Annotated in this window: 99 protein-coding genes (2 of these 99 only partly in view); 57 read left to right on the plus strand and 42 right to left on the minus strand. The window is 71.1% G+C overall.

The window, feature by feature from the left end; all coding sequences use genetic code 11:
- From ACFVQ0_RS01815 to ACFVQ0_RS01835, 5 genes are all read left to right on the plus strand, one after another.
- Positions 1-145, plus strand: the 3' portion of a protein-coding gene (locus ACFVQ0_RS01815; RefSeq protein ID WP_390083537.1) for an ABC transporter substrate-binding protein. Its footprint begins 1,166 nt before the window's first position; the window shows 145 of its 1,311 coding nt (coding positions 1,167-1,311); the start codon falls outside the window, past its left edge; the stop codon is at positions 143-145.
- A gap of 21 nt (positions 146-166) precedes the next feature.
- The gene (locus tag ACFVQ0_RS01820; RefSeq protein ID WP_390083539.1) at positions 167-1,108 is read left to right on the plus strand and encodes a carbohydrate ABC transporter permease; all 942 of its coding nucleotides are present in this window, start codon (positions 167-169) and stop codon (positions 1,106-1,108) included.
- Positions 1,105-2,028 (plus strand): carbohydrate ABC transporter permease, encoded by a 924-nt coding sequence (locus tag ACFVQ0_RS01825; RefSeq protein ID WP_390083541.1) that lies wholly within the window; start codon positions 1,105-1,107, stop codon positions 2,026-2,028. Before ACFVQ0_RS01820 ends, ACFVQ0_RS01825 begins: the two co-directional genes overlap by 4 nt.
- 90 nt (positions 2,029-2,118) lie before the next feature.
- On the plus strand, positions 2,119-3,939 hold the full coding sequence (locus tag ACFVQ0_RS01830) for an alpha-galactosidase D (protein ID WP_390083543.1): 1,821 nt from the start codon (positions 2,119-2,121) through the stop codon (positions 3,937-3,939).
- A 61-nt stretch (positions 3,940-4,000) separates the two neighbouring features.
- A complete protein-coding gene (locus ACFVQ0_RS01835) occupies positions 4,001-6,427 on the plus strand; it encodes a glycoside hydrolase N-terminal domain-containing protein (RefSeq protein ID WP_390083544.1) in 2,427 nt (808 codons plus the stop codon).
- An 84-nt stretch (positions 6,428-6,511) separates the two neighbouring features.
- On the opposite strand, the gene ACFVQ0_RS01840 is transcribed toward ACFVQ0_RS01835, so the two are convergent.
- From ACFVQ0_RS01840 to ACFVQ0_RS01850, 3 genes are read right to left on the minus strand one after another with little or no spacing between them, the layout of a single operon-like run.
- Positions 6,512-8,644: a xanthine dehydrogenase family protein molybdopterin-binding subunit gene (locus ACFVQ0_RS01840; RefSeq protein ID WP_390083546.1), complete on the minus strand. Its 2,133-nt coding sequence runs from the start codon at positions 8,642-8,644 to the stop codon at positions 6,512-6,514.
- Positions 8,641-9,633, minus strand: coding sequence for an FAD binding domain-containing protein (locus ACFVQ0_RS01845; RefSeq protein ID WP_390083548.1), 993 nt, complete (start codon positions 9,631-9,633; stop codon positions 8,641-8,643). The genes ACFVQ0_RS01840 and ACFVQ0_RS01845 overlap by 4 nt, the downstream gene beginning before the upstream one ends.
- The gene (locus ACFVQ0_RS01850) at positions 9,630-10,196 is read right to left on the minus strand and encodes a 2Fe-2S iron-sulfur cluster-binding protein (RefSeq protein WP_390083550.1); all 567 of its coding nucleotides are present in this window, start codon (positions 10,194-10,196) and stop codon (positions 9,630-9,632) included. Before ACFVQ0_RS01850 ends, ACFVQ0_RS01845 begins: the two co-directional genes overlap by 4 nt.
- A gap of 188 nt (positions 10,197-10,384) precedes the next feature.
- Here ACFVQ0_RS01850 and ACFVQ0_RS01855 point away from each other — a divergent pair, with 188 nt between their 5' ends.
- A complete protein-coding gene (locus tag ACFVQ0_RS01855) occupies positions 10,385-10,999 on the plus strand; it encodes a TetR/AcrR family transcriptional regulator (RefSeq protein ID WP_390083552.1) in 615 nt (204 codons plus the stop codon).
- A 28-nt stretch (positions 11,000-11,027) separates the two neighbouring features.
- Positions 11,028-11,435 carry a molybdopterin-binding protein gene (locus ACFVQ0_RS01860; RefSeq protein WP_390083554.1) on the plus strand — a complete coding sequence of 136 codons (408 nt, stop codon included), beginning with the start codon at positions 11,028-11,030 and terminating at the stop codon, positions 11,433-11,435.
- Between the two features lie 24 nt (positions 11,436-11,459).
- On the opposite strand, the gene ACFVQ0_RS01865 is transcribed toward ACFVQ0_RS01860, so the two are convergent.
- Complete coding sequence (locus ACFVQ0_RS01865) at positions 11,460-12,980, minus strand: PucR family transcriptional regulator (RefSeq protein WP_390083556.1); 1,521 nt, start codon at positions 12,978-12,980, stop codon at positions 11,460-11,462.
- 243 nt (positions 12,981-13,223) lie between these two features.
- Here ACFVQ0_RS01865 and ACFVQ0_RS01870 point away from each other — a divergent pair, with 243 nt between their 5' ends.
- From ACFVQ0_RS01870 to ACFVQ0_RS01890, 5 genes are all read left to right on the plus strand, one after another.
- Positions 13,224-14,048, plus strand: coding sequence for an FAD binding domain-containing protein (locus tag ACFVQ0_RS01870; RefSeq protein WP_390085343.1), 825 nt, complete (start codon positions 13,224-13,226; stop codon positions 14,046-14,048).
- Entirely contained in the window at positions 14,045-16,801 is a 2,757-nt protein-coding gene (locus tag ACFVQ0_RS01875) for a molybdopterin-dependent oxidoreductase (RefSeq protein WP_390083558.1), read from the plus strand. The genes ACFVQ0_RS01870 and ACFVQ0_RS01875 overlap by 4 nt, the downstream gene beginning before the upstream one ends.
- Before the next feature lie 155 nt (positions 16,802-16,956).
- On the plus strand, positions 16,957-17,439 hold the full coding sequence (locus ACFVQ0_RS01880; RefSeq protein WP_390083560.1) for a molybdopterin-dependent oxidoreductase: 483 nt from the start codon (positions 16,957-16,959) through the stop codon (positions 17,437-17,439).
- Positions 17,440-17,784: 345 nt separating this feature from the next.
- On the plus strand, positions 17,785-18,591 hold the full coding sequence (gene modA, locus ACFVQ0_RS01885; RefSeq protein ID WP_390083562.1) for a molybdate ABC transporter substrate-binding protein: 807 nt from the start codon (positions 17,785-17,787) through the stop codon (positions 18,589-18,591).
- A gap of 91 nt (positions 18,592-18,682) precedes the next feature.
- Complete coding sequence (locus ACFVQ0_RS01890) at positions 18,683-20,644, plus strand: ABC transporter permease (RefSeq protein WP_390083564.1); 1,962 nt, start codon at positions 18,683-18,685, stop codon at positions 20,642-20,644.
- 102 nt (positions 20,645-20,746) lie between these two features.
- Here ACFVQ0_RS01890 and ACFVQ0_RS01895 read toward each other — a convergent pair whose 3' ends face one another.
- Together ACFVQ0_RS01895 and ACFVQ0_RS01900 are read right to left on the minus strand one after the other, a co-directional pair.
- Positions 20,747-21,199 (minus strand): flavodoxin family protein, encoded by a 453-nt coding sequence (locus ACFVQ0_RS01895; protein WP_390083566.1) that lies wholly within the window; start codon positions 21,197-21,199, stop codon positions 20,747-20,749.
- A 92-nt stretch (positions 21,200-21,291) separates the two neighbouring features.
- Positions 21,292-22,137: a class I SAM-dependent methyltransferase gene (locus tag ACFVQ0_RS01900; RefSeq protein WP_390083568.1), complete on the minus strand. Its 846-nt coding sequence runs from the start codon at positions 22,135-22,137 to the stop codon at positions 21,292-21,294.
- 112 nt (positions 22,138-22,249) lie between these two features.
- On the opposite strand from ACFVQ0_RS01900, the gene ACFVQ0_RS01905 reads away from it, so the two are divergent.
- Positions 22,250-22,885: a TetR/AcrR family transcriptional regulator gene (locus tag ACFVQ0_RS01905; protein ID WP_390083570.1), complete on the plus strand. Its 636-nt coding sequence runs from the start codon at positions 22,250-22,252 to the stop codon at positions 22,883-22,885.
- A 36-nt stretch (positions 22,886-22,921) separates the two neighbouring features.
- On the opposite strand, the gene ACFVQ0_RS01910 is transcribed toward ACFVQ0_RS01905, so the two are convergent.
- Positions 22,922-23,350, minus strand: coding sequence for a helix-turn-helix transcriptional regulator (locus ACFVQ0_RS01910; protein ID WP_390083572.1), 429 nt, complete (start codon positions 23,348-23,350; stop codon positions 22,922-22,924).
- A gap of 52 nt (positions 23,351-23,402) precedes the next feature.
- Positions 23,403-23,879, minus strand: a complete 477-nt coding sequence (locus tag ACFVQ0_RS01915) for a MarR family winged helix-turn-helix transcriptional regulator (RefSeq protein ID WP_390083574.1) — start codon at positions 23,877-23,879, stop codon at positions 23,403-23,405.
- Between the two features lie 104 nt (positions 23,880-23,983).
- Here ACFVQ0_RS01915 and ACFVQ0_RS01920 point away from each other — a divergent pair, with 104 nt between their 5' ends.
- Positions 23,984-24,943, plus strand: coding sequence for a zinc-binding alcohol dehydrogenase family protein (locus tag ACFVQ0_RS01920; protein WP_390083576.1), 960 nt, complete (start codon positions 23,984-23,986; stop codon positions 24,941-24,943).
- A 90-nt stretch (positions 24,944-25,033) separates the two neighbouring features.
- Positions 25,034-25,462, plus strand: a complete 429-nt coding sequence (locus ACFVQ0_RS01925; protein WP_390083578.1) for a pyridoxamine 5'-phosphate oxidase family protein — start codon at positions 25,034-25,036, stop codon at positions 25,460-25,462.
- A gap of 28 nt (positions 25,463-25,490) precedes the next feature.
- Here the strand turns inward: ACFVQ0_RS01925 and ACFVQ0_RS01930 are convergent, their stop codons facing one another.
- On the minus strand, positions 25,491-25,742 hold the full coding sequence (locus tag ACFVQ0_RS01930) for a hypothetical protein (RefSeq protein WP_390083580.1): 252 nt from the start codon (positions 25,740-25,742) through the stop codon (positions 25,491-25,493).
- Between the two features lie 365 nt (positions 25,743-26,107).
- Here ACFVQ0_RS01930 and ACFVQ0_RS01935 point away from each other — a divergent pair, with 365 nt between their 5' ends.
- Positions 26,108-27,202 (plus strand): Rieske 2Fe-2S domain-containing protein, encoded by a 1,095-nt coding sequence (locus ACFVQ0_RS01935; protein ID WP_390083582.1) that lies wholly within the window; start codon positions 26,108-26,110, stop codon positions 27,200-27,202.
- 22 nt (positions 27,203-27,224) lie between these two features.
- Here ACFVQ0_RS01935 and ACFVQ0_RS01940 read toward each other — a convergent pair whose 3' ends face one another.
- Positions 27,225-27,962, minus strand: coding sequence for a TioE family transcriptional regulator (locus ACFVQ0_RS01940; protein WP_390083584.1), 738 nt, complete (start codon positions 27,960-27,962; stop codon positions 27,225-27,227).
- 79 nt (positions 27,963-28,041) lie between these two features.
- Here ACFVQ0_RS01940 and ACFVQ0_RS01945 point away from each other — a divergent pair, with 79 nt between their 5' ends.
- Entirely contained in the window at positions 28,042-29,256 is a 1,215-nt protein-coding gene (locus tag ACFVQ0_RS01945) for an erythromycin esterase family protein (RefSeq protein WP_390083586.1), read from the plus strand.
- A gap of 106 nt (positions 29,257-29,362) precedes the next feature.
- On the opposite strand, the gene ACFVQ0_RS01950 is transcribed toward ACFVQ0_RS01945, so the two are convergent.
- Positions 29,363-30,694 (minus strand): hypothetical protein, encoded by a 1,332-nt coding sequence (locus ACFVQ0_RS01950; protein ID WP_390083588.1) that lies wholly within the window; start codon positions 30,692-30,694, stop codon positions 29,363-29,365.
- Between the two features lie 286 nt (positions 30,695-30,980).
- On the opposite strand from ACFVQ0_RS01950, the gene ACFVQ0_RS01955 reads away from it, so the two are divergent.
- The 5 genes from ACFVQ0_RS01955 to ACFVQ0_RS01975 all read left to right on the plus strand — a co-directional run bounded on the left by ACFVQ0_RS01955 (position 30,981) and on the right by ACFVQ0_RS01975 (position 41,958).
- Entirely contained in the window at positions 30,981-31,142 is a 162-nt protein-coding gene (locus ACFVQ0_RS01955) for a hypothetical protein (RefSeq protein WP_390083590.1), read from the plus strand.
- Complete coding sequence (locus tag ACFVQ0_RS01960) at positions 31,139-32,851, plus strand: SulP family inorganic anion transporter (RefSeq protein WP_390083592.1); 1,713 nt, start codon at positions 31,139-31,141, stop codon at positions 32,849-32,851. The genes ACFVQ0_RS01955 and ACFVQ0_RS01960 overlap by 4 nt, the downstream gene beginning before the upstream one ends.
- A gap of 108 nt (positions 32,852-32,959) precedes the next feature.
- Entirely contained in the window at positions 32,960-35,521 is a 2,562-nt protein-coding gene (locus ACFVQ0_RS01965; protein ID WP_390083594.1) for a S8 family serine peptidase, read from the plus strand.
- Entirely contained in the window at positions 35,521-38,457 is a 2,937-nt protein-coding gene (locus tag ACFVQ0_RS01970) for an FG-GAP repeat domain-containing protein (RefSeq protein WP_390083596.1), read from the plus strand. The genes ACFVQ0_RS01965 and ACFVQ0_RS01970 overlap by 1 nt, the downstream gene beginning before the upstream one ends.
- A 117-nt stretch (positions 38,458-38,574) precedes the next feature.
- Complete coding sequence (locus tag ACFVQ0_RS01975; protein WP_390083598.1) at positions 38,575-41,958, plus strand: ATP-binding protein; 3,384 nt, start codon at positions 38,575-38,577, stop codon at positions 41,956-41,958.
- 34 nt (positions 41,959-41,992) lie between these two features.
- On the opposite strand, the gene ACFVQ0_RS01980 is transcribed toward ACFVQ0_RS01975, so the two are convergent.
- The 3 genes from ACFVQ0_RS01980 to ACFVQ0_RS01990 all read right to left on the minus strand — a co-directional run bounded on the left by ACFVQ0_RS01980 (position 41,993) and on the right by ACFVQ0_RS01990 (position 46,486).
- Positions 41,993-43,651 carry an acyl-CoA dehydrogenase family protein gene (locus ACFVQ0_RS01980; RefSeq protein WP_390083600.1) on the minus strand — a complete coding sequence of 553 codons (1,659 nt, stop codon included), beginning with the start codon at positions 43,649-43,651 and terminating at the stop codon, positions 41,993-41,995.
- Between the two features lie 62 nt (positions 43,652-43,713).
- Positions 43,714-44,334, minus strand: coding sequence for a TetR/AcrR family transcriptional regulator (locus tag ACFVQ0_RS01985; protein ID WP_390083602.1), 621 nt, complete (start codon positions 44,332-44,334; stop codon positions 43,714-43,716).
- Between the two features lie 280 nt (positions 44,335-44,614).
- Positions 44,615-46,486: a transketolase gene (locus ACFVQ0_RS01990; RefSeq protein WP_390083604.1), complete on the minus strand. Its 1,872-nt coding sequence runs from the start codon at positions 46,484-46,486 to the stop codon at positions 44,615-44,617.
- Between the two features lie 394 nt (positions 46,487-46,880).
- On the opposite strand from ACFVQ0_RS01990, the gene ACFVQ0_RS01995 reads away from it, so the two are divergent.
- Positions 46,881-47,126, plus strand: a complete 246-nt coding sequence (locus ACFVQ0_RS01995; protein WP_390083606.1) for a DUF6343 family protein — start codon at positions 46,881-46,883, stop codon at positions 47,124-47,126.
- Between the two features lie 55 nt (positions 47,127-47,181).
- Here the strand turns inward: ACFVQ0_RS01995 and ACFVQ0_RS02000 are convergent, their stop codons facing one another.
- Entirely contained in the window at positions 47,182-47,649 is a 468-nt protein-coding gene (locus tag ACFVQ0_RS02000) for a hypothetical protein (protein WP_390083608.1), read from the minus strand.
- 253 nt (positions 47,650-47,902) lie between these two features.
- Between ACFVQ0_RS02000 and ACFVQ0_RS02005 the strand changes: the two genes are divergently transcribed.
- Together ACFVQ0_RS02005 and ACFVQ0_RS02010 are read left to right on the plus strand one after the other, a co-directional pair.
- A complete protein-coding gene (locus ACFVQ0_RS02005) occupies positions 47,903-48,853 on the plus strand; it encodes an SDR family NAD(P)-dependent oxidoreductase (RefSeq protein WP_390083610.1) in 951 nt (316 codons plus the stop codon).
- Between the two features lie 65 nt (positions 48,854-48,918).
- Entirely contained in the window at positions 48,919-49,842 is a 924-nt protein-coding gene (locus ACFVQ0_RS02010; RefSeq protein ID WP_390083612.1) for an SDR family NAD(P)-dependent oxidoreductase, read from the plus strand.
- 94 nt (positions 49,843-49,936) lie between these two features.
- On the opposite strand, the gene ACFVQ0_RS02015 is transcribed toward ACFVQ0_RS02010, so the two are convergent.
- The 3 genes from ACFVQ0_RS02015 to ACFVQ0_RS02025 form a co-directional block, all read right to left on the minus strand.
- The gene (locus tag ACFVQ0_RS02015; RefSeq protein WP_390083614.1) at positions 49,937-50,776 is read right to left on the minus strand and encodes a helix-turn-helix domain-containing protein; all 840 of its coding nucleotides are present in this window, start codon (positions 50,774-50,776) and stop codon (positions 49,937-49,939) included.
- The gene (locus ACFVQ0_RS02020) at positions 50,773-51,615 is read right to left on the minus strand and encodes a helix-turn-helix domain-containing protein (RefSeq protein WP_390083616.1); all 843 of its coding nucleotides are present in this window, start codon (positions 51,613-51,615) and stop codon (positions 50,773-50,775) included. The genes ACFVQ0_RS02015 and ACFVQ0_RS02020 overlap by 4 nt, the downstream gene beginning before the upstream one ends.
- Positions 51,616-51,709: 94 nt before the next feature.
- Complete coding sequence (locus tag ACFVQ0_RS02025) at positions 51,710-51,934, minus strand: hypothetical protein (RefSeq protein WP_390083618.1); 225 nt, start codon at positions 51,932-51,934, stop codon at positions 51,710-51,712.
- 701 nt (positions 51,935-52,635) lie between these two features.
- Between ACFVQ0_RS02025 and ACFVQ0_RS02030 the strand changes: the two genes are divergently transcribed.
- Together ACFVQ0_RS02030 and ACFVQ0_RS02035 are read left to right on the plus strand one after the other, a co-directional pair.
- A complete protein-coding gene (locus ACFVQ0_RS02030) occupies positions 52,636-54,516 on the plus strand; it encodes an FAD/NAD(P)-binding protein (protein ID WP_390085345.1) in 1,881 nt (626 codons plus the stop codon).
- 67 nt (positions 54,517-54,583) lie between these two features.
- Positions 54,584-55,750, plus strand: coding sequence for a putative PEP-binding protein (locus tag ACFVQ0_RS02035; protein WP_390085347.1), 1,167 nt, complete (start codon positions 54,584-54,586; stop codon positions 55,748-55,750).
- 205 nt (positions 55,751-55,955) lie between these two features.
- Here ACFVQ0_RS02035 and ACFVQ0_RS02040 read toward each other — a convergent pair whose 3' ends face one another.
- Both ACFVQ0_RS02040 and ACFVQ0_RS02045 read right to left on the minus strand, forming a co-directional pair.
- On the minus strand, positions 55,956-56,795 hold the full coding sequence (locus ACFVQ0_RS02040; RefSeq protein WP_390083620.1) for a helix-turn-helix transcriptional regulator: 840 nt from the start codon (positions 56,793-56,795) through the stop codon (positions 55,956-55,958).
- Positions 56,796-57,985: 1,190 nt separating this feature from the next.
- Entirely contained in the window at positions 57,986-58,759 is a 774-nt protein-coding gene (locus tag ACFVQ0_RS02045) for a DUF6008 family protein (RefSeq protein ID WP_390083622.1), read from the minus strand.
- A 446-nt stretch (positions 58,760-59,205) separates the two neighbouring features.
- Here ACFVQ0_RS02045 and ACFVQ0_RS02050 point away from each other — a divergent pair, with 446 nt between their 5' ends.
- The 9 genes from ACFVQ0_RS02050 to ACFVQ0_RS02090 all read left to right on the plus strand — a co-directional run bounded on the left by ACFVQ0_RS02050 (position 59,206) and on the right by ACFVQ0_RS02090 (position 67,505).
- Positions 59,206-60,030 carry a p-hydroxycinnamoyl CoA hydratase/lyase gene (locus tag ACFVQ0_RS02050; RefSeq protein ID WP_390083624.1) on the plus strand — a complete coding sequence of 275 codons (825 nt, stop codon included), beginning with the start codon at positions 59,206-59,208 and terminating at the stop codon, positions 60,028-60,030.
- Between the two features lie 29 nt (positions 60,031-60,059).
- On the plus strand, positions 60,060-61,589 hold the full coding sequence (locus ACFVQ0_RS02055; protein WP_390083626.1) for an AMP-binding protein: 1,530 nt from the start codon (positions 60,060-60,062) through the stop codon (positions 61,587-61,589).
- A gap of 22 nt (positions 61,590-61,611) precedes the next feature.
- Positions 61,612-62,310, plus strand: a complete 699-nt coding sequence (locus ACFVQ0_RS02060) for a DUF899 domain-containing protein (RefSeq protein WP_390083627.1) — start codon at positions 61,612-61,614, stop codon at positions 62,308-62,310.
- Positions 62,311-62,449: 139 nt separating this feature from the next.
- On the plus strand, positions 62,450-63,193 hold the full coding sequence (locus ACFVQ0_RS02065) for an SDR family NAD(P)-dependent oxidoreductase (RefSeq protein ID WP_390083629.1): 744 nt from the start codon (positions 62,450-62,452) through the stop codon (positions 63,191-63,193).
- A 280-nt stretch (positions 63,194-63,473) separates the two neighbouring features.
- On the plus strand, positions 63,474-64,421 hold the full coding sequence (locus ACFVQ0_RS02070; protein WP_390083631.1) for an alpha/beta fold hydrolase: 948 nt from the start codon (positions 63,474-63,476) through the stop codon (positions 64,419-64,421).
- Positions 64,422-64,454: 33 nt separating this feature from the next.
- Positions 64,455-65,639 carry an acyl-CoA dehydrogenase family protein gene (locus ACFVQ0_RS02075; protein WP_390083633.1) on the plus strand — a complete coding sequence of 395 codons (1,185 nt, stop codon included), beginning with the start codon at positions 64,455-64,457 and terminating at the stop codon, positions 65,637-65,639.
- A gap of 57 nt (positions 65,640-65,696) precedes the next feature.
- Entirely contained in the window at positions 65,697-66,413 is a 717-nt protein-coding gene (locus ACFVQ0_RS02080; RefSeq protein WP_390083635.1) for an NADPH-dependent F420 reductase, read from the plus strand.
- A 98-nt stretch (positions 66,414-66,511) separates the two neighbouring features.
- Positions 66,512-66,919, plus strand: coding sequence for a GFA family protein (locus tag ACFVQ0_RS02085; protein ID WP_390083637.1), 408 nt, complete (start codon positions 66,512-66,514; stop codon positions 66,917-66,919).
- Positions 66,920-67,001: 82 nt separating this feature from the next.
- The gene (locus ACFVQ0_RS02090) at positions 67,002-67,505 is read left to right on the plus strand and encodes a pyridoxamine 5'-phosphate oxidase family protein (RefSeq protein ID WP_390083639.1); all 504 of its coding nucleotides are present in this window, start codon (positions 67,002-67,004) and stop codon (positions 67,503-67,505) included.
- A 158-nt stretch (positions 67,506-67,663) separates the two neighbouring features.
- On the opposite strand, the gene ACFVQ0_RS02095 is transcribed toward ACFVQ0_RS02090, so the two are convergent.
- Complete coding sequence (locus ACFVQ0_RS02095; RefSeq protein ID WP_390083641.1) at positions 67,664-68,005, minus strand: VOC family protein; 342 nt, start codon at positions 68,003-68,005, stop codon at positions 67,664-67,666.
- A 473-nt stretch (positions 68,006-68,478) separates the two neighbouring features.
- On the opposite strand from ACFVQ0_RS02095, the gene ACFVQ0_RS02100 reads away from it, so the two are divergent.
- The 3 genes from ACFVQ0_RS02100 (at position 68,479) to ACFVQ0_RS02110 (ending at position 70,882) form a co-directional block, all read left to right on the plus strand.
- A complete protein-coding gene (locus ACFVQ0_RS02100; RefSeq protein ID WP_390083643.1) occupies positions 68,479-68,925 on the plus strand; it encodes an SRPBCC domain-containing protein in 447 nt (148 codons plus the stop codon).
- The gene (locus tag ACFVQ0_RS02105) at positions 68,922-69,278 is read left to right on the plus strand and encodes an ArsR/SmtB family transcription factor (RefSeq protein ID WP_390083645.1); all 357 of its coding nucleotides are present in this window, start codon (positions 68,922-68,924) and stop codon (positions 69,276-69,278) included. Before ACFVQ0_RS02100 ends, ACFVQ0_RS02105 begins: the two co-directional genes overlap by 4 nt.
- A gap of 167 nt (positions 69,279-69,445) precedes the next feature.
- Entirely contained in the window at positions 69,446-70,882 is a 1,437-nt protein-coding gene (locus tag ACFVQ0_RS02110) for an MFS transporter (RefSeq protein WP_390083647.1), read from the plus strand.
- A 140-nt stretch (positions 70,883-71,022) separates the two neighbouring features.
- Here the strand turns inward: ACFVQ0_RS02110 and ACFVQ0_RS02115 are convergent, their stop codons facing one another.
- Positions 71,023-72,408 (minus strand): carotenoid oxygenase family protein, encoded by a 1,386-nt coding sequence (locus ACFVQ0_RS02115; RefSeq protein WP_390083649.1) that lies wholly within the window; start codon positions 72,406-72,408, stop codon positions 71,023-71,025.
- A gap of 80 nt (positions 72,409-72,488) precedes the next feature.
- On the opposite strand from ACFVQ0_RS02115, the gene ACFVQ0_RS02120 reads away from it, so the two are divergent.
- The gene (locus ACFVQ0_RS02120; protein WP_390083651.1) at positions 72,489-73,139 is read left to right on the plus strand and encodes a TetR/AcrR family transcriptional regulator; all 651 of its coding nucleotides are present in this window, start codon (positions 72,489-72,491) and stop codon (positions 73,137-73,139) included.
- 46 nt (positions 73,140-73,185) lie between these two features.
- Here ACFVQ0_RS02120 and ACFVQ0_RS02125 read toward each other — a convergent pair whose 3' ends face one another.
- On the minus strand, positions 73,186-74,154 hold the full coding sequence (locus ACFVQ0_RS02125; protein WP_390083652.1) for a hypothetical protein: 969 nt from the start codon (positions 74,152-74,154) through the stop codon (positions 73,186-73,188).
- 268 nt (positions 74,155-74,422) lie between these two features.
- On the opposite strand from ACFVQ0_RS02125, the gene ACFVQ0_RS02130 reads away from it, so the two are divergent.
- Positions 74,423-75,406 (plus strand): DUF1702 family protein, encoded by a 984-nt coding sequence (locus tag ACFVQ0_RS02130; protein ID WP_390083654.1) that lies wholly within the window; start codon positions 74,423-74,425, stop codon positions 75,404-75,406.
- Positions 75,403-76,803, plus strand: a complete 1,401-nt coding sequence (locus tag ACFVQ0_RS02135; protein ID WP_390083656.1) for a cytochrome P450 — start codon at positions 75,403-75,405, stop codon at positions 76,801-76,803. The genes ACFVQ0_RS02130 and ACFVQ0_RS02135 overlap by 4 nt, the downstream gene beginning before the upstream one ends.
- A gap of 166 nt (positions 76,804-76,969) precedes the next feature.
- On the opposite strand, the gene ACFVQ0_RS02140 is transcribed toward ACFVQ0_RS02135, so the two are convergent.
- Genes ACFVQ0_RS02140 through ACFVQ0_RS02160 form a run of 5 tightly spaced genes read right to left on the minus strand, consistent with a single transcriptional unit; the run spans position 76,970 to position 86,895 of the window.
- Positions 76,970-77,539, minus strand: coding sequence for a flavin reductase family protein (locus ACFVQ0_RS02140; protein WP_390083658.1), 570 nt, complete (start codon positions 77,537-77,539; stop codon positions 76,970-76,972).
- A gap of 5 nt (positions 77,540-77,544) precedes the next feature.
- Positions 77,545-78,021 (minus strand): acyl-CoA thioesterase, encoded by a 477-nt coding sequence (locus ACFVQ0_RS02145; protein WP_390083660.1) that lies wholly within the window; start codon positions 78,019-78,021, stop codon positions 77,545-77,547.
- Positions 78,018-83,903, minus strand: a complete 5,886-nt coding sequence (locus ACFVQ0_RS02150) for an SDR family NAD(P)-dependent oxidoreductase (RefSeq protein WP_390083662.1) — start codon at positions 83,901-83,903, stop codon at positions 78,018-78,020. Before ACFVQ0_RS02150 ends, ACFVQ0_RS02145 begins: the two co-directional genes overlap by 4 nt.
- Positions 83,900-84,919 carry an enediyne biosynthesis protein gene (locus ACFVQ0_RS02155; RefSeq protein WP_390083664.1) on the minus strand — a complete coding sequence of 340 codons (1,020 nt, stop codon included), beginning with the start codon at positions 84,917-84,919 and terminating at the stop codon, positions 83,900-83,902. Before ACFVQ0_RS02155 ends, ACFVQ0_RS02150 begins: the two co-directional genes overlap by 4 nt.
- The gene (locus tag ACFVQ0_RS02160; protein ID WP_390083666.1) at positions 84,916-86,895 is read right to left on the minus strand and encodes an FG-GAP repeat domain-containing protein; all 1,980 of its coding nucleotides are present in this window, start codon (positions 86,893-86,895) and stop codon (positions 84,916-84,918) included. The genes ACFVQ0_RS02155 and ACFVQ0_RS02160 overlap by 4 nt, the downstream gene beginning before the upstream one ends.
- Before the next feature lie 304 nt (positions 86,896-87,199).
- On the opposite strand from ACFVQ0_RS02160, the gene ACFVQ0_RS02165 reads away from it, so the two are divergent.
- The 5 genes from ACFVQ0_RS02165 to ACFVQ0_RS02185 all read left to right on the plus strand — a co-directional run bounded on the left by ACFVQ0_RS02165 (position 87,200) and on the right by ACFVQ0_RS02185 (position 92,999).
- Positions 87,200-88,747, plus strand: coding sequence for a GMC family oxidoreductase (locus ACFVQ0_RS02165; protein ID WP_390083667.1), 1,548 nt, complete (start codon positions 87,200-87,202; stop codon positions 88,745-88,747).
- A gap of 255 nt (positions 88,748-89,002) precedes the next feature.
- A complete protein-coding gene (locus ACFVQ0_RS02170; protein WP_390083669.1) occupies positions 89,003-89,638 on the plus strand; it encodes a carboxymuconolactone decarboxylase family protein in 636 nt (211 codons plus the stop codon).
- Positions 89,635-90,513 (plus strand): SDR family NAD(P)-dependent oxidoreductase, encoded by an 879-nt coding sequence (locus tag ACFVQ0_RS02175; RefSeq protein ID WP_390083671.1) that lies wholly within the window; start codon positions 89,635-89,637, stop codon positions 90,511-90,513. Before ACFVQ0_RS02170 ends, ACFVQ0_RS02175 begins: the two co-directional genes overlap by 4 nt.
- 276 nt (positions 90,514-90,789) lie before the next feature.
- Positions 90,790-91,845, plus strand: a complete 1,056-nt coding sequence (locus ACFVQ0_RS02180; RefSeq protein ID WP_390083673.1) for a carboxymuconolactone decarboxylase family protein — start codon at positions 90,790-90,792, stop codon at positions 91,843-91,845.
- A gap of 356 nt (positions 91,846-92,201) precedes the next feature.
- On the plus strand, positions 92,202-92,999 hold the full coding sequence (locus ACFVQ0_RS02185; protein ID WP_390083675.1) for a helix-turn-helix transcriptional regulator: 798 nt from the start codon (positions 92,202-92,204) through the stop codon (positions 92,997-92,999).
- A 156-nt stretch (positions 93,000-93,155) separates the two neighbouring features.
- Here ACFVQ0_RS02185 and ACFVQ0_RS02190 read toward each other — a convergent pair whose 3' ends face one another.
- From ACFVQ0_RS02190 to ACFVQ0_RS02215, 6 genes are all read right to left on the minus strand, one after another.
- The gene (locus ACFVQ0_RS02190; RefSeq protein WP_390083677.1) at positions 93,156-93,857 is read right to left on the minus strand and encodes a maleylpyruvate isomerase family mycothiol-dependent enzyme; all 702 of its coding nucleotides are present in this window, start codon (positions 93,855-93,857) and stop codon (positions 93,156-93,158) included.
- On the minus strand, positions 93,854-94,876 hold the full coding sequence (locus ACFVQ0_RS02195) for an NAD-dependent epimerase/dehydratase family protein (RefSeq protein ID WP_390083679.1): 1,023 nt from the start codon (positions 94,874-94,876) through the stop codon (positions 93,854-93,856). The genes ACFVQ0_RS02190 and ACFVQ0_RS02195 overlap by 4 nt, the downstream gene beginning before the upstream one ends.
- A gap of 179 nt (positions 94,877-95,055) precedes the next feature.
- Positions 95,056-96,366, minus strand: a complete 1,311-nt coding sequence (locus tag ACFVQ0_RS02200) for an ABC1 kinase family protein (protein WP_390083681.1) — start codon at positions 96,364-96,366, stop codon at positions 95,056-95,058.
- A gap of 92 nt (positions 96,367-96,458) precedes the next feature.
- Positions 96,459-97,232 carry a TIGR03084 family metal-binding protein gene (locus ACFVQ0_RS02205; protein ID WP_390085349.1) on the minus strand — a complete coding sequence of 258 codons (774 nt, stop codon included), beginning with the start codon at positions 97,230-97,232 and terminating at the stop codon, positions 96,459-96,461.
- 101 nt (positions 97,233-97,333) lie between these two features.
- On the minus strand, positions 97,334-97,471 hold the full coding sequence (locus ACFVQ0_RS02210; protein WP_390083683.1) for a hypothetical protein: 138 nt from the start codon (positions 97,469-97,471) through the stop codon (positions 97,334-97,336).
- Between the two features lie 280 nt (positions 97,472-97,751).
- Complete coding sequence (locus tag ACFVQ0_RS02215; protein ID WP_390083685.1) at positions 97,752-98,717, minus strand: pirin family protein; 966 nt, start codon at positions 98,715-98,717, stop codon at positions 97,752-97,754.
- Positions 98,718-98,858: 141 nt separating this feature from the next.
- Between ACFVQ0_RS02215 and ACFVQ0_RS02220 the strand changes: the two genes are divergently transcribed.
- Together ACFVQ0_RS02220 and ACFVQ0_RS02225 are read left to right on the plus strand one after the other, a co-directional pair.
- Positions 98,859-99,215, plus strand: coding sequence for a tetratricopeptide repeat protein (locus tag ACFVQ0_RS02220; RefSeq protein ID WP_390083687.1), 357 nt, complete (start codon positions 98,859-98,861; stop codon positions 99,213-99,215).
- A gap of 100 nt (positions 99,216-99,315) precedes the next feature.
- Positions 99,316-99,825 (plus strand): GNAT family N-acetyltransferase, encoded by a 510-nt coding sequence (locus ACFVQ0_RS02225; RefSeq protein ID WP_390083689.1) that lies wholly within the window; start codon positions 99,316-99,318, stop codon positions 99,823-99,825.
- A 93-nt stretch (positions 99,826-99,918) separates the two neighbouring features.
- Here ACFVQ0_RS02225 and ACFVQ0_RS02230 read toward each other — a convergent pair whose 3' ends face one another.
- Entirely contained in the window at positions 99,919-100,692 is a 774-nt protein-coding gene (locus ACFVQ0_RS02230; RefSeq protein ID WP_390083690.1) for a CbtA family protein, read from the minus strand.
- A 29-nt stretch (positions 100,693-100,721) separates the two neighbouring features.
- The gene (locus ACFVQ0_RS02235) at positions 100,722-100,937 is read right to left on the minus strand and encodes a CbtB-domain containing protein (RefSeq protein ID WP_024492504.1); all 216 of its coding nucleotides are present in this window, start codon (positions 100,935-100,937) and stop codon (positions 100,722-100,724) included.
- A gap of 261 nt (positions 100,938-101,198) precedes the next feature.
- On the opposite strand from ACFVQ0_RS02235, the gene ACFVQ0_RS02240 reads away from it, so the two are divergent.
- Together ACFVQ0_RS02240 and ACFVQ0_RS02245 are read left to right on the plus strand one after the other, a co-directional pair.
- Positions 101,199-101,783, plus strand: coding sequence for a histidine phosphatase family protein (locus tag ACFVQ0_RS02240; RefSeq protein ID WP_390083692.1), 585 nt, complete (start codon positions 101,199-101,201; stop codon positions 101,781-101,783).
- Between the two features lie 196 nt (positions 101,784-101,979).
- On the plus strand, positions 101,980-102,882 hold the full coding sequence (locus ACFVQ0_RS02245; RefSeq protein WP_390083694.1) for a family 16 glycosylhydrolase: 903 nt from the start codon (positions 101,980-101,982) through the stop codon (positions 102,880-102,882).
- Between the two features lie 89 nt (positions 102,883-102,971).
- Here the strand turns inward: ACFVQ0_RS02245 and ACFVQ0_RS02250 are convergent, their stop codons facing one another.
- A complete protein-coding gene (locus ACFVQ0_RS02250; RefSeq protein ID WP_390083696.1) occupies positions 102,972-104,096 on the minus strand; it encodes a PQQ-dependent sugar dehydrogenase in 1,125 nt (374 codons plus the stop codon).
- A gap of 284 nt (positions 104,097-104,380) precedes the next feature.
- Positions 104,381-105,820, minus strand: a complete 1,440-nt coding sequence (locus ACFVQ0_RS02255; protein ID WP_390083698.1) for a dihydrolipoyl dehydrogenase family protein — start codon at positions 105,818-105,820, stop codon at positions 104,381-104,383.
- 117 nt (positions 105,821-105,937) lie between these two features.
- Between ACFVQ0_RS02255 and trxA the strand changes: the two genes are divergently transcribed.
- Positions 105,938-106,318, plus strand: coding sequence for a thioredoxin (gene trxA / locus ACFVQ0_RS02260; protein ID WP_390083700.1), 381 nt, complete (start codon positions 105,938-105,940; stop codon positions 106,316-106,318).
- A 96-nt stretch (positions 106,319-106,414) separates the two neighbouring features.
- Here the strand turns inward: trxA and ACFVQ0_RS02265 are convergent, their stop codons facing one another.
- Both ACFVQ0_RS02265 and ACFVQ0_RS02270 read right to left on the minus strand, forming a co-directional pair.
- Entirely contained in the window at positions 106,415-106,762 is a 348-nt protein-coding gene (locus tag ACFVQ0_RS02265; protein ID WP_390083702.1) for a hypothetical protein, read from the minus strand.
- Positions 106,763-106,820: 58 nt separating this feature from the next.
- A complete protein-coding gene (locus ACFVQ0_RS02270; RefSeq protein WP_390083704.1) occupies positions 106,821-107,840 on the minus strand; it encodes a LacI family DNA-binding transcriptional regulator in 1,020 nt (339 codons plus the stop codon).
- A gap of 109 nt (positions 107,841-107,949) precedes the next feature.
- Here ACFVQ0_RS02270 and ACFVQ0_RS02275 point away from each other — a divergent pair, with 109 nt between their 5' ends.
- Entirely contained in the window at positions 107,950-108,417 is a 468-nt protein-coding gene (locus tag ACFVQ0_RS02275) for a type II toxin-antitoxin system PemK/MazF family toxin (protein ID WP_390083706.1), read from the plus strand.
- A 111-nt stretch (positions 108,418-108,528) separates the two neighbouring features.
- Here ACFVQ0_RS02275 and ACFVQ0_RS02280 read toward each other — a convergent pair whose 3' ends face one another.
- On the minus strand, positions 108,529-109,371 hold the full coding sequence (locus ACFVQ0_RS02280) for a TIGR02452 family protein (protein ID WP_390083708.1): 843 nt from the start codon (positions 109,369-109,371) through the stop codon (positions 108,529-108,531).
- A gap of 148 nt (positions 109,372-109,519) precedes the next feature.
- On the opposite strand from ACFVQ0_RS02280, the gene egtA reads away from it, so the two are divergent.
- From egtA to egtD, 4 genes are read left to right on the plus strand one after another with little or no spacing between them, the layout of a single operon-like run.
- Positions 109,520-110,836: an ergothioneine biosynthesis glutamate--cysteine ligase EgtA gene (gene egtA / locus ACFVQ0_RS02285; protein ID WP_390083710.1), complete on the plus strand. Its 1,317-nt coding sequence runs from the start codon at positions 109,520-109,522 to the stop codon at positions 110,834-110,836.
- Entirely contained in the window at positions 110,833-112,176 is a 1,344-nt protein-coding gene (egtB, locus tag ACFVQ0_RS02290) for an ergothioneine biosynthesis protein EgtB (protein WP_390083712.1), read from the plus strand. Before egtA ends, egtB begins: the two co-directional genes overlap by 4 nt.
- A complete protein-coding gene (gene egtC, locus ACFVQ0_RS02295; protein WP_390083714.1) occupies positions 112,176-112,931 on the plus strand; it encodes an ergothioneine biosynthesis protein EgtC in 756 nt (251 codons plus the stop codon). Before egtB ends, egtC begins: the two co-directional genes overlap by 1 nt.
- On the plus strand, positions 112,928-113,890 hold the full coding sequence (egtD, locus tag ACFVQ0_RS02300) for an L-histidine N(alpha)-methyltransferase (RefSeq protein WP_390083716.1): 963 nt from the start codon (positions 112,928-112,930) through the stop codon (positions 113,888-113,890). The genes egtC and egtD overlap by 4 nt, the downstream gene beginning before the upstream one ends.
- On the opposite strand, the gene ACFVQ0_RS02305 is transcribed toward egtD, so the two are convergent.
- Positions 113,833-114,014: the end of a lysophospholipid acyltransferase family protein gene (locus tag ACFVQ0_RS02305; RefSeq protein ID WP_390083718.1), read on the minus strand. 688 nt of this gene lie beyond the right edge of the window; only the last 182 of its 870 coding nucleotides appear in the window; the start codon falls outside the window, past its right edge; its stop codon occupies positions 113,833-113,835. The two genes, egtD and ACFVQ0_RS02305, sit on opposite strands and share 58 nt — an antisense overlap.

Here is a 114,014-nt window from a genome sequence, read left to right on the forward strand (position 1 = left end):
CCAGTTCGGTGACCGCGACAGCGACCCGGGCTTCATCTCCACCGTCGTGCTGCCCGGACTGTCGCAGTGGCTGAGCAGCCCGGACGACGGCGTGGCCATGCTCAAGAAGATCGAGTCGCAGCGTTCGCGTTTCTTCACCGCCTGACCGACCCAGGGAAGCCCACCCATGTCTTCCGTACCCTCCGCGCCACCCGGCACCCGGCGGACGCGCCGGCCACGACGGCTCGGCCTCTCCGACCGGCTCTTCCTCACCGTGATCGTCGGAGTGCCGCTGCTCGCCCTGCTGGTCTTCGTCTGGCTGCCCGCGCTGGCCTCGCTCGCCCTGTCCTTCACCCAGTGGGACGGCCTCGAACTCTCCGGCATCCAGTGGACCGGTCTGGACAACTACCGGGAAATCTTCACGAATTACCCGCCGTTCTGGCCTGCTGTCCAGCACAACGTCATCTGGCTGCTCTTCACCGCGCTGCTTCCCACTCCGTTCGGGATCTTCCTGGCCTACCAGCTCGACCGGAAGATCCGCTTCACCCGGATCTACCAGACCGCCATCTTCCTGCCCATGGTGCTGTCGCTGGCCGTGGTCGGCCTGATCTGGGAGATCATCTACAACCCGGACAACGGACTGTTGAACGGCATCCTCAACACGGCGGCGCCAGGACACCACATCGACTGGCTGGGCGACCCGGACCTCAATCTGTGGATGGTCCTCATCGCCTCGGCGTGGCGGCACACCGGCTACATCATGATCCTCTACCTCGCCGGGCTGAAGGGCTTCGACCCCGCCCTCAAGGAGGCGGCCGCCCTCGACGGCGCCAACGGCCGGCAGACGTTCCTGCGCGTGGTCTTCCCCGCCCTCAAACCCGTCAACGTCATCATCCTGGTCGTGACGGCCATGGAGTCGCTGCGCGCCTTCGACATCGTGTACGTGCTCGGCGGCGGTGTCGGCAGCAAGCCCGGGATGGAGCTGCTGTCCCTGCTGATCACCGACAACATCATCGGCGAGTCCAGCCACATCGGCTACGGCTCCGCGCTCGCCATGATCATGCTGGTGATCTCCCTGGCGGCGATCGGCACCTTCCTCGTACAGAACTTCCGCAAGGAGGACCAGTGACCGTCACCGCACCACCGCCGGGCGTCCGCCGTTCACGGGCCCCCCGGCCGCCGGCCGGGCCGGCGCCGTCGCGGCGGCGGAGCCAGACCGGACGCCATGTGATGCTGGCCGGCATCTCGGTGCTCTGGCTGGTGCCGCTGCTCTGGGCGGTGTACACCTCACTGCGGCCCTACGAGGACACCAGCAAGCACGGCTACCTCTCCTGGCCCCGGAGCCTGAGCCTGGACAACTTCGGTGCCGCGTGGAGCCAGTCGGGCATGTCGCACTACTTCTGGAACTCGGTCCTGGTGACCATTCCGGCGGTGCTTGGCACTCTGTTCTTCTCGGCGGCCGTGGCGTTCTACGTGTCGCGGTTCGACTTCCGCTGGAACGTCGCCCTGCTGATGCTCTTCACAGCGGGCAACCTGCTGCCGGCCCAGGTCCTGATCACCCCGCTCTACCGGCTGTACCTGCAGATCCCGCTGCCGGCCTGGATGAGCGATTCGCTGCTCCTGTACAACTCCTACTGGGGCATTATCGCCATCCATATCGCCTACCAGTGCGGCTTCTGCACCTTCGTCCTCAGCAACTACATGAAGACGATCCCGAAGGAGATCACGGAGGCGGCGCTGGTCGACGGTGCGCCCGTGTGGCGCCAGTTCCTCCAGATCGTGCTGCCGCTGTGCCGCCCCGCGTTCGCCGCGCTGGCGACGCTGGAGTCGATCTGGATCTACAACGACTTCTTCTGGCCGCTCGTCCTGATCGAGACCGGCGACAAACGGCCGGTCACCTCGGCGCTCGCGAGTCTCCAGGGCCAGTACTTCACCAACCCGAACCTCATCGCGGCCGGTGCGCTGATGACGGCCGTGCCCACCCTCCTCGTGTACTTCGCGCTCCAGCGCCAGTTCATCAGCGGCCTCACCATCGGCGCGGGCAAGTAGCCGACCGGCCGCGAACCGCCGCGCCCCGCACACCCAGCACCGCCCCGTCCCCCGCACCGCCCCACCCGACCAGAGCAGGAGACCACCCGCATGCCCTCCCCCGCCCGCACCACGAGACGAGCCGCGCGCGCCGCGATGGTCCTCGCCGTCACGGCCGCCGCGGCCATCGCCGTACCCCCGGCGCAGGCCGCACCCGACACCGCACCGGCCACGGCGGCGGCAGCCGGACACGGCCCGGCCCGGAAGCCGTTCATGGGGTGGAGCAGCTGGTCGATGCAGACCAGCTCCTACCCCGGCCTCAACCCCACGGGCCAGTACAGCTATCTGACCGAGGCGAACGTCCTGAAGCAGGCCGACGCGATGGCCACCAAGCTGAAGAAGTACGGCTACGAGTACATCAACATCGACGCCGGCTGGTGGCGCGACCAGGACTGGACGCCCGAGTTCGACGGCTACGGGCGCCAGCAGGCCGACCCGGTGCGCTTCCCGCGCGGGATGAAACCGGTCGCCGACGACCTCCACCGCAAGGGGCTCAAGGCGGGCATCTACCTGCCGGTCGGCCTGGAGAAGGAGGGGTACGGCGACGGCAGGCTGCCGGTCTGGGACGCTCCGGGCTGCACCACCGGGGACATCGTCTACACCGATCTGCGCACCACGAACGGCTGGGACAGCTCGTACAAGATCGACTTCTCGCGGCCGTGCGCCCAGAAGTACGTCGACTCGCAGGCTCAGCTGATCGCCGACTGGGGATACGACTTCCTCAAGCTCGACGGGGTCGGCCCGGGTTCCTTCAAGAGCGGCGACAACTACGACAACCGGGCGGACGTCGCCGCCTGGAAGAAGGCCATCGCGCGCGCCGGACGCCCCGTCCATCTGGAGATCTCCTGGTCGCTGGATGTCGACTACGCCGACAGCTGGAAGGAGAACTCCGACGGCTGGCGGGTGGACACCGACGTCGAGTGCTACTGCGAGACGCTGGTGACGTGGGACAGCTCGGTGAAGGCCCGCTGGCGCGACACCCCCGCGTGGACCCGGCACGCGGGTCCGGGCGGCTGGAACGACCTGGACGCGATCGACGTCGGCAACGGCGAGATGGACGGGCTGACGAAGGCCGAGCGGCAGAGCTACATGACGCTGTGGTCGATCGCCAAGTCGCCGCTCTACTCGGGTGACGACCTCACCGAGCTGGACGCGTACGGCGTCTCGCTGCTGACCAACCGCGAAGTGCTCCGGGTCAACCAGCGGCCGGGCGCCCCGGCCCACCCCGTCACCACGGCGGGTGACGAGCAGGTGTGGGCGGCCAGGGACCCCGACGGCGGCTACACCGTGGCACTGTTCAACCTCGGCTCCTCGCCCGCTCCGGTGACGGCCCGCTGGTCGGCCCTCGGCTTCGGCGGCAAGGCCTCCGTGCGCGACCTCTGGAACAAGGAGAACCTCGGACAGCACAAGGACTCCATCACCGAGACGCTGCCCGCGCACGGATCGCGGCTGTTCACCGTCACCCCGCACGGTTCCGGGCTGCGGACCAGGGCGTACGAGGCCGAGTCCCCGGCCAACACACTGTCCGGCAACGCCTCGGTCGCCGACTGCGACGAGTGCTCCGGCGGCAAGAAGGTCGGCAACCTCTACAAGGGCGGCTCGGTGCGCTTCGGACACGTCGAAGCCGCGCGGGCCGGAACGTACTACATCAACGTGGCCTACACCTCAGGTGACGAACGGTCCGTCGCGGTCTCGGCCAACGGGAAGGCCGCCACGAAGAGGATCTTCCCGTCCAGCGGAGGCTGGGGCGCGGCAGCCACGATCAGCGTCCCCGTCACGCTCAGGGCCGGACGCAACACCGTCACCTTCGACAGCGGCGCCTCGGGCTACTCACCCGACATCGACCGGATCGACGTGCCGAAGCGGAGCTGACACCCGGCGCTCCGCGGCACCGTCTCTCCCCGACCGTCATCCGCACCGGAATGGAGTCACCGTGAACGACCAGCACCCGCACCCTCAGCCGCCCGCGCAGCCGGAGCCCGGCCACCCGAGCCGCCGCCGCCTGCTCACGCTCGCCGCCGCCGTGGGTTCGGCCACCGCCCTCGGCGCGCTGCCCGCCTTCGCCGCCACGCCCGCTCCGGAGCGGCCCGCAGCGGCCCCGCCGCGCGCCCCCGGCCGGGCCACCGAGATGTGGTACCGGACGCCCGCCGCCGCGGACTCGATGATCGAGCAGGCCCTCCCGGTGGGCAACGGCCGGCTCGGCGCGCTCGTCGGCAACGACCCCGCGCACGAGCTGCTGCACATCACCGACGCCACCCTGTGGACCGGCGGGGTCAACGACCAGCTGGACGCGGACGGCCAGTTCCCTTACGGGCGTGAGGACTTCGGCAGCTTCACCCTGCTGGGCAACGTGACGGTCGACATACCGGACCACGAGCTGTCCGCGGTCTCCGGCTACCGGCGCGGTCTCGACCTCGCCCAGGGCGTCGTCACCTCCCGCTACACGCGCTCCGGTGCGACGTACGAGCGCAGCGTCCTCGCCAGCCGGCCGGACGACGTCGTGGTCGTCCGGTTCAGCCAGCGCGGCGGCGGCCACTACACCGGCACCCTCGCACTGGACGGCACCCACGGCGAGACCACCTCGGCGGACGGGCGCCGGGCGGAACTCTCCCTGGCGGGTTCGTTCGGCAACGGGCTCCGCTACGGGGCGGTCGTCCTGGCGCACAGCCGCAGCGGCAGGGTGTCCACGGACGGAGGCCGGATCACCTTCACCCGGTGCGCGGACCTCACCGTGGTGATCAGCGGCGGCACCGACTACGCCCCCGACGCCGCCAAGGGCTACCGGAACCCCGGGCTCGACCCGCTCGCGCTCGCCCGCACCAAGGCCCGTGACGCCGCCGCCGTCTCCGCGACCGATCTGCTGCACACCCATGTGGCCGACCACCGGGGCCTGTTCGACCGCATGGCGGTGGACCTGGGCGCCTCCACACCGAAGCAGCGCTCCCTGGACACCTGGGACCGGCTGCGGGCCCGTACGGCGGAGGGCAAGCCCGACCCGGAACTGGAGTCCCTGTACCTCCAGTTCGGCCGCTATCTGATGATCTCCGGTTCGCGGGGCGGACTGCCGGTCGCCCTCCAGGGCCTGTGGCTGGACGGCAACGACCCGGACTGGATGGGTGATTACCACACCGACATCAACATCCAGATGAACTACTGGATGGCCGACCGCGCGGGGCTGTCCCCCTGCTTCGACGCGCTGACGGACTACTGCCTCGCCCAGCTCCCGTCCTGGACCGAGCTGACGAACAGCCACTTCAACGACCCGGCCAACCGCTTCCGCAATTCCAGTGGCAAGGTGGCCGGCTGGACCGTGGCGTTCTCCACCAACATCCACGGCGGACTCGGCTGGTGGTGGCATCCCGCCGGGAACGCCTGGCTGTGCAACTCCCTCTGGGAGCATTACGAGTTCACCCAGGACAAGGCGCATGTGGCACGGATCTTCCCGATGCTGAAGGGTGCCTGCGAGTTCTGGGAGGCACGGCTGCTGACCACGACCGTCACCGATGCCGCGACGGGCGAGCGGCGCGAGGTACTGATCGCGGACAGCGACTGGTCCCCCGAGCACGGACCGCAGGACGCGAAGGGCAACACCTACGCCCAGGAGGTCGTACGGGACCTCTTCCTGCACTTCGAGGAGGCGTGCGCGCTGCTCGGCCGCGACGCGCGGTACGGCGCGGCCGTGGCGAGGATGCGCGAGCGGCTGTACCTCCCCGAGGTCAGCCCCGAGACCGGCTGGCTCCAGGAGTGGATGTCCCCGGAGAACCTCGGCGAGACGGAGCACCGCCATCTGTCACCGCTGATCGGCCTCTTCCCCGGGGACCGGATCAGGGCGGGCGCGGTCTCCGACGAGCTGCTGGCCGGGGCCACCGCGCTGCTCACGGCGCGCGGCATGGAGAACTTCGGCTGGGCCAACGCCTGGCGTGCGATGTGCTGGGCGCGGCTGAAGAACGCCGACAACGCCTACCGGCTCGTGGCCAACAACCTGCGGCCCTCGGTCAGCAGCAGCAACGGCACCTCGGCGAACCTGTTCGACATCTACCAGACCGGCCCGGACCGGGGGATCTTCCAGATCGACGCCAATTTCGGCACCCCGACGGCCATGATCGAGATGCTGCTGTACTCCCGGCCCGGCCGCATCGAGCTGCTGCCCGCCCTGCCGGCGGCGTGGGCGGACTCGGGGTCCGTCACCGGGGTGGGCGCGCGAGGCGGCTTCGTGGTGGATCTGAGCTGGCGCGACGGGAAGGTGCGCGAGGCGCGGATCCGCAGTGTCGGCGGCCGTAGTACCGAGGTGAGCTGGAACGGCGTGACGCGGCGGGTGGAACTGCGGCCGGGCGGCTCCGTCACCCTGCGGAAGTTCTGACTCAGCTTCCCTCTCCCGCCCGGCGGCGGCGTGGCCCTTGCGGGTCACGCCGCCGCCGGACAGACGGGACTTTCAAAACGCGCCCTAGGCCTCCTCCGCCGCGCGCAGGACGCGGTCGGGGCGGATCGGCAGCTCCCGGTGGCGGACGCCGGTCGCGTGCCACACCGCGTTGGCGATCGCGGCTGCTACCCCGACGACACCGATCTCACCGATGCCCTTGATGCCGATGGGGTCGTCGGGAATGTGGTCGTCCACCCAGTCCGCCTCGATGACCGGCACGTCGGCGTGCGAGGCGAAGTGGTAGCCGGCGAGGTCGGCGCCGACATGACCGCCCGAGGCCCGGTCCCTCACCGCCTCCTCGTGCAGGGCCATCGACAGCCCCCAGGTCATCCCGCCGATGAACTGGCTGCGGGCGGTGAGCGGGTTGACGATGGTGCCCGCGGCGTAGATGCCGAGCAGCCTGCGTACCCGCACCTCGCCGGTGGTGACGTCCACCGCCGCCTCCGCGAACTGCGCCCCGAAGGAGTGCCGTTCCAGCTGCGGGAGGGCGCCGATGACGTCCGTGGTGTTCGACCTGGCGGTGATTCCCTCCGGCGGGATGGCGCCGCCCAGCGCCAGCCGCTCGCGCACCTCGCCCGCCGCCAGCTTGACCGCCCAGGCCCAGGAGCGGGTGCCCATCGAGCCGCCGGCGATCATCGCCGGTCCCAGGTCGCTGTCCCCGATCCGTACCTGGACGCGGTCCGGGTCCACCTCAAGGGCGTCCGCGGCGACCAGCGTCATCGCGGTCCTGGCCCCGGTACCGATGTCCGCCGCGTTGATCCGTACGGTGAAACGGCCGTCCGGCTCCGCGGTCACGGCCGCGGTGGACGGGCTGACCCCCGAGGGGTAGGTGGCCGCGGCCGTTCCGGTCCCGATCAGCCATCGTCCCTCGCGGCGCACGCCGGGGCGCGGGTCCCGCCCGGCCCAGCCGAACCTGCGGGCCCCCTCCTCGAAACAGGCGACCACGTTGCGGCTGCTGAACGGCAGCCCGGAGACGGGCCCGACCGAGGTCTCGTTGCGGACGCGCAGCGCGATCGGGTCCACGCCGCACTTCTCGGCCAGTTCGTCGAGCGCCGATTCGATGGCGAAGGACCCCGGCGCCTCGCCCGGTGCGCGCATCCAGGTCGGGGACGGCACGTCGAGCCGTACCACCGTGTGCAGGGTGTGGTGCGCGTCCGCGTCGTACAGGACCCGCCCCAGCACGGCGCTCGTCTCGACGAACTCGTGCACGGTCGATGTCAGGCTCTGCGCCCGGTGGTCGAACACCCGCAGCCGGCCGTCCGCGTCCGCGGCGAGCCTGACCCGCTGGGCCGTGGGGCTGCGGAACCCCACCAGCGAGAACATCTGACGTCGGGTCAGCACGACGCGCACGGGCCGCTGGAGCACGGTCGCGCCCATCACCGCGGCCACCTGATGGGGGCTCAGCCCCTTGGAGCCGAAGGCGCCTCCGACGTGCTCGGACCGCACCCGTACGGCTGACGGGTCGAGGGAGAAGACCAACGCCAGCTCGGCGGCGACCCAGCTGCTGCCCTGGTTGGAGTCGACGACGTCGAGCCGGCCGTCGTCCCAGCGGGCTGTCGCCGCGTGCGGCTCCATCGAGCTGTGGTGCTCCTCCGGGGTGGTGTACGCCTGGTCCACGACGAAGGCGGCAGCCGCCAGTTGGGCCTCCAGATCGCCCTTCGTCGTCTCGGCGTCCGCCATCGCCGCGCCGGACGGTGTGTACGCGCCGGGGTGCCCGGCGTAGAACGCCACGTCGTGCGGCTCCTCCTCGTCGTAGCGGACGACCAGCGCCTCGGCCGCCTCCCTGGCCTGCTCGGACGTCTCGGCCACGACCATCGCCACCGGCCAGCCCACGAAGGGCACCCGGTCGTGCTGGAAGAGCCCGATGACCGGGTTGGGACGTCCCAGCATGCCGACGTAGTCGGTCTCGACGCGCGGCGCGTTCCCGTGGTGCAGCACCGTGAGGACACCGGGCATGGCCAGGACGTCGGCGTCCCGCACTTCACTGATCCGGCCGCGGGCCACGGTCGAGAGCACCAGCCAGCCGTGGGCGAGGTCCGCGAAGGGGATCTCACCGGCGTAGCGGGCCGCTCCGGTGACCTTGTCGCGGCCCTCCACCCGGGTACGGCCGGAGCCGACGGCTCCGGTGAACGCCGCGCTGTCGGTCGTCGTGGTCATCGGGCTGCCTCCTCGGCGAGTTCACTCAGCACGGCCACCACCAGATTGCGCGTCAACGTCACCTTGTATCCGTTCTCCGGGAGCGTCCGCGCCGCCGCCAGTTCGGCGTTCGCGGCGGCAGCGTACGCCTCGGCGCTCGCGGGTCCGCCGGTCAGCGCCCGCTCGGCGGCGCGGGCCCGCCACGGCCGGGAAGCGACCGCGCCGAACGCGAGGCGCACCTCGGCCACCGTCCCGTCCCTGACGTCGAGCGCGGCGGCGAGGGAGCCGACCGCGAAGGCGTAGGAGGCGCGCTCGCGCACCTTCCGGTACCGGGAGTGCGCGGCGACCGCGGCCGGCGGCAGCGTGACACCGGTGACGAGGGCGCCGGACGGCAGTGCCGTCTCGATGTGCGGGGTGTCTCCCACCGGCCGGTAGAACTCGGCGATCGGGAGCTCGCCGGGCCCGTCGGCCGTCTCGTACGAGATGACGGCGTCGAACGCCGCGAGCGCGACCGCCATGTCGGAGGGGTGGGTGGCCACACAGTGCTCGGAGGCACCGAGGATCGCGTGGTTGTGGTGCTCGCCCGCGATGGCCGGGCAACCGCTGCCGGGGGCGCGCTTGTTGCACGGCTTGGCCAGATCGCTGAAGTAGCCGCAGCGAGTGCGCTGGAGCAGGTTCCCGCCGACCGTGGCCATGTTGCGCAGCTGTCCGGAGGCGCCGGCCAGGAGCGCCTGCGCCAGTGCCGGGTAGCGTCGCCGCACCTCGGTGTGGGCGGCGAGGTCGCTGTTGGTGACGGTCGCGCCGATGCGCAGGCCGCCGTCCGGCGTGGACTCGATGGTGTCGAGCGGCAGTTCCTGGACGTCGACGAGGAGGGCGGGGCGCTCCACACCGGCCTTCATCAGGTCCACCAGGTTGGTGCCGCCGCCGAGGAAGCGGGCCTCCGGGTCCGTGCCGAGCAGTGCGAGCGCTCCGGTGACGTCGTGGACGCGCTCGTAGCCGAATTCCCTCATGCGAGCCGCTCCTTGACCTCGTCGGCACGGGCCGCGGAGGCTTCCGCGGCCTGTGCGACCGCCCGGACGATCGACACATAGGCGCCGCAGCGGCACAGGTTGCCGCTCATCCGCTCGCGGATCTCCTCCGCGGTGAGTGCCGGCACCCCGGCCTCGGGCCGGACGTCGTCGGTCACGGCGCTCGGCCAGCCCGCCGCGTGTTCCTCGATCACCGCGAGGGCGGAGCAGATCTGCCCCGGGGTGCAGTAGCCGCACTGGTAGCCGTCGAGGTCGAGGAAGGCCTGCTGGACCGGGTGCAGCCGGTCGCCGTCGGCGACCCCTTCGATGGTGGTGATCGCGCGCCCCTCGGCCGCGACCGCCAGTTGCAGACAGGCCACGGCTCTGCGTCCGTCGAGCAGTACCGTGCAGGCCCCGCACTGGCCCTGGTCGCAGCCCTTCTTGGTACCGGTCAGATCGAGACGCTCGCGCAGGGCGTCGAGCAGGGTGGTGCGGTGATCGACGGGCAGCGTGTGCTTCTCGCCATTGATGTTCAGGGTGATCGCACTGGACGTCGATGGGGCCATGCTCAGCCTTCTTTCGCGTTGCTGATGCGCGTCGACCGGTCCCGGTGGACGGTCCGGGAGGAGCGGGAGTGGCTTGAACTGCCGCTAAGGTAAGGCTAAGCGGACAGCTGTCCGCCAATGATCGAACCTAGTGGACAGCTGTCCGGTTATCAAGAGCGGCCATGGCCGCGGGCCCGGAAGGAGGACGTGTGCGGGAGCGGAAGAGCACCCCCCTGCGTCCGGACGCGCAGCGCAATCGCGAACGCATCCTGGAAGTCGCGCTGGCCGAGCTCACCCGGGCGGCGGACGCTCCGGTGAGTGTGATCGCGAGGAAGGCGTGTGTCGGGCAGGGGACGTTCTACCGCAACTTCCCCGACCGGGAGGCACTCGTCCTGGAGGTCTACCGCTACGAGATGCAGCAGGTGGCCGACTCCGCCGCGCAGTTGCTCGTCGCCCGCGCCCCCGACCGGGCCCTGCGGGAGTGGATGGACCGGCTCGCGCAGTTCGCCATGGCCAAGGCGGGCCTGGCCGAGGCGCTGCGCACGACGGTCAGCCGGCAGGGCGGCCTGGCCCGGCTGGGCCACGGTCCGGTGACCGGGGCCGTCACGCTCCTGCTGGACGCCAACGAGAAGGCCGGCACCATCCGTCCGGGGCTGACCCCGGAGGACTTCCTGCTCGCCATAGCCGGGCTCTGGCAGATAGACCCGCACAGCGACTGGCCGCCGCGCGCGGCCCGGCTGCTGGACCTCGTGATGGACGGTCTGCGGGCGGGCGCGTCCGGCGGGCAGCGCCCCGCGGCGCCGGACCTCCCGGGCCCGGCCTGATCCGGACGGGAGGCACTAGAGTGCGTGAGTGCCGTCGTACAGCATTGGCCAGGCCGCGGAGCTGCTGGCCGTGAGTCCCGAGACCGTCCGCCGCTGGGCCGACGGTGGCCACCTCGCGATGGACCGGGGCGGTTCGGGAAACCGGGTGATCGACGGTGTCAGCCTCGCGTGCTTCGCCGCGGAGCGTGCCGCCGGGCTGCATCCGGTACCCGGGGAGGTCCTGACCTCGGTGCGGAACTCGTTCGCCGGGATCGTCGTCGCGGTGACGGCCGACGACGTGGTGGCGCAGGTGGAGATCCAGTCGGGGCCGCACCGGCTGGTGTCGCTGATCAGCCGCGAGTCCGTCGATGAACTCGGCCTGGCGGTCGGGGTCATGGCCACGGCCCGGGTGAAGTCGACGAACGTGCACATCGACCGGCCGGGCGGCCGGGGCTGATCCCAGGCCCCGGGCCGTCGCCGGTCAGCGGCACATCAGCGCGGCCTGCAGGTCGAGTCGGTGATCGAGGCGCGACAGATCGCGGCCGGTGAGCTGCTCGATGCGCCGGACCCGGTAGTGGACCGTGTTGACGTGCAGGTGCAGGGCCTCTGCGACGCGGGCCCAGGAGCAGTTGTGCGCGAGGAAGACTTCGAGGGTGTGCAGCATCATGCGCTGCGAGGCGCTGTCCCCCTCGGTCAGCGGGCCCAGGGTCCGGGCGCTGAAGACCTCGCGGACCTCTCCGGGCAGTCCCGCGAGCAGGGTGCGCAGGGTCGTGAGGTCGTCCACCGAGGTCAGTCCGGCCGCCGTGGGCGCGGTGGTGCGGGATGCCGTCAGGGCGTAGCGCGCCTGTACGAGGCTGCCGTGCAGTTCCTCCGGTGCGGCGGCCGCGGCGCCGAGCCCGCCGTGGAGTGTCGCGCCGGGGTGGCAGCCGTCCAGTACGGGCCACAGGGTGCGCAGCAGGGCTTCACTGTCTCCCGCTTCGCCCTGGACGACGGCCACGGCCACGCCTCCGGTGAGCCTGCCGACGGCGAAGGGGCGCTCCGGGCCGTGGTGCAGGGCTTCGCTCAGGGCGTCCGCCGCCGCGTTCGCGTCGTCCTCGTCGCCCTGCCGGGCGGTGAGGACCTGGTAGGGCCCCAGATCGGAGAGGCCGCAGCCGTGGAGGGCGGCGCGCAGTGATGTCCCGTCGGTGTGCGGGGCGTCGATCAGCGAGACGAGTTCGTCGCCCTTGCGGCGTGCCGCGTTCTCCGCCGGGGCGGCGCGGTGCCGGTGCTGGGCGAGCACGTCGGCTATCTCGTGCAGCACGCGGGGCGGCGCCCCGGCCGTCTCCGGGACGTACAGGTGCCAGATGTCGTAGGGGGATCCGTCCGACTCGATGCGCAGCCTGGCCCCGGCGGACCCGTGCAGGCATTCCGCGCCCCGGCGCGCGGTCAGCGGCGGGGCGGACGGCGTGCGCGCGAGGGTGCGCCCGGTCGCGCTGAGGAGGTAGGCGGGCGGGGTGCCCAGGTGGGCGAAGGCCCGGTCGAGCAGTGTGTCCGGGTGCGCGCCGGCCGCGAGCAGGACGCTGAGCTCGTTGCGTACGTTCTCCGGGGTCGCGTAGTGGTGGGTGGGGCGGCGGCTGAGATCGCCCCACTGCCGGAGGTAGACCGCCTCCGTGATGGCCCGGAAGCTGGTGCGCGCGGGGACGGCGACGAGGGTGACTCCGTGCGTCCGGCAGGCGTCGACCAGGACGTCGGGCACGGTCCCGTGCGTCTCCTCGCCCGCGAGCAGGGCCACGGCTCCGGCCGTCCGCAGCGCGGTGACGAACCGCTCGGCCTTCTCGGGCCCGTCGTCGGGGCGCCACCACACCAGACCGCTCAGCACGATCTCCCCCTGCTGGAGGAAGCGCGCCGGGTCCTCCAGGTCGGTGGCGGTGACCCCGCTGATCTCCCGGACCGGCAGGGGCTCTTCGCCCCACAGCAGGGTGAGGCCGAGCGATTCGAGCTGGAGAAGGTGTTCGACGTGCATGGTGTGGCTCCTTGCGCGACTGCCGGGTCCGGGCCCCGGCATCTCACATTCACGAGGCGACTGCGAGTTCCGTCATCGTAAATGCAAGGTGAAGTGAGAGGTACACCTCTTGGTGAATCCTCCAGGACGGGGCACGGGGACTCGTGCATTTCCGTGTGGTGCACCAGTCGTGCGCGGGGCGGCGGCGTTGCTTCACTGAGCTTCTCGGTGGCCGACGACGCAGCGGCCGGAGTGGAGAACGACATGGATCTCAACACCGTGCGGGACGTGCGGGACGCCCGTTCCCACGAGCCCTGGCGGCCCGGTGACGCCTGGCTCGGCGGGGGCACCTACCTGTTCTCCGAGCCCCAGCCGCACCTGCGGCGGCTGGTGGACCTGAGCAGGATGGGCTGGGAGCCGGTCACCCACCACCACGACGGCTCCGTGGAGTTCGCGGCGACCTGCACCATCGCCCAGCTGTCCCGCCACGGGAAGCGGAGCCGGGTCCGGGCCGCGCCGCTCTTCGAGCAGTGCTGCCGGGCGTTCCTCGCCTCCTTCAAGATCTGGAACATGGCCACCATCGGCGGGAACCTCTGCAACGCGCTGCCGGCCGGGCCGATGATCTCCCTCACCTCGGCCCTCGACGGCGAGTGCCTCCTCCAGGCGCAGGACGGCTCGCTGCGCCGGGTCCGGGTGGCCGATTTCGTCACCGGAGCGGGGCGCAAGGACCTGGCCGAGGGCGAGTTGCTGCGCTCCGTCACCCTGCCGGCCCGGACGCTGGCCGCGCGCACCGCCTTCCGGCAGGCCTCGCTCTACGGGCTGGGCAGGTCCGGCGCCCTGGTCATCGGGGTCCTCGACGAGCAGGACGGCTCGCTGGCCGTGACGGTCACCGCAGCGACCGTGCGCCCCTTCCGGTTCTGGTTCCCGCTGCCACCGGACCGGGCGGGACTGCGCGGCGCATTGGAGGCGGCAATCGACGACGCCGACTGGTTCGACGACATCCACGGGCTGCCCGCCTGGCGCCGCCACATGGCCTTCCGCCTGGCCGAGGAGATCCGGCGCGAGCTGACCACGGAGAGTACGCGATGAGTTTCGGGATCCACGTCAACGAGCAGCCCTTCGACGCCGAACCGCGGCCCGGACAGTGCCTGCGCACCTATCTGCGCGAACGCGGCTGGTTCGGGGTCAAGAAGGGGTGCGACGCCGGTGACTGCGGAGCCTGCACCGTCCATGTCGACGGGGAGCCGGTGCACAGCTGCATCTACCCCGCCGTACGGGCGGCGGGCCGCTCCGTGACCACCGTGGAAGGCCTGGCCACGGACGGCGAACTCCACCCCGTGCAGCAGAGGTTCCTGGACGCGCAGGGTTTCCAGTGCGGCTTCTGCACCGCCGGGTACCTGATGACCACGGCGGCTCTCGACGAGGAACAGCTCACGGACCTGCCGCGCGCGTTCAAGGGAAACCTGTGCCGCTGCACCGGGTACCGCGCCATCGAGGACGCGGTGCGCGGGGTGAAGCACGTCGAGGCCCCGTGCGCGGGCGCGGCGGTCGGCCGCAACCTGCCCGCCCCGGCGGGCCCCCAGGTAGTGACCGGGACCGCCCGCTACACCTTCGACATCGACGTCCCCGGCCTCCTGCACATGAAGCTGCTGCGCTCCCCGCACGCGCACGCCCGGATCACCGGCATCGACACGTCCGCCGCGCTGCGCGTCCCGGGGGTGCGCCTGGTGCTCACCCACCACGACGCCCCCGAACGCCACTACTCCACCGCCCGGCACGAGCACCCCACGGAGGACCCCGACGACACCCGGGTCCTGGACGACACCGTGCGCTTCGTCGGCCAGCGGGTGGCGGCGGTCGTCGCCGACAGCGAGGCGGCGGCCGAGGAGGGGTGCCGGCGCGTCGAGGTGACGTACGAGGTGCTGCCGGCGGTCCTCGACCCGGAGGAGGCGATGCTGCCGGGTGCGCCGGTCGTGCACGCGAAGGATGCGGAGGAGGCCAGGATCGCCCGGCCGCTCGACAACGTCGTGGGCGAGTCGCACGGCGAGATCGGCTCGGTCGAGGAGGGGTTCGCCGCCGCCGACGTGGTGTACGAGGAGACGTTCCGTACCCAGCGGGTCCAGCACGCGAGCCTGGAGACGCACGGCGCGGTCGCCTGGTTCGAGCAGCCGGAGGAGGGGCCGGAGCGCGTCGTGGTGCGCTCCAGCACGCAGACCCCCTTCCTCACCCGGCGGGCGCTCTGCGCACTGTTCGATCTGCCCCTGGCGAAGGTGCGGGTGCTGGCGGGGCGGGTGGGCGGCGGGTTCGGCGGCAAGCAGGAGATGATCGTCGAGGACATCGTCGTACTCGCCGCGATGCGTCTGCGCCGTCCGGTGAAGCTTGAGTACACCCGTGCCGAGCAGTTCTACGGGGCCACCACCCGGCACCCGTTCACCGTCCGGGTCAAGGCGGGGGCCCGCCGCGACGGGACCCTGACCGCGCTGCAACTGCGGGTGGTGTCCAACACCGGGGCGTACGGCAACCACGGGCCGGCCGTGATGTTCCACAGCGTCGGTGAGTCGATGGCCGTCTACCGCGCCCCGCACAAGAAGGCGGACGCCTACGCCGTCTACACCCACGCCGTGCCGGCGGGCGCGTTCCGCGGCTACGGGCTCGGGCAGGTCGTCTTCGCCGTGGAGTCGGTCATGGACGAACTGGCCCGGCTGCTCTCCATGGATCCGCTGGAGTTCCGGGAGCGCAACATCATCGGCCCGGGGGAACCCATGATCAGTCCGGGCGGCGAGGAGGAGGACCTGCACATCGCCAGCTACGGGCTCGACCAGTGCCTGGGCATCGTGCGGCGCGCTCGGGCCGAGCCGTCCGGGGCGGCGCCCGAGGGGTGGCTCGTGGGGGAAGGGTCCGCCCTGTCCATGATCGCGACCGGGCCGCCCGGCGGGCATATCGCCGACGCCCGGATCAGCCTGCTGCCCGACGGAACTCTCGATCTGGCCGTGGGGACCGCGGAGTTCGGCAACGGCACCACCACGGTTCACCGGCAGATCGCGGCCGGTGAGCTGGGCACCACCGTCGACCGGATCGCCGTGCGCCAGTCGGACACCGATGTCGTCAAGCACGACACCGGGGCCTTCGGATCGACCGGGACCGTGGTGGCCGGCAAGGCGACCCTCCGCGCCTCCCAGGCCCTCGCGGAGACCCTCCTCACCTTCGCGGCCCAGCACCTCGGGGTCCACCGCGACGAGTGCCGTCTCCTGGACGACGCGGTCGAGTACCGGAACACCCGCATCCTGCTGAAGGAGCTGTACGCCGCGGCGCAGTCGGCCGGCCGGGAACTCGCGGCGGACGGCCACTTCGGCGGGACGCCGCGTTCCGTCGCCTTCAACGCGCAGTGGTTCAGGCTCGCGGTCGACCCGGGAACCGGTGAGATCAGGATCCTGCGCAGTGTGCACGCGGCGGACGCGGGCAAGGTCATGAACCCGATGCAGTGCCGGGGCCAGGTCGAGGGCGGCATCGCCCAGGCGCTGGGAGCCACCCTGTTCGAGAACGTCCGGCTGGACGAGCGGGGCAAGGTCACCACCGCCGCGTTCCGGCAGTACCGGCTGCCGCAGTACGCCGACATCCCCCGTACGGAGGTCCACTTCATGGAGACCGAGGACTCGATCGGCCCGCTGGGGGCGAAGTCGATGAGTGAGAGCCCGTTCAACCCGGTCGCCCCGGCGTTCATCAACGCGGTGCGGGACGCCACCGGGGTCCGGTTCTCCGAACTGCCCCTCACCAGGGACCGCGTCTGGATGGGCCTGGACGAACGGGCCAGGGTCCAGTCCGGCCGACCGGGCGGTCAGTGATCCGGGGATGCGGCAGAAACGCTTGATATCACTGATGCCGGTTCACAAACGCCAGGCTTTTGGCGGACATCGCCTCGTACGCGCGATTTCGCGGGGCGGCTGCTGGGCATACCTTCTGACAGCCGCCCTGCGGGCCGTCCGATTTGGGGATCCCCATGAGCAGACTCAGCGCGCAACCCCGCACACCCGCCCCGCCGTTCACACCCTTCACCCTGCGCGGGGACGTCGAGCGCCCGGCCACGCTGACCGTGGCGGACCTGCGCGGCGGCTGGGAGCAGCACCGGGCGGAGGTGGTCTTCGACTGCGCCACCAGCGGACCGCAGCACCACAGCTTCGAGGGCCCGCTGCTCCGCGAGGTGGTGCTCGACGCCCACCCGGTGTTCGACGCGCAGAGGCGCAAGGACCGGTCCCGCTATCTGGTGGCGGTCACCGGCGGGGACGGCCACCACACGGTGCTGTCGTGGGCGGAGGTGGACGCCGATTTCGGCGATGTCCCGGTCCTCCTGGCCACCGGGATGGACGGCCGCGGACTGGACGCGGCGGGGAGCCAGCTGGTGGTGCCCGCCGACCGGTGCGGCGCGCGCTACATCAGCGCCATCACGCGGGTGTGGGTAGGGGCGTGGCCGGTCTCCGTATGACGGACGCGTCCGCCCGCCGTCGCCCGGACACCCTCCCTGCGGCAACCGCTTCGGAGCTTCCTCCGAACGGCACCGCATATGCTATGGAGTATCGCATTACACGTTGTAAATGCGAACCAAAAACACCTACTGTGTGGCACATGCAGTCCCCCGCCTTGGGCGATCCCGCAACCTGGGTGACCACCACCCGCTGTACGTCGCCCGGCGTGCACACCGACCGCAGCTGAGCCCACGACCCACAGACCCCACAGCTCCACCAAGCGGCGTCGCCCGTCCCCGGCGCGGCTCACCACCATCCGCTCGGACGGCACCGGCCGACCGCGTTCCCAAGGAGTCCCGACCCTCATGTCCCTCGCCTTCACCAGACGCCGTACCGCAGCCGCGATCCTCACGGCGGCTCTCCTCGTTCCGCTGGCAGCCTGCGGCAGCGACAACGACAAGAAGGACTCGGGCGCCGGCGCGAGCGCCTCCGCCTCCGGAGCCCCGAAGGCGGATCTGACGGTGCTGGCCGCCTCGTCCCTCACCGACGTCTTCAAGACGGCCGGTGCGGCGTACGAGAAGGAGCACCCCGGCACCAAGGTGAAGTTCTCCTTCGCCGGTTCGCAGGAACTCGCCGCCCAGGTCAAGCAGGGCGCGCCCGCCGACGCCCTGGTCACCGCGGACACCAAGACGATGGACAGCCTCAAGTCCGACACCGGCACCCCGGCCGTCATCGCGAAGAACCGCCTGGTGATCGCCACCGGCAAGGGCAACCCGGAGAAGATCGACAACCTGAAGGACCTCTCCGACACCAAGCTCAAGGTGGTGCTCGCCGCCGCCGAGGTGCCGGTGGGCCGCTACAGCAAGCAGATCCTGGACGCCCAGAAGATCACGGTGAAGCCGGTCTCCCAGGAGCCCAACGTCCGCGCCGTCCTCAGCAAGGTCGAACTGGGTGAGGCGGATGCCGGTCTCGTCTACAAGACGGATGCCGCGACGGCCACCGACAAGGTCGAGGCCATCGACATCCCCGATGCCCAGAACGCCGTCGCCTCGTACCCGGCCGCGACGCTGAAGACCACGAAGAACAGCGAAGCCGCGGACGCGTTCGTGAAGTGGCTCACCACCCCGGAGGCCCTGAAGATCCTCACCGACGCCGGCTTCCAGCAGCCGTAACCGGTGACCGCCCCGTGCGGGCGGCCGGGCCCCGGTCCGGCCGCCCGCACGGTGTTTACTGCTTCAGGGACTTCCAGCACCAGGGACTTCGATGAGACTCATTCGCAGCCGCGCCACCGGGCCTCGCGCACCGATCGCCCTGGCGGTCCCCGCGCTACTGGCCATCGCCTTCCTGCTGCTGCCGCTGATCGGGATCCTCGCCCGCACCTCCTGGGGTGATCTGGGCACCCATCTGACCAGCCCCGAGACGACCCAGGCGCTGAAACTGTCGCTGCTCGTCTCGTTCTGGGCGCTCGGACTCTCGCTCGTGCTCGGTGTGCCGCTGGCCTGGCTGCTGGCCCGTACCGAGTTCCCCGGCAAATCCTTCGTCCGTTCCCTCGTCCTCCTGCCGATGGTGCTGCCGCCCACGGTGGGCGGTGTGGCCCTGCTGCTCGCCTTCGGCCGGCGCGGTCTGCTCGGGCCGTGGCTGGAGGACACGTTCGGCATCACGCTGCCCTTCCACACCTCCGGCGCCGTCCTGGCGGCGACCTTCGTCGCGATGCCGTTCCTCGTCATCAGCCTCGAAGGGGCGCTCGGCGGGCTGCGTCCGCGCTACGAGGAGACGGCGTCCTCCCTAGGGGCCTCGCCGGTACGGGTGTTCTTCACCGTCACCCTGCCCATGGTCGCCCCCGGCCTCGCCGCCGGGGCCGCGCTCACCTGGGCGCGGGCACTCGGTGAGTTCGGCGCCACCATCACCTTCGCCGGGAACCTTCCCGGGACCACCCAGACCCTGCCGCTCCAGGTCTACCTGCTCCTCCAGGACAATCCGGAGGCCGCCACCTCGGTCTCGCTGCTCCTGCTCGCGATCGCCATGCTCGTTCTCCTCGGGCTGCGCGGACGGTGGACCGGCACCCCGAGCGCGGCGGCCGCAGGTCCCCGCGGACCGGCCGACGAGCCGGCCTCCGTCCCGTCGCAGGACGCCCGGCCGGCCCAGCCGGTCCACGTCGAAGCCGAGGCCGAGACCGAAGCCGCCCGGGACAGCTGGCCGCTGCACGCCGAGGTCACCGGTTTCAACCAGCTCACGCTCGACGCCGGTGCCGGAACCACCATCGCTGTCGTCGGGCCCAACGGGGCGGGCAAGACGACCCTGTTGCGCGCCCTGCTCGGGCTCACCCCGCGCGCCCACGCCGAGCTGCGGCTCGGGGAGCTGGATGTGAGTGCCTTGCCCACGCACCGCCGCGGCGTCGCCTGGGTGCCGCAGGACGGTGCGCTGTTCCCGCACCTCAGCGCGCTCGCGAACACCGCCTACGGGCTGCGTGCCCAGGGCGTGCCGCGCGCCGAGGCCCGCCGCCGCGCCCAGGAATGGCTCGACCGGCTCGGGGTGGGGCACCTGACCGCCCGTAAGCCGTCCCAGGTCTCCGGCGGACAGGCCCAGCGCATCGCCCTGGCGAGGGCGCTCGCCACCCGGCCCCGGCTGCTGCTGCTCGACGAGCCGCTGGCCGCGCTCGACCAGACCACCCGGGCACATGTCCGGCACACCCTGCGCACCCATCTCGGCGGCTTCGGCGGTGTCTGTCTGATCGTCACCCACGACCCGGTCGAGGCCGTCTCCCTCGCGGACCGGGTCCTCGTCCTGGAGGACGGCCACGTCCTCCAGGACGCCCCGCCCGGCGAGGTCACCCGGCACCCCCACTCCCCCTGGGTCGCCCGCATGCTCGGCCGCAATGCCTGGCCCGGCACCGCGACCGCGGAGGGGCTCCGGCTCGACGACGGGGGCCTCCTGGTCATCGCGGACCCGCTGCCGGCCGGCACCTCGGCACTGGCGGTCATCGCCCCCGAAGCGGTCTCCGTGCACCGCGCGGAGCCCGGCGGCAGTCCGCGCAACATCTGGGCGGGCACCGTCCGGGAGATCACCACCAGCGGCAGCCGGCTGCGGGTGCTCATCACGTCAGCGCGGGCACCGGACCTCGTCGCGGAGATCACCCCCCAGGCCGCGGCCGAACTCGGCCTCGCCGACGGGGTCGCGGTGTGGACGAGCGTCAAGGCGACAGAGACCACGGTCGTGACCCTCTGAGGAATGTCCTCGGGGCGTGAACCGGCCACGGTCGGGCCCGTCCCGCGCCGGGCCGCTCGGGCGACGGCCCCCGAGAGCGGCCTCGGAGACCGGCCCCCGCAGTCAGTCCATCAGGCCACTCGCGAGCGTCGCCCCCAGCTCCCAGCACGCCTCGGTATCGGCCTTGCCCGGCTCTCCGGTCACCGTCACGGCGTCCGCCGCCCGGCGCCATCCCAGACCCGTGGTGATCGACTCGATGGCGCGGACGGCCCCGGTGACGTCGTTGCCGCCGTGCACGTAGTACCCGAAGTGGTGGCCACGCGTCGCGTCCAGGCAGGGGTAGTAGACCTGGTCGAAGAAGTGCTTGAGGGCGCCGGACATGTAGCCGAGGTTGGCCGGGGTCCCCAGCAGCACCCCGTCGGCGTCGAGCACGTCGGACGCCGTGGCGGCCAGCGCGGCGCGCCGCACGACCCGGACTCCCTCGATCCCCTCCGTCGTCGCACCGGAGACGACGGCTTCGAACAGCGCCTGGCAGTTCGGCGAGGGCGTGTGATGGACGATCAGCAATGTGGCCACACCCCCGAACCCTGCCGCCCCCGTCTCCCGGCCGCAAGCGAGGCACGCCCCACGCACGGCCGCCCGGCGCCCGCTCAGCCACCGGGCGGCCGTTACGCCGGGCGGTCCGCGGTGACCAGCCAGGCGGTGCCGCGCAGCCGGACGGCGCCGCGCTCCCGGTGGCCGCGCAGCCGGTTCACCAGAGCCTCGCGGGCGCGGTCGCGGGTCGCCCGGTCCACCTGATCGGTCAGATGGCGTCCGGGGCCGCTGTCCAGCAGGAAGTCCGCCGCGCCCTCCGCGTCGGGCCCCCAGTCCCCGTACGCCTCCACGCCCGCGACGGCGATGTCCACGAACCCGGCGGCGGACAGCACGGTGCGGATGCGGTCCGGATCGGCCAGGGAGAACATGCCCGGCCCGCCCGACGTCCCGAACTCCCCGAAGGGGAGGTGGTCGCGCAACGCGGCCATGGCCGTGATCCACTCGTTGTCCCCGGCCTCCGCCGCGCAGATGAACGCCAGGCGGCCGCCGGGGCGCAGGGCACGGCCGATGTTGCCGAAGGCCGCGACGGGGTCACCGAAGAACATCACCCCGAACCGGCTGACCGCCACGTCGAAGGCGGCGGGTTCGAAGGGGTGGACCTGGGCGTCCGCGTGCTCGAACGTCGTGTTGCCGACGCCCTCCCGCTCCGCCGTCAGCCGGGCGCGCTCCAGCATGGGGCGTGACAGGTCGACCCCCAGCACCCTCCCGCGCGGCGCCCGCTCCGCGGCGAGCCGTGCCGTCTTTCCGGCTCCGCAGCCGACATCGAGCACCCGGTCCCGCTCGCCTATCGCGGCGGCGGTGAGCAGCGGTTCGTCGAATCCCCCGTTCACCGCGTCCCAGCGGTCCTGATTGCGCGCCCAGTAGGCGCCTTCGTAGCCGTTCCATGCCTGCGCCTGCTCGCTGTTGGCGATGTCGGACATCGGGTGCCTCCTGCTGGGTGCGGAACGCCGGACCTATGATGGGCGTGTGCCCATCACGGTATGGGCGCGCGCCCATACTGGCAACCGGGAATCAGGATTCGGGAGGAGCCTCATGTCACCGCGTGGAGTAGCGATGCCGGACGTTCGGGAGCGGCTGTTCGCCGCCGCGGAGCGCGTGCTGGCCCGCGAGGGGCCGGGCGCACTGACCAGCCGGGCGATCACCGCGGAGGCGGGCTGCGCCAAGGGCGTGCTGCACGCCCATTTCGCCGGGCTGGACGAGTTCGTCGCGGATCTGGTGCTCGACAGGTTCGCGGACACCGCACGGGCGGCCGGGGAGCTCGCCGAACGGGCGGGCACGGGCACCGTGGCCGATAACCTCCGCGATGTCGCGCTCGCGCTGCTGGACTCCGCCGGTCCGACGATCGCCGGTCTGGCCATGACCCGCCCCGCCGCCTCCCTGCGGCTGCGTCAGGCACTGGAGTCGGGGGCGCCGGGCTTCTCCGCGGTCCAGGAGTCGATCACCCGGTACCTGGACGCCGAACAGCGCCTCGGCCGCGTCGCGTCAGGCACCGACACGGCCGCGGTCGCGCTCGCCGCGGTCGGAACCACCCATCATCTGCTGATGACGGGCCGGTCGGGCGGCGCCGACCCCAGGGAGCAGGTACGGGACCTGATCGCCATGCTCGCGTCGGCGGCCGGGGCGCCAGGTTCCGCTTCCGCTTCCGGCGATCTCCCGGCCGCCGAGTAGGCGTTGTCGACACGGGTCCCGGTAGCCGCGCACGGGTCAGGCCGACGCCTCACCGATGGCGGCCGGCCGGTCCCTGACCGGCCGGGTGTGTGCCTTGGCCAGACACGCGGGCAGCGCCAGCACGGCGCTGTGGTCACCGGCCCGGTACGCGCTCGGCGTCATGCCAACCAGTTCGGTGAACCGTGAGCTGAACGAGCCGAGGGAGGTACAGCCGACCGTCATGCACGCGTCGGTCACGCTCATGCCCGCGCGCAGCAGCGCCATCGCCCGCTCGACCCGCCGCGTCATGAGGTAGCTGTACGGCGTCTCGCCGTACGCCTCCCGGAAGGCCCGGGAGAAGTGCCCCGGTGACATCAGTGCGCGGCTCGCCATGGCCGCCACGTCGAGCGGTCGCGCGTACTCCCGGTCGACGAGATCCCGTGCCCGGCGCAGGTGCGCGAGGTTGGCGAGGCGCTGGTCGTCCATGCGACGAGGGTACCTCCGCCCGCGCGGCCGCCCCCGTGGTTCCGCGCCCTTCTCAGCACGTCCGCTCCGGGGCGCCGGACCCGCCCGCCCGTGCCAGGAGTGAGGCGGCGAGCTCGGTGAGCCGGGCGCGCCCGTCGGCGGGCAGTTCGTCGGTGAGCGCGGTCACCCGGCGGCCGATCTCGTCCGCGCACTGCCCGGCGAGCCGTCTGCCGTCGGGGGTCAGTGCGACGAGGACGGCGCGGCCGTCGTACGGGGAGGGGGTGCGCTCGACCAGGCCGCGCTTCTCCGCGCGGCCGACCAGTCCGGTCATCGAGGACTTGTCCAGGCCGAGGTGGCGTCCGAGTTCGACCATGCCCGCCCGCCGGTCGCGCAGGATGCCGAGCAGCCTGATCTGGATGACCGACAGGTCGTGCCCGGCGCCGGCGGCGGAGACGATGCGGTGGATCAGGAAGGACAGCTGCACCAGCGCGTCCACCGTGTTCGGGGGCCCGTCGGCGGCAAGGCCGGACGGGTCGGATTCAAGGGTCATGGGGCCAGCCTATTTGACGTAGTACGCGGCACAAACTATTTTCGAATTTAGTACGTGCCGCAAACCAAATGGTCGCGGCAGCCACAGCGGAACGGGAGAACCCCATGCACGCCGCAGTAGTACGGTCCTTCGGCTCGCCACCCCGGTTCGAGAACTTCCCGACCCCCAGCGCCTCCGGGGACCACGAGGTCCTGGTCGAGGTCCTGGCCGCCGGTCTCCACCCCCGGGTCCGCTCGGCCGCCAACGGCAGTCACTACACCTCCGACGGCACTCTGCCCCTGATCCCCGGATTCGACGCGGTCGGCCGCACCCAGGAGGGCGAACTGCTCTACTTCGTCGCCCCGGACACGGCTCCCGGCACCATGGCGGAGCAGGCGGTGGTCGACCGCCGCCGGGCCATCGCGCTGCCGTCCGGCACGGACCCGGCGGACGTGGCAGCGGCGATGAACCCCGGCATGTCCTCCTGGGTGGCGCTGCGCTCCCGCATCTCGTTGCGGCCCGGCACCTCCGTGCTGGTCCTGGGCGCCACGGGCAACGCCGGTCAGCTCGCCGTCCAGATCGCCCGGCACCTCGGGGCCGGGCGGGTGATCGGCGCGGGCCGCTCCCCGGAGCGGCTCCGGCTGCTGGAGGGCATCGGAGCCGACGAGACGGTGAGCCTGAGCGGCGACGAGGAGACCGTGGCCGAGCGGCTCGGGCAGGCGGCCGCGGACGTCGACGTCGTCATCGACTACCTGTGGGGCCACGTCACCCAGCAGGCCATGCCCGCACTGCTGATGGCCCGCGCCGACCGCGCGAAGGCGCTGACCTGGATCCAGATCGGGTCCATGGCCGGCCAGAACATCAACCTGCCCTCGTCCCTGCTGCGCGCGGCGAACCTGAACGTCATGGGCAGTGGCCAGGGCTCGGTGAGCACCGCCGCAATCGTCGCCGAGCTGCCGTCGCTGGCCGAGCGGATCGTCTCCGGAGAACTCGCCGTGGACCCTCTGCTCATCCCGCTCAGCCAGGTCGAGGAGGCGTGGAACACCCCGACCGCCCCCGGTCAGCGCATCGTCCTGACACCCTGACGCGCACGCCGCGGCCGCCAGGACGAGACGGCACCGACGCTGCATAATTCAGCACCAGAAGCTCACGACACCCACCACGAAGGAGTCCCCGTGGCTTTGACCCGTGAAGAGCGCGAGCAGTTTCTGGCGGAGCCCCACGTCGCGGCACTGGCCGTGACCGCGACCGAGCAGGACCGGTCCCCGCTGACGGTCCCCATCTGGTACCAGTACCGGCCGGGCGGCGACGTCTGGATCATGACCGGGCTCAACTCCCGCAAGGGGAAGGCGATCGCGGCGGCCGGCCGGTTCTGCCTGATGGTCGACCGCGTCTCACCGACCGTCCGGTACGTCTCGGTCGAGGGCCCCGTCGTCTCGACCGTCCCGGCCACCCGCGAACTCCTGGTGGAGATGTCGTCGCGCTACCTCCCCGCCGAGAAGGTCGAGGGTTACGTCGACTTCGCCTGGAAGGAGCACGGCGAGCAGGTCGTCATCCACATGAGGCCGCAGCACTGGCTCTCCTCGGACCTCGGCGAGGTCTGAGGAGAGCCAGTACGGGACCGCCCGCACGTCAGCCGGACGGTTCGTCGGGCGCGGGGTGTTCGGGATGATGCCGGTGGCCGGCCTGCGAGGCGCCGCGGCGGCCGGTGCCCGCCTCGTCCGTGTCGGGGATCCCCGGATCCGGCCGGTCGTCGGCCGTCCGCCGCTTCGTGCCGCCGACCACGTCCAGGGGGTCCTCATCGACCCCGGCCTGCTGATCGGGCGGGTCACGGGGAATCGGGTCCGCGCCGCTCCCGCGGCCATTCGAGTGAACGTCGTTCACGGTGTGCTCACTTCCTCCAGTAGGCATCCGACCCGTTGCGGGTACCCGGGCGACCGGCAGCGATGCATAGCGGCCTGGTCACCTGATGCCCTCGGCCGCTCCAGGCCCCGACGGCACACGGCCCGTCTCCGGGCGGGGCACTCCATTCGTCCCACAGGAGCGGGGATCACGCTCACCGAGAACATGGGACACGGGTCCGGAACGGCTGCTCGCCACCCCTGAGGCCCCGTCTGCTCCCCCGCCGTCAACTCCTCGCGCGGCAGATCCCGTTCGGGTGGCGTGCGACGCGTTGAGGGGAGCGGGCGGAGGTCCGGGGCAGTCTCCCGGCGAAAGACCGTGAACGGGACGTCGTCGAAGGGGAAGTCTTGGAAGTGTCACCCGAGTACGGGCGCACCATCAGCGAGGGTCCGACCCCGGCGGACACCGCCGGGGCGCCGGCCCTGCCCTACCCGAGCGGCTGGTCCGCACTGGCCTTCTCGCACGAACTGCGGCCGGGCACCGTCCTGACCCGGCCGCTGGCGGGGCAGGACGTCGTGCTGTACCGGCTGGGCAGCGGGGCGCTGCGGGCCGTCCAGCCGTACTGTCCGCATCTCGGCGCCCATCTCGGGCTGGCGAAGGTCGAGGGGGACGAGCTCACGTGTCCCTTCCACTTCTTCGCGTTCGGCCCCGACGGCGCGTGCGTGCGCACGGGGTACGGCACGCCGCCGCCGCGTTCCACGCTGACGCAGTTACCCGTCGACGAGGTCAACGGCGCCGTCTTCGTGTGGCGCCACCATGACGGCCGCGCCCCGGACTGGACGGTCCCCCGCTGGCACGAGATCGGCCACCGGCCCGCCCGCACGGCCGCCTGGGAGCTGGCCGGTAACGTCCAGGAGGTCATCGAGAACTCGGTGGACCTCGGGCACTTCGCCACCCTGCACGGCTGGTCCAAGGCCGAGATCGGCGGGCCGGTGGTGTACGACGACGCCGCGTTCCACGTATCCATGCGGGCCCACGAGACGGCTCCGCTCGTGGGCAGTTTCACCGTCGATATCGAGGTGGACGGGTACGGGCTCGGCTGCCTGCACGCCGACGTGTACACGCCGCGGTTCGGGCTGCGGATGTGCACGATGGTGATGCCGACGGCGATCGCGCCCAACCGGATGCAGTTCCGGCAGCTGAACCGCGTCGCCTTCACCGAGCCGGGCCGGCTGCCGGCCCCGCTCGCGCGGGCGGTCAGCCGTACCGCCGCCCGGCTTCTGGACCGGGTCATCTTCCGGTCCAGTTGCGAGTTCACCGCGGCCGACTTCCCGATCTGGCACCACAAGCAGTACCAGCAGCCACCCCGGCTGGCCTCCGGTGACGGCCCGATCGGCCCGTTCCGGCGCTGGGCCCGGCGGTTCTACCCGCCACCGCCCGGCAGCGGGGCCGTACCGCGCCCCAGCCACAGCGAGGGCGGCGACAGAGCCGTGCTCCCCTGACTCCGCTCCCAGGCCCCAGGTCTCAGCCGTGACGTTCGCGGAGGTATCCGTCGAGCTCCGCGGCCCCGGTCAGCATCGCCCGGCCGCGGGCGGCCAGCCGGGCGCGCCAGTCGCCCAGGGCCGCCTCCAGCGGTTCGGGGCCGCCGGCCGCCCGCACCTGAGCGATCAGCGGCGCGATCTGCTCCAGCAGGTAGCCGCCCCGCCTCAGTTGATGGGCCAGCCGGGCATCCCGCACGTCGGCCTCGTCGTAGACGCGGTAGCCGGTCAGCGGGTCGCGGTGCGGGCTCAGCAGTCCGGCGCCCTCCCATTTCCGCAGCGTCGCGGGGCGGATCCCGAGCCTCCCGGCGAGCGGCCCGATGAACACGCCGCCGCTCGCTCCGGTGTCCGCGCCAGGCTCGGACGCCGGAGCGGAACCCAGTTCGCGGAGGGCGCTCTCCACTGCCTGGAGGGTCCGGCGGTCGTCGAGGAGCTGGGCGTGGCTCTCGTCGATGAGGCGGAACGCGTGACCTGCCGCGCCCTCGTTCACCGCCCGCATGATCAGCGTCGCCGTCCGGTGGCCGTGGCCGGGCACCAGGGCGAGAAACGCGCGCAGGGCGACCGCGTGCAGCGGCGTGTAGGTGCGGTAGCCGTTGGGGGCGCGGCCGGCCGGCGGCAGGATGCCGGCCTCCTCGTAGTTCCGCACCGCCTGCGTGGACAGACCGTGCCCACGTGCCAGATCAACCGGCCTGAGCCGCTCACCGCTTTGAAGGTTTTTCCCCACGTACCATCCAACTCCCCGCTATTTTCAAGCCGGTTGTGCGAAAAGTTTCCACCGTTGGTTCAACGATAGCGTTGAAGGCATGGCTACTGGAATCAAGGACATCGCACAGGCCGTGGAGGCCTCCGCCGTCATGAAACTGCTCCCGGACCGGCCTCCTCGGCTGCTCGCCCTGGGCGAGCCCACCCATGGCGCGGGGGCGGTGCTGGACGCACGCAACGCGCTCTTCCGCCAACTGGTCGAGCAGGAGGGCTACCGCACGATCGCGATCGAGAGCGACTGCCTGATGGGCCTGCTCGTGGACGGCTACGTCACCTCGGGCACGGGCACGCTCGACGAGGTCATGGAGCACGGATTCAGCCACGATTGGGGCGCCTTCGCGGGCAACCGCGATCTCGTACGGTGGATGCGGGAGCACAACGAGGGCCGGCCCGCCTCCGAACAGGTCCGCTTCGCCGGATTCGACGGGCCGCTGGAGATCACCGGCGCCGCGAGCCCCCGGCAGTCCCTCATCGCGCTCCACGGTCACCTCTCGTCCCACGTGGACGCGGACCTGCTCCCCTGCGCCGCGGAGACGCTCGACCGGCTGCTCGGCCCGGACGACCGGTGGACAGAGCCCGCCGCGATGATGGACCCGGCCCGGTCGTTCGGGCGGTCGGAGGAGGCCGAGCGGCTGCGGCTGCTCACCGACGATCTCGTGGCGCTGCTCGATGCCCGGGCACCGCAGCTGATCGCGGCGGACTCGCGGGAGGGCTGGCACCGGGCACGCCTGTACGGCCGCACCGCCGTCGGACTGCTCCGGTACCACTTCTGGATGGCCGACACATCACAGAACCGCTTCTCCTGGCTGATGGGCCTGCGGGACTCGATGATGGCCGGCAACCTGCTCGCCCTGGCCGAGCGGGGTCCGGCACTGGTCAGCGCCCACAACGGGCACCTCCAGCGGGACAGGAGTACGACGCGGATGGCCGGCCGCCCGCTGGAGTGGTGGAGCGCCGGCGCACTCGTGAGCGCCCGCCTGGGCGAGGAGTACGCCTTTCTCGCCACGGTGCTCGGCACGCTCCGGCACCACGGTGTGGACACTCCGCCGCCGGACACCGTCGAGGGGCTCCTGTACGCGCTCCCGGAGGACCGCTGCGTCGTCGGCGCGGCGGGGCTGGCCGCCTCCCTCGGTGACACGCGGCCCGCTCCCCGGGTGTCCCCGTACTACGGCTACGCGCCGCTCGATCCGGCCCACCTGGACCGGATCGACGGGATCGTCTTCGTCAAGGACGCCCCGGAGAGTCCGGAGAGTTAGGAGAGCGCGGAGAGTCAGGAGAGCCGGGGCCTCCGGGAGCCGTCAGCCGCGCCCGCTTCGACTCCCGCCATCGCGGAGGTCATTGCTATCGGGTGACCGCGTCCGGTCAGGCAGGGGGCGCCACCGGGCCCCGGTCCCCCGTGCCCGGCCGGGCCGCCAGGAACTCCACCACGGCCAGGAGGAACAGCAGGCACAGCGCGATGCCGACGACCACCCAGCCGGTGGGGTGCGACCACAGCAGGTACACCACCAGTGAGGCGGCCACCAGCAGCCAGGTGATCCAGGTGCGGCGGCGGCGCACGAAGGGGCCCACCGGCCCGGTGCGCAGTCCGGCGCCGTCGGCGGTGGAGCGCACCGCCGCGATGCCGGTGACCCACAGCCGTCGTACGAGTCCGGCGCGCCGGCCCGGACCGGTGAGCCAGGCGGCCAGGGCGATGACGACGCCGACGGCGACGACCATCCGGACCGTGGTCTGCAGGAAGCGGGTCATGGCGTCGTAGACCGCGCCCGCCGCTCCCTGGGAGACGTCGGCGGGCAGCGCGTCCAGGTAGACCACTCGGAAGACCCGCAGTCCGATGCCGAGGACACCGGCGGCTGCCGCGGCGCCGAGGCTTCCCGCGACCAGAGCCCGGCGTCGGCGTACCGCGAGCAGTACCCCGGCGGCGATCAGGAGGACCGCGATCACCGGGAGCCAGTTGCCCAGGAACTGCAGGATCCGCACGTACGTCTTGACCTTGCCGATGTCGTCGGATCTGACGAGCGTGATGTCGGTGTGGATCTCGGGGATCCGTCCGGCGACCGTCAGACCGGCGTCGACCAGGCGTTGCTTGACCTGGTCGACCACGGGGGCCAGGTCGAGCGTGACCGCGTCGTCGGTCAGCTCGACGGCTCCGCCGCCCTTGCCGGTCAGCGCCTTGTCCACGGCGCTGTGGGCCCGGCGGTTGGTCTCGGTCCAGACCGTCTCGAACGCGTCGGAGGACACGGCCGCGCGCGCCTTGTCGTGTACGAAGCTGCGGACCGCGTCCTCCAGCGAGTCGCCCAGCGGCCCCAGCGCCTTCTCCAGGCGGGGCCGGTCCGCGGGCGCCACGTCGGCGAGGAGGGCCGGGAGGTCGATCCGGGTCATGAGCGCGTCGGTCACCCGCCCGGCCACGGCGTCCTGGACGTCGGGATCGGACGCCAGAGGTGCGACCGTGTCCACGTAGCGGCCGGTGTCCCCCACTTGGTCGGCCGCCCAGGCGGCGACGACGGAGAGCGGGGCGAGCAGGCATCCCACCGTGATGAGCACCGCGGCGAGGAAGGACCGGCTCCGGTGGCGAGGCGGCCGGGCGTGCTCGCTTTCGAGCGCGGCCACCCGCCTGCGCAGACCCACGAGTTCCGACTGTTCCAACCGCTCCTGCTGTCCGGGGCCGTCGTCGCCCGGTGTGCTTGCGTCCTCCACCCTGCCCCCTGCCCCGTCCGGCTCGCCTTCTGTCTGCCTGTCAGGGAAAGCTCTGCGGCGGATGGGCGCGAGCCGAACTGAGCCATTCGGGGTATTAACCAGGGTATTGATCCATTACATGGCGTCTTGTCATATGTTTCAACTACCTTGACCCATATGCACCGCCGGTCTCCGCAGTAGGCCGCGGAACCGACGCGGCACGGAGGCCGGCCATGGGCGACGCCATTGGACAAGCACCCGCCCCGGCGGTCGGCATCGCCATCGGTCCCGGACGGCGGGACTGGCCGTGGCACCCGTCGTCGCCGGCCCCGAGAACCTGGCGCCGGCCGTCGGAGGGGGTGCGGCAACGCCCAGCAGAGAGACGGCGAGCGGCACGATCGTGCGGAGCGACGCGATCGTCCTGGGGGTCGAGTACGTGGGTGACGCGGTGAGCGGCCTGGCCGCGTGAGCCCGGTGCGGGCCGTGTTCGAGCGGGCGAGGTCCCGGCTGGGCAGGCCGCGACCGGCGGATGTGGGTTCCGGGCTGGTCACCGGCCTCTTCTCCATCCCGGAGGGCATGGCGTACGCGGCGATCGCCGGGTTCAATCCGGTCGCCGGGCTGTACGCGGGCGTCGTACCGGCGATCGTCGGCTCGCTCACCGCCCGTACCGTCCTGATGGTCACCACCCTCACCAGTGCGATCGCCCTCACCTCCCAGAGCGTGCTGAAGGACGCCGGACTCGACCCGATGGACACGGGCGGCGTCGCCACCCTGACGCTCATGGCGGGCGTGGTCATGCTGCTGATGGGGGCACTGCGGCTCGGGGTGCTGCTGAGCTTAGTGTCCAACGCCGTGATGACGGGCTTCTCCGTCGGCATCGCGCTACAGATCGTCACCGGAGTCCTCAAGGACGCCACCGGCTACGATCCGCACGGCCACAACCGCCTCTACCAGCTGGGCGACTGGCTCGCGCATGTCACGGACTGGCAGCTCGACACCACTCTCGTCGCCCTCGTCACCATCACGGTGTGGGCGCTCGCCGGGCTGCTGCGCCCCCTGAAGCCGGTGGCCCTGCTGATCGCCATGGTCGTCTCGACCGCCGGGGTCGCGGTGTTCGGTGTGGACGTGGAACTGGTGCGCGACATCGCGCACATCCCGGCCACGCTCCCCGGGTTCTCCGCGCCCGACCTGTCCGCCGTGCCGCATCTGCTCGGCGGGGCGTGCGCGGTGGCCCTGGTGGCGCTGGCGCAGGCCGCCGGGATCGGGCCGTCCGTGCCGAACCCCGATGGCTCCCGCTCCTCCGTCAACGGCGACTTCGCGGCCCAGGGGCTGGCCAACCTCGCGGGCGGGTTCTTCCAGGCGCTGCCGGCCGGCGGCTCGTTGTCCCGCACCGGGGTGGCTGTCTCCGCCGGCGCCCGCACCCGGTGGGCGGGGGTGCTCTCGGGCGTACTGCTCGCCGCCGTCGTGCTGGTGTGCGCACCGCTCGCCGAACGCATCCCCATGCCGGTCATCGGTGGGCTGATCCTGGTGGTCGGCGGGGAGCTGATCCGGGGCAAGCGCCAGGACGTACGGCTGGTGCTGCGGACCTCGTGGCTGTCGTCCGCGGCGATGGCGCTGACCTTCCTGGCCACCACTCAGATCCCGTTGCAGCGGGCGATCGTGCTCGGCGCGGTCCTCTCGCTGCTGCTGTACTGCGTCCAGGCGGCGCGCCGGGCCCGGCTGCTGGCGCTGGTGCGCGACCCGGAGGGCCGGTGGCATCTGGCGCCGGTTCCCGAGCGGCTGACGCCCGGCGAGGTCACCGTCCTGTACTACGACGGGGTCAGCCTGTTCGCCGAGCTCCCCAGGATCGAGGCGTCGCTGCCACGGGCGGACGGCGCGACGGGGGCCGTGCTCGTCCTCGTGATGCGTGGGCTGCCGGACGTACCGTCCTCCATGGTGGTCAAGCTGCTGCGGCGCCGGATCCGTGAACTCGACCGGAACGGGGCCCGGCTGGTCCTGGCGGGCGTGCAGCCGGAGCTCGGCCACCTGCTGGCGGCGACCGGCATCTCCGCGGATCTCGGCCCCGACGGGGTGATCCCCGCCGAGGGGGCGCTGTTCGAGCCGCTGGAGCAGGCGCTCGCGCAGAGCCGTGAGTGGGCCCGCCGTCACTCGGGCGACGGTGCGCCGGACGGCTCCTGAACCGGACGGAGTCCCTGGCCAACGCTCCCGCCGGGCCTTGTAATGCCCGAGTAACGGTGCCCCTCTAGCGTCCGGACTCCCCCGTACCGTTCCTGGAGGAGCATCCCGATGCACCTGTCCCGATCGCCCCGGCGCAGAACCGCCGCATGGGCGGCCGCAGCGCTCACCGTCACGGGCCTGCTGATCGGCCCACCGTCCGCGGCCGCCGCATCCGGGCCGACCGCCCAGGTCGACGCCGCCCTGCTGAACGCCGTGGACAACGGCGGCGACGCGTCGTTCTTCGTCGTCCTCAAGGACAAGGCCGACCTGTCGCCAGCCAAGAGCAAGCGCGCCCACGCCGCGAAGGCGAAGTCGGCGTTCAGCGAGCTGAAGACCAAGGCACAGACCAGCCAGCGTTCGCTGAACTCCTTCCTCGACAAGAAGAAGGTCGGCCACCAGGACTTCTGGATCGCCAACACCGTCAAGGTCACCGGTGACGCGGACCTGATCGCGGAACTCTCGAAGCGCTCCGACGTCGCGCGGATCGTCAAGGAGCAGCATTACAAGCTCGACGACATCGAGAGCAAGCCCTCCAAGGCCGAGACCAAGGCGGCGGTCAAGGCCGCCTCGAAGGCCGCGGCCACCGAGGAGGACGGCGCGCCCGAGTGGGGCGTCAAGGACATCAAGGCCGACCAGGTCTGGGACGAGTACCAGGACCGCGGCGAGGGCATCGTCGTCGCCGACCTCGACTCCGGTGTTCAGTACGACCACCCGGATCTGGTCGGCAACTACCGGGGCAACAACGGCGACGGCTCCTTCACGCACGACTACAACTGGTTCGACGCCAGCGGTCAGTGCCCCACGAGCGCCCCGTGCGACAACAACGGGCACGGCACGCACACCATGGGCACGATGGTCGGCAAGGACGGCGTCGGCGTCGCCCCGGGCGCGACCTGGATCGCGACGAAGGGCTGCGAGACCGATTCCTGCTCGGACGCGTCGCTGCTCGCGGCCGGTCAGTGGATCCTCGCGCCGACCGACCACAACGGCAAGAACCCGCGCCCTGACCTCGCCCCGAACATCGTCAACAACTCCTGGGGCGGCGGCAACACCACGTTCTACCAGGACACGGTCGAGGCCTGGAACGCGGCGGGCATCTTCGAGGCCTTCGCGGCCGGCAACAAGGGCAACGGCTCCACCTGCTCGACCACAGAGGCCCCCGGCGCACAGGCTCCGGCCTACGGCGTCGGCGCGTACGACTCGACCGGGAAGATCGCGAATTTCTCCGGCTTCGGCCCCTCGCTCGTCGACGGCTCCATGAAGCCGAACATCTCGGCCCCGGGCGTCGACGTCCGCTCCACCTGGCCGGGCAGCTCGTACAACACCATCTCCGGTACGTCGATGGCGACTCCGCACGTCTCCGGAGCGGTGGCACTGCTGTGGTCGGCGGCCCCTTCGCTCATCGGTGACATCGACGCCACCCGCACCCTGCTCAACGAGGGCGCGACCGACGTCGACGACACGCACTGCGGCGGCACCGCGGGCGCCAACAACGTCTGGGGCGAGGGCAAGCTCGACATCTACTCCTCCATCGAGAAGGCTCCGCACAGCGCGGGTACCGTGACCGGCAAGGCCACCGACAAGGCCACCGGCGCCGCGCTGTCCGGCCTCTCCGTCCAGGCCACCGACGCCGCGGGCACCTCGCGCGCCGTGCACACCACAGAGAACGGCGGCTACCGCCTGACGCTGTCGGCCGGTACGTACGACTTCAAGGTCAGCGGCTACGGCTACGCGACCTCCACCGTCTCCGGTGTCGAGGTCACCGAGAGCGGGGACCTCAGCCAGGACTTCGCGCTCGACGCCGTCGCCTCGCACCAGGTCTCCGGCACCGTCAAGGACGTCCAGGGCCGGCCGCTGGGCAAGGCCACCGTCGAGGTCTCCGGTACGCCGGTGAAGCCGGTCACCACCGGCACCGACGGCACGTTCACCCTGCCGGCCGTCGCCGAGGGCAGCTACACCCTGACCGTGACGCCCGCCGCCCCGGTGCTCTGCAACGGTGTGTACACGGAGTCCGTCGAGGTGGCCGGTGACACGACGGAGAAGATCAAGCTTCCCTTCCGCACCGACTCCTACGGGCACACCTGCTCCCCGGCGACGTACTCCTGGGTCAAGGGAACCAAGAACGTGACGCTCAGCGGTGACGAGGACGCCACGACGATCTCGCTGCCGTTCCCCGTGGAGCTGTACGGCGTCTCGTACACCAGCGCCTCCGTCACCACCAACGGTCTGATCAACTTCATGGAGCCGCGGCTCGGTGACTTCGACAACGTCGCGCTGCCGTCCGTCTCCCAGCCCAATGGTGTTGTCGCCGCTCTCTGGGACGACCTGGTCCTGGACAAGAAGTCGAGCGTGCAGACGGCCACCAAGGGCGATGTGGGCCACCGTACGTTCGCCGTCGTCTGGAACAAGGCCGCCTACGCGGACGGCTCCGGCAACCGCGCCACCTTCGAGGCCGTGTTCGACGAGGCGACCGGTGCGGTGACGCTCCAGTACAAGACGGTCGACGACCGCGGCGCCGGCGCGACGGTCGGCATCGAGAACCAGGCCGGCCTCGACGCGCTCCAGTACTCGTACAACCAGCCGGTGCTGACCGCCGGTTCCGCCGTTCGTATCGCGCCGGAAGGCAAGTAATGAGAACCCACGCCTCGCGGCGGGCCCTGCGGCTCGCCTCCACCCTCGTCGCGGCCGGTCTCGCGCTGACCGCCGCCCCGCACGCGCTGGCCGCCGACAGCTCCCCCACGGCGATGCGGCTCACCGCTGCCCAGGCCAAGCAACTGGCCGCGAACGCCCACGTCGACGTGTACGGCGACGGCGACGGCACGGCCAAGGACGACGCCGCCACCCCGGATCACGGGTCATCGCTCCAGGGCTCGTCCGGCAAGAGCGCGCCGAAGCCCAAGGCGTCCGGCACCGCGGCCAAGGACACGCCCGTCACCTTCACCAAGAAGTCCGCGCTGGACGGCGTCAGCGGACTGGGCGCCACGGTGCCGGCCGGGTCGCACGGGTACTTCACCGTGCACAGCCTCGCCACCATCCAGCTCCACAAGGCCGACGGCTCCACCGCCTGGGCACGCAACAACGAATCGCTGTACGCGGACTGGGGCATCACGCACCTGCGGCCCTGGGAGAAGGAGTTCTACCCGGCCCGGGTCCAGATGGGCTACAACGCGGTCAGCCCGTTCTCGCCCTATTCCGACCAGGGTTACGACTCGGCCGACCTGACCGGTGACGGCATCCCCGACCTGGTCTTCTCGGCGAGCGTCGGCATGAACCCGCCGACCGGCGTCACCATCCCCGGCACCACGATGACGTCCGGCACGGTGGTGACCGTCCTCGACGGCAAGACCGGGGCCACGCTCTGGTCGAAGGTGTACGCCTTCGCCGGAATGGTCAAGATCGTCGACGGCACGCTGCTGGTCGCCGACTCGCCCCAGCTGAACGGCGCGTCGTCGGCCGACGCGACGGGCGCCCTGCACGGGATCCGGTTCTCGTACGCCGACGGGGCACTGACCCCCTCCTCGACCTGGACCTATGACACCGGGGAAACCGGGATGGCCGCCTGGGGCGCGCTGGAGGACGCGGGCGACGGGAAGGTCGCCGCCTCCTGGAACCTCAGCAAGGCCGACACGGTCGCGGCGCGCGGCCGCACCCTGGTCCTGGACACCGCCGACGGCTCCCTCGTCTGGAAGACGGACAGCGAGCTGTACGGGCGTCAGCTGCACCTGGACGCGGCCCGGGGCCGGATGGTGGCCCTGGAGCAGGCGGACACCTCGGACGCGGTCAAGTACCAGATCGCCTCCTACGACCTGGCCAGCGGCAAGCGCATCACGCTGGACACCCGGATCAACGCCCTGCCGACCGCCATGACGGTCGGTGACGTCGCGTCCGGCGGCGGGACCGAGTACGCGGTCAGCGAGTCGACGCTCGACTCCAGCATGTTCCTGAACGCCAGCACCGTCCGCGTCCTGAGCGGCTCGGACGGCGCCACCGTCCAGTGGACGCACACCACCAAGCGTGCGCCCGGCAACACCAGGAACGCTCCGTCCACCTGGCACCTGGACGTCGTCGGGGGCAAGCTGATCGCCGCGGCCCAGGACGACACGGACAGCGAGCTGGCGCAGAACATCGGCAGCCTGCGGTACGGCTCGCTCACGGCGTTCAACGCCAAGGGAAAGGTCGCCTGGCGACAGGCAGGCCTCAACGCCTCGCCCATGTTCCAGCAGCCGTACCGCTCCGGCGGCGACGACTACGTACGGACCATCGACCCGCAGCAGAACATCCACGAGTACAAGGTGGGCAACGGCAAGGCGCAGAGCCTGACGCCGCTCCAGGCCGAGCTCAACTACGCGCAGGCCACCGATCTGGACGGCGACAAGAAGCCGGACGTGGTCGCCGGGGGCACCTCGGACGGTGTGTGGGCCTGGTCTGGCCCGTCGCTGGTCAAGGGCGCGCCCAAGCTGCTGTGGAAGGCCACCGTGCCCGGCGCGGTGCTCAGCGTCCAGACCGGTGACGTGACCGGTGACAAGAAGCCCGAGGTGATCGTCGCCGCGGAGAAGGCCGTGGTCGTGCTCGACGGCACCACCGGCAAGGTGCTGACGACCATCGACGGCGGCGGGCAGTACGTGCGCTCCGTCACGGTCGCCGACACCGACGGCAAGGGCAAGGCCGAGATCCTCGTTCCGACCGACGCGCTGCGCGTCTACAAGGGCAACGGCAAGGCGCTGTGGACGTATTCGGCTCCCGCAGAGGCGGGCGACGTGGTCTTCTCCGACACCGTGACCGGTGACGGCCAGGTGTACACGCAGTACAGCTCGGTGGGTGCGCTGCACCTGGCCGACTCCGCGCAGAACGGTGTCGCGCTCGACGGTGCGAAGGGCACCGTGAAGTGGACGGCCGATCCCAAGGCACCCGCCGGAGCGGTCGACGGCAAGCTGCACGGCGCGCTCCTGGACCACGCCGTCTTCGCCTCGCCGAACATTCCCTACGCGGACGGGCACGCGGTCGTCTACACCTGGATGGCACTGACCGACCCCACCACGGCCGGCGACATCTCCACCGCCACCCCGCACGTCGTGACGGAGATCCGCGACGGGCGCACCGGGGAACTGCTGCACAGCGTCGTGGACGGCAGCCCGTGGTCCCACGGCAACTTCTTCACCGACGACAAGGGCGGCTCGCTGTACCGGGCGGGCTTCGGGGTGATCACCGGATACGGCGCCGACGGCCAGGACACCAGCGGCTCGATCCTGGCGCCGCTGCGGTCCGCGCAGTTCATCACCGGGCCGGCCGGCCGCAAGCTGGTGGCCGGTGGGGTTGAGGGCGGCATGGGTGTGTGGGACCCGTCGGTCCTCACCTCGGACGCGGCCTTCCAGTCGAGTCTTGGCACCGCCTCGCTGTTGGGCGGCCGCAACTTCCTCGCCGCGGACTTCGACGGCGACGGGGTCGACGACATGGTCTCGCTGAACTTCGACCACCACGGCATCAACCGAATGGCGGAGGAACTGGGCGGCGGCGTGCTCTCCCTGACCGACGTGGCGCTCCAGCTGGGGGTGTACACCCTGTCCTGACGCTCCACCGGGTCAGTGCCTCGGCACATCGCCATGACGACCCGTGAGCGTTGACCACTGAGGACCCCCGGGCCGAGCCCGGGGGTCCTCAGCTTGCTCGGTTACAGTTGCGCCCTCATGAACGCACGACGTACCACCGGCACCGATCCCGTGGCGCCACGTTTGAATCTGCACCTTTTCGGAGGTTTTCGGGTCACCCGGGAATCCGGCGCGGAGTCTGCCGAACGCTGGCCGAGACTGACCGCACAGGCCCTGGTGAAGCTGCTCGCCGTGGTACCGGAACACCGCCTGCACCGCGAGCAGGTCATCGACATCTGCTGGCCAGGCGCGGACCCGCACGCGGCGCAGGGCAGCCTGCGCGTCGCACTCCACTCGGCGCGCCGGATCCTGGAGCCCGAACTCGCCTCACGTGCCACGTCCTCCTACCTGGTCTCGGAGGGGGCGCTGCTGTTCCTGAACCCGGCGACGGTGTGGATCGACGCGGACCAGGCCGAACGGGACGCGCGGGACGCGCTGGCGAGCGGCGGCGTCGCGGAGCTGGCGCGGGCCCTGGAGTGGTTCTCCGGCGAACTGCTGCCCGAGGACCGTTACGCCGACTGGGCCGAGGGCCGTCGCTCGCAGCTCGCGGAGCTGAAGGAGCGGGTGCTGCTCGGGCTCGCCGCCGCGCATCTGGAGGCGGGCGCGGTACGGGAGGCGGCGGCGGCCGCCGAGCGGGTCCTCGAATCGAGTCCCGCCGAGGAGCTGGCGCACCGCGTCCTCATCGATGTCTACACCCGGCAGGGGCTGCGGCGCCGCGCGGTGCGGCAGTACCACGTATGCCGGGCCACGCTGGACGCGGAGCTGGGGGTGCGGCCCGGCCCGGAGACCGACCGTCTGCACCGGGTCGCGCTGGCGGCGGAGCTTGTGCTCGTGCCGTCGGCGCCTTCCCTGCCCGCTGTCCTGCGGGTCCCGGTCGCGACCCCGCTGCGCGGACGCGAGGCCGTCCTCGAACGGCTGCTCGCGGCGGACGGGCCCGCTGTCGTCAGGCTGCTGACCGGTGAGGCGGGGGTGGGCAAGACCCGGCTGGTGGGCGAGGTGGCGCGGCGGGCCGCCGCATCCGGGACGGCGGTGCTGTGGGGCGGCGGCCACGACGCGGAGGGGCACACGCCGTACGGGGCGTTCGCGGAGGCGCTCGACGGATGGCTGGCAGAGCGCGACCCGGACCAGCGGGCCGGGGTCGGCGCGGAGTACCCGGAACTGGCCGCGTTCCTCCCGGCACTCGGCCGGGTGCGCGCGGACGAGGAGCGGAGCCCGGAGGAGGAGCGGGACCGGCTGTTCCGCGCCACGGCCGGCCTGCTCGGCGAACTGTCCTCCGTGCAGCCGGTGCTGATCGTCCTGGACGACCTGCACGCGGCGGACGAGGGCTCGTTCCAGCTGCTGAGCCACTTGGCGCGGCGGGCGGCGCAGACCGGCGGCCCCCGGTTCCTGGTGACGTGCCGCGAGGAGGAGATACCCGACGGCGATCCGCGCAGGACCGGGCTGACCTCGCTGCTGCGCCAGGGGCTGGCCACACGCGAGGAGGTGGGGCGGCTCAGCCAGGAGGCCTGCCTCGCGGTGGTACGGGACACGGTGCTGCTGCCCGCCGCACGGCATCCGGCGCCGGGACCTGACGCCCCGGCCGGTGACGTAGCGGCAGAGGAACGGCTGAACCGGGTGTGGGAACTCTCCCTCGGCAACCCGCTGTTCGCCGTCGAGCTCGCCCACGGTCTGGCCGAGGACGTGCCCGGAGTCCCGGCTCCGGACGGAATCCGGCAGCTGGTGGCGGAGCGGCTCGGCCGGCTCGACCACGACACGCGGCGTCTCGTCGAGGCGCTCTCCGTCGCCGGTCCGGAGACCGCCCTGTCCGAACTGCTCGACGTCGCCGCGCACGGACTGCACCCGCCGGTCTCCGCCGGCGCCGCCACCGACGCGCTGGAGCACGCCATCGGCGCCTCCCTCGTCGAGGAGCGCGAGATCGTGCTGGCCGGCCAGCACGAGGCCGGGCTGATCTTCCGGCACCCACTGGTCCGGCTCACCTGCTACGAGGAACTCTCCTCTGTCCGGCGCAGGCAGTTGCACGGCGCGTTCGCCCAGGCCGTGCTGCGCCGCCGCCCCGACGCCGTCGACACCCTCGCCGCGCACTTCGCGCACGCCGACGACCCGCGCGCCGCCGAGTACCTGCGCAGGGCCGCCGCACGGGCCGCGGCCCTCTTCGCCAACGACACCGCCGACCGCTACTACCGGGATCTGGTGGCGCGGCTCGACGTGGACGCGGCCCGGGCCCGCCTCGCGCACAGCCAGGTGCTCTGCCGGATGGGCAACTTCGGCGAGGCGGCCGAGGTACTGCGGCTCGCGCTGGACGAGTTCGCCCGCCGGGGCGACCACGAGGACGTCGTCCTCACCGCCGCCTGGCTGGCCGACGCCCTGGCGCGGGCGGGTGGCCCGGACTTCGGCCGTCAGGTGCTGGGCGAGCATCCGGTGACCGAGGACACCGCGGCGGAGCCGGCCGCCGGGCACTACCTCGCGCTGTCCATGATCTGCAAGATCCAGGGGCGCTACGAGGAGGGCTACCTGGCCGCCCAGCAGGCGCTCGCGGTCGCGCTGCGGGTGTCCGGAAAGCAGGGACAGGGGCTCGTCGCCCGCTCGTACGCCTTGCAGGCCAGCAATCTGGGCCTCAACGGGCGGCTGGACGAAGCGCGTACGGCGGCGGGCCGGGCGCTCGCTCCGGCCGAGGAGTACGGGGATCCGACCCTGCTCGGCTCGGTCCTGTCCACCCTGCGGGAGAACCGGCGGCGGGGCGGGCGGCTGCGCGAGGCCGTGGCCATGGGAGAGCGCGCCCTCGATCTCGCGGAGCAGTCGGGCGATCCGATCGCGGCCGCGTTCGAGCGGGCGAACCTGGCCGAACTGTTCCTGCTACTCGAAGAGTTCACCGCCGCGCGGACGCTCGCGGAGGCGGCGGTGGCGAGCGCGGAGCCGGACGACGCGTGGTGTCTGCCGTACACGCTGGCGACGCTGGCGCTGGTGCGGATACGCACCGGGGAGCCCTCGGAGGCGGCGGCCCTGCTGGACCGGGCCGAGCGGTCCGCCGTCGGCATGGTGGACCGCCAGGCCGGCCACGAGGTACGCACGGCCCGCGCCGAACTCGCCCTGCGCGCCGGTCTCCCGGGCGACGCGCTGCGCGCCGTGGACGGATTCGCTCAGGAGGCCCCGGTACTGACCGCCTGGGGGCAACTGCGTGCGGGACACGCCGCATCGGCGCGGCGGATCGCGCAAGCGGAGGTCGAGCGGGCGGCGCGGACCGGCGAGCGGATCGCCGAGGCGGACGCCCGGATCGCCCTGGCCATGGCCCTGTTCCGGCTGGCGGAGCACCCGGCCGCGCGGGAGGCCCTGGACCGTGCGGAGGAACTGGTACGGGCGCTGCCGTATCCGGCGGGCATCCGTCATGCGGCCGACGCGCGCCGGCTGATGGACGAGACCGCCTGAGGCCGGCAGCCCCCGGCGCTCACCCCCGGCGGACTCAGGCCGGAAGCCGCTCCAGCAGTCCGGCGAAGTCCGTTCCCGGCGCGAGGGTGCCGAACGCCTGGCCCCGGTCCCCGTCCAGCCGGGACGCGCAGAAGGCGTCCGCGACCGGGGCCGGTGCGTGCCGGACGAGGAGGGAGCCCTGGAGCACGAGCGCGGCACGTTCGATGAGACGGCGGGCGCGCAGCGGGGCGTCCTCGGTGAGGACGAGTTCGCCGCGCAGCTCCCGCCAGGCGGCGTCCAGTCGCCGGTCGGCGCCGGATGCGGCCTCGATCTCGGTGTGGAAGGCCGCGAAGGACTCGGGCTCACGGGCCAGTGCCCGCAGCAGGTCGAGGGCGTTCACATTGCCGGAACCCTCCCAGATGCCGTTGAGCGGGGCCTCCCGGTAGAGGCGCGGCATCCCCGACTCCTCGACGTATCCGTTGCCGCCGAGACATTCGAGCGCTTCGGCCACCGCGACGGGCTGGCGCTTGCAGACCCAGTACTTGGCCACGGCCGTGGCGAGCCGCAGGAACGCGCGCTCCCCGGCATCGCCCCGCTGCGCCCGGTCGGCGGCGCCGGCCAGCCGCAGCGCCATCGTCGTCGCGGCCTCCGACTCCACGGAGAGGTCGCCGAGCACGTTGCGCATCAGGGGCTGGTCGATCAGTCGGGCGCCGAACACCGCGCGGTGGCGGGCGTGGTGGGCGGCCTGGGCGAGAGCGGCGCGGGTACCGGCGGCGGAGCCCAGGACGCAGTCCAGGCGCGTCATGGTGACCATGTCGATGATGGTGCGTACGCCCTTGCCCTCGGTGCCGACGAGCCAGGCCACCGTGTCGTCGAACTCGGGCTCGCTGCTGGCGTTGGCGCGGTTGCCGAGCTTGTCCTTGAGCCGCTGGATGCGGAAGGTGTTGCGGCTGCCGTCGGGCAGCACGCGCGGCACGAGGAAGCAGGAGAGTCCGCCGGGCGACTGGGCGAGCACGAGGAAGAGGTCGTTCATCGGCGCGCTGGTGAACCACTTGTGCCCGCGCAGCCGCCAGGTTCCGTCGGCCGCTTCGGTCGCTGTCGTGGTGTTGGCCCGTACGTCGGTGCCGCCCTGCTTCTCCGTCATGCCCATCCCGGCGAGCAGACCGGGCTTTTCCGCCGGGGTGCGCAGGCCGGACTCGTAGACCCGGCTGGTGAGCAGCGGCTCGTACGTCTTGGCCAGGTCGGGTGAGTGGCGCAGCGCCGGGACCACGGCGTACGTCATGGAGACCGGGCACAGGTGCCCCGGCTCCAGGGTCGTCATCAGCATGAAGCCCGCGGCGCGGGCCACATGGGCGCCGGGACGTTCGTCGGCCCAGGCCGCTCCGGCCAGGCCGGCGCCCACCGAGGTGTCCATGAGGTGGTGGTAGGCGGGGTGGAACTCGACCTCGTCGACGCGGTGTCCGTAGCGGTCGTGGGTGCGCAGGACGGGCTCGTGGTCATTGGCCTGGTCGGCCCAGCGCTGCGCGTCCTCGCTGCCGACGAGGAGGCCGAGGCGGTGCAGTTCCCCGGTGTGCCACTCGGCGCCCTCGCGCCGCACGCCCTCCAGCAGCACGGCGTCGTCCGCGACATCGTGGCCGGCCAACGGCGGTGTCTGGTTGGTCACTTCGTGGGTGAGGGCGGTGGGGTGGCTGCGGGGGGCGTCGGTCGTGGGCACGGGTTTCCTCCGAGTGGGATGGACGGGACGCGGACGGGAGGGACGGGTTCGCGCCGGTCCGGTCAGGGCTGCGGGGAGCGGGGCGGGGCGCCCGCGCAGCGCAGCGCCATGGCGACGAGTTCGGCGAGGAGCGCCTCCGCGGCCTTCTCGTCTCGGGTGCCGAGCGGGTCGACGAGCACTTCACCGATCGCGCCGGTGAGCGCGGCCGCGGTGATCTCGCCGTTCTGGGCGGGCAGCAGACCGGACTCAATGCCCTCGTGCACGACCTGGGCGAACAGGGCTCGGTAGCGGCGGCGGAATTCGAGCCGTTCGGCGCCGACCGCGGCTTCGGCCGGGGCGGCGAGCAGGGCGTAGGCCAGTCCGCGGTTCTCCAGGGCGCGGCGGGCGAAGACCTCGACGCCGCGTCCGATCCGCCCGACGGGGTCGCCCGGCCCCTGGAGCACCTCGCCCAGCACCTCGACCTCGCGCCCGGCGGCGCGCCGGAACACCTCGACGGCGAGGGCGGTCTTGGACGCGAAGTGCTGGTAGACCGATCCGGCTGCGATGCCCGCCGAGTCGGCGACGGCGGTGACGGACGCCTGTGACCAGCCCACTTCCGTGATCACCGAGGTGGCACAGGTGATCAGGTGCTCTCTGGCTGCTTCGAGCCGACTGATCTCGGCTGGGGTCTTGCGGTAGGCCATAAAAGAAGTGAACCACCATTCAGAGTTTCCCGCCACGGTCGGCCCCACCGGCCCGGCCCGCGAGGAGAACTCGATACACCTCAGAACCCCCCTTTCCCGCCCTCCCCCGCCGACCCGCGAGACAGCGGGGCACGGGGGCCGTCGGCATGCCGGGACGGCGCCCGCGACTGCCTCACGGGTTCGCCCGCTGCGCGGCTGATCCGCCGGGACTGGGCTCAGGACCTCGGCTCGTCCGTGGCCCTGAGCGAGACATGGCGGAAGAGAGCTCCCTGACCGTATGTCAGCGGCTCTTGACCAGACCGCGGGCCGAGTCCGCGATGTGGGAGCGGGAGATCCCGGCCGCGTCGAGGAGTTCGTCCGTGGTGCCCGAGCCCGGCAGGCCGGTGACGGCGAGGTGGGCGAAGCGCGGGTTGCTGCCGGACGCCGCGAGGGCCGAGAGGACCGCTTCTCCGATACCGCCTTCGGGATGGTGGTCTTCGACCACGACCAGGGCTCCCGTGTCCGAGGCGGCCCGGACCATGGTGCCGGCGTCGATGGGCTTGACCGAGTACAGGTCGATCACCCGGGCCGGGATGCCGTCGGCGGCGAGTTCTTCGGCGGCGGCCAGACACTCGTGCAGGGTCACACCGGCGCCGATCAGGGTGACCTGGTCGGCGTCGCCCCCGCGCACGGTTTTGGAGCCCCCGGGCCGGAAGGTTTCGTCCCCGTCGTAGAGGACCGGATAGGCCCCGCGCGTGGTGCGCAGGTACGAGATGCCGTCGATGTCGGCCATGGCGGCCGTCAGCGCGGCGGCCGAGGTCGCGTCGGACGGATAGAGGACGGTGGATCCGAGGACGGCTCGCATCATCGCGAGGTCCTCGACACCCATCTGGGAGGGACCGTCGGCCCCGATCTCCACGCCGCTGTGGGTACCGCACAGGGCCATGGTGACCTCGGAGACGGCGGCCATCCGGATGAAGTCGTGCGCCCGGGTGAGGAAGGCGGCGAAGGTGGTCGCGTAGGGGCGGTAGCCGCGCACGGCCATGCCGACGGCGGTGGCGATCATCTGCTGTTCGGCGATGTAGGTCTGGAAGTACCGCTCCGGATGCGCCTTCTTGAAGTCCTCGGCGTGCGTCGAGTTGCCGACCTCCGCGTCCAGGGCGACCACGTCGGGGCGGGCCCCGAGGGCGGCCAGTGCCTTGCCGAAGGCGACCCGGGTGGCGACCTCGTCCCCCACGTCGTAGCGGGGCAGCTCCACCGGGCCCGCTGCCGGGGCCGGGGCCGGGGTGGCCTCCGGCGGCCTGGGGCCGCGCACCCTGAGATCGCGGATGCCGCCCAGTTCCGCCACGGCCCGCTCGGCCAGGTCCTCGGGCAGCGGTTTGCCGTGCCAGCCCTCCTTGTCGGCGACCTCGCTGACGCCTTGGCCCTTCACGGTCCTGGCGACGATGACGGTGGGCGCCTGCCCGTCGGTGGCGGTGGTCAGGGCCCGGTCGACCGCTTCGAGGTCGTGGCCGTCGACCACGACGGCCCGGCAGCCGAATGCCTCGGCACGCCGCGCGTAGGCAGCCGTGTCCCACTCCAGCTCGGTCGGTCCGCTCTGGCCGAGCCTGTTGACGTCGACGATCGCGGTGAAGTTGGCCAGCTGGTGCCGTCCCGCCTTGTCGAGCGCCTCCCAGACGGAACCCTCGCTCATCTCGCTGTCCCCGCAGAGCACCCATACCCGGTAGGGCTGCTTCTCCAGGTCCCGGCCGGCCAGCGCGATGCCGACCCCGTACGCGATGCCCTGGCCCAGAGACCCGGTAGCCAGGTCCACCCAGGGCAGCACCGGGGTGGGGTGCCCCTGGAGCCGGTGACCGAACCGGCGGTACGTGGTCATCAGCTCCTCGTCACCGATGATTCCGACGGCCTTGAACATGGCGTAGAGGAGGGGGGACGCGTGCCCCTTGGAAAAGATCAGGTGGTCACCGGCGGGATTGTCCGGCGCCGACCAGTCGTAGTGCAGATGGCGCGCGAGCAGGACGGCCATCAGATCGGCGGCCGAGAGGCTGGAGGTGGGGTGCCCCGAACCGGCGGACGTGCTGGACCGCACGGAGTCCACGCGCAGTTGCTGGGCAAGCTCGAAGACCTGGTGCAGGTCACTGCTGGAATCGAGCGTGGTCGGTCGGGTGGACATGGCCGGGCCTTTCGTACGGGTGCGGGGGGCGAAGGGGGGGAGACGGTGCGAAGGGGAGACGGTGCGACGGTGCGACGGTGCGACGGGAGACGAGTTCCCTGATCCGGGCGATCCATCACATCTCCGGTCCGCTTGACCTCGTTCGGCCGTCGGCCACGCCCCATGGGCTACGGGCGGAGACTGCGCAACGGTGATGCGCGCGTCGCCGCACCGACTGCGCCCCGCCGGTATCACCCCAATGCACGATGCCTCCTCCCGCTCCCGGTTCCCGTCCGGCTCCAGGGCCACCGCGTATTCCGGCGTTCGAGGGGCCCGCCGGCCCCGTCCGGTCAGGCTCCTGACAGCTACGGTGGCCAAGGGCCGACACGACACGCCTGAGGAGCGCGAGATTCGGATGAGACGAGGCACGGAACCCGCAAACGCCCGCAGTGCGCTGCGCCTCAGGAGGATTCTTGCGACGTCGGCTCTGCTGCTCTTCGTCGTGGCCGCGGTGCTGCTCGCCCTAGGGGCTGCTGCCGCCGGTCCCGGCGACACGCCGACCCGCACGGAACTGGCCGTTCTCGCCGGGGTGTGCGCCCTCCTCGCCGCGACCGCCGGCATCGACCTCCTGGTGCTCCGGCGGAGGCTGAGACGTCAGTGAGGTCCTGCCCGCCCGTGGCCTCGGGCCTTCCCCGCGAACCCGTGTGTTCGGATCGCTAGCCGGCGGTGAACTTCCGGCCGAGGAACTGAGCGAACACGCCCCGTGGGTCGCCGGCAACATATGTGTTCTGCAAGAACTTCAGCTTGTGCTCGGTGTCCCCGGTCCGGATGATCATCCGGCCGCGTCCGAGGGGGAGCTTCCGGTATTCCGCCGAGACGATCTCGTCCCAGGGCACGAGGGTCATACGCGACGAAGCGAGCAGACCCTCGACCCCGTTGCGCAGCACCTTCTCGATGAACGGGCTGCCGTACACCGAGTTCGTTCCGGACGCCGCGCCGACGGCGCTTCCGCCCAGAGCCACGCTTGCTCCCGCCGTGACCCCCTGAGCGACACCGGCCGCACCGGCCCTGCCCGAGACGATCGCCTTGTGGATCACGATGCCCCGGCCCAGGACGACGACGATGCGTCCCATACCTGCCGGTGCCCACGCGGCGAGTACGTCGTCGTCGTGCGGTCGGTCCATCGGCTCCATCGGACCTCCCAAGCCCCCGGCCGGCACGGCGCCGCGCCGCGCCGCGAGGCAGCCTAGTCGACCGTTGCGTCCACGAACATGCCTGCTGCCCGAACAGCATTCGCTCGGCACCGAGGACCCGGTGCACCTGGTTTATTCCCGGGCTGGCCCTGCCGCTCTCCCTCTTGACAGAGCAATGGCCTGGGACGTGGGTCGGACGGATGGTGGAGGAGCAAGGTCCTGCTCAAGACTCCAGGGATGTTCCATGGCTCTTCTCACCACCTCCTTCGACCGTGAGTCCACCGCTGACGACGTACTCAGCGGGGTCGTCCTGCACGGTCGTACCGCGCTCGTGACCGGGGGTTCCTCCGGAGTGGGCCTCGCGACCGCCCGCGCTCTCGCCCGAGCCGGGGCGCTGGTCGTGATCGCCGCCCGTGGCCTGGAGCGGGCTCGTGAAGCGGCCGCAGGCGTCACGGCGGAGACCGGGAACGAGGCCGTGACAGCGGTGCCGCTCGATCTCAGCGACCCCTCCTCCGTGCGCGGCCTCGTCCGTGCTTGGGAGGGCCCGCTGCACATGCTGGTCGACAACGCCGGGATCATGGCCCTCCCCCAGCTCGACCTGACCGCCGACGGCTGGGAGCGCCAGTTCGCCACCAACCACCTCGGCCACTTCGCCCTCGCGACCGGGCTCCACGACGCGCTCGCCTCCGTCGGCGGACGAATCACCGCCGTCAGCTCGACCGGGCACCTGGCCTCCCCAGTCGTATTCGACGACATCAATTTCCACGAGCGCCCGTACGATCCCTTCCTCGCCTACGGCCAGTCGAAAACGGCCGTTGTCCTCTTCGCGGCCGAGGTCGCCACGCGCTGGGCGGCGGACGGCATCACGGCCAATTCACTCATGCCCGGCGGGATCAAGTCCCCGTTGCAGAAGCACGCCTTCGGTGAGGACATGTCGGACGAGGCCCGCGCCGTGTACGACAGTTACCCCTGGCGCAGCGCGGACCAGGGCGCTGCCACGTCGGTGCTGGTCGCCGCGTCCCCGCTGCTCGACGGCGTCAGTGGCCGCTACTTCCAGAACTCCAACGAGGCACCTGTCATCGACCCCGTCCTGTTCACGCGGGAGGCCGAGCCGGTCGGCGTGGCGCCGCACGCCCTCGACCGGGAGTCGGCCGCGCGACTGTGGGACTTGTCGGCGAGGGCCACCGGCGCCTGAGCCGCCCGCGTCCCGTCCCCGTATCCGCTTCGGCCTCCGCGCCCTGACAACTAAGGAACACTTACATGAACCAGCCTCTCCGGACTCCCTTCGGGTTCTCGTCCACCACCGACGACGTCCTCAAGGGGGTCTCACTGGCCGGCAGGCGAGCCGTCGTCACGGGCGCCACCTCGGGCCTCGGTACGGAGACGGCCCGCGCGCTCGCCTCCGCGGGCGCCGAGGTGGTCCTCGCCGCCCGCCGGCCGGAGGCCGCCGCCGAGACAGCCGCCGAAATCACCCGCACCACGGGAAACCCGGGAGTCAGCGCCCGCGCCCTCGACCTCGCCGACCTGCGCTCCGTCCGCGCCTTCACCGACGCCTGGACAGGCCCGCTGCACATCCTCGTCAACAACGCGGGGATCATGGCGCTCCCCGAGCTGGACCGTACCCCGGAGGGCCGCGAGCTCCAGTTCGGCACGAACTACGTGGGGCACTTCGCACTCACCCACGGGCTCTACCCGGCGCTCGCGGCCGCGAGGGGCGCCCGGATCGTCTCCGTCAGCTCCACCGGGCACCTCATGTCACCGGTGATCTTCGACGACCTCGACTACCGCTTCCGGCCGTACGACCCCTGGTCGGCGTACGGGCAGTCGAAGACCGCCGACATCCTGCTCGCCGTAGGCGCGGACCGGCGCTGGTCCAGTGAGGGCATTCGCGCCAACGCCCTCAACCCCGGTGCCATCGCCACCAACCTCCAGCAGCACACCGGTGGTCTGCGCACCCCGGAGCACCTTCGCAAGACGGTCCCCCAGGGAGCGGCGACCAGCGTCCTGCTCGCGGCCTCGCCCCTGCTGGAGGGCATCGGCGGCCGGTACTTCGAGGACTGCGCGGAATCCCCAGTGATCGAAAGCAGCGGGGCCCTGGGCTCGGGCGGCGTCGCCCCCTACGCCCTCGACCAGCAGAACGCGGAACGGCTGTGGCAGACGGGCGAGGAGCTGATCGCCCGATGAGTGCCCCGGCGACGACGGTGTCGGCCTGATCGGGCTGGGGGCGAGGAGCACGGGATCGACACGCTGGACGGCTTCCCACGGCTGAAAACGGTCCTCAGGACTCCGCCGACACCTCTCGCACCAGCCGGTCCAGCGCGGCCGCGGACGGGGTGCCCGGGACGGCGGTGTGCACCACAAGGAGGGTGCCGGCCAGTCCCGGGACGGCGAAGCGCTGGTACTCCAGGCTCAGAGGGCCCACGGCCGGATGGTCGATCTCCACGGTCCCGCCGGGCGGCGGGCTCACCTCGTACCGCTCCCAGAGCGTCCGGAACTGCGGTGACGCAGCCGTCAGCTCGTCGCGCAGGGCGCAGAGGCGGGGGTCGTCGGGGACCCGGTCGGCGAAGGCCCGCAGCGAGGCGACAGCGCGGGCGAGAAGTTCGGGGGCGTTGCGGTAGCGCCGACGGACGCTGTCGCCGAGGAAGGCGGCGCGCAGCAGGTTGACGCCAGGACGGTAGAAGGGCGCAAGGGCGGTCGCCACGGGGGTGGCGGCGAGCACGTCCAGGTAGGCGTTCTGGACGACGGCCGGGACGTCGTCCCAGACGGTGAGCAGCTCGCGCAGCCCGGCGGGCAGACGGCCGGCCACGTTGCCGGGACCGGCCGGGTCGTCCGGCGGCAGATGCCCGCCCAGACGGTGCAGGTGGCGGGTGGCGGCGTCATCGAGCCGCAGGGCGCGGGCCAGCGCGGCGAGGACCTCGGGCGAGGGGTTGCGGTCACGTCCCTGTTCGAGGCGGGTGTAGTACTCAGGGCTGATCCCGGCGAGTCCGGCCAGTTCCTCGCGGCGCAGGCCGGGCACACCGCGGCGGCCGGTACCCGCGGGCAGCCCGGCGCCTTCAGGGGGAAGCGCGTCACGGCGAGCCCGCAGGAAAGCCCCCAGGGCAGGCGAGGGGGTGCTCACGCGGGGGGCTCCTCAGCTCGTGCGGCGGTGGCGGCGAGCGAGGCGAACAGTGCGGCTTCGCGGCTGCCGGGCGGGGCGTGGTAGACGACGAGGACCTGCCCCTCGTCGGGCAGGACAGTCAGCTTCTCGTAACGGAGATCGAGGACACCGAGCGTGGGGTGGAACAGACGGGTAGCGCCCGCGGTCCGCGGACGCACGTCGTACCGGTCCCACAGCAGTTTGAACTCCTCGCTTCCGGAACACAGTTCAGCGATGAGCGCGGCGAAACGCGGATCGGTGGGTACGGATCCCGCCAGGGCACGCAGCGAAGCGACGACGGAGGCACTGACGGAGTCCCAGTCGTCGTAGAGCTCGCGGACCCGAGTGCCGAGGAAAGCGGCGCGCAGCAGGTTGACGCCGACGCGATAGCTGGGTGAGAGCGCGGTGGCCAGAGCATTGGCGACAAGGACGTCCTGGTAGCGCCCCTGGACGAAGGCGGGGGTGTCCGTGCGGCTGAGCACAAGTTGCCGTGCGGGCTCCGGGACGGTCTCCGGAGCGTACGAGGCCGGGTGCGATCCGGGGCTGCCCTGGGCAAGGGTGTGGAGGTGGGCGCGGGCATCGGCGTCGAGGAGGAGGACGCGGGCGAGCGCGTTCGTCACCTCCGGTGAGGGGCGACGGTCCCGGCCGCGTTCCAGGCGCACGTAGTACGCCGCGGAGATCCCGGCGAGAGCGGCGACCTCCTCCCTCCGTAGCCCCGGCAGCCGACGGCGCGACGAGGCGGCGAGACCCACCTCCTCGGGCCGGACGAGGGCCCTGCGCGCGCGCAGGAAGTCACCGAGGGAATGGGGAGGTGGAGCCACACTCCCTACCGTAACCGTCCCTCACGCGGCTCTTCCCGCCGGTTCCGCCCAGGGCGATCCGGCAGGAAGTCCCCTCGGCGCCGGTCCGGCGACATCAGGGTGCTGCGTATTCGTGGGCGGGTGCGCCCTGCCACTCGACGAGGGACGCGCTGTCGAGGGCCCGCTCAGGATTGGCCATTCCGGCGTCGGCGAGGAACACGATGACGTCATGGTCGCTGTGGGCGAGCCCGAGCCGTTCTTCGCGGCCGGCGATGTGCACGGTGACGAGCCTCGCACCGGAGGGTGCCGGCCGGTGGATCACGATCGGAGGCGTAGCCATGACTCCAGCGTGACCCGGAGCGCCGCCGCCCGCATCCGCTCCGGACCCGGGCGCCCGCACGGCAGGCGGATGGGAACACGGGGGCGGTGGACCGGCTGCCCCTGGCCCCCGGTCGCGACCAGCGGCTGAAGGTCACCCCCAGCTGCGTCTCGTGCCAAGGCCTCCTCCCCCTTTCGCCACCGGAGCCGCAAGGGGCTCCGACCAATCACCGCGGCTCGTGGTCAGCAAAGTGTCAGCGGCAGGACCAGGTGGTCGAAGTGCCCCAACGAGTACGGGATCAGGTATCGCAACGCGCCCGGCAAGCAGACCGAGGAGGCCGCTTCGCCAACCAGGACCAGGCCATCGAACGGCTGACCACCATCTACACCTCCAGCGGTGCCCCGTCCGTCAGGCCGCCCGGATGAAGCACGGCGTCCGCACCCGCGAGCGCGGAGTTGACACGGACCGGGCGGAGCGCCCTCGAAACCCGGCGCTGGACCGGTGCACGTCCCCCTACGAAAGGCGGGCGGGCCCGATAGAGTGCTTCACCCGGGAAGCGCCCCGCACCGTGGCAGGAACAGGGAGCTCGACAAGTCCCGTTCTTGCTGGTCAAGGCACTTTCTTCTCTCCTGCCCGACTGCCGGACAGCCCGCTTCGTGAAAGCCCGGGGCTGGTATGAGTCGGCAGAGCCGCGGCCCCATCCTCTTCGCGGAGGTCATACCATTCTTCGAACAGGTCTATGCCCAAGAGTGCTCATTGTCGGATCGGGACTGGCAGGTGCCGCCACCGCCATGCGATTGCTCCGTTTCGCGCGCAGGCCCCTGGAAATCGTTCTGCTTGAGCGGCGTTCCGACTACCGCTGCGCAGGTGTCGCCTACCACCGCGACGGCAACCCCTGGGGACATGCGTTCAACATCCAGGCAGGTCGGATGTCGGCCTTCCGTGAGGACGTCCACGACTTCATACGCTGGGCCAACTCCGAGGCGGACCGCGGGGACTGGCCTGCCCCATGGGCCGGGACGACGTTCACCGAGGAGGGACCGGCACCCCGGCGGATCTTCCAGGACTATCTGATCGACCGTCTGGCCGAGGCCAGACGGGAGGCCTGTCCCGGCGTCGTTCTCGTCGAGGCGGACGGCGAGGCCGTCGACATGGAACTCCGCCCGAACGGCGTCGATGTGACGGTACGACACCTCTCTCTGAACAGTACGGACATGAGTCCCGAAGGCGGGCGGGGCCGGGAGGCGACGGTGCTCTTCGCGGACCGCGTCATCCTCGCGACCGGCCTGGAGCTCAGGGAGCCGCCGTTCGCCGCGGAGGTGCTCGATCACGAGTCCTTCGTGCGCAACCCGTACTCCGAGGAAGGCGTCCGGAAACTGATGACGCTCCCGCCCGGGGCGAGCGTCGCGATCGTCGGATCCGTGCTGAGCGCGTACGACTCGGCGGGCCTGCTGTTGCGCCAGGGCCACACGGGGAGGATCCATCTGGTCTCCAGGACCGGGACGGTGTTCCGTACGTACCCCGCCGGCCATGAACACGAGGTGGTGCGGCTGCCCTGCCCGAAGGCACTGCTGGAGCCGTACCTCGATCGTGGGGAGTTCCTGGCCCGGGTCCGAAGCGCGTGGGAGGCCGCGTGCTCGACCGTGGTCCGCGAGCACCCCGGCATCCATCCGGCCGTGGTCCCGGAGCGGGTGGCCAAGGCGTGGGAGCCACATCTGCCGAAGGTCATCGAGCTGATTCCCTCCGCGGAACTGCGGGGATTGCTCGACGAGTTCGGTACCGCGATCGCCGCCTTCCGGGTGGGCGCGGTGGAGTACACGATGGAGGTCATCGAGCGCGCCATGCACCCGGCGGACGGGACAGTTCAACTGGTGGTCGGCAAGGTGGCCGGGATCAAGCCGACGGAGTCCGGGCGGCTGGCCGTCTCCGTCGACGCCGGGAACGGGACGCGGTCCATCGAGACCGATCTGGTGATTTCCAACTTCAGCAGGGAGTCGGACTACGGCAGGGTCGGCCGGCCGCTGTGGAAGAACCTCCTGCGCCGGGGCATGGCGGTCCCTCACGGGCGCACCGGGCGCGGTCTGGAGGTCGACGGACGGGGGGCGCTGCTCGGCCCCGGCGGGGAGGCGGTCGGCTCCCTCTTCGCGGTCGGTGTGCTGAGAGAAGGGGACGAGATCGTCCGGAACGGCCGGACCGGGGCATTCACCTTCAACCTCGCGGCCATCAAGAACCACTCGATCGCGGTTGCCGCGTGTGTCATCGAGACGCTGGAGCCGGGCGGAGACATTCTGGCCGAGAGCTTGGCCAAATACTATGCCCGTTCCAGCAATATCAAGGAAGTGGACCGGGCCGAATTCGAGGAAGCTGTGACTCTGGAAGTGAGGAGGCTGACTGCACGTAACCGAAGTGAGCGGGAGATCAATGATTCCCGTCTGGATTCCTGCATTCGGGCCGCTGGAGAAACGTCGAACCTTTCGATGGACGCGTCCCGGCACGACCGCCTGATGAGGGCTGTCGTCAACCGGGCAGCCATTGCACGGCTCACCGACATCTCGGTCACGCCGAAGCAACTACGCAGACAACTCGGGATAGCGAACTCTTAGGACACCGGAGGACCAGTTGAGCGGGCGACGAATTCAAGGATTCCTGTTGAGCAGCGGAACAGAGAAGGTGTTGCGAGGCACTTGCAATCGCACAAGGAGTCCACTTCAGGGGTCCATCCTCGTCGCCAGTTCCCTCGAAGCGGGCCTTTACGACGCGATGGTGGCCTCACGTGCGGTCGTCTGCGGCGCGGGCGGGCTGACCGGGCACATGCAGTCCATCTGCCGCGGCAGGGGTATACCCGTGCTCCGTGTCGACGAGAGCGATCTGGCGGGCGTCACCGGCGAGGTGACACTGCATTTGGAGAGCCAGTCGATCGTCGTCGAGTCCGACACGGTCTCCCGGGCCGCGAGCCCGGCAGCGGGGGAACCGTCGCCGGACCATCTGGGCTCGGCCTGCGCGGTCATCGCGGACCTGCAGGACATCGCCACGATCAACGCGTGCGGTCCGGACGCGAAGCGGGTCGACTCCTTCTTCATCCGGGAGGAGTTCCTCTGCCTGGCGGCGGGCCTGCGTCCACTCGACTCGGTGGGCGGCAGCCCGGCCGACATCACCGCGTACGGGCAGGCCGTCGCGGACCGGCTGTGCCGGTTCACCGAGGCTCTCCTGCCCGAGCAGCGGCTCGTCCTGCGGCTGCTCGACCTCCGCTCGGACCACGCTGCCCGGGTCACCGAACGGGCCCAGGTCGCGATCGAACCGAACCCCGAGCTGGGCCTCCACGGCGCCCGCTGGCTGCTGGGGTCGAACGCGTACCGGGACGCGCTGCACGCGGTCCTCGGATCCCTGCGCGAGCGGCTCGGCGACAAGGTGGGCCGGGTGCACCTCTCGGTCCCCTTCGTCAACGACGCGGAGGAGTTCGCCACGCTGATCAGGCACCTGGAGCTGCCGGCCGACGTGCCGGTGTCCGCGTTCATCGAGACGCCCGCGGCAGTGCACGCCACCGGGGCGATCTGTGCCTCGGGGGCCAGCGAGCTGTTCGTCGGCACGAAGGACCTGGTGCAGTTCTACCTCGCGGCGGACCGGGGCAACCACTTGGTGGCCGGGTCCTATCAGACCCGGCACCCGGCCGTCATCGACGGCATAAGGAGGGTCGTGGAGTCGGCGCGCGCCACGGGCACCCCGGTGAGGGTGTTCGCGCTGGGGGCGGACCTCGGCCACTACCTGGAGCAGCTGCCGACCCCGGACGGCTACATGATGTGCACGGCCGAACTCCAGCAGGTGCTCCTGCGGTCGTGACGCCGGCCGGGCGAGCGCCCGGTACGGCGGTGTCCGCTGCGGCCGGACCGACCGGGAGCCGGCTGCGCGGACGACGAGGTGGACGCGGCGGCAAATGATCCGGCGAGGCCGTCGCTTCCTCGCCGGACCGCCCGGCCGGACCCCGGACCGCCCGGCCGGCTCGCATCCGTCGTGCTTGTTCCTCAGGGTCCGGGTGCGGTTCCGCCTACGGTGAGCCCTCCTGTACGGCCCTCAGCGCGTGCGCTCCGGCCCGGCCCCAGGGATCCGCCTGCCAGTCGCCCGCGCAGGGAGCCCGCCCGAACTCGCTGTCGGCGACCCCGGTCTCACCGGACGGGGCGGCGTGCAGCGGCCGGTGGTACGGGCCGTCCAGTTCCGGCAGGGCCAGCAGGATCGGCAGGTCGAGTTGGGTGGCCGCCCGAAGTTGCACATCGGCGTTGTACATACGTCCTCCGCGGGCGCGGACCGCCCACCCCGAGCCGATCAGTTTCGGCAGGCGGACCTGCGGGCCGGGCGCGCCGTCGTGCAGCATCACGGCCGCCGCCCGGATGAACCACAGCCCGTCGGGGACGTTCAGGCGGAACGGGCGGCACTCGTCCAGAATGTCGCAGGAGCGCGGCAGTCCCTCCATGATCGGGGTGCTGAACGCACCCACATAGACCCGGACCGGGCCGACGTCTGCCGGGAAGTGCAGGCGTCCGGCCACCGTGGACAACCCGTGGCGGGCCTGGGCGGCCGGCAGGACGAGCGGTGGCATACCGCAGCGGGCCAGGAACCGGTACCTGGTCGGCGCGATGCCGACGCTGCGGGTGAAACGGCTGGTGAACGTGCCCAGGCTGTTGTAGCCCACCCGGTGCGTGATGTCCGAGACGCTGGCCGCGGTCTCCAGCAGGTGCCGCTTGGCCATGAACAGTCTGATCGCGGCAAGAAAACGGCCCGGCGACGTCCCGGTCACCTCGTTGAACACCCGCGAATAGTGGAACTTGCTGTAAAATGCGGTTTCCGCCAGTTGTCCCAGAGAGAGCGGGTCGGCGTGGTGATCCCACATAGCATTGATACTACGCTCGATCGCCGCCTCTGTGGCCATCCGTATCCCCCGGCTTTGGATGCTGAGAATGCATTTGTACGGGCACGGAAATAGCACTTTCCTGTCGGGAGTCTGGGAATCCCGATCGGAGTTTTTCCGGTAAGCGGTCGCAGCGCATCCCGACCCACCGGCACTCTCATTACAGCGAGTTACTCTGCGCGTCGGCGGGTCCGCCTTGGGTTGCCTGCTCGTTCTGTACGGGTCAAGCGGTGGCTCCCTCATGTGGCTCTACACCTTCCCGAACGTGTCGAACCCGGACGATGCCGTGGCGGCTGAATGCGGCCGAGGAATATCGTTTAGCTGTTCGAAACCGTTCGCATCTTCAAAATTGCGGTTTGAGATGGATACTGCGAGAAGTTGGCTGAAAATCGCTTTACGGGTACCGCTTCCATTGGCGGTGCTCAGCGCGATGCGGACCAGATCTCCGACCTCGAACGGGTTTCACCGGCTTCACCTGCTGGTGGAGCCGGGGGTCGGTCGCGGGTGTCCGAGGCGCCCCGGCAGGACCGGGACACGTCCACGTACCCTCGACTCCGAGCACCACCCCGTCGTCGTGGCCGAAATGGGGCAGTTCCTCAAGTCTTCGATTCTCACCGGGCTTGGGGAGCGGAGCTCCTACCCCGCACCGGGACGTCACCCTGCGGAGGCCGGCCTCCGCCGCCGCTCGACACAGCCGTGTCGGCGCTCCGCCCGACGCCGCACGCGTCGGCCGGCGGCTCCCGTGATCCCGCCGTCCTTCCACGGGCCCCTGCCCATACGTGTCGAGCGCGGCTCCGTGGTGTTCGCGCACGGCTCTCGCGACGACGCCGGGAATATGCAAGCACGAAATCGCCGAAATGCCCGCACCAGCAGGGCTGCGGCTTTCACGGGCCAGGACCCGGATCGCGTCCATGAGTGAGCGATGCGCAGTGGCCACCGATGAGGTGACGGCGCCGGCGGCGCAACGCACGAGGCGCCCGTGCGTCGAGGAGACATTCGATGTCTCAACTCGTCAGCACGGGCACCCTATTGAATTCATGTCATGCTCATTGCCCTCCAGGAGGGCCACCGCCGCGGGTGCGAGGGTTCCCGGAGTAAGGGCTGTCCCGTGGGCATTGAACAGGCCCGGTCACACGCTCCGCGCGATGACCGGGCCCGGGATCCGCCGTCCGTCAGCGGCGCCCCAGAGGTTCGAGCGCGCTCGCGGATCCCTCCTCCGAGCCCGCCGGGGCGGCCGCGGTCTCCACGTTCCCCAGGAGACCGAAACTCTCCCTGACCGCCCGCTTCTCCTTCCAGAGGTGGTAGACGGCGATGCCTAGGATCACCGTGCCCACCGCGTTGGCCACGAAGTGCCACCAGACCCGGTACGTCGTCAAGGCCGGGCCCGGTTCGATGGCACCGAACCACGTGGACAGGCCGATGGCCCGGCTCGCGCCCAGCGCCACGGACGCCGTCAGCACGATGTGCTCGATGCCGTGGATGCCCTGCATCCAGACGCCCATCCTGGCCCACTTGCGCGACTTCAGCTGCCCGGCGACGCGATGCGTGATCTGCACGATGCCGACCAGTCCGGCAAGGAAGATGAAGTTGCCGACCAGGTGCAGGATCTCCATCCCGAGGGCGGGCTTGCCGGCGTCGACCTGACCCAACCCACGGGCAAAGCTGTCACCCCACGGAGTCATCCACGCCGCGGAGTAGGGATGGGCGATCCAGTAGCCCGCCTGTGCGACATGTTCCTGGAAGTGGCCGACCTGGCCCACCACGCCAACGCCCACAAGTCCTACGGCGAGTTTGTACAGCCACGGCTTCACCGCCTTCCGGTTCCCGACCGCGAGCACGGCGACGGCGGTCCACATCGCGACGGCCCAGCCGATGAAGAGGACAGCGCCCACGGTGTCCACCGTCGAAACGGCGGGTGCCATCCCCGGCATGCCGGAGTGATCCATACGACATTCCTCCCTGCTTGTTTCTCATCTGCGCGGAAAGATCACATAACAGCTGTCGGCGTTCGGCAGCACCTTGAGGAAGTGACCGCAATCCGAGACCAGTGAGAAAGCACGTCCTGGGTCCCCCCGGCACGAGAAGAACCAACACCCTCTCGCTGTTCACGATCTCGAACTGGCCCGCCTACGTGCCTCCCACGCAAGAGACTGCCCCCAGTCCGCCGGGTTCACCTCTTCTCAATTGCTGTCTTCGGTCTCGACGGCGGCGAGGCCCTCCGCCCGCGTGCGGCCCCGGACAGGTCCCTCGGCCGCCGGCACGGCAAAGCACATTGGGAGAAGTCGGCCGGATACAGAGAATGTGATGCTCATATCCGTGGCCGGAGCCACGGACGGTGGATTGGTGAATTCCTGTGCGCGTGCGCACTTCGTCTGGAGAAGAGGGCAAAAAAATGATCACGCTGGACACGGTGAACGTCGAGATCGACGGACCGAAGGCCACGATCTACCTGAACCGGCCGGACAAGAAGAACGCGATGAATCCGCAGATGCATCTGGATATGAATGCGGCCCTGGACGCCATCGAGGCAGCCGGAACCGTCAAGGCGGTCGTCGTGACCGGCAGCGGTGACAGTTTCAGTTCCGGGATGGACCTTGAGGAGTGCTTCCTGCAGCCTTTCGACGACCCGCAGTTGTTCTACCGGACCAATCTGGTGGCGCTCAATTGGTTCAAGCGGCTGAAGGTGTTTCCCGCGGTGACCATCGCCAAGGTGAACGGGTACGCCTTCGGCGGTGGATTCCTGGTCGCGGGGATATGCGACCTGGCCATCACGTCGGAGACCGCGAAGTTCGGACTCTCCGAGATCAACTTCGGCATCTTCCCGGCCGGTGGAGCCACCTGGGCGGCCACCCACAACCTGCCGCGCAAGCAGGCGCTGTACTACATCCTCACCGGGGACACGCTCACCGGGCGGCAGGCGGAGACGTACGGGCTGGTGAACAAGGCTGTTCCGGCGGATCAACTGGACGCGGAGACCGACCGAATCGTCGGACGGATCATCAACAAGAACCCGATCACCCTGGAACTGGCGAAGCAGGTCTACGAACGCACCACGACCATGGACCTTCCGGAGTCGATCGACTACGACCAGGCGAAGCTCTGGGAGCTCTCCCGTCTCAGCGGCAACGAGTGGATCAACGTGGCGCTCAAGCAGTTCGAGAAGCGCGACTACCAGCCCGGCCTCAGCACGTACAGCCGGGTGGAAGCCGCGTCATGATCTTCACCGGTCCACGTCCACGCGTCCACGTGCCCGAAACCACGTTCACCTCCTTCATACTGCGACAGGCGGAGCAGTACCCGGACCGCCTGGCGACGATCGACGTCGACGGGGAGAACGGTTACACCTACGGCCGGCTCGCATCGGCGGTGCGCCGGGCGGCCACCGGGCTGCATGCCCGCGGCTTCGGCAAGGGCGACGTGCTGGCCCTCCTGGCGCCGAACGTGCCCGCCTACCCGATCGCGTTCCACGCCGCCGCCCTGGCGGGCGGCACGGTGGTGGTGCTCAATCCCCTCGACACGGCGGACGATCTCACCGCCCACCTGAACGACACCGGCGCGCGCCTGCTGGTGACCATGCCCTCCGAGGTGGTCAAGGCCACGGCGATGACCGCGCGGACGAAGGTCGAAGAGATCTTCGTGTTCGGTGAGGCGGAGGGCGCCACGTCGTTCTCGGCGCTGCTCACCGACGGTGTGCCTCCCGAGCCGGCCGTCGACCCGGCGGACGACGTGGTGGCCGTGCTCCACTCCAGCGGCAGCACCGGCTATCCCAAGGGGGTGCTGCTGACCCATCGGAACATGATCGCCAACGTTCTCCAGACCAGCCTGGTCGCGCCCCTCGGTGAGCACGAGACGGTGCTCGCCGTCCCGCCCTTCCACCACGCGTTCGGCCTGATCATGACGATGAACGCCAGTCTGCTCCAGGGCGCGACACTCGTGACGATGCCGCGCTTCGACCCCGAGGCCTACCTCAAGGCGATCCAGGACCACCGCGTCACACGCCTCTACGTCGTGCCGACCATCGCCGTCCTCCTCGCGAAGAGCCCACTGGTGGACCGGTACGACCTCTCCTCGCTCCGCTCGATCGTCTCCGGCGGCGCCGCGCTCGACCCCAGAACGGCCGAGCTCTGCCGGCAGCGCCTGGGGGTGAGCATCGGCCAGGGATACGGCCTCACCGAGGCACTGGTCTCGTTCATGCAGCTCGCAGACCCGGTGGCCCCGGGGTCGGTCGGCCCCAACTCCCCCAACATCGAGTGCAAGATCGTCGACGTCACCACCGGCGACGAACTCGGGCCCAACCAGGACGGCGAGGTCCTCATCCGCGGCCCGCATGTGATGAAGGGCTACCTCAACGCCCCGGAGGCCACCGCCGAGGTGCTCGAACCGGACGGTTTCCTGCACACCGGAGACCTCGGCCACGTGGACGGGAACGGAGAGCTCTTCCTCGTCGACCGGATCAAGGAACTCATCAAGTACAAGGGCCAGCAGGTGTCCCCGGTCGAGCTCGAAGCGGTCCTGATGTCGCACCCGAAGGTCGCGGACGCGGCGGTGATCGGTGTGCCCGACGAGGAGGCCAGCGAGATCCCCAAGGGATTCGTGGTGACCGGCGAGCCGGTCACGCCGAAGGAAATCATGGCCTTCGTCGCCGAACGGGTCGCCCCCTACAAGAAGATCCGGCTGGTCGAGTTCATCGATCAGATCCCCCGCACACCGGTCGGCAAGATCGAGCGCCGCAGTCTTCTGGCCCGCGAGCGGACCGGCCGGTCGTCGCAACTCTGAAGCAGACCCCCAGGGAGAACCGATGAACCTTCCGAAGATTGTTTCCCGATCGGAGTGGCTGGAGGCCCGCAGGGCGCTCCTGGAGAAGGAGAAGAAGGTGACCAACGCCCGCGACATGATCGCCGCGGAGCGCAGGAAGCTGCCGATGGTCAAGGTGGAGAAGGAGTACCTCTTCGAAGGACCGGACGGCACAGCGACACTGCTCGACCTGTTCGATGGCCGACGCCAGCTCATCGTCCGGCACTTCATGTTCGGCCCGGACGACGACGAGGGCTGCATCGGCTGCTCCATGCAGACGGACAGCGTCGGCGAGCTCGCCCACCTGTGGGCACGGGACACCAGCTTCACCCTGGTCTCCCGGGCGCCGCTGGCGAAGTTCGAACCCTTCAAGGCCCGGATGGGCTGGACGTACCCCTGGTACTCGTCGTTCGGCAACAGCTTCAACTACGACTTCGAGGCCGCCACCGAGATGGGCGAGTCGCCCGGGGTGAGCGCGTTCATCCGGGACGGCGACGACATCTTCCACACCTACTCGGTCTTCGACCGGGGCGGGGACATCTTCAAGAACTTCTACAACTACCTGGACATCACCGCCCTGGGCCGGCAGGAGGACGAGCTGGAGCACCCCTGGGACTGGTGGCGCTACAAGGACAGCTACGACAGCAAGGACGCAGCCGCGCCCGGCAACAACTGGTGGAATGGAACACGCTTCAAGTCGTAGCGCGTTGATTCCCGCCCTCCGGCGACAGCCGGAGGGCCCGTGACTCCGGCTCCGGGACCTGCTGCCTCCCCGCGACAGGTCCCGGAGCCGGAGTTCTCGACCGTCCGCGACCGGACACGCCCATCACCTGGAGGACATCATGAGCGACCTGTCCGGCAAGACCACCATCGTCGTCGGCGCGAGCCGCGGCCTGGGCCACGGAATCGCCACGGCCTTCGCCGAGGCCGGCTCCCGCGTGGTCGCCGTCTCGCGCACCGGGGCCCCGTTCGCCGAACCGGCCGGCGCCGGCAGCACCGTTCCCGAACTCGCCGACGCAGGCGACCCCACCGTGGCAGGCAGCCTCCTCGACCGCTACCGGCCCGAGGTCGTCGTCCTGGCGGCCGGCGCGAGCCCGCACATGCGTCCGCTGCAACACCAGACCTGGGAGACCTTCTCGGTCAACTGGCAGACCGATGTCAGGATCGCGTTCCACTGGCTGCGCGAGGCCCTGCTCACTCCGCTGCGGCCCGGCAGCAGGGTGATCGTGGTCAGCAGCGGCGCCGCGATGGCGGGTTCGCCGCTCTCCGGGGGCTACGCCGGCGCCAAGGCCACCCAGCGCTTCATCACCGGATACGCCCAGGACGAGGCGAACCGCGCCGGACTGGACATCACATTCTCCGCGGTGCTTCCCCGGATCACCCCGGCGACCGAGCTGGGCAGGTCGGCGGCCCGCGCGTACGCGGCTCGCGACGGCCGGTCCGAGGAGGAGTACCTGAAGCAGATGGGGCCGCTGCTCACCCCGGAGATCGCCGGCGCGGCGATGGTCGAGCTGGTCAGGACGGAGGCGACCGCGGTCGCGCCCGGCTACCTCCTGACCGGGGCCGGCCTGAAGAAGCTGCCCTGACCCGGTTTCACGTCATGGGTACGGGGCAGGGCCGCCGGTCGGCCCTGCCCCGTACGTCGTCGCGACTCCCGGATACGGCTCGGCGGGCGGTGATAACCGGCCTGCCGAGCCGTCGTGCTCGCATGCCCCGGACCCGGCGTCCGCCCCGCCCGGAAACACGGGAGGGCACGTAGGAAGAGGCCGGGGAGATTCCCGTCTTCGATGATGGCTGAGCAGCACCGAGCCCGTGGGCCGGTCCTTCGCATACCTGTCTCGGCCACGACCACGAGGAGTGGGAACAGTGACGACGAACAGCAGCAGTACGAGCACAGCGGACACCGGCGGGGAAGTCCCGGGCGTCCGGACCGATGCCGAACTCGCGAGCTCCCTGGACGGCGGCTTCAGCAGCGAGTACGCCACCGTGAACGGTCTCCGCCTCCACTACGTCGCCGGCGGAGAGGGCGCTCCGCTGGTCCTGCTGCCCGGCTGGCCGGAGACCTGGTGGGAGTTCCACAAGGTGATGCCCGCCCTCGCCGCGGCCGGCCGCAGGGTCATCGTGCTCGACCTCCCCGGCATGGGCGGCTCGGACAAGCCCGCCACCGGATACGACAAGAAGTCGATGGCCGGAGTCGTCCACGGATTCGTCCGTGCCCTCGGCTACGACCAGGTGGACATCGCGGGCCACGACGTCGGCGCGCAGGTCGCCTTCAGCTTCGCGGTCAACCACCCGGAGGCCACCCGCAGGGTCGCCCTGCTCGACGTGCTCCACCCGGACGCGTCGATGTACCAGATACCCGTGCTGCCGGCCCCGGGCCTGCCCTTCTTCCCGTGGTGGTTCGCCTTCAACCAGGTCGTCGGCCTGCCCGAACAACTGCTGGCCGGACGCGCCCACTTCCTCATCGACTGGGTCTTCGACAACTTCCTGCTGGACCCGGACGCGGTGACCCCGGCGGACCGGGCCGTCTACACCCGGGCCTACGACACGGCGGACGGGATCCGCGGCGGCAACGGCTGGTACCAGACGTTCGGCCAGGACATCGCAGACCTCGGAACCTACGGGCAGGTCACCGCGCCCATGCTCGGCCTGGTCTCCAACCTCGCCGACGGCATGTTCGCCAAGCAGATGGAGGCGACGCTGCCCGCCCAGGGGAGCGACGTGCGGGTCGTGCTGGTGCCGGACGCGGGCCACTACTTCGTCGAGGAGGCGCCGCAGGCCGTCATCGACGCGTTCAACGAGTTCTTCGTCTGACCCCTGATCCCACAAGCCCGTTGAGGAGAAGTCATGTCAACGTTCGTCATCCCGACCCGGGAACAGCTGGTGCGGCAGGTGTCCGCGATCGCGCCCGTGCTGCGGGCCAACACCGCGTGGTCGACGGAGAACCGCCGGCTGCACCCGGACTCGGTGGATGCCCTGCGCGACGCGGGCGTCTTCCGGATGCGTATCCCGCTGCGCTACGGCGGTTACGAGAGCGACGCGCAGACCATGGTGGCGGTGGCCGCGGAGATAGCCAAGGCCGACGGGTCCGCCGCGTGGGTGGTGGCCAGCTCCTGGGTCGCCGGCTGGGGCGTGGGCCTGTTCCCGGACGAGGTCCAGGACGAGGTGTTCGCGGAGTCCGGCACAGGGCTCTGCGCCACCATCGGGCCCGGGACCGCGACGGCCGTCCCCGTTCCCGGCGGTGTCCTGGTCAACGGCTCGTGGCCGTTCATCAGCGGCGCCCTCAGCAGCACCTGGCAGCAGGTCGCGGCGATATTCCTGGACCCGGACGGGCAGCCGTACCCGGTGATGGGCCCGGTCCCGGTGTCGGAGCTGGAGATCGTCGACGACTGGCACACCGGCGGACTGCGCGGAACCGGGAGCGTCACCACGACCGCGAAGGACCTGTTCATCCCGCAGGAACGCATCCTGCCGGCGCCCATGGTGCTCGGTGGCCAGTCGGTCTCCAAGCTGAACGCCGACTCGCCGATGTACCGGGCCCCGCTGATCATGGTGGGCGCGGCGTCCACGGTCGGGGTCGCCGTCGGCATGGGCAAGGCTGTGCGGGACCTCTTCTTCGAGCGGCTCCCCGGCCGCAAGATCACCTACACCGAGTACCCGAGCCAGAGCGAGGCCCCGGTGACCCATCTGCGGGTCGCCGAAGCGGTGATGAAGCTCGACGAGGCGGAGTTCCACGCGACCCGGCTGGCCGCCCAGCTGGACGCCAAGTGCGCCTCGGCCGAGCCCTGGGAGATGGCGGAACGCGGCCGCAGCCGCGCGGACGAGGGCGCGGCCGTGCGGCTGACCCGGGAGGCGGTGGAGATCCTCGCCTCGTCCAGCGGCGGCTCCGCCGCCTACACCAAGGTACCGGTGCAGCAGATAGCCAACGATCTCCAGACCTTCGGCCTGCACGCGATGATGAATCCGGATGTCAACGCCGAGACCTACGGCCGGATCCTCTGCGGCCTGGAGCCCAACACCTACTACATCTGACCGGTGCCGAGCCGTCTCCGGCACGAGACAGTCCACCAAGAATCCTGAGGAGTCGTCATGTCCACCCTTGGAATCATCGGCAGCGGAGTCATGGGCACCGTGATCGCCCGGCTCGCCGTCGGGAACGGCATTCCGGTCGTGATGTCCAACTCCCGCGGCCCCGAGAGCCTCGCCGGCCTCGTCGCGGACCTGGGCCCGCTGGCCACGGCCGGTACCGTCGAAGAGGCCTCCCGGGCCGGCGAGTTCGTCGTGATGGCCCTGCCGGTCACCGACTACCGGACCGTCCCGGTGGCGCCGCTGCGGGGCCGGACCCTGCTGGACACCAGCAACTACTACCCGATCCGCGACGGCCGCATCGAGGAGCTGGACTCGGAGAAGCTCACCACCAGCGAGCTGATCCAGCAGCACTTCGACGGGGTCCACCTGGTCAAGGCGTTCAGCGGCATCCTGGCTCACCACATCACCCAGCTCGCCCGTCCCTCCGGCCATCCGGAGCGCAGCGCCGTGGCCATCGCCGGCAACGACGCCTCCGCGAAGTCCGGGGCGTCGGCGCTGATCCACACGATCGGCTTCGACACCGTCGACGTGGGCTCGCTGGCGGACAGCTGGCGCATCGAGCCGGAGACCTCCGCGTACACCTGGCTCTACATGGCCGACCAGAACACCGCCTTCGAGGACCGGACCGAGGCCCTCGGGGCTCCCCTGCCGGCCGCCGCGCTGCGCGCGGCACTGGAGAACGTCGAGAGGGTCCGGGTGGCGGAGCGCACCTTCTGACCTCTGCCCGACGCCCGGAGAGAACAGGGAAGCCCGCCGGCGACAGCGGGCTTCCCTGCGGAGCGCGACCGACGGACCGAGAGCCTGGGGACACCACGATGAGCGAGATCGACCAGCGGCAGACCCGTACCGGCGGCTGCCTGTGCGGGAAGATCCGGTACAGCGCGAACAGCCAACCGTTCTACCCCCATGTGTGCAGCTGCCCGCATTGCAGGAAGCTCTCCGGCAGCCCGATGATGGCCTTCGTGGGCTTCCCGCTGTCCGGCTTCACCTGGGACGGTCCGGGCGGCGAGCCCACCTGGTACGCGACCTCGCCGGGCGCCGGGCGCGGGTTCTGCGGCGACTGCGGCTCCCGGGTGTGCGCGCTCGACGACAGCTCGGACGCCGTCTTCGTGACCATCATGAGCCTGGACGACGACGGTGTGTTCGTTCCGCGGAACCAGCACTTCCGCGACGACGCCGTGTCCTGGCTCCCGCAGGTACCGGAGCCCACAGCCGCCGAGTGACCGGGCACGACGAGAGAAGCGGGCGTCACGACGCCCGAGGGATGTGACCAGAAGTTCCGCCCGGCGAGAAGGAGCGGTATCCATGAACTACGCCGAGATCCTGCACCTGATGGAGACGGACCCGGTGATCCGGACGCTGATCGAGGCACCGATCCCGATGCGGCTCGGATACGTGGGGCTGGACGGCCACCCACGCGCGGTGCCGGTCTCCTACATCTGGAACGGCAAGGCCTTCGTCTTCGCCACCCCGACCGGCGCGTACAAGGTCAAGGCGCTCAGGGCGCACCCGCAGGTCGCCTTCACGGTCGACACCACCACCTACACACCGCTGATCATGAACGTGCGCGGAACAGCCTCCATCGAGATCCGGCAGGGGATCCCCCAGGAACACATCGACGCGTCCCGCCGGAACATCGGCGACGAGGCGCGGATGGAGGAGTGGATGCGGGTGAAGCGGGAGAGCACCAGAGAGATGGCCGTGATCTCCATCGTTCCCACTCATGTCGTCGTGTGCGACTTCGTCACCCGCTTCCCGCCGCCGCGGACCGTGGACTACGCCCACGCCTACGGCGCGGAGCAGGACTGAGGCCGGCCGGAAACCGAACGCCCCGGCGGTCTCGCCGCCGTCGGCACGGACGGCGGCGCACGGACGTGGGGGTGGGGAGCGACGCACAAGGGGCAGCCCCTCTTCCGGCCCGCGTCGGACCGGAAGAGGGGCTGCGGGAACACCCGGTTTCGGGCGTTCTACTTCCACTGGATGATCTGGAGGTAATTCCCGTCGGGGTCGGAGAACGTACCGAACTTGCCCGGCTCCCGGTCGTCGATCGAGATCCACTCCGCGCCGGCCGCGGTCAGCTGGGCCTCCACCGCGTCGAAGTCGTCGACATGGAAGTTGACGATGGAGCGACCCGGCTGGTCGTTCTTCGCATCGATGTCGTCGCGCTCGCAGACGACCAGGTGGAAGCCGCCCAGGTCGATCGGGCCGTCGCCGGTGAATCCCGGGGCCAGCGCCTTGATGTACCAGGCCCGCAGTTCGTCGGGACGAGTCGAGCCGACCAGCATGCTTCCGGGCTTCAGTGTCGCCATGTCGAATCTCCTTGATGTGTGATCCGAGGTCGCGGCGGCGGCTGTCGCCACGCCACGCCTCTCGGTGCTGTGTGAAGTCGTCCGCCTCGGCGGCGCGCTCGACGACCACCGCTCGATGGCACCGGCCGGCCGCGGAGACCTCCACCGTAGGGTGCCGTCCGGTCGGGAAACCGCAGGACGCCTCATCGCGCGCCCGGCCCGGTTGCCGCGGACCAGTCGACCTGTTCGGCGACCGGTCCGCCGAATTCCGCAACTAAAGTGTTGCACGTGACTCAATCCATACGCAACCCGAGTCTTGCGCGACACGCCACCAGTTCCGAAGGTGCGGCAACGCGCGCGCCCACGCCTGACACGGCACCCCCTACGCGGCAGCACCACACCCCTCCCCGCTGAACGCAACCTTTCAATTGCGCCTGACGAACCGATGTGCAACCATCGGGTTGCTGGCAAGAGCACCAATGAAGGAGTCCCTCATGAGCGAACGGCTGATCGAACGCGAAACCCTGATCGCAGCCCCCGTGGACCGGGTGTGGTCACTGGTGACCGAGCCGGGGTTCTGGGTCGCCGACCCGGCGAGTGCGTCCGGCACCGTGGCCGTCGAGGGCGAATCGACGGTGGCCAAGAACCCCGAGTACGGCAGCTTCCCCGTCCGGGTGGAGAAGGTGCGGCCGCAGACCTACGTCGCGTACCGCTGGGCCAGCGCCTTCCCCGGTGAGGAGCTGAGCGAGAACAACAGCACCCTCGTGGAGTTCACGCTGACCGCGGAGGGTGACAAGACGCGGCTGCGCGTCGTCGAGAGCGGGTTCGCGGCGCTGGCCGGGTCCGAGGATCTGCAGGCCAAGGCGCACAGCGACAACTCCGACGGCTGGCCCCAGGTGCTCGACGCGGTCAAGACGCGCGTCGAGGCGTCGTCCGTGTGACGGAGGAACGCCAGGGCTCCGTCGGGGTGGTGGACAGCGTGCTGGTCGCGCTGGCCGACAACACGCGACGCGAGCTGCTGCAACTGCTCGCCGCACAGGGCGAGGCCACAGCGACGACGCTTGCCGAGAGTCTTCCGATATCACGACAGGCGGTGGCCAAACACCTCGCCGTCCTGGACGCCGCCGGGCTGGTCTCCGGCAGCAGGGTCGGACGCGAGGTGCGGTACGCGGTGAAGCCGGCGACCCTCGACGCGACGGCGCGGTGGATGACCATGCTCGCCGCCGACTGGGATCGGCGTCTGGCGAAGATCAAGCACATCGCCGAGGCAGCGGAACGGCAAGACACCCCTTAGACCCTGTCGGCCTGTTCTCGTCCACCGCAGGGCCCGCCCCTTCGGCGGACGGGAACGGGGCGGCAGTCCCCAGCACTCCCCCAGCTCCAGGTCACCCCGGCAGCGGCACCGTCGGCCGACGCGGTGACCCTTCACGAATTCGGACTCTCGATCGAGGGAACCATCTCATGACGACCGACGCAGGCAAGAGCGAAGCGAACTCAGCTCCACGTTTCACCGGCAGGGAACGGATGATCCTGTTCCTCCTGCTCGGGTCCGGATTCATGCTGTCCGTCGACTTCTCGATCCTCAACGTCGCGCTGCCCGAGGTCGGCGCGGGCGTCGGGCTGGGGCTGTCCGGGCTGCCCTGGGTCACCTCGGCCTACGCCCTCCCCGCGGCGGGCTTCGCCCTCCTCTTCGGACGGATGGGCGACCTGTTCGGCCGCCGTCGGCTCTTCATCGCGGGGCTGGCGCTGCTCGCCGTGTCCTCACTGCTCGGCGGGTTCGCCCAGAACGCCGAGGTACTCCTGATCGCCCGCGCACTGCAGGGCTTCGCCACCGCGATGGCGATACCCGCGTCCCTGTCCCTGCTCACCAGCACCTTCGCGGAAGGCGCGCAGCGAGACCGGGTCCTCGGCCTCAACGGTGCGCTGCTCTCCGGCGGTTTCACGGTCGGCGCACTGGTCGGCGGAGTCCTGGTCAGCCTGCTCAGTTGGCGAGCCGCGTTCTTCATCAACGTCCCGGTGGCGGTGGTCATCCTGGCGTTCACCCCCTCGCTGATCAGGGAGAGCAGCGTCCCCGACCGGGTGAAGCTGGACGTGCCCGGGGCGGTGACCGCGGCCGGCGGTCTGCTGGCCGTCATCTACGCGGTCATCGAGTCGAACATCTACTCGGCCATCATCGGCGTGGTTCTCCTGGTCGCGTTCTGGATGATCGAACTCCGTACACCCGCGCCGCTCGCCCCGGTGCGCATCCTCAAGCGGCCGACGGTGAAGTGGGGCAACTACGGGGGTCTCGTGACCTTCTCCATGGGGACCTCCATGATCTTCATGATGACCCTCTACCTTCAGAACGTCCTGCACTACTCCCCGCTGATCACCGGCCTGGTCTTCGGCGTCCCGGGCCTGGCGGCCATGGTCGCCGGGGTCATCGCCGGGCGCTCCATCGGACGCCACGGCAGCCGGAAGGTGCTGGCCGCGGGCATGTCCGTGCAGGGCCTGGCGGTCGTTCCGCTGATCTTCCTCGGTACCGACCGAGTGGCGCTCGCGATCGTGATCCCCGCGCTGTTCATCGCGTTCTTCGGGCATGTGACCTCCATCGTGGCCTACACGGTGACCGGAACCTCGGGCCTGCCCAACGAGGAGCAGGGCCTGGCCACGGGCATGACCGCGATGACCCAGCAGGTGGCAGTCACGATCGGCATCCCTGTCCTGAGCGCGGTCGCCGCGACCCAGACGGTGGAACTGGACGGCCTCCACCTCGCGCTGGTCGTGAACGTCGCGGTGACCCTGGCGAGCGTGGTCCTGGTCTGGCTGGGATTGCGTGCCCGCGGCGCGGACGCTCCGGCGGCCGTCGTGCCGCTGTCGGGGGAGGCCGACGAGGCGCTGGCCCGTCCGCTGGACTGACACCTGACCCCACGGAGGCGCACTCGGCCGAGTGCGCCTCCGTGGCTTTCCGGTCCGGATTCCGCCGAGTCCGTGTCGTCGGGCGTGGGAGATCGCCGGGTGGCCGTCGCCGGCGGGGGTTTCGTGATCCCCCGCACCGCTCACCTCTCCCCCGGCACCCACTGCGCGTGGAAGCCGTGCGGCACCCGAACCGGCAGCGGCACCACGGCGACCGGCGGCCCGGTGAAATCGGCGGTGTCCAGGACCACCAGTTCGCTGCGGTCGGCGGCGGGGTCGTACACCAGGGTCAGCAGCCAGCCGTCGGCCTCCGGGGCCCGCGCCTCGCGCGGCAGGAAGACGGGTTCGCCGGTCAGCCGTCCGCCGGCCAAGGCATGACGGTCCGAGCGGCCGGTGGCGAGGTCGTGCCGCAGCAATGCCGGGCCGCAGAGCGCGGCACCCTGGCCCGCCTTGAGTTCAACGGTGAAGGCGTACCGGTTCCGCAGCCCCGTGTACCGCTCGTCGATCAGCGGGAACTCCTGTACCCGACTGTCCAGTTGCCGCTCCGTCACGGCGTTCTCACGCGGATCGAGGGTCCAGCGCCACAGGGTGGGCGCCGACTCGCTGGCGTGCAGCCGGTCATGGTCGAAGGCCCGCTCGTGGCGGATCACGTCCACGGTGATCCGACCGTCACCCTCTTCGAAGGCGTTGACCGGGTGGAAGACGAAGCAGGGTGCGACATCGAGCCAGAGTGCGGCCGTGTCCGTGCCGCCGCGGGGCACGATCCCGATCCGGGCACCGTGGTCGTGCTGCCAGGAGTAGGGCACCGGCGAGCCGGCCCGCGCCTCGGCGGGGTCGTGGGTCACCGGCAGGTCGAAGAGGACGGCGTGGCGTTCGGTGAGGGAGAAGGAGTGCATCCAGGGGCGGCCCTTGACCGGGATGGGCAGTGCTTCGCGGACCCGGCCCGCGACGTCGAGGGTGAGCAGGACCGCCTCGTCCCTCGCGTGATCGGTCGCGACCGCGAGGAGTTCGCCGGTGACCGGATCGGTGAGGGGGTGCGCGCAGAAGCCGCCGGGGAGGGTGCCGTCGAAGTCGGTGCGGGCGCGGGTGGCGAGGTCGGAGTCGAGGACGAGCGGCAGGGCGTCGGCGGCGGCCACGGCCAGGGTGCGGCCGGCGTGCCGGACCAGGTTCGCGTTGACGTTGCCGTCCGGTCCGTTACGGGGCCCGGGCGTGGGCAGTTCGTTGAGCGCGCCGGTGATCGCGTCGGTCCGCAGCCAGCGGTTGCGGTACGACAGCGCGCGGCCGCCGCCCAGCCGGATCGCGTGTACCATCCCGTCGCCCCCCAGGGCGTGGTCGACGGCGGGGTCGTGGGTGCCCCGGGCATTGGGCCCGATCCGCAGGAAGGTTCCGTCGAGCTGCGGCGGCAGCGTGCCGCGCACCGCCAGTTCGGTGTGTTCCGTCTCGGCCGGCACCGGCTGGTAGCCACGCCCCAGAAGGTGCACCGTGCTGTGCGGGAGTGTGCCGCGGGCAGGGTCGGTGGTGCGAGGCATGGCCGCCTCCTCCGTCGAGTATCAATGTTACGTAACACTGTCACGGAATAGCGTCACAGCCGCCCGCCATACTGTCAAGGGTGAGCCCACGCCGAGTTGACCCGAACCTCCGTCCCCAACTCATCGACGCCGCGGCGAAACTGCTCGGCGAGGAGGGGCCGGCCGCGCTGTCCACCCGCAAGCTGGCAGCCATGGTGGGCACCTCAACCACCGCCGTCTACACGCACTTCGGCGGGATGGACGACCTGGTGCGGGCGATGGTGCACGAGGGGTTCAGGCTGCTCGGCGACCGGATGAGTGCGGTCGAGGAGAGCGATGACCCGGTCGCCGACGTGCTCGCCCTCGGCTGGGCGTACCGGGACAACGCCCGGGAGCACTGGCACCTCTACAACGTGATGTTCGGCGGGTCGGGCCTCAGCGGCTTCTCCCTCACCGACGCCGACCGGCAGCACGGCCGCTACACCCTGGACATCCTCGTCGGAGCCGTCAAGCGCTGCGCCGCGACCGGCCGCTTCCGTCCCTTCGACCCCGAACTGGTCGCCCATCAGCTGTGGATCGCCCTGCACGGACTGGTCACCCTGGACCTCGGCGGCTACCTGGTCGAGCCCAACACCGCCGACGTCTGCTTCGAGGCGCAGGTGGGCGGAATGATCCTGGGCGCGGGGGACGACCCTCAGCTGGCCCAGGAGTCCCTGGCCAGGGCCGCGCGACGGCGGCTCCGGACCCAGTAGGGACCGGAGCCGCCGTTGGTGGGCTCGCCCGGGGCGGAGAGAGCCCTCAGGCGTTCCAGGGTGCCGTCGGGAACCATATGTAATCGAGCCTGCCCAGCATCCGGATGTCCCAGTAGATGACCGTGAACGCGCCGGCCACCAGGAACGCGGACGCGGTCAGCGTAGCCACCCGGCCCGGCTTGGTGGCCAGCCAGCGCTGGACGGGCATGCTGAGGGTGTAGGACAGGAACAGGAAGAGCACCGCCATCACCACGAAGTTGCCGATGGACTGGAGCGAGAAGGCGACTGCCCCGTAGAGCGGGTTGTGTTCCTCGGCCGCCTGCCGGAACAGGTTGCGGAACAGCGGGTAGGGGCGGCCGATCAGGAAGGCGCCGACCATGACGCCGATCAGCACCAGCGGAGCGTTCGGGTACCGGCGCGAGACCGCCGCCAGCGGGTCGGGGATCAGACCGGCCGCGGCCAGCCCGAGCGCCAGCATGAACAGTCCGAGGACCCCGTACACGATCATGGCCTGGGCGATCCGGGGTGACATGCCGTGCGTCTGCGCCATCGAGAACTGCGGCATGTGGGTGCCGACGAGACCGACCAGCACCCCGTAGGCGGCCGAGACCGGCAGCATGCCGGCCGCCATCCAGCCCAGCGGCCGCAGCGCGTGTGCCAGCCGCTGACGGCGGGTCAGGCTGATCTGCCCGACCAGCGGTCCGACCGCTCCGAACACGGCCACGTTGCAGGCCGTGAAGGAGCCTGCCAGCCCGGACACCAGGGCGAAGAGCACCCCGGAGGCGATGCCGGTGAGCGGTGTGTCCTTGGCGTCGTGACCGAGCAGCCGGCTGGCGGTGCGGAAGCCGATCTCGTCGTCCGCCAGCTTCGAGGACCACGCGTAGGCGATCAGCAGGCCGCCGAGCACGCTGAGCACGAGGAGCAGGACCCGGCGGCGCGGGAACAGGCCGTTGACGAAGAGCGATGTGGCGTGCGGCACTGCCGTCGAGGCCGGAGCGGAGGTCGTATCGGTCACGTGAGGTCTCCTCTGTCGCAGGGTGGTGCGGGAACTGGTGCACGAGGTCCGCGATCCCGGCCGCTCCGGTTCGGGGTGGCCGCACGCGAGACCTCGGATACGGGGGCGTGCGGGCAACGCGACTGATTGTCGGGACCCGGCCCGTTCACTGCCTACTCCTGAATTGCCCGGTACCGGCACGGCAGAAGTAGTGACGCGGGCCGGTGAACCGGAGCATGTAACCGGAGAGCTGCGGCCGTCCGGGCACGCGGCGGGCTGGAGGGCAACGATGAGCGCGAGCTGGCGAGCGGTCAGGCGCCGTCTGATGACACCGAGCCACAACGAGACCAAGCTGTCGACCCGGGGCTTCCACGTGAAGAGCCCCGAGGCGCGGGAGACGCTCGAAACGGTCGGGGCGACCTTCCTCGACGGGTACGCGTTCGCCGTCGAGGCGCGCGACCAGGACGAGGCGCACGAGCGGCTGGAGCGGATACCGGTGCGGTTCCGCGGCTTCGCCTACGAGGGCGCGGCGATGGGACTGGCCATGCTGGACGGACTTCCGATACCCGGCAACGGCCGGATATCGGCCTTCCTGGCGGGCCACGGCGCCCCGCACGACTACATGGTGCACGTCGGGGTCGGCTGGGCGATGGCCCGGCTGCCCCGCTTCCGGTGGGCGTCCATCGCGCCCGCCGACCCGCTGCTGCGCTGGCTGGCCCTGGACGGATACGGCTTCCACCAGGCCTACTTCCGTACCCAGCGCTATGTGCGCGAGCAGTACCGGGACCCGTCCTTCCGGTGGCCCGGCGACGAGACCCGGCGGTACGCCGGCCACGCCGTCGACCAGGGCATCGGACGGGCGCTCTGGTTCATCGGCGGCACCGACCCGGTCGTGGTCGCGGACCTGGTGGACAGCTTCGCGGCGGACCGGCATGCCGACCTCTACAGCGGGGTCGGTCTGGCCGCCTGCTACGCCGGCGGTGCCGACGAGGCCGAGCTGCTGTACCTGCTCGAACGGGCAGGCCGCTACCGGCCGCAACTCGCCCAGGGCGCGGCCTTCGCCTCGACGACCCGGGTGGAGTCCGGACTGCTGACACCGCACACCGAATTGGCCGCGCGGCTGTTCTGCGGCATGACCCCGCAGCAGGTCACCGAGGTCTGCTCGCGGGCCCGGCCCAACCCCGTCGTGGACGACCGGCTGACGGCGTACGAGGTATGGCGCCGGGAGATCGCCGAGCGGGTCTCCAGCGACGCGCCCGAGGCACGGGCATGACCGGCGTGGACTCGGTACCGGCCCCGGCCCCGCCGAGCGGCGGCGGCCGGCCGCGGCGGCCACCCGGGCCGTCGCGGGCCGGCACCCCGGTGCTCCTGGCCCGGATGGCCTCCGACCGGCTGACGGTGATGACCGAGGCGGCGGCCACCTACGGCGACGCGGTACGGCTGCCGCTCGGCCCCAAGACCCTGTACTTCTTCAACCACCCCGACCACATCCGCCGGGTGCTGACCGACAACAGCGCCAATTACCACAAGGGCATCGGCCTGGTGCACGCCCGCCGCGCACTCGGCAACGGCCTGCTGACCAGTGAGGGCCCGCTGTGGCGAGCCCAGCGCAAGGTGATCCAGCCGGCGTTCCAGCCGCGCCGGATCAACCGGCAGATCGGGGCCATCGGCGAGGAGGCGCTGCTGCTGGCCGACCGGCTGAAACGGTCGGCGGGCGCGGGAGCGATCGACGTCCGGCAGGAGATGACCGGGCTTACTCTCGGGGTGCTCGGCCGCTCGCTGCTGGACGCGGACCTGGGCGCGTACGAGTCCATCGGCGAGGCCTTCGAGATCGTCCAGGACCAGGCCGTCTTCGAGATGATGAGCCTGAGTTCGGTGCCCACCTGGGTACCGCTGCCGCTGCAGCTGAGGTTCCGCAGGGCGCGGGCCGAACTGAACCGGATCGTGGCCGCGCTCGCCCGGGAGCGGGAACAGCACCCAGCTTCCGACGGCACCCGCGACGACGTGCTCTCGCGCCTCATCGACGCGACGGCCGACGAGCCGGACTCGGCCGTCCGGCAGAACCGGATGCGCGACGAGCTGATCACCCTGCTGCTCGCCGGGCACGACACCACCGCCAGCACCCTCAACTGGACGCTGTACCTGCTGGACCGGCACCCGGAAGCGGGCGACCGGGTACGCGCCGAGGTCGACGAGGTGCTGGGCGACCGGCTGCCCACCATCGAGGACTTCCACCGGCTCACGTACACGTCGATGGTGCTCCAGGAGGTGATGCGGCTGTACCCGGCGGTGTGGCTGCTGCCGCGCCGGGCGCTGGCGGCGGACGAGATCGGGGGCTACCGGGTGCCGGCCGGCGCCGATGTGGTGCTGTGCCCCTACACACTGCACCGGCACCCGGACTTCTGGGAGGACCCGGACCGGTTCGACCCGGAACGGTTCGCTACGGGCCGCTCCGCGGGTCGGCACCGGTACAGCTACGTGCCGTTCGGTGCGGGACCGCGGGTCTGTGTCGGCAGCAGCCTGGGGATGATGGAGGCCACGGTGGTGCTCGCCGTCCTGCTGCGCCGGCTGCGGCTCTCGGTCCCCCCGGGCCACACGGTACGGGCCGAGCCGATGCTGACCCTGCGGGTCAAGGGCGGCCTGCCGATGACCGTGACACCGCGGAACTGACGGTACGCCGCCGGCAGCGGCGAGGACGGACCGGTCACACGAACGGCCGCCCCGGGCAGCAGTCGCCCGGGGCGGCCGTTCGCGTTCCGGCGTCCGCCGCGGGCTGCGGCGGCAACGTCGGAAGCCCGGCCGGAACAGCCGGCCGGGCTTCCTGTCCGAACCGGGATCAGGCGGCGACGCGGCGGAAGGCCCCGCCCAGGAAGAGCAGCGGGTCCTCCCCCGACGCGTTGCCCGCGCCCAGGACCGAGCCCACGAAGATGGTGTGATCCCCTCCGTCGTGGACGGCGCTGAGCCGGCACTCCAGCCATGCCTGGACGTGGCCCAGCACGGGGGCTCCGGTGTGCCGGCCGGGTTCGTGGTCGATGCCGGCGAACTCCGCCGCACCGCGCGGGCGTGAGTGGTCGGCGAAGTGCCGGGCCACCCATTCCTGGTCCCGGCCGAGCACCGAGACCGCGAACGCCTGCTCGGTCAGCACGAGTTGGTGGATGGCTGCCGACTTCACGACGCAGACCAGCACCTGGGCCGGTTCGAGGGAGACGGAGGTGAAGGAGTTGGCGGTCATGCCGCGCGGCGCGTCGCGTCCCGCGGTCAGTACGGTCACCCCGGTGGCGAAACGCCCCAGCACACCGCGCAGTGCGCGACGGTCGTGGATGTCCGCCTCGGGCGCCTCCGCGGGAAGCGGTGGCAGGTCGAGCGGACCGGGCAGCGGAACGGAGGCGGATGGGACGATGGACATGTGGATCACCCCGCAGTAGTGGTGAGCGTCCCGGAGGACGCCGTGCCGGAGACGCCGTAAGGCACCAGCGCGAGCCGCAGCGGCTCGGGGACCCTGGTCGGACGGGTGTCGGTGTTGGGGCCGCGCATGCAGGCGATCCTCTGCTGCCCCCGGGCGACCAGGGTTTCGCTTCCGTCCGGCCCGAGCCGCACGTAGTCGAAAGTGAAGGCGATCTGGGTCTGGGTGAGGTCCAGCAGCCGCATCCGGATGGACAGTTCGTCGAAGGCGGTGATCTCGGCGAAGAACTCGCAGTCCACCTTCAGGGTGAACAGCTTGAGGTCGGCCCGGATGTCCGCGAGCACATCGGGTGCCCGGTCGCGCAGGAACATCTCCCGGCAGCGGCCCTGCCAGCGAAGGTAGTTGACGTAGTAGACGTTGCCGACGAGGTTGGTCTCCTCGAAGCCGACCAGGTGGCGGTACTCGTAGTAGTCCGGTTGCGTCATCGGGTCCCCTCGGTCAGCACGGTGAACGACACCGGATCGGCGACGCCCTCCAGGGCGGTCGCGAAGGACGTGATGCGGTGTGCGCCGCCGCGGAAGGCCACCCAGCCGGGCGGCAGTCCCGCGTCGCCGTCCAGGCTCGGCGCGGCCACCGCGTGGCCCGCCTTGCGCAGCGTCTCCACCGCGCCCCACACCCGGGTGGCGGCCAGGCTCAGCGCCTCGCCCCGTTTCTCGGCGAGCAGCCGGGCCAGCGCCAGGCCGTCGGCGCCCAGCAGCGCGGCCCACTCGTCGGCCGGCCGCTCGGCGGCCACCTCGACGTCGCAGGTGACGGCCTGGTCGGCGACCACGGCGAAGGTGACGCCCGCCGCGTGCGAGGAGGACACCCGGCGCGGGTCGGCCAGTTCGGGCCGTCCGTCGGGCCGGTGGTGCACCTCGGTCTTACGCCCCAGCGCCCAGCTCACCGCCTGGGCGGTGCGCTGCCGGCGCTCGTCCACCGAGGACCCGTCCACCGGGCCGCCGGGCAGCACGACGCACCGCAGCGGGTGGCCGAGCGCCGCTTCGGCGCGCCGTTCCAGGAAGGGGCCGAGCAGGGCCGGCAGCCAGGGGCCGGCTCCGTCCTGCTTGCGCACCGCCCGCAGCAGCAGGCCCTCCCAGCGCTCGACCGGCCGGCCCTCCTCGTCGCGGACGTCCAGGTCGTAGAGGTAGCTGTCGCCGTCCCGGGACCGCTCGCGGGCGTCGAGGTACAGCAGTCGGCCGGTGTGCTGCGCCGGCCGGGCCGCGAGACGCAGCCGTGCCACGCTCACCGGAAGCAGCGTGGCGTCGGGCACGCACGCCTGGATGGAGTGCATGAGCGCGTCGCGGGTCCCGGGGTCGGCCAGTACCAGTTCGCCCGGGTGGTAGGCGGCGAACCAGTCGGTCCGGGGAGTGTCGTCGATCTCGGCCAGGCAGTGCTTCGCGGCCAGGTCCCGGTAGCCGAGCAGCCGCTGGAAGCGGTCGCCCTGGAAGAGCACCGGCCCGTACAGCTCACCGGGTGCCAGCGGGACCCGCGGCACCTCGTCGGTGACCGGCGCCGGGTCACCGGCCACTTCCGGCCCGCCGAAGCGCAGGGTGGCCCGGAAGTGGTCGGCCTGGAAGCCGGTCTCACTGCTGCGCACCACCGCCTCGACCGTGTCGGGTCCGGTGACCAGGGCGGCCACCCGCAGGGTCGTCGTGCCGTGCACCGGGACCACGATGGGCCGCAGGAACCCCATGTCCTCCAGCACCGGGGTGGACCGGTGGCCGGTCAGCGCGGTGGCCACCTGGGTCATGGCCTCCATGCCGAGGACGGCGGGGAAGAGCAGGTCGCCGTCCAGCAGGTGGTCGGCCAGGTAGAGGTCGCTGCCGGCTCCGAGTTCGGCGTCCGCGACCAGTTCGATGCCGGGGTAGTGCACCTGGACGCGTTCCAGGAACCGCAGCAGCGGGGGTTCGGACTGCTCCAGGGTGAGCGTCGGCAGGCCGCCGGCCCGGCCCATCACCACCAGCGCCGGCGGGACAGCGGTGTCGGCCAGCAGCCGGCCGAGCAGTTCCACGCCCTGGTCGGCGGGGATCGGCTCGATGCCTTCGCGGACCAGACCCTCCAGGACGCCCAGCCGCTCCCCCATACCGGCACCGGACCAGACCGACCACTCCAGTGCCAGGCAGCGGCAGTCGGGGTAGTCCTGCTGGAACTGGACGGTCAGCTCGGTGAGCCAGTCGTTGGCAGTGGCGTAGTCTGCCTCGCCGCGCAGTCCCGCCCGGCCGATGATGCTGCCGAAGGTCACGAAGAGCCGCAGCGCCGCCGGGTCGATCGCGGCGAGCACGGCCTCCACGCCGTCGATCTTGGTAGCCAGCGTGCGGCGGAACGAGTCCTCGTCCAGGTTGGCGAGTGCCTGCGGCTGGTTGCGGCCCGCGCCGTGCAGCAGGCCGGTGACCGGGCCGAGCGCCTTGGTGATCTCGCCGACCGCGGCCTTGACCTGGTCGACGTCGGTGACGTCGGCCCGCGCGTAGTGCACCCGGACCCCGGCCGCCTCCATGCGGACCAGGTTGTCCGCGAGCTCGGTGTCCTCCGCGGGGTCGGAGCGGCCCATCAGCCCGATCGCCGCACCGCTCGGCCCGGCCAGCGAGATGGCGCACTCGGCGGTGATGCCCTTGCCGCCGCCGGTGATCAGCAGGACGTCGCCGCCGTCCAGCGCCTGGTGGGTGGAGTTCGTCGCGAGCTCCACCGCCCGCAGCACCGGCTCCCGCCGTACGCCGTCGGAGTCGTAGTGCACCTCGCTGAACCCGGTGGTGGCCAGCACGTCCGCGGTGATCCGGGTGCTGATCCGTTCGGCGGCGTCGGCCGTCATGTCCCCGGGCAACGGCAGGGTGACGACGGTGACCGCGATGTCCGGTGCCTCCAGGTGCAGCGTCTTGGCCAGGCCCGCCGCTCCTCTGCGGTCGCCGACGGCGACCAGCCGGGTGCCCGCGGCGCGCCGGTCCGGGTCGAGTGCGGCTCGGGCGGCGGCAAGCATCAGGCCGATGTGCTCCTGGCCGCAGTCGCGGGGCAGAGCGAGCAGGACGCCCCCGCCGGGCCCGGCCGTGCGCAGCCGCTCGGCCAGCGGTCCGGCCAGCGGGTGCCGGTCGGAGGCGAAGACCTCCCAGTCGCCACCGGGCCCGACGGCGGGGCCGCCGGACAACTCGGCCGGTGTCAGGTCGACCACGAAGGGGCGCACCCAGCTCGCGACGCCGGGGGCGGCGGACGGCTGGTGGTCGTCGGGCGACTGCTCCGACAGCTCGTCGAGGAGTCCGGCGAGTTGCGCCAGCGTGGAGGTGGCGAAGGCGGTGGTGACCATGGGCGCGGAGATGCCCAGCTCCTGGGCGGCCTGGTTCATGATCTGGCCGACGGTGATGGAGCTGAGGTGCAGTTCGTCGAGCGGGTTGGCCGCCGGATCGACCGTTTCGACCGGGAGTTCGGCCCGCTCGGCGGCGAGCCGGAGCAGCACCTCCAGGCTGGAGGTGTTCTCCCCGTCGGCTGCCGTGGTGCCGATGGTGGCCGCGAGAGCGGTGAGCTCGGGCAGCGCGGCCGGAATCGACTGCTCCAGCACGAAGTCCTCGCCGTTGGACTCGGCGGGGCTGGCGAAGAACAGGAACTCCTTGTCCAGCGGCAGCGGCCGGGTGAAGCGCCCGTCGAAGAGCTGACCGTGCCGGACCGGCGCGCCCATCGTCCAGGCGGCGGCGACCGTGCCGAGCAGCCCGGTCAGTGACAGGGCGTCCGCCTCGGTGGCGACCGCGGGCACGTCCGGCAGGATCTCGGCGGCCAGCGACTCCAGTACGTGGCCCGGTCCGACCTCGATCAGCAGGTCGACCTCGCCGTCCATCTCCTGGAGGGCCTCGGTGAACCGGACCGGCTGCAGTACCTGGCGGGTGAGCAGGTCCACCACGTCGGTGTCGGCGGGCAGCAGTCCGCCGGTGACGGTGGAGACCAGGCCCTCGCCGATCGGGCCGAACCGCTCGGTCCTCAGGTGCTCGGCGAGTCCGGCCGCGGCCGGGGCGACGGCCGGTGAGTGGAAGGCGTGCGAGACGTTGATCCTCGCCGCGCCGACGCCCTGTCCGACCGCCCGTGCGCAGACTCGTTCGACCGCCGCGACCGGGCCGGACACCACGGTCTGCCGCGGGCTGTTGTAGCCGGCGATCACCACCGGTTCGCCGGCGGTCAGGGTCTCGGCGAGTTCGGGGGTCGTCGCGAGCGCCGCCATGGTGCCGTCGCCGTCGCTGGCCTCGGCCATGATCCGGCCGCGGGCGCCGGCCGCGCTCAGCACGGTCGGCTCGTCCATGGCGCCCGCCCAGTGCAGGGCAGTCAGTTCCCCGAGGCTGTGTCCGGCGGCCCGGACCGCCTCGATGCCGAGGATGTCCAGGATCCGCAGGCCCGCGACCGAGGCGGCCACGATGCGGGGCTGGGCGATGTCGGTGGCGACCAAGTCGCCGTCGGTGGGCAGCGAGAGCCGGTCGTACAGCTCGTCCACGGCGGCGAACCGGCGGCGCAGCGCGCCTCCGTCGCCCCGTTTCCCGGCGCCCTGGCCCGGGAAGAGGAAAGCGATCCGGGGGGCCGATCCGGCGCTGCCGACGAAGACGCCCTTCTGGGTGTCCAGCAGCGTACGGACTCCGGCGTCCAGTTGTCCGGCCAGCTCGGTGAGCCGCTCGGTGGCCTGTTCGGGCGAGGCGACGAGCACCGCGGCGCGCAACGGCCGGCCGTCCAGCTCGCCCTGCAACGTGGCTGCCAGGTCTCCGAGTTCGGCGTACGACAGCTGGGCGCAGAACTCCGCGAGGCGGGTCGCCTTCTCCCGCAGTTCCTCCGGGTCGGCGCCGTCCAGCAGGAACAGCTCGGCGTCCTGCCGGGAGGCGACCAGTTTGCGGGTGACGCTCGGCACGGCGCTGCGCCGCAGGCCGTCGGCGTGCTCGACCACGACGTGGGCGTTGATGCCGCCGAAGCCCATGGAGGAGACGCCGGCCCGGATGGGCATGTCCTCGGGCCACAGCTCGGCACGGTCCGGGACCCGCAGCGCGGGCTCGGGGCCGAGGAGTTCGGGATGCGGGTCGACGTGGCTGGTGGCGGGCGGGATCACCTGGTGGCGGACCGCGAGGATCGCCTTGAGGAGCCCGGCGACGCCGGCCGCCGCCTTGGTGTGGCCGAAGTTGCCCTTGACGGTGCTCAGGGCGGCCGGGGCGAGAGCCCCGGAGGCGCGGCGGGCCTCGGAGAAGGCGCGCAGCTCGGTGGCGTCACCGACGGCCGTTCCGGTGCCGTGGCCCTCCAGGAGGCCGATGGTCTCCATGCCGAAGCCGGCCGTGCGGTAGGCGCGTCGTATGGCGAGCCGGTGGCCGCTGGCCTCGGGCCTGGTGATGCCGCCCTTCCCGTCGGAGGAGTAGCCCCAGCCGGCGATGGTGGCGTAGCGGAACCGGCCCTGCGCGCGGGCGTCCTCGTCCCGCATCAGGACGAGCATGCCGCAGCCCTCGCCGGGCCAGAAGCCGTTGGCGCCCTTGTCGTAGACCCGCATCTCGCCGGTGGCGAGCGCGCCGGTCTTGGCGAAACCGATCACCTCGAAGGGGTCGATGCTCAGGTCCACACCGCCGGCCACCGCCACGTCCATCGTGCCGCGGGCCAGCGCGTCGCACGCGGTGGAGACCGAGAGCAGGGAGGACGAGCACGCGCCGTCGACGGTGAAACCGCCGCCCTTGAAGTCGAAGTGGTTGCAGATGCGGCCGGCGATGGTGTTGGCCAGGCCGCCGGCCAGGGTGTCCTCACCGATGGGCGGGAAGGCGCTCTTGTAGCGCTGTTCGAGGCTGTCGAGGAACGCGGCGAGCGCCTCGTCGTCCCAGCCCTGCTCGCGCAGCGCGGCGCCGACGGTGCGGCGGACGTACGGCCAGCGCAGCCGCATCAGGTTGGCCCGGCTGAACTCCCCGGTGAGGGTGTTGCCGATGATGACGCCGGTGTTGACGTCCGCCAGCCCCTCGCCGAACGGGAAGCCGGCGTCCTCCAGGGCGCGGGCCGCGGTGTCCAGGGCGAGCCAGTGGGTCATGTCGGTGGAGCGGAAGGTGCTGCCCGCCACCCGGTAGCGGACCCGGTCGAACTCGAATCCCTCGATCACCGCGGCCTTGGCGCTGTAGAAGCGGTCGGGCGCGGTGGGGTCGGGTGAGTAGTAGTCCTCGGCGCGCATCCGCTGGTCGGGCAGTTTACGGAAGGCACGGCGGCCCGCCAGCACGTTCTGCCAGAGCTGTTCGGGGTTCTCGGCGTCGGGGTAGCGGCAGGCGATCCCGACGACCGCGATCCGGCCGGAGGGTTCCCGCTCGTCGTTCTCGGCCGTGGTGACGGGCCGCGGTTCGTGTACGGTCATGCCGCCACCGCCTCGTTGTCGGCCAGGCGCTGCGGCTCGGCGGGCCGCGCCACCGTGCCGTTGGTCGCGTCGCTTCCCCGGCGCCGTTGCAGGCCGTGGGCGACCCACCAGCCGATGCCGCGGACGGCACACACGATCGTGGTGGCGAAGAAGAGTGTGTATACGACGTTGAAGAGCATCAGCAGCCCGTAGACCATGGCGACCGAGGAGCCGAACATGAACTGGTTGCGGCCCTTCGACGGGGTGGTGCCGGGGTCGGTGATCATGTAGTTGGTGAAGAGCACGAAGGCGACACCGCTCATCGGCCCGAGCGCGGACCAGATCGCCACGTCCCATATGAAGTGGCGCAGCACCGCCTGGATGACGAAGCCGCCGAGCCAGCCGACGATCAGCGGTACCCGCTTGGTCAGCATGGCGTTGATGACCGTGCCCGCGGTGGCGATGACCAGCGGGATGCCGACCCGGAAGAACGTGTTCGCGTTCTCGGTGAACTCGTACGGCGGGGCGATGCTGATCCAGGAGCCGAACATCAGCAGTGAGACGGTGATACCGAAGTTGGACGGGTTCATGTAGTGCCGCATGCGCCCGTTGATCGGTGCCTGGAGCACGTGCTTGCCGGCCACGCCGATGAAGACACCGAGCAGGATGGGCAGCAGCAGGTCGTTGGCGTAGAGCAGCATGTTCACCGCGAGCGCGGTGATGTGGGCGGGCAGCAGGAACTCGTACACCCTGCGGAACCCCCCGCCCAGGAAGCGGGCCCGGCGGTTCTGGGCCCAGGCGCTGATCATCTCCAGCACCATCTCGACCGCGTAGGCGAACGGCGCGCAGATGATCGGCCACAGCCAGGGCTGCTCGAAGCCGAGCAGGGTGTAGCCCAGGATGTTGAACACGCTCATGGAGATGGCGAAGTTGCGGAGTGCCAGGTAGCGGGGATCCCGGTTGGGTTTCTTCTTCTCGGCGTGGGGCTGGGCGGCGTGCGAAGCCGCCTTGACAGTCTGGGAACGGGTGCCGGTCATCGGCTCGTCACCTCCTGGATGTCGTCGGTCAGCATGAGGGTGTGGCTGCCGGCGGAGAGCTGCTGGGTCTTGGTGTGCAGGCCGCCGTCGCTGTCGTGCCACGTGAAGTGCGCTTTCACCGGGCCGGAGTAGGTGTCGAGACCGAAGCGCACGTCGAAGCTCCGGAAGCCTCCGTGTCCGCCGCCGCCGTCGAGCTGGGCGATCTGCCGCCCTTGCGGCGTGGTGATGCTCACCGTGGTGCCGTAGGCGGGCGAGCCGGGTGCGGCCAGGCCCTCTCCGGCGGTGGTGTCGGGCGCGGGCCGGTACAGCCGCAGAGTCAGGTCGTGGCCCAGCTTCGGGGCCTGGTTGGCGTAGAACGCCGGCGGGCCCCACTGGCGGGCGATCGCGAAGTCCAGGGCGCCGCTGCCGGTGGTGTCGGCAGTGGCGATCCCGCGGGTCGGAATCGGGACGTCGAGGCCGAGCTGCTCGCTCACGTTCGCGTACTTGCCGCTGCTGGTCCGGGCGTAGAACGCCATCACCTCGTCGCCGGCCAGATCGTCACCGGGGCCGACGTGCGGCCACATCGCGGGGTTGGAGAGCAGGTTGTCGTTGGTCATGGCCATTTCCTGGAGCCACGGCCAGCGGTCGATGTCACCCTTGACGAAGCCGTCGGCCTGCAGGATGTTCTGCTGGCCGTTGTTGAGGAAGTCGCCCATCTTGGCGTCCCAGCCCCAGCCGGTCCAGGCGACGCCGTTCTTCTGCGCCTCCTGCCTGAACGGGGCGACGCCGTCCCGCAGTTCGGCCTTCGCGGCGGCCGGGCTGCCGGCCTGGTTGACCCAGAGGAAGTTGCTCTCCTCCAGGCCCCAGGCGACGGTGATGTTGCTGACCATCATGTCGAAGCTGCCGTTGCCGTCGACGTCACCGAAGTCGACCCCCATGCCCTTGAAGGAGCCGTTGCCGAGCACGAAAGACTTCGGGGTCGTCGCGGTGCGCTCGCCCTTGGCCTCCGTGAAGCGGATGTTGCCGGGGGTGGAACGGTTGTGCAGCAGGTGCCCGTGGCCGAAGTCGTTGGCGATGTAGACGTCGGGCAGCCCGGATCCGGTCAGGTCGGCGCCGGAGATGGCCAGCGTCCAGCCGGTGGAGTTGGCGTACGGGATGGCGTCCTTCTCCTCGACGAAGGAGACGTCCGGGTCGGTGCCGGCCGAACCCTTGTACCAGCGCAGCACGTGGTCACCGCCGGCGTTCTTCGCGCTGGAGAGCGAGTCGTTCATCTCGACGTTCTTGAGGCCCTTCGGGTCGAGCACGTCGGAGTCCGGGAAGTAGTTCCCGACGATCATCGACGGGTGGCCGCTGCCGTCGAGGTCGGCGACGTAGACGGCGTCGGTGTTCCACCGCGGCCCGTGGTACCTGCCGTCGAGGCTCTGCGAGGCGACGACCTCGCGCGGGACGTACGCGGACGCGGACGGGGTCCCGGCGTCGGACTTCGCCAGGAACAGCACCGGAGTGCGTCCCCAGTAGGTGACCAGGAAGTCGTTGCGGCCGTCGCCGTTGAAGTCGCCGGGGGTGCAGCCGGTGGGGGCCATGGCGTCGTCCATCGGCAGCGGCTTGCCGTCCAGCACGAACGGGGTGAACCGGTCGGCGGTGCGAGCGGTCGGGGTATAGGTGACCACGACCGAGTCGGTACGGGTGTCGACAATGCACATACCGTTGGCGAGTCCGTGGCCGGTGACATCGTTGACCGCGATGCTGGCGCCGACCGAGGAAATCCAGGCACGGATCTTCTCGTAGGCCGGGTTCACCTCACGGATCGTCTTCTTCGGCTGCGAGTCGTATCCGGGCGGCATCGCAATCGGCATCTCCTTGAACTTGTACGCCGCAGCAGCCTGGTCACCGCCCGCGACGGATACCGATGTGCGGACGACGAAGAACAGCGAGGTCGCCACCAATATCGTGACCACCCCTGGTATGAGCCTGCGGAATCGCTGTCGGTACGACATCCCAATTCCCTCCCGTGAACGAGAAATGAACAGCTGGCCCAGGACATTGCGAAGGTAATTCAGAAATTACTGTCGCAGTACCTGGCACTTGAGGATCTACCACCCCGGCAAGGGCTGCTTCTCTGACGTTGCCACGGTTCGAAGGGCGCGGCGTCAACCCGGTTAAGGAACACCTTCGGTCGGTGCGGGGGATATCCCCGGCCAGGGTCATTGAGCAGCCTCGGAGAAGACCGGATACCGGCGATCTGAAAACCTCGGGTGAGATCGGACCCTGTCGAATCACAGTCTGGCGAGGTTTAATTCCATGACGCACACGTATGACGCGATCATCGTCGGGTCGGGCTCCGCGGGTGCGGCGCTCGCAGCCCGGCTGAGCGAGGACCCGGCCCGTTCGGTACTCCTCATCGAAGCGGGCCCGGACTTTCCCGATCCGGCCGACATCCCGCACGACATCACCAACGGCAATGCCATGTCGATGAGCAGGCACGACTGGCACTACCGCGCGGAGATCATGGACGGCCGGCGCATCCTCTTTCCCCGTGGAAAGATCACCGGCGGCTCATCCGCGGTCGGTGCCACCATCGCGCTGCGGGGTGTGCCCGAGAACTACGACAAGTGGGCGGCGGCGGGCAACCCGGCGTGGGCGTACGAGCAGGTGCTGCCGTACTTCCGCCGGCTGGAGGACGATCTGAACTTCGGGGGTCGCTACCACGGCAAGGGCGGCCCGGTGCCGATCCGCCGGTTCCAGCCGGACGAGATGACCACCATGCAGCGCGCCTTCACCGAAGCGAGCCTGGCGGCCGGATTCCCCGAGGTCTCCGACCACAACCACCCCGAGGCGACCGGAATCGGCCCGATCCCGTCCAACCGGCGCGACCCCCGCTACCGGGTCTCGACGGCGATGGCGTACCTGACGTACGAGGTACGGGCACGGGAGAACCTGGCCATCCGCAGCGGGACGCTGGTGCACGAGGTGCTCCTTGAGGGCGACCGCGCGGTCGGCGTCCTGGTCTCGGCCGGTGGCGGCGAGCCGGAGAGACTGCGGGCGCACAAGATCGTCCTGTCGGCCGGCGCCGTCAACACCCCGACGCTGCTGATGCGTTCGGGAATCGGCCCGGCCGACGACCTGACCAGGCTCGGGATCGACGTCCGGCTGAACCGGCCCGGGGTCGGCGCCCATCTGATGGACCACCCGCGGACCGGCGTGTTCATGCGGCCCAAGGAGGGGGCACTGGACGAGAACGTGCCGTTCCTGCAGTCCATGGTGCGGACCACGGCCAAGGGGTCCACCGACTTCAACGACATGCAGTACTACATGGTCAACCACTTCGATCTGGAGCTCTTCCCCGAGCTCCAGATGCTGGCGGGCGCCTCGATGATCTTCGGCGTCATGGTGGTGGACCAGCAGCCGGAGTCGGTCGGCCGGCTGCGGCTGGCCTCGGCCGACCCGGCGGCGGGTCCGGACATCCAGCTCGACTTCCTCTCCACCGAACGGGACCTGGAGAAGATGGTCCAGGGCGTCCGAACCTGCTGGGAGCTGGCCAACCACCCGGGGATCGCGGCGCGGGGCGACGGCTTCATCGTTCTGAACGACAAGCTCATCGAGAAGGACGCGATGGTCGAGCAGTACGTGAAGGTGAGCCTGGACAGCGGCTACCACCCGGTGGGCACGGCCCGCATGGGCACCGCTGACGACGCGGGCGCCGTGGTGGACGAACAGCTGCGGGTGCACGGGGTGGAGAACCTGTACGTGGCCGACGCCTCGGTGATGCCGAGCATCGTCAACTGCAACACCAACCTCACCTCGATCATGATCGGTGAGCGGCTCGCGGACTGGCTGCGCGCCGAGTGAGCTGAACCCGCCCGGCCTCCCCCGACGGCCGTTCCGGCGCCTGCCGCGCCGGGACGGCCGCCCGTATGTCCAGGTCCGGAACCCGCCGGCAGGCGGACGCAGGGCAATCTGAAAGACGAGACGCCGTCGCCATTCCTGCCACCATGAGAGAAAACAACGCCGCAATTACCTGGCGGACAGCATGACCATATTTTCCTGCATTTCTCAATCGGTTCGCGGGGCGGCTCCCACAATCGGAAGAAAAGGCGATCATCCATGACCGATCCGAATGCGCTGAGCACGGTCCGCGTCCCCCTGGTGGGGGAGGACGAGGCCCAGGGCAGGACCGCGGAGCTGTACGAGGCGATCAAGTCCCGGATGGGGATTCCCTTCGTGCCGGACATGTTCCGCCTGGTGTCCAGCCGACCCGACCTGCTGGAGGTCGTGATCGCCGGCTACGGCGGCGTGTTCAACGACGGCGTGCTGCCGCGTGCGACCCGCGAGATGATCTCCGCCTGGAGCTCCAAGGTCAACGGCTGCCCGTACTGCGTGGGCACCCACAACTGGTTCCTGGCCCAGTTCGGCGGCGATCAGGAACTCACCGACGCGATAGCCGGCGCCGCCTCGGTGGAGGACCTGCCGATCGACGAGCGCACCAAGGAGCTCATGCGCCTGGTCACCCAGATCTGCACGGGAGCGTTCCGGGTCACCGACGAGGACTGGGCCAGGACCGAGGCCGCGGGCTGGACCAACGCGGAGATGCTGGAAGCGGTCTTCACCGCGTCACTGTTCGCCTTCATCAACCGCCTGGTGGACGGCCTGGGCCTGGGAGACTCCGTGGCCCGCAGCCGGATCGCCTCGCAGCCGGAGGACGCCACCGTGTCCGAGCTGCCGCTGGCGGAGCCCCGATGAGCAGCCCCTCGCGAGCGATCCTGCTGACCGGGGCGTCGTCGAGCACCGGCATGTCCTCCGGCACCGGAAAGGCCGTGGCGCTGCGGCTGCACCGGGCCGGCTGGCCGGTCTACGCGACGGCGCGACGGCCCGAGGCACTGGCCGAGCTGGAGGCCGAGGGCATCCGGGTCCTCCAACTGGACGTCAACGACGAGGATTCGATGACGTCCGTCGTCGACAGGATCACCGCCGAGCACGGCTCGGTCGGCACCCTGATCAACAACGCCGCCTACAGCCTCAACGGCACCATCGGCGAGACGCCGATGGACGAGGTGCGCAGCCAGTTCGAGACGAACCTCTTCGGACTGTGCCGGCTCACCCAGCTCGTGCTGCCCGGCATGCGGGCGCGGGGCAGCGGCCGGGTGATCATGATGTCGTCCATCTTCGGCCAGTTCGCCACCCCGGGCCGCGGTTACTACCAGGCCACCAAGCACGCGCTGGAGGCCATCAGCGATTCGCTGCGTCTGGAGGTGGACGGGTTCGGCATCAAGGTGGTGCTGGTCGAACCGTCCCCGGTGCTCGGCGGGTTCGTACCGATGTCGGTCGCCGACCTCGGGATGTCGGGGCAGGAGCGTGGCGGTGTGTACGACGACTTCTGGAAGTACTTCGTCGACTGGCACGGCGCCTACCGGGAGACGGAGAAGCCGAGCGGCCGCGGCCGGATGGCGGTGCGTGCGGAGACCGTGGCGCAGGTCATAGAGAAGGCGGTGACCAGCGACAACCCTCGCATCAGGTACCGGATCGGGATGCCGTCCCGGTTGCTGCCGCGGATGCGGTGGACCATCGGGGACAGGATGTTCGAACGCTTCGTCCGGGCGTTCTTCCCCGTCCCTTAGGACGTGCCGTCACCCGTGGCTCCGTCCGGGCCCGCCCACAGCGGCGGGCCCGGACGGGGCACGGCCGCGCGCCCAGCGGCAGTCGTGCCCCGCAACTCGTTTGGGACGGGCCGTCAGACCGCAAGAATGAAGAAGGAGGAACCCCGCATCGGTGTGACGATTGACTGCGCACCGAAAGTCATCCGCCGAGGAGCTGAGGGAAGTGCCACCGATGCATGAAGGCCACGCGGAGCCACCGCGGCGCGACGTCACCGGTCCGGATCCCGGAGCAGACGCATGAAGGACCCGAGACTGCTCGTCCAGTCGCCGCTCAGGAGGCTGTCCCTGCTCCAGATCCGGCACATCGCGACCGTGCCGTTCGGTGAGGCGACCGGCGACACCGCCCGGGTCTACCGGGAGCTCGAACGGGACTTCGGGGTGCTGGCGCCACCCATAGCCCTGCACGCTCCGGTGCCGGCACTGCTCGCGGCCTCCTGGATGACACTGCGCGAGACGATGCTGGCCGACGGGCTGGCCCCGCGGGCCGTGAAGGAAGCGGTGGCCGCCGCCGTATCCCGGGGCAACCAGTGCCCCTTCTGCACCACCATGCACTCCACGATGCACAACTCCCTGACGGCCCGGCCCCCTTCGTCCGGGCGGGGCGCCAAGTCGGGACCGGACGGCGGCCCGGGGACGGAGCCGGACCAGTTGGCGGCGTGGATCGGCTCGGCGGGCAGGCCCCCGTTCGCACCCGAACTGGTGCCGGAGCTGGCCGGGACCGCGTTCTGCCTCCAGTACCTCAACCGGATGGTCAACGTCTTCCTGGGCGCGCAACCGCTGCCGCCGCACGCCCCGGACCGGGCGGTGGGCCCCGTGCTGCGGGTGCTGACCGGCCTGATGCGCAGCTCCGTCCGGGCCAGGGCCCGGCCCGGTACGTCGCTGTCGCTGCTGCCCGACGCACCGCTGCCGAAGGAACTGGACTGGGCGGCGGCCGATCCGCGGATCGCCGCGGCGCTGGCCCGCAGCACGGCGGCCGTCGAGCTGACGGCGGCCGAACTGGTGCCGGAGCCGGTCCGGAACCTGGTGACCGCCGAACTGGCCCGCTGGGACGGCGGCGACCCCGGCCTCGGCCGGGCCTGGCTGGACGCCCCGCTGCGGGAACTGCCGCCGGCCGACCGGCCGGCGGGCAACCTCGCACTGCTCACCGCCCTGGCCTCCTACCGGGTGGACGACAAGGTCATCGCGGCCTTCCGGCAGAGCGGCGAGGGTGACCGGGAGATCCTCGCTGTCACGTCGTGGGCGGCCCAGCGGGCGGCCCAGCGGCGCAGCGGACAACTGCTCCGCGACAGCTGAACACCCAGCCCCCTCGGTCTGCGGCTGTCGTTCCGCCCACCGCCTTGCGGTGGTGTTCCGATACAGGGTCCGTGCGCCCTGAATTCTCCAGGTGTTGATGCCCGATGCGGCGCAGCGGGCTCCAACACTTTCACGTCGTCGCCCGAAAGCGGGTCCCCTTTCCCGCCGACCTGCGGCCGTCAGGCTCTGCCCTGCACGCCCGGTCAGGACGTATCGCTTCATCGGCACGTTCGGAGAAATGCCGTGCAAATCTTTGCGGTACACATTATGTCACCGACAGAGCGTCAGTTCTGAGATGCTGCTCGGCCATTTCCGTCAGGACGCATTCGATTCATCGACAAGCTTGGAGCAATGCCATGCAGGTCGCCGTTGAACGCGCGATAGCGACGATGTGGGACCGATACGAGGAACCACTTTCGCTCGACGAGATCGCCAACACCGCGATTCTCAGCAAATTCTACTTCTCCCGAGTGTTCCGCAATCTCACCGGGACCTCCCCGGGCCGGTTCCTTTCCGTGGTCCGGTTGCACCAGGCGAAGAACCTGTTGTTGGAAACCAATCTCAGCGTCACCGAGATCTCCTACCGGGTCGGCTACAACAGTCTCGGCACCTTCACCAGTCGTTTCACCCGCAGTGTGAGTCACTCCCCGGCCCGCTACCGGGCGCTGGCCCGTGCCGGGCTGCTCACGCCGAGCGGCGGGGCCGCCACGGGGCCGGAGCAGCCGCTCGACGGTGGCCGGCCCACCAGTGAACTGGAGGGCACCATTCGTCTCCCCGGCGTCACACAGCCGGTGCGGATCTACGTCGGTGCGTTCCGTGAGTCGATCGTGCAGGGCCGCCCGACCGCCTGCGCGATCCTGGACGGGCCCGGTTCGTTCTCGCTGCGCCTGTCGGAGGGCCCCTGGTACATCCGGGCGGCCGTACTCGCCATGGACGACCCTCCCTCGCCGCTCGGTCGGCGGCGCCCGCTGCTGGTGGCTTCGGGCCAGGTCCTGAACGTACGACGGGACCAGGACGTCCGGGTCAACCTGATCGGGCGTCCGCCGACCCCCCTGGACCTGCCGATCCTGCTGGCGCTGCCGGAGCTGGACTTCTCGGGTCTGCCGAAGGCCGGCGGTGCTCCTTTCGAGCTGCCCGCCGTCTCCGGCACCTGAGACCGCAGGCGCGAAGGAGAACGCCCGGTCCGTCGTGCGACGGGCCGGGCGTTCTCCTTCGTGCAGCCCTTCCGTGCGCCGGCCCCGCCCTGGGCACCCGGCCCGGCCGGTGCGGACCCGGACGCTCCTGCCGCGGCCCTCGCGGGGCCCGGCGGGTCAGAACCCGCGGACCGGCTCCACCTCGTTCGCGGGCGGCGCGAACGGCCCCCAGGCGAAGGCCGGCATCCAGATCGCCGACGGGTCCCCTGACCAGCGCAGGTCCTCGATCTGGTGCCGGGTACGGCGGCCGGTCAGCGACCGGAACACGTCGAAAGCCGGGCCCTGGACAGTGGCGACGGGAGCACCCTCTCCCACCACCCAGTCCCGCTCCGGGGTGTCGATCCGCAGCGCCGGCAGATTCCCCCCGTGCAGCGCGAGGCCGAAGCCCATAGTGGCCAGGTCCAGCGCGCCGGGGAACGCCGGATGGCCGGACGGCTCAACCGTCTCGCCCAGACCGTCGCGCAGGTCCATCTCGTGCGAGAACACGTCGAGCAACAGGATGCGCCGCCGCAGCTCGGGGGTGCGGTCCAGTGCCTCGCGCAACTCGCCGTCCAGGGCGTCCCACCGGTCCAGCAGAACGGGCAGGTCAACGCCCTCCGACGGGCGCAGGTCTATCTGGTTGTCCTCCAGGGCGACGAACGACTCGCATATGTGCACCAGGTGACCGATGAGGTCGCGCACGGTCCAGTCGGGGCAGGCGGGCACACCGGCGGCGGCCGTGTCCGGCGTCCGGGTGACCAGGCCGGCGATGTTCTTCCTGGTCCGCCGGTAGGCGTGGTACTGCTCGGCCGGATCGTGTCCGGTCCCCGCCGCCTTCATGACCCGCTCCGCTCGCCCACGGTGCCGGCCTGGCGCCGCGTCAGCAGACCGGCCCGGTGGAGCCAGCGAGCGGTGTCGGCCATCGTCGTCGCGACGGGCCGCGCCGTGGGGAACCCGGCCGTAGCGGCTCGGGCCACCGGGACCGCGTGCACGCAGGTGTAGGCGGCGCCGAACTCGGCGGGGATGTGCCACGACCACCACCGCTGGACCTCATCGGCGACCCGTGCGGCGGGAAGCATGGCCCGCCCCGGCAGCCGCAGCGTCCTGAGCCGGCGGCCGGTCGCCGCGCGGAGCTCCGTCAGGTAGTCGGCCGTCGTCACGTACCGGTTGGGCCCGAAGACCCGTACCGGCTTGTCCGGCGGCGGGCCGAGGACCAGCCCCCCGAGTACCGCGGCGGTGTCACGCACGTCGCCCAGCGGGAAGCCGCCGGTGGGCCACAGCGGCATCAGACCGCGCAGCGCGTCGCGCAGCCGGCCGGTCTGGTCACCGAGCCTCGGGTCGTCGGGGCCCAGCAGGGCCGGGGGGTAGACGATGTGGACCGGCGCCCCGTCGTCCTGGTGCCGCCGGGCCAGCGTCTCGCAGGCCGCCTTGCTCGCCAGGTAGGGCTCGTCGGGGTCCCCCACCGGGCTTTCGGCGCGCAGCTCGGATTCGGTGGTGGGAATCAGGGCGCCGACGGTCGAGACGTACACCACCGTGCCGGTCCCGGCCCGGACCGCCGCCTTCAGGACCGCTTCGGTGCCCGCCACATTGGTGCGGGTGATGTCGTCACGGCGCCGGCGGTCGAAGGAGTAGACCGACCCCAGGTGGATCACGGCGTCGGCGCCGCGGACCGCGCGGGCCGCCGCTGCCTCGTCAGCGACGTCGCCGGTGACGGTCTCCACCGTGTCCGGGTCGATGCCGAGCGGGCCGAGCGCCGGCGCCAGCCGCAGCGGGTCGCGCACCAGCAGCCGGATCCGCGCTCCGCCGGCCGCGAGGGCCGCGACCGTGTGCGAGCCGAGGAAGCCGGTGCCTCCTGTCACACAGACCAACATGTCGTTCCTCCTTCTCCGTCCCCTGCTCGGCGTGTCGCTCCGCCGGCCGACGCGGCCGGTCCGCAGGCGTGCACAACCGGTCCGGCGGGAGCTGTCGGGTGATATCCGCCACGCGGCGGTTCGTGCCGCCCGGCCCGTGCCGCACGAAGGCGGGGCCGGCGCGGTTCTCAGGCGGCCCACCCGCCAAGGGGGCCGTCCTCGCGGCGCTCGGCGTCCACTTGGACGTCCTTGGCGAAGGAGGCCATCAGCACGGGAACCGCCTCGGCCTGAAAGTCGACCTCGGAGTCGAACTCCTTGATCATTCCCTCCAGCACCAGGAGCGACAGCAGCGGGAAGGCGAACTCGGCCGCGGCGAAGACGCCGAAATCCTTCTGGAGCTTGAACAGCCGCGGCGCGAACGCCCCGAGGTCGAAGTCCTTGGACAGCGCCCCGGCCACCTCGTCCACCAGCTCCGTCACCGCGCTGCGGAAACCTTCCCGGTCCAATTCCGCGGGGAGCCGCGCGGCGCTGTTGAGCACGATGTCCGCGCACTTCGGGCCGTTGCCCTGGGCCATGTTGAGGAAGAAGCCGGCGAAGGAGCGCCGCACGGCGTCGGGCAGCCGCACCACGAAGCCGGCGTCCAGCACCACGACCCGCCCCTCACCGTCCAGGCAGAGGTTGCCCGGATGCAGGTCGCAGTGCACCACGCCGTCCACGAAGAGCATGCGGTAGACCGCCCGCAGGACGTCTCGGACCACCTCCTGGCGGCGGGCCACCGACATGCCGTGGGGCCGGAACCGGCCGATGTCCGGGACGAACTCCATGGTGAGCACCGTCGGTCCGCACAGTCCCTCGACGGGCGCGGGGATGCGCAGTTCGGTGTGGTCGCGGAGGTTGCCGCGCAGCGCGAGCAGGGAATCGTGTTCGGCGGTGAAGTCGAGCTGGCGCAGGACGGCGCCGCCGAGTTGTCCGATCATCTCCTCGGCGGGCAGGTCCCGCATGCTCGGCATCAGCCGGCCGGCCCGCGCGCCGAGCAGGGCCAGTCGCAGGTCGGCCTCCAGCACCGGGCGGATGCCGTGCCGCTGCACCTTGACGGCGACCTCGGTGCCGTCGGCGAGCCGTGCGCGGTGCACACTGGCGATACTGCCGCAAGCCACCGGCTTCCAGTCGAACTCGGCGAAGGCATCCGAGAATCCGGCCTCGGCGAGGGTGCGTGCCACCGCCGCGCGTCTCGGCTGCCGCACCTCGTCGGCCAGTTCGCCCAACGCGTCGCACCAGCGTTCGGGGACCAGGTCACGGCGCGTGCTGAGCAGTTGCCCCGCCTTGACGAAGAACGGCCCCAGCGCGGTGAGCAGCCGGGGAGCGCGGTGCGCCAGTCGGGTCCGGCCGCCGCGGGTCATCGTGTGCGGCAGGGCGGCGATCAGATGTCCGGTGACGATCAGGGCGGTGGCACAGGCACGCTTCAACAGCAGCCACCAGCTGGTCCGTTGTTCTCGCACGGCAACCCCAGATCCCTCGTGTCGGGCGGACCGAAGACGGCCCGTCAGATAGAAAAGCAGCCACCGGGCCGGTGATCTATACGCCATATTGCTCACTGCGGTGCCCGGCCCGTGCCGGGCGGTCCGACGTAGGACTGTGCGATGTCCAGCCACTGGTCGGCCTCCGTCCCGACAGCGCTCAGCGCGAGGTCGTCGCGGTGCCTGCGCCGGGTGACGAGCAGGCAGAGGTCCTCGGCCGGGCCGGCGATCCGCTGCCTGGCCTCCGGCGGGCCGAAGGCCCACAGCACCCCGGACGGGGCCGTCAGCTCGAAACGGAACGGCTTGGCCGGAGGCCGCAGACCGCGGACACGGTAGGCCAGGTCCCGGGTGCGGGTGCCGAGGAAGACGATGTGGCCGATCCGGTCAGTGAGCACGCGCGGACGCCCGAGGCCGTCGCGGATGTCCTGGCCGTGCGCGAATAGCTCCGTCAACGCGACCGCGGCGAGCACACTGCCCGGCAGCGCTCCGGCCGGCCACGGCACGAGGTCACGCCGCTCCAGCGCGGCCAGCCCCTTCTCGGCGGCGGCCCGTTCCTCGGCCCAGCGACGCAGCAGAACGGGAACCGGCTCCGCGACGTACTCGGCGAGCCTCGCGTCCATCCCGGACTGGAAGTTCTCCCGGACCGGCGCGGTCTCGGTCTCGAAGCCGTCCGCGTCGCTCGCCGCGAGCCGGACCATATGGGAGACGTACGCCAGGTGAGCCACCTGGTGACGGACCGTCCAGGAGGCGGCGGGGGTCTCCGCCGCCCATTCCTCGGGGCTCAGTCCTGACACGAGATCACCGAGTTCGGTGCCCTCCACCGCCAGATCGGCGTACACGTCCTGCATCGCGGTCACGTGGCCATTCCTTTCGAGGCGTCAAAAAGCGCAGCGGGCGAACCGTGTCCATCTTCCGGGCGCGGGCGGACCGCCACTTCCTCGCACGTGCTCTACGCGCCGCCTTCGGCTCCCCGGAAGCGGCGGACGGTTCTGTCCTCCACGGCGAGGCGCCGCAGCGCGAGCAGCGCCGGTTCCAGCGGGAGGCTCACCAGCCCGCCGTCGATAGGCGTTCCGAGGACCCGGTGCATGGTCGCAGGGCGCGGGGCCCTGCACGCTCGCCACCTCGCCCCGTCCCGCGCGGTGACGGTGTGCGCGGACCACACCACGTGGGCTCCGACTCACGTCCGACAGTCGGTCAGGGAAGTCGGCGGAAGGTCAGTACCAGTCCTGGCACACCTGGCCCGACAAGGTCACACATGACCACTCAGCCATCCACGAACATCCGGAACAACGCCCGGGGGTCCTCCCCCGCCCGCACGCAACCGCAGGCGACAAGGGCAAGGGCCTCCACCGATGAGCAGGAGCGGGTCAACGCACCCGACCGCGCGCCTTCAAGGGCACCGGCGGCAGGGCGGGGGCGGGGAGCGGGGCGCCGTCGTAGCCGCGTACAGCGCCGAACCGGTCACCGTTCATCCAGCCCTCACGGGCCTTCTCGATGTCGTCCTGGGTCCTGCCCACGAAGTTCCACCACATGACGATCTCCTCCTCGAAGGGCTCACCGCCCAAGAGCATCAGACCGGCGTCGGACTCCGCGCGCAGCGGAAGTTCGTCGCGGCCGCAGCCGAGGTAGAGCATCGAGCCCGGCAGGACGGGTACGCCGTCGACCTCGGCCTCGCCGGACATCGACAGCACCGCGTACTCGAAGTCGGGGTCGAGCGGGAGACGCGCCTCGGCGCCCCGGTTCAGGGCGAGGTCGGCGCCGACGATCGGGGTGTACGTGGTGCCGGGCGAGGTCGCGCCGTCGAGGTCGCCGAGGATCACCGTGGCGGTGAGGCCCGGGGCGGTGACCGTCGGCAGGTCCGTGTGGTGCTGGAAGTGCGGCTCCGTATCGCGGTGGGCGTTGGGGAGCGCGACCCAGAGCTGCGCGCCGTGCAGCAGCGCGGCGTGCGACCTGGGGCTCTCCTCGGAGTGGCTGATCGCCCGGCCGGAGGTCATCAGGCCGAGTTCGCGCGGGCGGATCGTCGCCAGGCTGCCGAGGCTGTCGCGGTGCAGGACCTCGCCCTCGTGCAGCCAGCTGACCGTCTGCAGGCCCATGTGGGGGTGGGGCGGTACCTGCATCCCGGGCTCGTCGGCGATGTCGTCGGGGCCGTAGTGGTCCACGAAGGCCCAGGCCCCGACCATGCGGCGGCCGAGATTGGGCAGCAGTCTGCGGACCTCGGTGGACTCCCCGAGCTTCACACGGCGCGGGGTGAGGAGTTCACGTACCGGTTCGGCCACGACGAAGCCGCGTCCTCCGCAGACGGAGGGGACGGCCTGACGATCGAGATTGCTCATGGCGCTCAACCTATTCCCGTACGGCCCGGTCCGACGGCACCCACGCCGAATATTTAGTGGAATGTTAAACCATCTCGGAGTGTTGTGGCGATTGACGCGTACGGGACCGGCCCGGCGGCGAGCCTCGACCGAGGAGGACGAATGACCGACACCTACTACGAGTTCGGAACCGCCGCCGAGCGGTGGGACCGCGCGCAGTTCTTCTTCGAGTCGAAGGAGTACCTGGTGGCGGCCCGGATTCTGGGCGGGCTGGTCGAGGAGGTGCCGGAGCAGGTCGCGCCGCGCCTGCTGCTGGCCAGGGCCTACTACCACTCGGCGCGGCTGGGCCGGGCCGAGACAGAACTGCGGGCGGTGCTGGAGCTCGATCCCGTCGAGCACTACGCCCGGCTGATGCTCGGGCGCACGCTGGAGCGCCAGGGGCGCCCGGCGGAGGCCGCGACGCACCTCCGGGTGGCGGCCGCGCTGTCCGGGGACTTCACACCGGCCGGGGGCGAGTAGCCGGCGGCCGGTCACCGCCCTCGTCCGCGCCGGCCGACCGGCGCGGACGAGGGGATATCCGGGTGCGGACCGCGCGGACCGCGTGATAGTCCACTGGGTCATGACTGTGCTCGGTACTCCACGCCTCCTGCTCCGCGCCATGAGCGCATCCGACGCCGAGCACGTGGTGGCCGGCTGCCCACCGGAGGGCGTCAGCTGGGCGGCCGGGTACCCCTCCCCGGGTGAGCGGGCGGCGGCCACGCGGCTGCTCGGCACCTTTGCCGGCCCCGGGGATCCGAGCCCGTTCGGCTCGTACGAGATACGGCTCGGGGAGGACGGGCCGGTGATCGGCGGGATGGGGTTCCACGGAGCGCCCGACGAGGCCGGGCACGTCACGATCGGTTACGGGCTGGTGCCGTCGGTCCGGGGCATGGGGTACGCCTCCGAGGCGCTGCGGGCGCTGCTGCGGTTCGCCCGGGACCAGGGCGTCACCTGCGTGCACGGGGACACCGACCTCGACAACATCGCGTCCCAGCGCGTCATGACAGCCGCGGGCATGCGTTTCGTGCGTCAGGACTCCGCGCTGAAGCACTACCGGGTGGACTGGGACGAGCGGCCCGGCCAGGAGTGAGCCGGTCCGGGCCCGGACCGGAACACGGCGGAACCCGCGAGAATTCACCTCGCGGGTTCCGATGTGTCGCGGTCCGACAGTGCCTGCGTGCGGTCAGCCCGCGGCGGTGGCGGTTCGTTCCGACGTTCCGCTTCCGGCCGTCACGGCCTGCTCCCTCGGCACCAGCAGCCGCTCCGTGAGGTAGCCGAAGACCAGCCCGAAAGTGGTCCATAGCGTGAACTGAACCGCGAGCGTGGCCAGCCTGAACTGCCACAGCAGGGTGGCCGGGAAGTCCCTTCCCACCTCGTTGAACGAGGGCAGGAACGCGTACGCGAGACCGATCACCAGCACATAGCCGGCCGCTGCCGCGATCGTCGCGTTCCAGGCGCCCAGGCGGGGAGCCAGTCGCCTCCCGAGGATGACGGCGGCGACGGCCAGCAGCACGCTGAGGGCGACCATCAGGAAGAACAGCGTGGTGCGTTTGCCGATGGTGTCGGGGTTGCCGACGGCCGGCGGGTTGGCCGGGTACTTCAGGAACGGCACGACGTACACGGTCAGCAGGGCGGCGCCCGCGATCAACGCCGCCGTGGCCCGCGGGCCGAACCGGCCCATCCGGCCGAGGGCGTAGCAGAAGACGAGTGCGGCGATGCCGCCGATGGCCACGCCGAAGACGAGCACGCCGGTGGCGAGGCCCGCGGTGGACTGCATGGTGCGGCTGACGAGTTCCTCGCCGCCGCCGTGGTCGTGGCTGTGCGCCTCTTCGAGAGCGATGGCCGCGTCCACCCGGGACTCACCGAGGCAGTAGGCGACGATCAGCGCGAGCGCGCCCGCGATCAGGCCGGCCAGCATGCCGCGGACCAGCAGAGCTCTGACAGATATGGAGTTCATGAGGGATTCCCCTGGATCAGCCCGGTAGGTCAGTGGCAGGGGAAACCGAGGAGATGACGGCCGTCGTGGACCCACTCGTGCACGCCCGCGCCCGAGATGACGGAGGTGGCGCCCTGCTCGGCGCCGACGAAGTACAGCAGGATCAGCATGACGATGCCGAAGAAGACCGCCCAAGGGGCAATGGCCTTGAGGGAGATGGGGGTGATGGCGGGTGCGCCGGTGGTGGGGGCAGCAGTCTGTGCCATGGCAGAACCTCCTGTGGGAACACGCGTCCCGATCGTGGTGCCTGAGACGAAGGTGCTGGGTCTGACTTCCCGCACAGGTACGGGTTCACAGTGGCGCGACCGTGCCGGATTCTCACCGGGCTTCCGTCACACCGTCGTCATGTCGTCGCGACCATACCGCCTCGAAGCGGGGCCCGCCATGGTGCGTCGAGGGTGCCGAGGAGCCCGGATGCCATGGTGTGCTTGGCCAAGTGGCCACTGTTCAGGGAGTTGAGGGCGGTAATGACGGTACGGGTGATGTTGATCTCACCGGCGATGAACGCCGCGCTGCGTGAGGCCCGGTTCGCGGGCGACGCGCCGCTGGACGCCTCCGGGCTCCGGCAGGCCCGGTCCGCCGCCGGCGTCGTGCCCGTCGCGGACCGGTGCCTGCGGGGTCCGTCCCTGCGCTGTGCCGCCACCGCGGACGCCCTCGGACTCCGGTCCGATCCCGAACCCGCCCTGTGCGACTGGGAGATGGGCCGCTGGTCCGGTGCGCCGCTCAGCGAGGTGAGCGCGGACGAGCCGGACGGGGTGGCGGCCTGGCTGACCGATCCGTCCGCCGCTCCGCACGGGGGCGAGTCCCTGCTGGAGCTCTGCGCCCGGGTGGGCACGTGGCTCGACTCCTCGCACGGGAGCGGTGGCGGGCGGGTGCTGGTGGTGGTCGAGCCCGCCGTGGTCCGGGCCGCCACCGTCCACGCGCTGGACCTTCCGCCGCAGGCCTTCTGGCGGCTGGACGTGGCACCGCTGACCGTCACGGAGCTCAGCGGCAGGTCGGGGCGGTGGAACCTGCGCTGCGGCCGGCCGCTCCAGCCGGACCCCGGGAACTGACACGCGTACCGCCGGGACGGCGGGTTCGGTGCGTGCAACAACTGTGGTCTGTGAGGAGCCTTGACACGCTCTTGGTTCACTTCTTAAATCACGTAGTGAACTAAGGCCTCAACTCCCCCACGTGGCCGCCATGCCCCCACTTGTCATATGCATGGCTAGTCACATTTCCTCCGTCCCGTACGGAAAGGAAATCCACATGAGCTCCCCCCACCTGACCAGGCGCCTCCTGGTCTCCGCACTCTCGGTACTCGCCCTCGTCTCGGCCACCTCCGGCCTCGCCTCCGCCGCTCCCGTGCCCCTTCCGGCGGCACAGGGCTCCGTCACCAGCCAGGCGTCCGCGGCTGCCGCGACGTTCACCGACGACTTCGACGGGGCCGCCGGTTCCGCTGTCGACGGCGGCAAGTGGCAGATCGAGACCGGGGACAACGTCGACAACCACGAGCGGCAGTACTACACCGCCGGGAACAGCAACGCGGCGCTGGACGGCCAGGGCCATCTGGTCATCACCGCGCGCAAGGAGAACCCGAGCAACTACCAGTGCTGGTACGGCACCTGCGAGTACACGTCGGCGCGGCTGAACACCTCGGGCAAGTTCACCCAGGCCTACGGTCATGTCGAGGCCCGGATGAAGATCCCGCGCGGCCAGGGCATGTGGCCCGCCTTCTGGATGCTCGGCGACGACATCGGACAGGTCGGCTGGCCCAACTCCGGCGAGATCGACATCATGGAGAACGTCGGCTTCGAACCAGGCACCGTCCACGGCACCCTGCACGGACCCGGCTACTCCGGCTCCGCCGGCATCGGCGCCGGATACACCCTCCCCGATGGCCAGGCGTTCGCCGACGACTTCCACACCTTCGCCATCGACTGGGCCCCCGACTCCATCACCTGGTCCGTCGACGGCAACGTCTACCAGCACCGCACCCCCGCCGACACCAACGGCAACACCTGGGCCTTCAACAAGCCCTTCTTCCTCATCCTCAACCTCGCCGTCGGCGGCTACTGGCCCGGCGACCCCGACGGCAACACCACCTTCCCCCAGCAACTCGTCGTCGACCACGTCCGCGTCACCACCAGCGACAGCCAGCCCCCGGCCTGAGCGAAACGGTCGCGCAGGGCCGGGACCGCGGTTCGCGGTCCCGGCCCTGCGGGCCTTCCGGCTGTCAGTGTGCGGGGGACGTCATCGGCTCACGCCGGGTCGATGCGCGAGATGCCGCCGCCGATGGCGAGAACATACAGTTCGCCGTCGCCGCCCTCCACGAACGAAATGACCTCGCCGCCCTGGACTCCCAGGTCACCCTCGCCGGTGACCTCGCCGTTCTCGATCCGCAGGGTGCGGATCGTGCCGTCGCAGTAGTCGCTGAACACGTACTGCCCCTTGAGATCGGCGATGGCATCGCCCCGGTAGACGTAGCCACCGGTGACCGAGCAGCCGAGGCCGCTGCGGTCGTACTCGTGGACCGGCGGCACGTGATTCGCGGGCTCGGTACCGCCGCGGAAGGGGTGATTGCCCTCCATCGAGGACCAGCCGTAGTTCTCGCCGCCCTTGCTGGACGCGGGAGCCCAGTCGATCTCCTCCCAGTCGCTCTGGCCGACGTCACCGATCAGCAGGTCGCCCGTGCCCGCGTCGAACGAGAACCGCCACGGGTTGCGCAGTCCGTACGCCCAGATCTCGCCCCTCGCCGTGGGGTCTCCCACGAACGGGTTGTCCGCCGGGATGGCGTACGGGTCACCGCCGCCCGGATCGATCCGCAGAAGTTTGCCGAGCAGCGTGCCGAGGTTCTGGCCGTTGCCGTCCGGGTCACCGCCCGAACCACCGTCACCGAGGCCGATGTAGAGATAGCCGTCGGGGCCGAACATGATGTCGCCGCCGTTGTGGTTCGAGTACGGCTGGGTCTGTGTCAGAACGGTGCGCCGGGTGTCCGGCCGGATCGTGCCGCCCGCCATGGCGAACTCGTCCACGGTGCTGGTGCCTTCGAGGTCGGTGAACGAGATGTAGAAGTGTGCGAAGTCCGGATCGAACGCGATGCCCAGCAGGCCGCGTTCGCCGTCGATGGTGGTCTCGTCGGAGATGTCCAGGACCGGCTCGCCGAGCCCCTGGTCGTTCAGAACCCTTACGGTTCCCGCGCGTTCGGCGATCCAGACCGTGCCGTCCGGCCCGGCGGTGCCGGCGGACGGGCTCGTGGCGCGCGCGACTTCGTTGAGGACGACCGACGCCGACCGCTGCGGGGCGGCCGACGCCGTGGCGAGGGCCAGCGACGCGGCGAGACAGGCAGCGCCGACGATCGCCGTGATTCTGGTGCGTACTTTCACCGTGGCCTCCTGGAGGCGGTGAGTGGGGGGAGGTTACCCGGCCGCTCGACGGAGAGTCGGCCGGGCATCGCGCTCGCCGGCGCGCAACCAGGGGTGGGGAGTGGCGTGCCGCCGGCACGCACGAGGATAGAGGGACGGCACCCCCTTGGCCTAGGGCGTGTCGTCGGACTGCCGTCGTCGCCCGGAGGGCGGCAGTTCGACGACACGCCCTAGACCACAGCAGAGATGACTCGCTCCGCCCGCCGCACCCGCACGCCCTTCACCGTCCGCCCCGACCCCCGCCGCTACCCCCGATACGTCTCCAGGAGCCGCAGCCAGATCTCGCTGATCGTCGGGTAGGCGGGGACCGCGTGCCAGAGCCGCTCGATCGGGACCTCCGCCGCGACCGCGATCGTCGCCGAGTGCAGCAGCTCGCCGGTGCCCGGACCCACGAAGGTGACGCCGAGCAGGATCTCCCGGTCGAGGTCGACGATCATGCGGGCGCGGCCCCGGTAGCCGTCCGCGTACAGCCCGGCGCCCGCGACCGCGCCGAGGTCGTGGTCGACGGCCCTGACCCGGTGGCCCGCCTGCTCCGCCTCGGCCAGGGTGAGGCCGACCGAGGCGGCCTCCGGGTCGGTGAAGACGACCTGGGGAACGGCGGCGTGGTCGGCGGTCGCCGCGTGGGCGCCCCAGCGGTCGGTCTCCAGCAGCGGGACGCCCTGGGCGCGGGCGGCGATCGCCGCTCCGGCGATCCGGGCCTGGTACTTGCCCTGGTGGGTCAGGAGCGCGCGGTGGTTGACGTCACCCACGGCGTAGAGCCAGCCGGTGCCCTCGACCCGGCAGCTGTCGTCCACCGTCAGCCAGGAGCCGGGCTTCAGGTGCACCGTCTCCAGTCCCAGGTCTTCGGTGCGCGGGGCGCGGCCGGTCGCGAAGAGGATCTCGTCGGCCTCGACGCTCTCACCGTTGTCCAGCTCGACGGTGACCGGTCCGTCCGGGGCCGGACGCCGTACGGCGGTGGCCGAGACGCCGAACCGGACATCGGCCCCGGCCTCGGTCAGCGCCTCCGCGACCAGCTCACCGGCGAACGGCTCCATCCGGGGCAGCAGCCCCGCGCCGCGGACGAGCACGGTGACCTCCGCGCCTAGGGCGCCCCACACCGTGGCCATCTCCACCCCGACCACGCCCCCGCCCACGACCACGAGCCGTCCCGGCACCTCCTTGGCGCTCGTCGCCTCGCGGCTCGTCCAGGGCCGGGCCTCCGCGACCCCGGGCAGATCGGGGACCACGGCCCGGCTGCCCGTGCAGACGGCGACGGCGTGCCGGGCGGTGAGCCGCCGCTCCGTGCCGTCGGGCGCCGTGACGGAGACCGCCTTCGTGCCGGTCAGCCGGCCGGTGCCCCGGTAGATGTCCGCGCCGATGCCCTCCAGCCAGGCCACCTGGCCGTCGTCCTTCCAGTGGGAGGCGTAGTCGTCGCGGTGGGCGAGAACGGCGGCGGTGTCGAGCGGGCCCTGTACGGATCCGCTGAGCCCGGGGACGCGGCGGGCCTCCGCACGGGCGACGACCGGGCGCAGCAGGGCCTTGCTCGGCATACAGGCCCAGTACGAACACTCACCGCCGATGAGCTCGGACTCCACGATCGCGGCGCTCAGACCGGCGGCCCTGGCCCGGTCCGCCACGTTCTCACCCACCGGACCGGCCCCGATGACCACGACGTCGTACTCGGCAGGCTCCACAGCATGTGTCATGAGGGCCATTTTGGTGGTGGGTGTGCGCGGCGGCCACATGGGCAGGCGGAATAGTGGAAGCACAGGCACCGTTGTCCGGGGACACGTCCGCACGGGCACAGGAAGAGGTAGCAGAGCATGAGCACCGTAGAGCTCACCAAGGAAAACTTCGATCAGGTCGTCAGCGAGAACGAGTTCGTCCTGATCGACTTCTGGGCTTCCTGGTGCGGCCCGTGTCGGCAGTTCGCCCCGGTCTACGACTCGGCGTCCGAGCGCCACGCCGATCTGGTCTTCGCCAAGGTCGACACGGAGGCGCAGCAGGAGCTGGCGGCGGCCTTCGAGATCCGGTCGATTCCGACGCTCATGATCGTCCGTGACAACGTGGCGGTCTTCTCGCAGCCGGGCGCACTGCCCGAGGCCGCGCTGGAGGACGTCATCGGGCAGGCCCGGAAGCTGGACATGGACGAGGTCCGCAAGTCCATCGCGGACGAGCAGAAGGACCAGAAGGAGCAGAAGTAGGCGTCTCGCGGAAGCACGCGAAGCCTGTCGGGGCCCGGCCGTCCACGGCCGGGCCCCGACGCGTCTGCGGGGGCGGTGCGTCGCCGGGCGGCGGACTCAGCCGTCCGTGTTGTTCTCGGGGACGGACGCCTCCGGGACGGGGTTCTCCGGAACCGGCTGGTCCTGGACCTGGTTCTCCCGGACGGGCCGGTCCGAGATCCGGACCGTGAGTCCGTAGTCGATCTCCGAGCCGTCGACGAGAATCGCCTCGACGGTGTGGGTCGCCGGGTCGATGTCGGCCACCATGCCCTCCCCGGCGTATCGCGGGTAGCCGGACTCGCCCGTCGCGCCGGTCGCCTCCACGACCGCGGAGCGGATGGTCCGCCCGGTGCCGGAGGCGTCCGCCCCCTTGCCGTCGGTGAACTGGGGGATCAGCAGGATCTCGTAACTCTGCGGATGGCTCATGGTCATGACGCTAGGCAAGGGAGGTCCGCCGCGCACGTTGCCGCGCTGGCGGGTGCGTTCAGCTCGAATCGCGGTGGACGGCCCGTGCCCGCAGCAGGTCGTGGCGTTCGGGCTCCTTCCCGGGGTGCCGTACCAGCCGGTCGACCAGGTCGGCGAGCGGCTGCTCGATGTCCAGTTCCATCCGTACGCTGCTGAGCCTGGGCCGCAGCAGCCTCGCCAGCATCAGATCGTCCGCGCCGACCACCGCGGTCTCGCCGGGGATCTCGACGTCCGCGTCCTGCAGCGCCCGCATCAGGAGCATCGCGTGGAGGTCGTCGTGGGCGAAGACGGCGTCCAGGCCGAGTGTGCGCCAGCGGGCGGCGAGCCCGGCGGCCGATTCCTCGTCGTTGCGCAGCGGCAGCGGCTCTATCCGGGCCTTGCCCGCGGCGGCCTGCCGGGCGCCCGCGAGTCTGGGTCCGGCGAACGGCGCGAGGCCCGGTTCCTCCGGCATCACCACGCCGATCCGGCGCCTGCCGCGTTCCAGCAGATGGCGGACGGCGCAGCTGCCGACCCTGCGCTGGTCCATGATCAGCGCGTGGGCGCCCGCCACGGGCTGCGGCCCGAGCGTGATCACCGCCTTGGCACCGGAGCGACGGAGCACGGCTGTGCCCTGTGGGGTGAGAGGGACGGAGCCCGGCACGATGACGGCGACGGGCCGCAGCTCCGCCCAGGCGCGGGCCGCGTCGTCGGCGTCCAGCCCGAGGGAGCCGTACTGGACCACGGTGTAGTCGAGGCGGCGCAGTCCGGACTCCAGCTCGCGCAGGAAGCGGTGGTGCAGCGGGCCGGAGGGGAAACTCCCGGTGGGCAGCAGCACCATGCGGGAGTGTCCGGCGCGCAGGCTCCGGGCTGCCGCGTGCGGTACGTAGCCGAGTTCGGCGGCCGCGTCGCGCACCCGGCGGCGGGTCGGATCGCTGATCCGTACGGCCGCGTTGTTGTTCAGTACGTAGGACACGGTGGCCCGGGAGACGCCGGCGAGCCGCGCCACGTCGGCGCTGGTCGGGACGGGGCCTTCGGCGGGCTGCTCGGGTAACTGAATCATGGCGTCGGGCAGTCTTACAGACCCGTTCGGTACGGGAACGCTCCGGCCCCCGTACCGGTTTCGCGGACCCGCTCCACGCGAGGGGCCGTGCGGGTTCTACGGTGTTGCGATGACCATCCAGCACCGCAGCGACATCAATGACGGCTCGGCCGCCTCTCCCGGGCGCACCGGTCCCGGCGCCACCGCGGAGGCCGACCCGCACGGGGTGGGCCCGGTCCGCGCCACGTACGCCCCCGACCGGGACGGCGATCCCGACCCCGGCGAAATCGTCTGGACCTGGGTGCCGTTCGAGGAGAACGACGGGCGCGGCAAGGACCGCCCGGTTCTCGTCGTGGCACGTGAGGAGGCGGGCACCCTGCTCGCCGTCCAGCTCTCCAGCAAGCAGCACGACCAGGACCGCGAGTGGGTGGCCCTGGGCGCCGGTCCCTGGGACAGCTCGGGGCGGCCGTCCTGGGTCGATCTGGACCGGGTGCTGCGGGTTCACGAGGACGGGATGCGGCGCGAGGCGTGCGCCCTGGACCGGGACAGGTTCGACCTGGTGGCCGGGCGGCTCCGGGAGCTCTACGGCTGGAGGTGACGGTGCGGCGGCCCGTCACTTCCACGGTGTCCCCGTGCGAGCGTGCCGGGCCGCGGACCCGAACGGCCGAGGCGGACCGTGCCGGATGACATCGAAGCCTATGGCTCAACGTCAGGGTGAGGGTTGCCCCATATTCCCGAACACATGATCGAACGCGGCCCTGGTGGGTGATTTCCCGCCATGGTCGAGGATGCCGAAGACGATCTGCTCGAAGTGGCCCGCGAACCGGCCGTCGTCGGCGAGCAGCGCGCGGAACACGCCCGCCACCTCCGCCGGATCGTTCTGGAACACACCACAGCCCCAGGCCCCCAGCACCAGCCTGCGGTATCCACGCACGCTCGCGACCTCCAGCACCCGCTCGGCCCGTGCGGCGAGCGCGGCCCCGACGAGGTGTGCGGAGCCGGGGTCCGTACGGCGGATCACCCCGGCGTTGGGCGCGGGCGAGGTGAGGAATCCCGCCACGTACGGGGTGTCGAGGAGCCGGCCCCGGTCGTCGCGGAAGACCGGCACGCCCGGTGAGTGGATGACCCGGTCGGTGTAGAAGGGGCTGCGCTCTGCGCGGTGGTGCGCGTAGAACTCCGGTGCCCTGCGCAGCGTGACGTAGAGCGCGGAGCCCCGGCACAGGGCTTCCTCCTGCGCCTGGGCCCCGTTGAGGTATCCGCCACCGGGGTTGCGGGCGGAGGCGTAGTTCAGGACGGCGACCTTGCCGGGCCGTTCCCCGGTCATCCGGGCGGCGGCCGCCAGGCTGCTCTCGCCGGTGACCTCGATGACCGGTGTGCGGTCGCGGTCCAGCGACGCCACCAACACCGGCTCCGGGCCGTACAGCCTGGTACCCGAGAGGGCGGCTGTCAGCGCCCGTTCGATACTCACTTCCCGCCCCTGCGGCGTGCGGTAGACCCCCGCCTCGACGATGGACTCGGTCTCTCGCGCGATGCCGCGCAGCCGGGCGCTCACCGGTCCTCCCCCTTATGGTGCATACGGGGCATGATCGACGCTCCCGCAGTTTGGACGCAACCGAATTTCCGGCGCACGAGGGCACCCTTGTGCGAACTCCCGGCAGGGGTTTGGGTAGGACGGACGCACCGGCAAAAGGAGGCCCGGCATGTCACCCGAAACGTCCGGCGGCCACGGTCCGCCCGGCTACGCCCCGCCCCTCGGCGAGGGCGAGGCAGAGGATTTACTGCGCGGCATCTGCTTCAAGACGGGGCCGCCGCGGATCGTGGGAGTCGAGCTCGAATGGCTCCTGCACGATCGCGACCGCCCGCACAGCCCCGTCCCGCACCACCGCCTCGAAGCGGCCGCAGCGGCCGTCCGGGCGCTGTCCCTGAACGCTGCGGTGACCTTCGAACCCGGCGGACAGCTGGAGCTCAGCTCGCGCCCCGCGGATTCCCTGATGGCGTGTGTCAACGACACCGCCGACGACCTCGTCGCCGTACGCGCCGCGCTCGACCGGCTCGATCTCACCGCCGTCGGGCTGGGCGTCGATCCCTGGCAGACGCCGCGCAGGCTGCTGCGCGAACCCCGTTACGAAGCCATGGAGAAGGCGCTGGACCGGTGGGGCCCGGCGGGCCGCGCCATGATGTGCACGACCGCCTCCGTCCAGGTCTGCCTGGACGCCGGAGAGGAGGAACCCGGTCCGCTCGGTTACGGGCGGCGCTGGCAGCTCGCCCATCTGCTCGGCGCGGTACTGGTGGCGGCGTTCGCCAACTCGCCGTTCCGGCAGGGCAGGCCGACGCCGTGGCGCTCCGCACGCCAGTCCCTGTGGGCCGATCTCGACCCGCTGCGCACGCTCGCCCCGGACGGCTCGCTGCCGGCCCGGGACGCCTGGGCCTCGCACGTCCTGGACACGCCGGTCCTGTGCATCCGCGGCGAGGCCGGCCCGTGGCACGTGCCGGAGGGGCTCAGCCTCCGGGAGTGGATCCGGTCCGGGGCACCCCGGCGCCCGGTCCGCTCCGACCTCGATTACCACATCACCACGTTGTTCCCGCCGGTCCGTCCGCGCGGGCACCTTGAGCTGCGCATGATCGACGCGCAGTCCGGTACCGACGGATGGCTCGTGCCGCTCGCGGTCACCACTGCCCTGTTCGACGACCCGGAGGCCGCCGAGACCGTGTACCGCACCGTCAAACCGCTGGCCGAGACGGCGGGGCCGCTGGCCCCTCCGCGCAATCCGCTCTGGCTCGCCGCCGCCCGGGACGGCCTGGCCGATCCCGAACTGCGGACGGCGGCCAACGCCTGCTTCGAGCTGGCCCTGGCGGCGCTGCCCAGGATGGGTGCGACGCGGGCGGTGCAGGACACCGTGGCGGACTTCCACGACCGGTACGTCGCCCGGGGCCGATGTCCCGCCGACGATCTCCGGGCCACGCTCTCAGCTGACCGGACGGACGGCCGGTACGACCCGAAGGGGACCCTCTCATGACCGACTCCCCCGCACCTGACACACAGGACGGGCCTGACGCGCTGGACGCCGAAGTGCTCCGCGAGCGGGCTGTCGCCGCGCTCCTCACCGCACGGGAGCGCACCACCCTGCTCACCGACAGCGTGGACGACCACGAACTGACCGCCCAGCACTCGCCGTTGATGTCACCCCTGGTCTGGGATCTCGCGCACATCGGCAACCAGGAAGAGCTGTGGCTGCTGCGCGGAGTGGGCGGACGGGAGGCGATGCGCCCGGAGATCGACGGCCTGTACGACGCCTTCGAGCACCCCCGGGCCGCCCGCCCCTCCCTGCCGCTGCTGGCCCCCGCAGAGGCCAGGTCGTACGCCGCGGAGGTGCGCGGCCGGGCCCTGGACGTGCTCGGCACGACGTCGCTCGGCGGGCGCCCCCTGCTGCGGTCCGCGTTCGCCTTCGGGATGATCGCGCAGCATGAACAGCAGCACGACGAAACCATGCTGATCACCCATCAGCTGCGCTCCGGTCCCGCCGCGCTCACCGCCCCCGAGCCGCCCCGGGCCACCGACGCGGCCACGCTTCCGGCCGAAGTGCTCATCCCTGGCGGCCCGTTCACCATGGGTACCTCGACCGAACCATGGGCCCTGGACAACGAACGCCCCGCCCACCGGCACGACGTACCCGCCTTCTTCCTGGACACCGCCCCGGTGACCTGCGGCGCGTACCGGGCGTTCATCGAGGACGGCGGCTACACCGAGCGGCGCTGGTGGGCGCCCGAGGGGTGGGCGATGATCCGTGAACACGAGCTGGCGGCGCCGCTGTTCTGGCACCGGGACGCCGGTCAGTGGCTGCGCCGGCGCTTCGGCGTGACCGAGCCGGTACCGGCGGACGAGCCCGTGCTGCACGTCAGCTGGTACGAGGCCGACGCGTACGCCCGCTGGGCCGGGCGCAGGCTGCCCACCGAGGCCGAATGGGAGAAGGCGGCCCGCCATGACCCGGCCGCCGACCGGTCCCGGCGCTACCCGTGGGGCGACGAGGACCCCACACCGGACCACGCCAACCTGGGCCAGCGCCATCTGCGGCCCGCCCCCGCCGGGGCGTACCCGGCGGGCCGGTCGCCGTCCGGGGCGGGGCAGCTGATCGGGGACGTGTGGGAGTGGACGTCGAGCGACTTCCTGCCCTACCCGGGCTTCGCGCCGTTCCCGTACCGCGAGTACTCGGAGGTGTTCTTCGGTCCAGGGCACAAGGTGCTGCGCGGCGGTTCGTTCGCGGTGGACGCGGTGGCGTGCCGGGGCACGTTCCGCAACTGGGACCTGCCGGTCCGGCGGCAGATCTTCTCCGGGTTCCGCACCGCGAGGGACGCCTGATGTGCCGTCACATCGCGTACGTTGGGCCTCCGATAGCCCTGGGAGAGGTACTGACCCGGCCCACTCACTCGCTGGTGCGCCAGTCCTGGGAGCCGCGCAGGCAGCGGCACGGGACGGTCAACGCGGACGGCTTCGGCGTCGGCTGGTACGCGGACGGGGACCCGGTCCCCGGACGCTACCGCAGGCCCGGCCCCGTCTGGGGCGACCGGACCTTCGCCGATCTGGCCAGGGTGGTGCGCAGCCATGCCGTGCTGGCCGCGGTCCGCGATGCCACGGAGTTCGATCCGGACGGTGAGGCCGCGGCAGCGCCGTTCGCCGCGGGCGAGGTGCTGTTCAGCCACAACGGCGCGGTGAAGGGCTGGCCCGGCTCCATGGCACCGCTCGCCGCGACGCTGCCCCCGGCCGAACTGCTGCGGCTCACCGCCCGCTGCGATTCGGCGCTGGTCTGGGCCCTGGTGCGACACCGGCTCGCGGCGGGCGACGCGCTCCCGCAGGCCGTCGCGGACACCGTGCTGGAGGTCGCGGAGGCGGCTCCCGGCTCCCGGCTCAACCTGCTGCTCACCGATGGATCCACCATCGTGGCGACGGCCTGGGGCGACACCCTGTGGCACTGGTCCGAGCCCGGCCGGCACGCGGTCGTGGCCTCGGAGCCCTACGACGACGATCCGCGCTGGCGCGAGGTCCCGGACCGCACCCTGCTGACCGCGACCCGCACCGATGTTCTGCTGACCCCGCTCAAGGAGCCCGCCGAGTGAGTCCCTTTCTGCTGACCCGCACCCTGCCGGTGGACGCGACGGACGCGGCGCTGCGCGCCGATGTGCTGCACGGTCTGACCCGGTCACCGAAGACGCTGCCGCCCAAGTGGTTCTACGACGCCCGCGGCAGCGAGCTGTTCGAGGAGATCACCCGGCTGCCCGAGTACTACCCCACCCGGGCAGAGCGGGAGATCCTGATCGACCGGGCCGGTGCGATCGCCGCCGCGTCCGGCGCCCGGACCCTGGTGGAACTGGGCTCCGGTTCCTCCGAGAAGACCCGGCACCTGCTCGACGCGCTGCCGGACCTGCACACCTACGTACCGGTCGACGTGAGCGAGAGTGCCCTGCGCGGGGCGGCCGAGGCACTGCTTGAGGAGCGGCCCGGCCTGTCCGTGCACGCGCTCATCGCCGACTTCACGGGAGCGCTGACCCTGCCGGAGACCCCGGGACCTCGGCTGATCGTCTTCCTGGGCGGCACCATCGGCAATCTGCTGCCGGAGGAGCGTGCCGCGTTCCTCTCGTCCGTACGCTCGCTGCTCTCCCCCGGCGACAGCCTGCTGCTCGGCACGGATCTGGTGAAGGACGAGGAGGTGCTCGTAGCGGCGTACGACGATGCCACGGGGGTCACGGCGGCGTTCAACCGGAACGTCCTGTCGGTCGTCGACCGGGAGCTGGGGGCCGATTTCGAGCCCGCCGACTTCGAGCACGTGGCCCGGTGGAATCCGGAGCGTGAGTGGATCGAGATGCGGCTGCGGGCCCGCCGGGAACTCACGGTGAAGATCCCGGAACTGAATCTGGTGGTGCCGTTCGCGGCCGGTGAGGAACTGCGGACGGAGATCTCCGCGAAGTTCCGCGAGGAGGGGGTACGGGACGAGCTGGACCGCGCCGGGCTGCGGCTGTCTCAGTGGTGGACGGACGCCGCGGGCAGGTTCGCGCTGTCGCTGGCCACGGTGGACTGAGCCAGCCGGGCCAGTTCACGGCGGCCGGGCACCGCGCCCGCCGGGATCGGCGTCAGTACGCGGATCTCGGCGGTCAGCCCGGCCGCCCTCACCACCCGCCACAGCGAGGCGGTCAGCGGATCGT

The sequence above is a fragment of the Streptomyces sp. NPDC057900 genome, assembly GCF_042887885.1.
In the GTDB taxonomy this organism is placed as follows: domain Bacteria; phylum Actinomycetota; class Actinomycetes; order Streptomycetales; family Streptomycetaceae; genus Streptomyces.

Excerpts from the sequence above, each read along its gene's own strand:
- ACFVQ0_RS01970 (WP_390083596.1), top strand. The coding sequence starts at position 35,521 with ATGAGAACCCACGCCTCGCGGCGGGCCCTGCGGCTCGCCTCCACCCTC.
- ACFVQ0_RS02180 (WP_390083673.1), top strand. The coding sequence starts at position 90,790 with ATGAAGGACCCGAGACTGCTCGTCCAGTCGCCGCTCAGGAGGCTGTCC.
- egtC (WP_390083714.1), top strand. The coding sequence starts at position 112,176 with ATGTGCCGTCACATCGCGTACGTTGGGCCTCCGATAGCCCTGGGAGAG.
- ACFVQ0_RS01880 (WP_390083560.1), top strand. The coding sequence starts at position 16,957 with ATGAGCAGACTCAGCGCGCAACCCCGCACACCCGCCCCGCCGTTCACA.
- ACFVQ0_RS02165 (WP_390083667.1), top strand. The coding sequence starts at position 87,200 with ATGACGCACACGTATGACGCGATCATCGTCGGGTCGGGCTCCGCGGGT.
- ACFVQ0_RS02145 (WP_390083660.1), bottom strand. The coding sequence starts at position 78,021 with ATGACGCAACCGGACTACTACGAGTACCGCCACCTGGTCGGCTTCGAG.
- ACFVQ0_RS02010 (WP_390083612.1), top strand. The coding sequence starts at position 48,919 with ATGAACCAGCCTCTCCGGACTCCCTTCGGGTTCTCGTCCACCACCGAC.
- ACFVQ0_RS02255 (WP_390083698.1), bottom strand. The coding sequence starts at position 105,820 with ATGACACATGCTGTGGAGCCTGCCGAGTACGACGTCGTGGTCATCGGG.
- ACFVQ0_RS01975 (WP_390083598.1), top strand. The coding sequence starts at position 38,575 with ATGAACGCACGACGTACCACCGGCACCGATCCCGTGGCGCCACGTTTG.
- ACFVQ0_RS02210 (WP_390083683.1), bottom strand. The coding sequence starts at position 97,471 with ATGCACCGGGTCCTCGGAACGCCTATCGACGGCGGGCTGGTGAGCCTC.
- ACFVQ0_RS02135 (WP_390083656.1), top strand. The coding sequence starts at position 75,403 with ATGACCGGCGTGGACTCGGTACCGGCCCCGGCCCCGCCGAGCGGCGGC.
- ACFVQ0_RS01910 (WP_390083572.1), bottom strand. The coding sequence starts at position 23,350 with ATGGACGACCAGCGCCTCGCCAACCTCGCGCACCTGCGCCGGGCACGG.
- ACFVQ0_RS01915 (WP_390083574.1), bottom strand. The coding sequence starts at position 23,879 with ATGACCCTTGAATCCGACCCGTCCGGCCTTGCCGCCGACGGGCCCCCG.
- ACFVQ0_RS02000 (WP_390083608.1), bottom strand. The coding sequence starts at position 47,649 with ATGGACCGACCGCACGACGACGACGTACTCGCCGCGTGGGCACCGGCA.
- ACFVQ0_RS01890 (WP_390083564.1), top strand. The coding sequence starts at position 18,683 with ATGAGACTCATTCGCAGCCGCGCCACCGGGCCTCGCGCACCGATCGCC.
- ACFVQ0_RS02215 (WP_390083685.1), bottom strand. The coding sequence starts at position 98,717 with ATGAGCAATCTCGATCGTCAGGCCGTCCCCTCCGTCTGCGGAGGACGC.
- ACFVQ0_RS01820 (WP_390083539.1), top strand. The coding sequence starts at position 167 with ATGTCTTCCGTACCCTCCGCGCCACCCGGCACCCGGCGGACGCGCCGG.
- ACFVQ0_RS02050 (WP_390083624.1), top strand. The coding sequence starts at position 59,206 with ATGATCACGCTGGACACGGTGAACGTCGAGATCGACGGACCGAAGGCC.
- ACFVQ0_RS02185 (WP_390083675.1), top strand. The coding sequence starts at position 92,202 with ATGCAGGTCGCCGTTGAACGCGCGATAGCGACGATGTGGGACCGATAC.
- ACFVQ0_RS02140 (WP_390083658.1), bottom strand. The coding sequence starts at position 77,539 with ATGTCCATCGTCCCATCCGCCTCCGTTCCGCTGCCCGGTCCGCTCGAC.
- ACFVQ0_RS02225 (WP_390083689.1), top strand. The coding sequence starts at position 99,316 with ATGACTGTGCTCGGTACTCCACGCCTCCTGCTCCGCGCCATGAGCGCA.
- ACFVQ0_RS02155 (WP_390083664.1), bottom strand. The coding sequence starts at position 84,919 with ATGACCGGCACCCGTTCCCAGACTGTCAAGGCGGCTTCGCACGCCGCC.
- ACFVQ0_RS01995 (WP_390083606.1), top strand. The coding sequence starts at position 46,881 with ATGAGACGAGGCACGGAACCCGCAAACGCCCGCAGTGCGCTGCGCCTC.
- ACFVQ0_RS02080 (WP_390083635.1), top strand. The coding sequence starts at position 65,697 with ATGTCCACCCTTGGAATCATCGGCAGCGGAGTCATGGGCACCGTGATC.
- ACFVQ0_RS01850 (WP_390083550.1), bottom strand. The coding sequence starts at position 10,196 with ATGGCCCCATCGACGTCCAGTGCGATCACCCTGAACATCAATGGCGAG.
- ACFVQ0_RS02190 (WP_390083677.1), bottom strand. The coding sequence starts at position 93,857 with ATGAAGGCGGCGGGGACCGGACACGATCCGGCCGAGCAGTACCACGCC.
- ACFVQ0_RS02025 (WP_390083618.1), bottom strand. The coding sequence starts at position 51,934 with ATGGCTACGCCTCCGATCGTGATCCACCGGCCGGCACCCTCCGGTGCG.
- ACFVQ0_RS02205 (WP_390085349.1), bottom strand. The coding sequence starts at position 97,232 with ATGCAGGACGTGTACGCCGATCTGGCGGTGGAGGGCACCGAACTCGGT.
- ACFVQ0_RS02085 (WP_390083637.1), top strand. The coding sequence starts at position 66,512 with ATGAGCGAGATCGACCAGCGGCAGACCCGTACCGGCGGCTGCCTGTGC.
- trxA (WP_390083700.1), top strand. The coding sequence starts at position 105,938 with ATGAGCACCGTAGAGCTCACCAAGGAAAACTTCGATCAGGTCGTCAGC.
- ACFVQ0_RS02110 (WP_390083647.1), top strand. The coding sequence starts at position 69,446 with ATGACGACCGACGCAGGCAAGAGCGAAGCGAACTCAGCTCCACGTTTC.
- ACFVQ0_RS01845 (WP_390083548.1), bottom strand. The coding sequence starts at position 9,633 with ATGAGGGAATTCGGCTACGAGCGCGTCCACGACGTCACCGGAGCGCTC.
- ACFVQ0_RS02090 (WP_390083639.1), top strand. The coding sequence starts at position 67,002 with ATGAACTACGCCGAGATCCTGCACCTGATGGAGACGGACCCGGTGATC.
- ACFVQ0_RS01905 (WP_390083570.1), top strand. The coding sequence starts at position 22,250 with ATGTCACCGCGTGGAGTAGCGATGCCGGACGTTCGGGAGCGGCTGTTC.
- ACFVQ0_RS02130 (WP_390083654.1), top strand. The coding sequence starts at position 74,423 with ATGAGCGCGAGCTGGCGAGCGGTCAGGCGCCGTCTGATGACACCGAGC.
- ACFVQ0_RS02150 (WP_390083662.1), bottom strand. The coding sequence starts at position 83,903 with ATGACCGTACACGAACCGCGGCCCGTCACCACGGCCGAGAACGACGAG.
- ACFVQ0_RS02160 (WP_390083666.1), bottom strand. The coding sequence starts at position 86,895 with ATGTCGTACCGACAGCGATTCCGCAGGCTCATACCAGGGGTGGTCACG.
- ACFVQ0_RS02175 (WP_390083671.1), top strand. The coding sequence starts at position 89,635 with ATGAGCAGCCCCTCGCGAGCGATCCTGCTGACCGGGGCGTCGTCGAGC.
- ACFVQ0_RS01945 (WP_390083586.1), top strand. The coding sequence starts at position 28,042 with ATGGCTACTGGAATCAAGGACATCGCACAGGCCGTGGAGGCCTCCGCC.
- ACFVQ0_RS02100 (WP_390083643.1), top strand. The coding sequence starts at position 68,479 with ATGAGCGAACGGCTGATCGAACGCGAAACCCTGATCGCAGCCCCCGTG.
- ACFVQ0_RS02265 (WP_390083702.1), bottom strand. The coding sequence starts at position 106,762 with ATGAGCCATCCGCAGAGTTACGAGATCCTGCTGATCCCCCAGTTCACC.
- ACFVQ0_RS02115 (WP_390083649.1), bottom strand. The coding sequence starts at position 72,408 with ATGCCTCGCACCACCGACCCTGCCCGCGGCACACTCCCGCACAGCACG.
- ACFVQ0_RS02065 (WP_390083629.1), top strand. The coding sequence starts at position 62,450 with ATGAGCGACCTGTCCGGCAAGACCACCATCGTCGTCGGCGCGAGCCGC.
- ACFVQ0_RS02045 (WP_390083622.1), bottom strand. The coding sequence starts at position 58,759 with ATGGATCACTCCGGCATGCCGGGGATGGCACCCGCCGTTTCGACGGTG.
- modA (WP_390083562.1), top strand. The coding sequence starts at position 17,785 with ATGTCCCTCGCCTTCACCAGACGCCGTACCGCAGCCGCGATCCTCACG.
- ACFVQ0_RS01900 (WP_390083568.1), bottom strand. The coding sequence starts at position 22,137 with ATGTCCGACATCGCCAACAGCGAGCAGGCGCAGGCATGGAACGGCTAC.
- ACFVQ0_RS02040 (WP_390083620.1), bottom strand. The coding sequence starts at position 56,795 with ATGTGGGATCACCACGCCGACCCGCTCTCTCTGGGACAACTGGCGGAA.
- ACFVQ0_RS01865 (WP_390083556.1), bottom strand. The coding sequence starts at position 12,980 with ATGCACGTCGAACACCTTCTCCAGCTCGAATCGCTCGGCCTCACCCTG.
- ACFVQ0_RS01875 (WP_390083558.1), top strand. The coding sequence starts at position 14,045 with ATGAGTTTCGGGATCCACGTCAACGAGCAGCCCTTCGACGCCGAACCG.
- ACFVQ0_RS02075 (WP_390083633.1), top strand. The coding sequence starts at position 64,455 with ATGTCAACGTTCGTCATCCCGACCCGGGAACAGCTGGTGCGGCAGGTG.
- egtB (WP_390083712.1), top strand. The coding sequence starts at position 110,833 with ATGACCGACTCCCCCGCACCTGACACACAGGACGGGCCTGACGCGCTG.
- ACFVQ0_RS02240 (WP_390083692.1), top strand. The coding sequence starts at position 101,199 with ATGACGGTACGGGTGATGTTGATCTCACCGGCGATGAACGCCGCGCTG.
- ACFVQ0_RS02220 (WP_390083687.1), top strand. The coding sequence starts at position 98,859 with ATGACCGACACCTACTACGAGTTCGGAACCGCCGCCGAGCGGTGGGAC.
- ACFVQ0_RS02005 (WP_390083610.1), top strand. The coding sequence starts at position 47,903 with ATGGCTCTTCTCACCACCTCCTTCGACCGTGAGTCCACCGCTGACGAC.
- ACFVQ0_RS02230 (WP_390083690.1), bottom strand. The coding sequence starts at position 100,692 with ATGAACTCCATATCTGTCAGAGCTCTGCTGGTCCGCGGCATGCTGGCC.
- ACFVQ0_RS01985 (WP_390083602.1), bottom strand. The coding sequence starts at position 44,334 with ATGGCCTACCGCAAGACCCCAGCCGAGATCAGTCGGCTCGAAGCAGCC.
- ACFVQ0_RS02170 (WP_390083669.1), top strand. The coding sequence starts at position 89,003 with ATGACCGATCCGAATGCGCTGAGCACGGTCCGCGTCCCCCTGGTGGGG.
- egtA (WP_390083710.1), top strand. The coding sequence starts at position 109,520 with ATGTCACCCGAAACGTCCGGCGGCCACGGTCCGCCCGGCTACGCCCCG.
- ACFVQ0_RS02270 (WP_390083704.1), bottom strand. The coding sequence starts at position 107,840 with ATGATTCAGTTACCCGAGCAGCCCGCCGAAGGCCCCGTCCCGACCAGC.
- ACFVQ0_RS01990 (WP_390083604.1), bottom strand. The coding sequence starts at position 46,486 with ATGTCCACCCGACCGACCACGCTCGATTCCAGCAGTGACCTGCACCAG.
- ACFVQ0_RS02275 (WP_390083706.1), top strand. The coding sequence starts at position 107,950 with ATGACCATCCAGCACCGCAGCGACATCAATGACGGCTCGGCCGCCTCT.
- ACFVQ0_RS01965 (WP_390083594.1), top strand. The coding sequence starts at position 32,960 with ATGCACCTGTCCCGATCGCCCCGGCGCAGAACCGCCGCATGGGCGGCC.
- ACFVQ0_RS01870 (WP_390085343.1), top strand. The coding sequence starts at position 13,224 with ATGGATCTCAACACCGTGCGGGACGTGCGGGACGCCCGTTCCCACGAG.
- ACFVQ0_RS02060 (WP_390083627.1), top strand. The coding sequence starts at position 61,612 with ATGAACCTTCCGAAGATTGTTTCCCGATCGGAGTGGCTGGAGGCCCGC.
- ACFVQ0_RS01830 (WP_390083543.1), top strand. The coding sequence starts at position 2,119 with ATGCCCTCCCCCGCCCGCACCACGAGACGAGCCGCGCGCGCCGCGATG.
- ACFVQ0_RS01840 (WP_390083546.1), bottom strand. The coding sequence starts at position 8,644 with ATGACCACGACGACCGACAGCGCGGCGTTCACCGGAGCCGTCGGCTCC.
- ACFVQ0_RS02235 (WP_024492504.1), bottom strand. The coding sequence starts at position 100,937 with ATGGCACAGACTGCTGCCCCCACCACCGGCGCACCCGCCATCACCCCC.
- ACFVQ0_RS02095 (WP_390083641.1), bottom strand. The coding sequence starts at position 68,005 with ATGGCGACACTGAAGCCCGGAAGCATGCTGGTCGGCTCGACTCGTCCC.
- ACFVQ0_RS01920 (WP_390083576.1), top strand. The coding sequence starts at position 23,984 with ATGCACGCCGCAGTAGTACGGTCCTTCGGCTCGCCACCCCGGTTCGAG.
- ACFVQ0_RS02245 (WP_390083694.1), top strand. The coding sequence starts at position 101,980 with ATGAGCTCCCCCCACCTGACCAGGCGCCTCCTGGTCTCCGCACTCTCG.